This window comes from Kineosporia sp. NBRC 101731 (assembly GCF_030269305.1).
Lineage (GTDB): Bacteria > Actinomycetota > Actinomycetes > Actinomycetales > Kineosporiaceae > Kineosporia.
In genome coordinates this window covers 1-115,343 of the sequence record NZ_BSTC01000016.1, presented here as the reverse complement: position 1 = coordinate 115,343, position 115,343 = coordinate 1, and the positions used below count along the sequence as shown (strand labels likewise).

103 protein-coding genes, 2 tRNA genes and 2 pseudogenes (1 of these 107 running past the window's edge) are annotated in these 115,343 nt (G+C 69.5%); 35 read left to right on the top strand and 72 right to left on the bottom strand.

The features are described 5' to 3' along the window. Positions 1-233: the end of a methyl-accepting chemotaxis protein gene (locus QSK05_RS31180; RefSeq protein WP_285600973.1), read on the top strand. The gene continues 1,534 nt to the left of window position 1, outside the view; only the last 233 of its 1,767 coding nucleotides appear in the window; its start codon lies off the left edge, out of view; it ends in the stop codon at positions 231-233. Between the two features lie 31 nt (positions 234-264). On the opposite strand, the gene QSK05_RS31175 is transcribed toward QSK05_RS31180, so the two are convergent. The 5 genes from QSK05_RS31175 to QSK05_RS31155 form a co-directional block, all read right to left on the bottom strand. Further along, positions 265-1,830: an aromatic amino acid ammonia-lyase gene (locus QSK05_RS31175; protein WP_285600972.1), complete on the bottom strand. Its 1,566-nt coding sequence runs from the start codon at positions 1,828-1,830 to the stop codon at positions 265-267. After that, positions 1,827-3,419: an AMP-binding protein gene (locus QSK05_RS31170; protein ID WP_285600971.1), complete on the bottom strand. Its 1,593-nt coding sequence runs from the start codon at positions 3,417-3,419 to the stop codon at positions 1,827-1,829. Before QSK05_RS31170 ends, QSK05_RS31175 begins: the two co-directional genes overlap by 4 nt. A 92-nt stretch (positions 3,420-3,511) precedes the next feature. Then, complete coding sequence (locus tag QSK05_RS31165; RefSeq protein WP_285600970.1) at positions 3,512-3,934, bottom strand: PAS domain-containing protein; 423 nt, start codon at positions 3,932-3,934, stop codon at positions 3,512-3,514. Position 3,935: 1 nt separating this feature from the next. Further along, positions 3,936-4,337: a hypothetical protein gene (locus QSK05_RS31160; RefSeq protein WP_285600969.1), complete on the bottom strand. Its 402-nt coding sequence runs from the start codon at positions 4,335-4,337 to the stop codon at positions 3,936-3,938. 49 nt (positions 4,338-4,386) lie between these two features. Beyond that, entirely contained in the window at positions 4,387-4,815 is a 429-nt protein-coding gene (locus tag QSK05_RS31155; protein WP_285600968.1) for a hypothetical protein, read from the bottom strand. Between the two features lie 603 nt (positions 4,816-5,418). Here QSK05_RS31155 and QSK05_RS31150 point away from each other — a divergent pair. After that, positions 5,419-5,661 carry a Smr/MutS family protein gene (locus QSK05_RS31150; RefSeq protein WP_285600967.1) on the top strand — a complete coding sequence of 81 codons (243 nt, stop codon included), beginning with the start codon at positions 5,419-5,421 and terminating at the stop codon, positions 5,659-5,661. 79 nt (positions 5,662-5,740) lie between these two features. On the opposite strand, the gene QSK05_RS31145 is transcribed toward QSK05_RS31150, so the two are convergent. Continuing rightward, positions 5,741-7,693 (bottom strand): APC family permease, encoded by a 1,953-nt coding sequence (locus tag QSK05_RS31145; RefSeq protein WP_285600966.1) that lies wholly within the window; start codon positions 7,691-7,693, stop codon positions 5,741-5,743. A 210-nt stretch (positions 7,694-7,903) separates the two neighbouring features. Between QSK05_RS31145 and QSK05_RS31140 the strand changes: the two genes are divergently transcribed. Then, the gene (locus QSK05_RS31140; protein WP_285600965.1) at positions 7,904-8,377 is read left to right on the top strand and encodes a hypothetical protein; all 474 of its coding nucleotides are present in this window, start codon (positions 7,904-7,906) and stop codon (positions 8,375-8,377) included. A gap of 160 nt (positions 8,378-8,537) precedes the next feature. Here QSK05_RS31140 and QSK05_RS31135 read toward each other — a convergent pair. Continuing rightward, positions 8,538-8,611, bottom strand: a tRNA-Ile gene (locus tag QSK05_RS31135). Between the two features lie 362 nt (positions 8,612-8,973). On the opposite strand from QSK05_RS31135, the gene QSK05_RS31130 reads away from it, so the two are divergent. Together QSK05_RS31130 and QSK05_RS31125 are read left to right on the top strand one after the other, a co-directional pair. Continuing rightward, entirely contained in the window at positions 8,974-9,369 is a 396-nt protein-coding gene (locus QSK05_RS31130) for a hypothetical protein (RefSeq protein ID WP_285600964.1), read from the top strand. Next, a complete protein-coding gene (locus QSK05_RS31125) occupies positions 9,366-10,568 on the top strand; it encodes a glutathionylspermidine synthase family protein (RefSeq protein ID WP_285600963.1) in 1,203 nt (400 codons plus the stop codon). Before QSK05_RS31130 ends, QSK05_RS31125 begins: the two co-directional genes overlap by 4 nt. Positions 10,569-10,579: 11 nt before the next feature. On the opposite strand, the gene QSK05_RS31120 is transcribed toward QSK05_RS31125, so the two are convergent. After that, positions 10,580-11,452: a sugar phosphate isomerase/epimerase family protein gene (locus QSK05_RS31120; protein ID WP_285600962.1), complete on the bottom strand. Its 873-nt coding sequence runs from the start codon at positions 11,450-11,452 to the stop codon at positions 10,580-10,582. A 263-nt stretch (positions 11,453-11,715) separates the two neighbouring features. On the opposite strand from QSK05_RS31120, the gene QSK05_RS31115 reads away from it, so the two are divergent. Further along, positions 11,716-14,358 carry an AMP-binding protein gene (locus tag QSK05_RS31115; RefSeq protein WP_285600961.1) on the top strand — a complete coding sequence of 881 codons (2,643 nt, stop codon included), beginning with the start codon at positions 11,716-11,718 and terminating at the stop codon, positions 14,356-14,358. On the opposite strand, the gene QSK05_RS31110 is transcribed toward QSK05_RS31115, so the two are convergent. The 3 genes from QSK05_RS31110 to QSK05_RS31100 all read right to left on the bottom strand — a co-directional run bounded on the left by QSK05_RS31110 (position 14,355) and on the right by QSK05_RS31100 (position 16,425). Beyond that, entirely contained in the window at positions 14,355-15,422 is a 1,068-nt protein-coding gene (locus QSK05_RS31110; RefSeq protein WP_285600960.1) for a hypothetical protein, read from the bottom strand. The two genes, QSK05_RS31115 and QSK05_RS31110, sit on opposite strands and share 4 nt — an antisense overlap. A 97-nt stretch (positions 15,423-15,519) precedes the next feature. After that, positions 15,520-15,669: a hypothetical protein gene (locus tag QSK05_RS31105; protein ID WP_285600959.1), complete on the bottom strand. Its 150-nt coding sequence runs from the start codon at positions 15,667-15,669 to the stop codon at positions 15,520-15,522. A gap of 54 nt (positions 15,670-15,723) precedes the next feature. Then, entirely contained in the window at positions 15,724-16,425 is a 702-nt protein-coding gene (locus tag QSK05_RS31100; RefSeq protein ID WP_285600958.1) for a hypothetical protein, read from the bottom strand. A gap of 245 nt (positions 16,426-16,670) precedes the next feature. Between QSK05_RS31100 and QSK05_RS31095 the strand changes: the two genes are divergently transcribed. Continuing rightward, positions 16,671-16,743, top strand: a tRNA-Asn gene (locus QSK05_RS31095). 111 nt (positions 16,744-16,854) lie between these two features. On the opposite strand, the gene QSK05_RS31090 is transcribed toward QSK05_RS31095, so the two are convergent. Further along, positions 16,855-17,610 carry an isocitrate lyase/PEP mutase family protein gene (locus tag QSK05_RS31090; RefSeq protein WP_285600957.1) on the bottom strand — a complete coding sequence of 252 codons (756 nt, stop codon included), beginning with the start codon at positions 17,608-17,610 and terminating at the stop codon, positions 16,855-16,857. A 68-nt stretch (positions 17,611-17,678) separates the two neighbouring features. After that, a complete protein-coding gene (locus QSK05_RS31085) occupies positions 17,679-20,252 on the bottom strand; it encodes a sensor domain-containing diguanylate cyclase (protein WP_285600956.1) in 2,574 nt (857 codons plus the stop codon). A gap of 150 nt (positions 20,253-20,402) precedes the next feature. On the opposite strand from QSK05_RS31085, the gene QSK05_RS31080 reads away from it, so the two are divergent. The 6 genes from QSK05_RS31080 to QSK05_RS31055 all read left to right on the top strand — a co-directional run bounded on the left by QSK05_RS31080 (position 20,403) and on the right by QSK05_RS31055 (position 28,544). Further along, positions 20,403-21,584, top strand: a complete 1,182-nt coding sequence (locus QSK05_RS31080) for an NAD(P)/FAD-dependent oxidoreductase (protein WP_285600955.1) — start codon at positions 20,403-20,405, stop codon at positions 21,582-21,584. A 72-nt stretch (positions 21,585-21,656) separates the two neighbouring features. Continuing rightward, the gene (amaB, locus tag QSK05_RS31075) at positions 21,657-23,189 is read left to right on the top strand and encodes an L-piperidine-6-carboxylate dehydrogenase (RefSeq protein ID WP_285600954.1); all 1,533 of its coding nucleotides are present in this window, start codon (positions 21,657-21,659) and stop codon (positions 23,187-23,189) included. Between the two features lie 36 nt (positions 23,190-23,225). Next, the gene (hglS, locus tag QSK05_RS31070; RefSeq protein ID WP_285600953.1) at positions 23,226-24,668 is read left to right on the top strand and encodes a 2-oxoadipate dioxygenase/decarboxylase; all 1,443 of its coding nucleotides are present in this window, start codon (positions 23,226-23,228) and stop codon (positions 24,666-24,668) included. Positions 24,669-24,746: 78 nt separating this feature from the next. Beyond that, positions 24,747-25,556: a hypothetical protein gene (locus tag QSK05_RS31065; RefSeq protein WP_285600952.1), complete on the top strand. Its 810-nt coding sequence runs from the start codon at positions 24,747-24,749 to the stop codon at positions 25,554-25,556. Further along, positions 25,553-27,817 carry a hypothetical protein gene (locus tag QSK05_RS31060; RefSeq protein ID WP_285600951.1) on the top strand — a complete coding sequence of 755 codons (2,265 nt, stop codon included), beginning with the start codon at positions 25,553-25,555 and terminating at the stop codon, positions 27,815-27,817. Before QSK05_RS31065 ends, QSK05_RS31060 begins: the two co-directional genes overlap by 4 nt. Before the next feature lie 70 nt (positions 27,818-27,887). After that, positions 27,888-28,544 carry a hypothetical protein gene (locus QSK05_RS31055; protein WP_285600950.1) on the top strand — a complete coding sequence of 219 codons (657 nt, stop codon included), beginning with the start codon at positions 27,888-27,890 and terminating at the stop codon, positions 28,542-28,544. Here QSK05_RS31055 and QSK05_RS31050 read toward each other — a convergent pair. From QSK05_RS31050 to dusB, 7 genes are all read right to left on the bottom strand, one after another. Next, positions 28,532-29,812, bottom strand: coding sequence for a hypothetical protein (locus tag QSK05_RS31050; protein WP_285600949.1), 1,281 nt, complete (start codon positions 29,810-29,812; stop codon positions 28,532-28,534). The genes QSK05_RS31055 and QSK05_RS31050 overlap by 13 nt on opposite strands. A 59-nt stretch (positions 29,813-29,871) precedes the next feature. Next, positions 29,872-30,504 (bottom strand): MarR family winged helix-turn-helix transcriptional regulator, encoded by a 633-nt coding sequence (locus QSK05_RS31045; RefSeq protein ID WP_285600948.1) that lies wholly within the window; start codon positions 30,502-30,504, stop codon positions 29,872-29,874. A 38-nt stretch (positions 30,505-30,542) separates the two neighbouring features. Beyond that, positions 30,543-31,097: a hypothetical protein gene (locus QSK05_RS31040; protein ID WP_285600947.1), complete on the bottom strand. Its 555-nt coding sequence runs from the start codon at positions 31,095-31,097 to the stop codon at positions 30,543-30,545. Between the two features lie 19 nt (positions 31,098-31,116). Further along, on the bottom strand, positions 31,117-33,483 hold the full coding sequence (dnaG, locus tag QSK05_RS31035; RefSeq protein ID WP_285600946.1) for a DNA primase: 2,367 nt from the start codon (positions 33,481-33,483) through the stop codon (positions 31,117-31,119). Between the two features lie 9 nt (positions 33,484-33,492). Further along, positions 33,493-33,828 (bottom strand): hypothetical protein, encoded by a 336-nt coding sequence (locus QSK05_RS31030; RefSeq protein WP_285600945.1) that lies wholly within the window; start codon positions 33,826-33,828, stop codon positions 33,493-33,495. A 105-nt stretch (positions 33,829-33,933) separates the two neighbouring features. After that, positions 33,934-35,178, bottom strand: coding sequence for a deoxyguanosinetriphosphate triphosphohydrolase (locus QSK05_RS31025; RefSeq protein WP_285600944.1), 1,245 nt, complete (start codon positions 35,176-35,178; stop codon positions 33,934-33,936). 1 nt (position 35,179) lies between these two features. Beyond that, complete coding sequence (gene dusB / locus QSK05_RS31020) at positions 35,180-36,391, bottom strand: tRNA dihydrouridine synthase DusB (RefSeq protein WP_352303248.1); 1,212 nt, start codon at positions 36,389-36,391, stop codon at positions 35,180-35,182. Between the two features lie 121 nt (positions 36,392-36,512). Between dusB and QSK05_RS31015 the strand changes: the two genes are divergently transcribed. Then, complete coding sequence (locus QSK05_RS31015; RefSeq protein WP_285600942.1) at positions 36,513-36,944, top strand: SRPBCC family protein; 432 nt, start codon at positions 36,513-36,515, stop codon at positions 36,942-36,944. A gap of 18 nt (positions 36,945-36,962) precedes the next feature. Here QSK05_RS31015 and QSK05_RS31010 read toward each other — a convergent pair whose 3' ends face one another. The 6 genes and pseudogenes from QSK05_RS31010 to QSK05_RS30985 form a co-directional block, all read right to left on the bottom strand. Next, on the bottom strand, positions 36,963-37,670 hold the full coding sequence (locus tag QSK05_RS31010) for an HAD family hydrolase (RefSeq protein WP_285600941.1): 708 nt from the start codon (positions 37,668-37,670) through the stop codon (positions 36,963-36,965). 38 nt (positions 37,671-37,708) lie between these two features. Next, a pseudogene (locus tag QSK05_RS31005) lies at positions 37,709-37,984 on the bottom strand (ATP-binding cassette domain-containing protein); the annotation flags it as partial. Between the two features lie 86 nt (positions 37,985-38,070). After that, on the bottom strand, positions 38,071-40,266 hold the full coding sequence (locus tag QSK05_RS31000) for a hypothetical protein (protein WP_285600939.1): 2,196 nt from the start codon (positions 40,264-40,266) through the stop codon (positions 38,071-38,073). Between the two features lie 216 nt (positions 40,267-40,482). After that, complete coding sequence (locus QSK05_RS30995; protein ID WP_285600938.1) at positions 40,483-42,615, bottom strand: hypothetical protein; 2,133 nt, start codon at positions 42,613-42,615, stop codon at positions 40,483-40,485. Between the two features lie 84 nt (positions 42,616-42,699). Continuing rightward, positions 42,700-44,088: a glycine--tRNA ligase gene (locus QSK05_RS30990; RefSeq protein ID WP_285600937.1), complete on the bottom strand. Its 1,389-nt coding sequence runs from the start codon at positions 44,086-44,088 to the stop codon at positions 42,700-42,702. A gap of 113 nt (positions 44,089-44,201) precedes the next feature. Continuing rightward, on the bottom strand, positions 44,202-44,534 hold the full coding sequence (locus QSK05_RS30985) for an antibiotic biosynthesis monooxygenase family protein (RefSeq protein ID WP_285600936.1): 333 nt from the start codon (positions 44,532-44,534) through the stop codon (positions 44,202-44,204). 117 nt (positions 44,535-44,651) lie between these two features. Here QSK05_RS30985 and QSK05_RS30980 point away from each other — a divergent pair, with 117 nt between their 5' ends. Next, positions 44,652-45,056, top strand: coding sequence for a Fur family transcriptional regulator (locus QSK05_RS30980; RefSeq protein WP_285600935.1), 405 nt, complete (start codon positions 44,652-44,654; stop codon positions 45,054-45,056). A 46-nt stretch (positions 45,057-45,102) separates the two neighbouring features. Here the strand turns inward: QSK05_RS30980 and rpmG are convergent, their stop codons facing one another. From rpmG to leuA, 4 genes are all read right to left on the bottom strand, one after another. Further along, positions 45,103-45,270 carry a 50S ribosomal protein L33 gene (rpmG, locus tag QSK05_RS30975; protein ID WP_231487728.1) on the bottom strand — a complete coding sequence of 56 codons (168 nt, stop codon included), beginning with the start codon at positions 45,268-45,270 and terminating at the stop codon, positions 45,103-45,105. A gap of 79 nt (positions 45,271-45,349) precedes the next feature. Then, positions 45,350-46,141 (bottom strand): isoprenyl transferase, encoded by a 792-nt coding sequence (locus QSK05_RS30970; RefSeq protein WP_285600934.1) that lies wholly within the window; start codon positions 46,139-46,141, stop codon positions 45,350-45,352. Positions 46,142-46,386: 245 nt separating this feature from the next. Then, on the bottom strand, positions 46,387-47,256 hold the full coding sequence (gene recO, locus QSK05_RS30965) for a DNA repair protein RecO (RefSeq protein WP_285600933.1): 870 nt from the start codon (positions 47,254-47,256) through the stop codon (positions 46,387-46,389). Between the two features lie 3 nt (positions 47,257-47,259). Then, the gene (leuA, locus tag QSK05_RS30960) at positions 47,260-48,993 is read right to left on the bottom strand and encodes a 2-isopropylmalate synthase (RefSeq protein ID WP_352303241.1); all 1,734 of its coding nucleotides are present in this window, start codon (positions 48,991-48,993) and stop codon (positions 47,260-47,262) included. 244 nt (positions 48,994-49,237) lie between these two features. Here leuA and QSK05_RS30955 point away from each other — a divergent pair, with 244 nt between their 5' ends. Further along, a complete protein-coding gene (locus tag QSK05_RS30955; RefSeq protein ID WP_285600931.1) occupies positions 49,238-49,837 on the top strand; it encodes a VanZ family protein in 600 nt (199 codons plus the stop codon). Here the strand turns inward: QSK05_RS30955 and QSK05_RS30950 are convergent. From QSK05_RS30950 to hrcA, 10 genes are all read right to left on the bottom strand, one after another. Then, positions 49,788-51,062, bottom strand: a complete 1,275-nt coding sequence (locus QSK05_RS30950; protein ID WP_285600930.1) for an MFS transporter — start codon at positions 51,060-51,062, stop codon at positions 49,788-49,790. The two genes, QSK05_RS30955 and QSK05_RS30950, sit on opposite strands and share 50 nt — an antisense overlap. Further along, on the bottom strand, positions 51,063-51,974 hold the full coding sequence (gene era, locus QSK05_RS30945; protein WP_285600929.1) for a GTPase Era: 912 nt from the start codon (positions 51,972-51,974) through the stop codon (positions 51,063-51,065). Next, complete coding sequence (locus QSK05_RS30940; RefSeq protein WP_285600928.1) at positions 51,971-52,381, bottom strand: ribosomal protein L7/L12; 411 nt, start codon at positions 52,379-52,381, stop codon at positions 51,971-51,973. Before QSK05_RS30940 ends, era begins: the two co-directional genes overlap by 4 nt. Next, positions 52,378-53,658, bottom strand: coding sequence for a hemolysin family protein (locus QSK05_RS30935; protein WP_285600927.1), 1,281 nt, complete (start codon positions 53,656-53,658; stop codon positions 52,378-52,380). The genes QSK05_RS30940 and QSK05_RS30935 overlap by 4 nt, the downstream gene beginning before the upstream one ends. Positions 53,659-53,667: 9 nt before the next feature. Then, positions 53,668-54,129 carry an rRNA maturation RNase YbeY gene (gene ybeY, locus QSK05_RS30930; protein ID WP_231487719.1) on the bottom strand — a complete coding sequence of 154 codons (462 nt, stop codon included), beginning with the start codon at positions 54,127-54,129 and terminating at the stop codon, positions 53,668-53,670. 99 nt (positions 54,130-54,228) lie between these two features. Further along, complete coding sequence (locus tag QSK05_RS30925) at positions 54,229-55,323, bottom strand: PhoH family protein (RefSeq protein WP_285600925.1); 1,095 nt, start codon at positions 55,321-55,323, stop codon at positions 54,229-54,231. Between the two features lie 125 nt (positions 55,324-55,448). Continuing rightward, positions 55,449-55,784: a histidine triad nucleotide-binding protein gene (locus QSK05_RS30920; protein WP_285600924.1), complete on the bottom strand. Its 336-nt coding sequence runs from the start codon at positions 55,782-55,784 to the stop codon at positions 55,449-55,451. Between the two features lie 17 nt (positions 55,785-55,801). Next, positions 55,802-56,548, bottom strand: coding sequence for a 16S rRNA (uracil(1498)-N(3))-methyltransferase (locus QSK05_RS30915; protein WP_285600923.1), 747 nt, complete (start codon positions 56,546-56,548; stop codon positions 55,802-55,804). A 55-nt stretch (positions 56,549-56,603) separates the two neighbouring features. Beyond that, complete coding sequence (gene dnaJ, locus QSK05_RS30910; protein WP_285600922.1) at positions 56,604-57,725, bottom strand: molecular chaperone DnaJ; 1,122 nt, start codon at positions 57,723-57,725, stop codon at positions 56,604-56,606. A 138-nt stretch (positions 57,726-57,863) separates the two neighbouring features. Further along, entirely contained in the window at positions 57,864-58,883 is a 1,020-nt protein-coding gene (hrcA, locus tag QSK05_RS30905; RefSeq protein WP_285600921.1) for a heat-inducible transcriptional repressor HrcA, read from the bottom strand. Between the two features lie 160 nt (positions 58,884-59,043). On the opposite strand from hrcA, the gene QSK05_RS30900 reads away from it, so the two are divergent. Then, the gene (locus QSK05_RS30900; RefSeq protein ID WP_285600920.1) at positions 59,044-60,000 is read left to right on the top strand and encodes a DUF3097 domain-containing protein; all 957 of its coding nucleotides are present in this window, start codon (positions 59,044-59,046) and stop codon (positions 59,998-60,000) included. A gap of 89 nt (positions 60,001-60,089) precedes the next feature. After that, positions 60,090-61,304, top strand: coding sequence for a DUF4870 domain-containing protein (locus QSK05_RS30895; RefSeq protein WP_285600919.1), 1,215 nt, complete (start codon positions 60,090-60,092; stop codon positions 61,302-61,304). Positions 61,305-61,364: 60 nt separating this feature from the next. Here QSK05_RS30895 and hemW read toward each other — a convergent pair whose 3' ends face one another. Genes hemW through lepA form a run of 3 tightly spaced genes read right to left on the bottom strand, consistent with a single transcriptional unit; the run spans position 61,365 to position 65,168 of the window. Further along, entirely contained in the window at positions 61,365-62,597 is a 1,233-nt protein-coding gene (hemW, locus tag QSK05_RS30890; protein WP_285600918.1) for a radical SAM family heme chaperone HemW, read from the bottom strand. Positions 62,598-62,603: 6 nt separating this feature from the next. Continuing rightward, a complete protein-coding gene (locus QSK05_RS30885) occupies positions 62,604-63,281 on the bottom strand; it encodes an MOSC domain-containing protein (RefSeq protein WP_285600917.1) in 678 nt (225 codons plus the stop codon). A gap of 39 nt (positions 63,282-63,320) precedes the next feature. Beyond that, positions 63,321-65,168, bottom strand: a complete 1,848-nt coding sequence (lepA, locus tag QSK05_RS30880) for a translation elongation factor 4 (protein ID WP_285600916.1) — start codon at positions 65,166-65,168, stop codon at positions 63,321-63,323. 261 nt (positions 65,169-65,429) lie between these two features. On the opposite strand from lepA, the gene rpsT reads away from it, so the two are divergent. Beyond that, on the top strand, positions 65,430-65,696 hold the full coding sequence (rpsT, locus tag QSK05_RS30875; RefSeq protein ID WP_285600915.1) for a 30S ribosomal protein S20: 267 nt from the start codon (positions 65,430-65,432) through the stop codon (positions 65,694-65,696). A gap of 553 nt (positions 65,697-66,249) precedes the next feature. Here the strand turns inward: rpsT and holA are convergent. The 5 genes from holA to QSK05_RS30850 form a co-directional block, all read right to left on the bottom strand. Next, positions 66,250-67,302, bottom strand: a complete 1,053-nt coding sequence (gene holA, locus QSK05_RS30870; protein ID WP_285600914.1) for a DNA polymerase III subunit delta — start codon at positions 67,300-67,302, stop codon at positions 66,250-66,252. A 327-nt stretch (positions 67,303-67,629) separates the two neighbouring features. Then, on the bottom strand, positions 67,630-70,431 hold the full coding sequence (locus tag QSK05_RS30865; protein WP_285600913.1) for a ComEC/Rec2 family competence protein: 2,802 nt from the start codon (positions 70,429-70,431) through the stop codon (positions 67,630-67,632). Beyond that, entirely contained in the window at positions 70,428-71,279 is an 852-nt protein-coding gene (locus QSK05_RS30860; protein ID WP_285600912.1) for a ComEA family DNA-binding protein, read from the bottom strand. Before QSK05_RS30860 ends, QSK05_RS30865 begins: the two co-directional genes overlap by 4 nt. A gap of 118 nt (positions 71,280-71,397) precedes the next feature. After that, complete coding sequence (locus QSK05_RS30855; RefSeq protein WP_285600911.1) at positions 71,398-72,291, bottom strand: DegV family protein; 894 nt, start codon at positions 72,289-72,291, stop codon at positions 71,398-71,400. Between the two features lie 73 nt (positions 72,292-72,364). Next, entirely contained in the window at positions 72,365-73,516 is a 1,152-nt protein-coding gene (locus tag QSK05_RS30850; RefSeq protein ID WP_285600910.1) for a GGDEF domain-containing protein, read from the bottom strand. Between the two features lie 140 nt (positions 73,517-73,656). Between QSK05_RS30850 and QSK05_RS30845 the strand changes: the two genes are divergently transcribed. Then, positions 73,657-75,792: a RecQ family ATP-dependent DNA helicase gene (locus QSK05_RS30845; protein ID WP_285600909.1), complete on the top strand. Its 2,136-nt coding sequence runs from the start codon at positions 73,657-73,659 to the stop codon at positions 75,790-75,792. A 408-nt stretch (positions 75,793-76,200) separates the two neighbouring features. Here QSK05_RS30845 and QSK05_RS30840 read toward each other — a convergent pair whose 3' ends face one another. After that, the gene (locus tag QSK05_RS30840; protein WP_285600908.1) at positions 76,201-76,569 is read right to left on the bottom strand and encodes a hypothetical protein; all 369 of its coding nucleotides are present in this window, start codon (positions 76,567-76,569) and stop codon (positions 76,201-76,203) included. A 309-nt stretch (positions 76,570-76,878) separates the two neighbouring features. Between QSK05_RS30840 and QSK05_RS30835 the strand changes: the two genes are divergently transcribed. After that, positions 76,879-77,862 carry a helix-turn-helix domain-containing protein gene (locus QSK05_RS30835; protein WP_285600907.1) on the top strand — a complete coding sequence of 328 codons (984 nt, stop codon included), beginning with the start codon at positions 76,879-76,881 and terminating at the stop codon, positions 77,860-77,862. Next, positions 77,813-78,022, top strand: a complete 210-nt coding sequence (locus QSK05_RS30830) for a DUF397 domain-containing protein (protein WP_285600906.1) — start codon at positions 77,813-77,815, stop codon at positions 78,020-78,022. Before QSK05_RS30835 ends, QSK05_RS30830 begins: the two co-directional genes overlap by 50 nt. Before the next feature lie 100 nt (positions 78,023-78,122). On the opposite strand, the gene QSK05_RS30825 is transcribed toward QSK05_RS30830, so the two are convergent. Further along, on the bottom strand, positions 78,123-78,959 hold the full coding sequence (locus QSK05_RS30825; protein ID WP_352303228.1) for a helix-turn-helix transcriptional regulator: 837 nt from the start codon (positions 78,957-78,959) through the stop codon (positions 78,123-78,125). 183 nt (positions 78,960-79,142) lie between these two features. Further along, positions 79,143-79,649 (bottom strand): peptide deformylase, encoded by a 507-nt coding sequence (def, locus tag QSK05_RS30820; RefSeq protein WP_285600904.1) that lies wholly within the window; start codon positions 79,647-79,649, stop codon positions 79,143-79,145. A 124-nt stretch (positions 79,650-79,773) separates the two neighbouring features. Here def and QSK05_RS30815 point away from each other — a divergent pair, with 124 nt between their 5' ends. Further along, positions 79,774-79,986, top strand: a complete 213-nt coding sequence (locus QSK05_RS30815) for an RNA-binding S4 domain-containing protein (protein ID WP_285600903.1) — start codon at positions 79,774-79,776, stop codon at positions 79,984-79,986. 58 nt (positions 79,987-80,044) lie between these two features. Continuing rightward, on the top strand, positions 80,045-82,279 hold the full coding sequence (locus QSK05_RS30810; protein WP_285600902.1) for a putative bifunctional diguanylate cyclase/phosphodiesterase: 2,235 nt from the start codon (positions 80,045-80,047) through the stop codon (positions 82,277-82,279). Here QSK05_RS30810 and QSK05_RS30805 read toward each other — a convergent pair. From QSK05_RS30805 to QSK05_RS30760, 10 genes are all read right to left on the bottom strand, one after another. Then, positions 82,276-83,010 carry a SprT-like domain-containing protein gene (locus QSK05_RS30805; RefSeq protein WP_285600901.1) on the bottom strand — a complete coding sequence of 245 codons (735 nt, stop codon included), beginning with the start codon at positions 83,008-83,010 and terminating at the stop codon, positions 82,276-82,278. The two genes, QSK05_RS30810 and QSK05_RS30805, sit on opposite strands and share 4 nt — an antisense overlap. A 178-nt stretch (positions 83,011-83,188) precedes the next feature. Beyond that, the gene (locus QSK05_RS30800) at positions 83,189-84,208 is read right to left on the bottom strand and encodes a glycoside hydrolase family 26 protein (RefSeq protein WP_285600900.1); all 1,020 of its coding nucleotides are present in this window, start codon (positions 84,206-84,208) and stop codon (positions 83,189-83,191) included. Between the two features lie 79 nt (positions 84,209-84,287). After that, positions 84,288-85,715 (bottom strand): glycoside hydrolase family 15 protein, encoded by a 1,428-nt coding sequence (locus QSK05_RS30795; protein ID WP_285600899.1) that lies wholly within the window; start codon positions 85,713-85,715, stop codon positions 84,288-84,290. 157 nt (positions 85,716-85,872) lie between these two features. Continuing rightward, positions 85,873-86,556 (bottom strand): DUF3618 domain-containing protein, encoded by a 684-nt coding sequence (locus QSK05_RS30790; RefSeq protein ID WP_285600898.1) that lies wholly within the window; start codon positions 86,554-86,556, stop codon positions 85,873-85,875. Further along, positions 86,553-86,978, bottom strand: coding sequence for a phage holin family protein (locus QSK05_RS30785; protein WP_285600897.1), 426 nt, complete (start codon positions 86,976-86,978; stop codon positions 86,553-86,555). Before QSK05_RS30785 ends, QSK05_RS30790 begins: the two co-directional genes overlap by 4 nt. Further along, entirely contained in the window at positions 86,975-87,757 is a 783-nt protein-coding gene (locus QSK05_RS30780) for a hypothetical protein (RefSeq protein ID WP_285600896.1), read from the bottom strand. The genes QSK05_RS30785 and QSK05_RS30780 overlap by 4 nt, the downstream gene beginning before the upstream one ends. 127 nt (positions 87,758-87,884) lie before the next feature. After that, positions 87,885-89,354 carry a SulP family inorganic anion transporter gene (locus tag QSK05_RS30775; RefSeq protein ID WP_285600895.1) on the bottom strand — a complete coding sequence of 490 codons (1,470 nt, stop codon included), beginning with the start codon at positions 89,352-89,354 and terminating at the stop codon, positions 87,885-87,887. 89 nt (positions 89,355-89,443) lie between these two features. Further along, positions 89,444-90,769, bottom strand: a complete 1,326-nt coding sequence (locus tag QSK05_RS30770; protein WP_285600894.1) for an MATE family efflux transporter — start codon at positions 90,767-90,769, stop codon at positions 89,444-89,446. Positions 90,770-90,871: 102 nt separating this feature from the next. After that, positions 90,872-91,576: a DedA family protein gene (locus QSK05_RS30765; RefSeq protein ID WP_285600893.1), complete on the bottom strand. Its 705-nt coding sequence runs from the start codon at positions 91,574-91,576 to the stop codon at positions 90,872-90,874. A gap of 156 nt (positions 91,577-91,732) precedes the next feature. Then, complete coding sequence (locus QSK05_RS30760; RefSeq protein WP_285600892.1) at positions 91,733-92,266, bottom strand: GNAT family N-acetyltransferase; 534 nt, start codon at positions 92,264-92,266, stop codon at positions 91,733-91,735. A gap of 137 nt (positions 92,267-92,403) precedes the next feature. On the opposite strand from QSK05_RS30760, the gene QSK05_RS30755 reads away from it, so the two are divergent. Then, positions 92,404-92,616, top strand: a complete 213-nt coding sequence (locus tag QSK05_RS30755; RefSeq protein ID WP_285600891.1) for a hypothetical protein — start codon at positions 92,404-92,406, stop codon at positions 92,614-92,616. Between the two features lie 27 nt (positions 92,617-92,643). Next, positions 92,644-93,285 (top strand): type II toxin-antitoxin system PemK/MazF family toxin, encoded by a 642-nt coding sequence (locus QSK05_RS30750; RefSeq protein WP_285600890.1) that lies wholly within the window; start codon positions 92,644-92,646, stop codon positions 93,283-93,285. Positions 93,286-93,291: 6 nt separating this feature from the next. Here the strand turns inward: QSK05_RS30750 and QSK05_RS30745 are convergent, their stop codons facing one another. Next, positions 93,292-94,791: an MFS transporter gene (locus QSK05_RS30745; RefSeq protein WP_285600889.1), complete on the bottom strand. Its 1,500-nt coding sequence runs from the start codon at positions 94,789-94,791 to the stop codon at positions 93,292-93,294. A 153-nt stretch (positions 94,792-94,944) separates the two neighbouring features. Between QSK05_RS30745 and QSK05_RS30740 the strand changes: the two genes are divergently transcribed. Both QSK05_RS30740 and QSK05_RS36535 read left to right on the top strand, forming a co-directional pair. After that, positions 94,945-95,505 carry a TetR/AcrR family transcriptional regulator gene (locus tag QSK05_RS30740; RefSeq protein WP_285600888.1) on the top strand — a complete coding sequence of 187 codons (561 nt, stop codon included), beginning with the start codon at positions 94,945-94,947 and terminating at the stop codon, positions 95,503-95,505. Positions 95,506-95,611: 106 nt separating this feature from the next. Beyond that, positions 95,612-96,883 (top strand): annotated as a pseudogene (locus QSK05_RS36535) (alpha/beta hydrolase family protein); the annotation flags it as partial. A 27-nt stretch (positions 96,884-96,910) separates the two neighbouring features. Here the strand turns inward: QSK05_RS36535 and QSK05_RS36530 are convergent. The 3 genes from QSK05_RS36530 to QSK05_RS30725 form a co-directional block, all read right to left on the bottom strand. After that, complete coding sequence (locus QSK05_RS36530; protein ID WP_352303294.1) at positions 96,911-97,831, bottom strand: acyltransferase family protein; 921 nt, start codon at positions 97,829-97,831, stop codon at positions 96,911-96,913. A gap of 252 nt (positions 97,832-98,083) precedes the next feature. Beyond that, complete coding sequence (locus QSK05_RS30730) at positions 98,084-99,079, bottom strand: dihydrodipicolinate synthase family protein (RefSeq protein ID WP_285600886.1); 996 nt, start codon at positions 99,077-99,079, stop codon at positions 98,084-98,086. A 584-nt stretch (positions 99,080-99,663) separates the two neighbouring features. Further along, the gene (locus tag QSK05_RS30725) at positions 99,664-100,251 is read right to left on the bottom strand and encodes an SDR family NAD(P)-dependent oxidoreductase (protein WP_285600885.1); all 588 of its coding nucleotides are present in this window, start codon (positions 100,249-100,251) and stop codon (positions 99,664-99,666) included. A 90-nt stretch (positions 100,252-100,341) separates the two neighbouring features. Between QSK05_RS30725 and xylB the strand changes: the two genes are divergently transcribed. After that, positions 100,342-101,766, top strand: a complete 1,425-nt coding sequence (gene xylB / locus QSK05_RS30720) for a xylulokinase (RefSeq protein WP_285600884.1) — start codon at positions 100,342-100,344, stop codon at positions 101,764-101,766. A 60-nt stretch (positions 101,767-101,826) separates the two neighbouring features. On the opposite strand, the gene QSK05_RS30715 is transcribed toward xylB, so the two are convergent. Beyond that, entirely contained in the window at positions 101,827-103,314 is a 1,488-nt protein-coding gene (locus tag QSK05_RS30715; RefSeq protein WP_285601026.1) for a mannitol dehydrogenase family protein, read from the bottom strand. Positions 103,315-103,436: 122 nt separating this feature from the next. On the opposite strand from QSK05_RS30715, the gene QSK05_RS30710 reads away from it, so the two are divergent. Together QSK05_RS30710 and QSK05_RS30705 are read left to right on the top strand one after the other, a co-directional pair. Beyond that, entirely contained in the window at positions 103,437-104,717 is a 1,281-nt protein-coding gene (locus tag QSK05_RS30710) for an ATP-binding protein (protein WP_285600883.1), read from the top strand. 3 nt (positions 104,718-104,720) lie between these two features. Next, a complete protein-coding gene (locus QSK05_RS30705; RefSeq protein WP_285600882.1) occupies positions 104,721-106,253 on the top strand; it encodes a hypothetical protein in 1,533 nt (510 codons plus the stop codon). Here the strand turns inward: QSK05_RS30705 and QSK05_RS30700 are convergent. Further along, complete coding sequence (locus tag QSK05_RS30700; protein WP_285600881.1) at positions 106,179-106,877, bottom strand: dienelactone hydrolase family protein; 699 nt, start codon at positions 106,875-106,877, stop codon at positions 106,179-106,181. The genes QSK05_RS30705 and QSK05_RS30700 overlap by 75 nt on opposite strands. A gap of 144 nt (positions 106,878-107,021) precedes the next feature. On the opposite strand from QSK05_RS30700, the gene QSK05_RS30695 reads away from it, so the two are divergent. Next, positions 107,022-107,210, top strand: a complete 189-nt coding sequence (locus QSK05_RS30695) for a hypothetical protein (protein WP_285600880.1) — start codon at positions 107,022-107,024, stop codon at positions 107,208-107,210. Positions 107,211-107,250: 40 nt separating this feature from the next. Next, positions 107,251-107,790 (top strand): GNAT family N-acetyltransferase, encoded by a 540-nt coding sequence (locus QSK05_RS30690; protein WP_285600879.1) that lies wholly within the window; start codon positions 107,251-107,253, stop codon positions 107,788-107,790. Positions 107,791-107,795: 5 nt separating this feature from the next. Here the strand turns inward: QSK05_RS30690 and QSK05_RS30685 are convergent, their stop codons facing one another. From QSK05_RS30685 to QSK05_RS30675, 3 genes are all read right to left on the bottom strand, one after another. Continuing rightward, positions 107,796-108,857: an ROK family protein gene (locus QSK05_RS30685; RefSeq protein WP_285600878.1), complete on the bottom strand. Its 1,062-nt coding sequence runs from the start codon at positions 108,855-108,857 to the stop codon at positions 107,796-107,798. 213 nt (positions 108,858-109,070) lie between these two features. Next, complete coding sequence (locus QSK05_RS30680) at positions 109,071-109,538, bottom strand: hypothetical protein (protein ID WP_285600877.1); 468 nt, start codon at positions 109,536-109,538, stop codon at positions 109,071-109,073. 123 nt (positions 109,539-109,661) lie between these two features. Further along, positions 109,662-110,474 carry a class I SAM-dependent methyltransferase gene (locus tag QSK05_RS30675; protein WP_285600876.1) on the bottom strand — a complete coding sequence of 271 codons (813 nt, stop codon included), beginning with the start codon at positions 110,472-110,474 and terminating at the stop codon, positions 109,662-109,664. Between the two features lie 191 nt (positions 110,475-110,665). On the opposite strand from QSK05_RS30675, the gene QSK05_RS30670 reads away from it, so the two are divergent. Next, a complete protein-coding gene (locus QSK05_RS30670; RefSeq protein WP_352303213.1) occupies positions 110,666-111,613 on the top strand; it encodes a patatin-like phospholipase family protein in 948 nt (315 codons plus the stop codon). Between the two features lie 4 nt (positions 111,614-111,617). Here QSK05_RS30670 and QSK05_RS30665 read toward each other — a convergent pair whose 3' ends face one another. Beyond that, on the bottom strand, positions 111,618-113,927 hold the full coding sequence (locus QSK05_RS30665; protein ID WP_285600874.1) for a FlgD immunoglobulin-like domain containing protein: 2,310 nt from the start codon (positions 113,925-113,927) through the stop codon (positions 111,618-111,620). A 3-nt stretch (positions 113,928-113,930) separates the two neighbouring features. Here QSK05_RS30665 and QSK05_RS36705 point away from each other — a divergent pair, with 3 nt between their 5' ends. After that, the gene (locus QSK05_RS36705) at positions 113,931-114,119 is read left to right on the top strand and encodes a hypothetical protein (RefSeq protein ID WP_285600873.1); all 189 of its coding nucleotides are present in this window, start codon (positions 113,931-113,933) and stop codon (positions 114,117-114,119) included. A 288-nt stretch (positions 114,120-114,407) separates the two neighbouring features. Here the strand turns inward: QSK05_RS36705 and QSK05_RS30655 are convergent, their stop codons facing one another. Beyond that, positions 114,408-115,163 (bottom strand): nucleotidyltransferase domain-containing protein, encoded by a 756-nt coding sequence (locus tag QSK05_RS30655; RefSeq protein ID WP_285600872.1) that lies wholly within the window; start codon positions 115,161-115,163, stop codon positions 114,408-114,410. Between the last annotated feature and the right edge of the window lie 180 nt (positions 115,164-115,343).

Genomic DNA, 115,343 nt, shown 5'->3' with positions numbered 1-115,343 from the left:
TCTCGATGTCCGCCCAGGGAGCGGTCGGAACCTCCTCGATGATCGGGATGCTGTCCGACTGCGTCATAGCCACCTCCGATCTCACCGCGGGCGCGGTGGCCCGGGCCCGGGCGTCCGCCAGCAGCCTGGAAATCCTCGGCAGCGAACTACAGCAGCTGATGATCACCCAGTTCACCATCGAGACGCCCCGGGAGGACCGGTCCGACCAGGACAGCCTCCAGGTGACCGGGTGACCCGGGTCACCCGGCATCCGGCTTCACCCGTTCACGGAGCGAGGATCCCTTCCCGGACGATCTCGATCATCGAGTGGGTTTCGACATCCTGGTCAAACCCTTCCACCCACGGCATCCAGGCCGGGGGCAGGGCGGCCCGGCCCGGAGCCAGCCCTCGGGCCCGCAGATGCTGGAACTGCACCAGGGAGATGGCCAGGACTGCCAGAATGCTGGCCAAGCGGTCACTCTGCTCGAGTGATGTCCGCGCCGCCAGCGGTGCCATGGGCACGATGTCCTGGTTACCGGCGTTCGTCGGCACACTCATCGTCGACGCCCATCCGCAGGCGTGGCGGGCGGCGGCCAGCACGGCCGAAGCGGTGAGCTGGGCACCGGCCAGACCGGCCTGCGCTCCCGGCCGGCTGGCCAGCAGCAGCGGGGCCCTCGACGTGGCCGGGCACATCAGGACGTCGATCTGCCGTTCGGCCAGCACCGCTGCCTGGGTCAGGGCCCCGGTCAGCAGATCGGCCGCCGTCGCTGTCGCAGCAGCGTGGAAGTTACCGCCGTGCAGCGCTTCCCACCCGAGACCAGCCGCGGTGGCATCGACCAGCACCGGATTGTCGCTGACCCCGGCCAATTCGTCCTCGATCATGCGCCCCGCCAGGCCGGTCAGTTCGAACGTCGGACCCAGGACCTGTGGCGCACACCGCAACGAGTAAACCTCCTGAAGCGGTCGCTCCGGCAGGCTCGTCCGGCCGGCGCCTTCCCCGACCCCGCTCTCCTCGTCGCCAGTACTGGTGCCGGCCGGAGAAGGCACACCGGGGAGTGCGGCGGCGACCGCTTCCCGTACGGCAGCGGCGGCCCGCTGCTGCGCCGACTGTCCGCGGACCGCGTGCAGCCTCGGATCCAGCGCCTGCTCCTGGGCACCCAGACTGGCGTACAACCATCCGGTCAGATCGACCGCCCGATGCAGGAGCCGACGGGTGCGGGCCAGAGCCATCGCTGCCATCGCCGTCGAGTAGCTGGTCCCGTTCACCAGGGCCAGGGCTTCCCGGGCGTCCAGACCGACCCGGGACAGGCCGGCCTCGGCGAGCGCCTCGGCGGCCGGGCGTGAACCGGGACCGTCGGCGAGGACCCGCCCTTCGCCGGTGAGCGCCCGGGCGATGTGTGCCAACGGGATCAGGTCCCCGCTGGCACCCACACTGCCGAACCTCGGGACGGTAGGGACCACTCCGGCACGCACCAGGCCCAGCAGGGCCCGGAGGGTCTCTGCTCGCATCCCCGAATGCCCTCGGGCCAGCGAGTTGGCGCGCACCAGAATCGTGGCCCGCACCAGCTCCGGCTCGACCGGATCACCGGTGCCGGAGGCCAGGTGCGCGATCAGCGAAGCCCCCTGGGCCGAAGGGTCACCGTCCGCCGGGTATCGCACATGCGGGCCGAATCCGGTGGTGGCGCCGTAGACGGGGGTGCCGGCGGCCAGGAGCTCGAGCAACCCGTTGCGGGCCGCCGTCATGCGTTGTTCCGCCTCCGGATACAGGTCCACCTCGACCCGGGCAGTGCCGGCGAGGGACTCAAGTCGCTCGGCGGTCAGGTTCAGCGGAAGCATCACCGTGGCGGTCACCGTGAACTGCTCGGCTCCGGCCGGGCGACCTCACCGCCCTGTGTCGTGGACGGATCGTCCAGATCGTCCAGGACCGGGCGGGAGTCGTTCCCGAGCAGATGCTCGGCGAGGTGGCGCCGCTGGATCTCGCCCTTGGGTGATCGGGGCCAGTGGTCGGCGGGCACGGCCGCCACCGCCCGGACGTGCGCCGTCCAGGGGCGGGGAGAGCGTTCCACCCATGCCTCCACCGCGGCCGGGGCGGTATCAACCACCAGGGTCAGACCCGAGTCCGGCCGGGACAGGGAGGCGCAATCCACCCCGGTCCCGGCCGTGACCTCGCTGTCGATGTCGGTGAGATTGGCCCAGCAGCCGTTGGGAAGCTTGACGGTGTCGTCCACGCGGCCAGTAAACACTAAGCGTTGCCCATGATCACGTACCGTGTCTTCGGTGATCAGCCGATCTTCCGGTCGCCGCACCAGGAGGCCCGTGGCGTCCAGCACCCCGGGCCCGACATTGGGGCCACGCACCGCCAGCCGCCCGTCCACGATCTCCACGTGACAGCCGACCGGGCGGCCGATCACCCCGACCGCGAAGTCACCCGGATCGCCCAGGCACACTCCGGGGCCGGCCTCGGTCAGCCCGTATCCAGGCCGTAACCGGGTGCGTGAAAGTTCCTGTCCCAGAGAGGCGTCGACGGAAGCACCGCCGACCAACCCTCCTCCCAGCGCCGCCAGCCGGGCTGGCGCCTCGTTCGGCGCGGCCCGCAGGAACCGGCGGAGGGTCAGCGGGACGCTGTTCAGCCAGGCTCCCTCCCCCGCCTGCTGCAACAGGGCTGCCAGACGCTCGGGGTCGGCGCCCGCGGCCCGGTCCCGGAGCACGACCTGCGCCGCGGTGAGACCGACGAGCAGATCCAGGACGACTCCGAAGGCATGGTGCCACGGCAGCACACTGGCCATGACTCCGGCCGGCCGCTCGCCCGGGTCCTGGGGATCCCAGGCGTCCCCGAAAAGGACGGTCAGGTGGGAGTTCAGGACGGCGGTCAGATTCCCGGGGGTCAGCGCCACCCAGTGGGGACGCCCGGTGGAACCGGAGGTGTGCAGCAGCAGGGCGATCCCCGGGCCGTCGGGGTCGGCCCGTCGGCACGCCCGCCGCAACTTCGGGACCGGGGCCAGTCCCTCCAGACTCGCGGACACCATCCAGGCGGGAGCGAGCATGCCCTCGTGGCCGGACGGTTCGATCTGGTCCGAGGAGGCATGCACCACCAGCCGGGCATCTACGGCCTCGGCTCCGGCCCGCATCCGGTCGGCCGTGATCCCGCCGGGCGGCGGGCGCAGCAGAGCCATGGTGATTCCGCCGGTCAACCCGGCAACCACGGCGGCGGCCAGCACCAGGTCGTCGTTCGTGCAGACCAGTACCCGGTCGTTGCGCTCCAGACCGGCGGCGCGTAGACCGGCGACCAACCGCCGGGCACTGACCCACAGACTGGCTGCGGGCAGGGTGCGTTCGCCGTCGAGAATGACCGGGACGCTGGAGCCCCGCAGTCTCTGGCGCAGCCGGGCACTCAATTCACGCTCGCCGGTGGCGTCGACCGGCAGGCCCGTCTCGTCCATGTCCCCTCACGTGGTTCGCCGCCCCGGGGCAAACCCGGGGCAAACGGTGACGGCGCCGATGAGCCGGTACGGCCCCATCGACGCCGTGGCACCTACTTCTTGGCGATGAGCATCCAGTTGACCCCGTTGGCCCGGTGCATGTGCACCTTCACCTCGGTGGGACGCATCTTGTAGGTGAACGTGTAGTTGAAAAGGCAGTCCGCACTGCCCTGTTCAACCGCCTTGAGAAAACACCCACGGAAGACCTTGTTGTTGGTGCAGGGGGCGATATCGGTGAAGAAGTTCTTACCGATCGCGTTGGCCGGCGCGATTCCCCCCAGTTCGCTCTCGTACCGGTTGTAGACGCTGATCGCGCCCTTGTCGTCGACCCTGACCGCACCGTAGGGCAGCGTGTCGGCCTGTGAGGCGGACATCGTCGTCAGGGCGGACAGTTCGCCCGGGGAGGCGAAGGCCCCGCCCTGGGCCGCGGCCTTGGTGGCGGTGGCCCACATGGTGTCGATGAACTGATCGCTCATGTCACAGGTACCTTTCGTAGCTGTCGAGGACGGTTGTCTCATAGGCAAGACGCCGACGGGAATCGTCGACGAGGGAACGGATGGTGGCACGCAAACTGGTGACGAGATCGACGATCTCGTTCGATGCCGAAGTCCCGAGGCCCTTCTCCAGCTCTTCGCGCTCCCCGTACAGGGAGAAGAGCTGCTCCCCCAGGCTCTTGAGCATGTCCTGGCGCTGTGCCGCGTGGAACAGATCGATCACTTCGCTGGCGCTGGAGACTCCCAAAGCATGGTGGAGCTCCTGCTTCTCGTGGTAGAGAGCGGTCAGCTGCTGCACCAGGCTGTCATCGTGGTCCCTCCTGCCGCCGTACTCCGACGGTGGCATCTGGTCGGGAACCAGATCTAGCGGGCTGTTCACGGTCATACTTCTTCACCTCTCAGGGCACTCTGCCCGGCCGCACCACGGGAACGACTCAATCGACCTGCGAGACGAAGAGTTCCCGGATCCGACGCAGGTGCTCGGCATCGAGGAGCGGCTCGATCAGACTGATGAGGTAGGACGCCGCCGAGGCCTCCAGAGCCACCTCCTTGCTGCAGGAACCGGTCATCATCTCCTCGTAACAGACGCGCACCTGACGCTGGAGCCACTGCGCCTTCAGCTCCATGTAGCTCAGGGCGATCGTCCACTGGAGCTCTTCCTCCATGGGAATGTTGTCGACCTGCCCGAGCACGTCCCGGCGAAGTCCATCAGCCTTGGCGAACACCCGAGCTGCGATTTCTGGGTCGACACCGTCGAGAAGGTCGCGCTCGAGCGCGGTCCGGAACTCCTCCGCCGACAGAATCCGGCGGACCTGTGTGGAGAGCTCCTCGGTCGGTGGGACCGTCACTGGTCCAGTGGTCATGAGACTCCTCGAACGTACGGACCGGCCCCGAAGGCGTCGGTCCCTGACGACGTGGCCGGGTAGGACGACCGGCAGCAGAGTTCTCGTCCCGCCAGAGACGAAGTTGATGTTGGAAAGACGTGACGCAGACCACTCCGCATTGTCCTCAGAAACCTTCTCTGGCGAGGAATTTGCGGTCGCCCGGAAACCGGCCTCCGGCTTTGGTGGCTCAGGGCAACGGGGCGCAACAACTGCCCGGACTACCCGGCCCCGCCCGATACGTCATCAGAGCGGCCCGATCCACAGAGTATGCCAGGAGCGGCCGGCAACGGGACCGGTGTCGGGTTGCGACCGGGATGACCACGCCGTCGCCACCGGGCCCCGCCCCGCCGGAGACCGCCGTCTCGGCCCACCTGGTCCCGGGGCCTTCGTGTCACGTCAGGCTCATTCTCACACAACACCTCTCGGGTGACGGGAGCGGCTTCTCCGCCACCGATGAACCCGACCCCATGAGATACAACATTCGGAACGGCCGGCGCACGATGTGTACACCTGGTACATCCGGTACCGGATGTACGCATCGCTGGGGACCTCCCCGGCCACCTCAGACACGAAAGGCGGACCATGCTGTCGCTGGACCTGCACCCGATCTTCCGGAGCAACCGGGACATCGACACCGCGCTGCGGACGTTCATCGTCCGGGCCGCCGCCACCGGGCAGACGGCGGTGGAGATCATTCCCGGCAAGGGCAGCGGGAAGCTGCGGCAGCGGGTGATCACGTTCTTGAAGCAGCCGCAGGTGCGGAGGCTCTACTCCAGTTATGAGCTGGCTCCGGGTAACGAGGGTAAAATCATCGTGCGGTTGTGAAGCGCTGAGCAGAATCGCCGTCGGGAGCTGCGTCACGAATCAGTGTGCGAGACCGACGGTTCAGCCCATGTGCGCCGGTTCAGCCCACATGCACCCGGGGCCGCCGCGTCGCGTCAGGCTCCGCTTCACGCAACACCTCTCGGGTGACGGGAGCGACTTCTCCATCACCGACGAAGAGGAAGCGCAGCAGGTTGGTGACGGGGTTGCCCTCGGTCCAGGTGAAGTAGATGTGTGGCACCAGCCCGGTGCGATCGCGGACGGCCAGGGTGATTTCGGCAATGGTGTTGGCGATCACCGAGCTGCGGACCGTCAGGATGCGATGACCGAAGCGTTCTTCACCGATCACCCGCAGTTCGGTCTCGAAATCGGAGGCATCGGTGACCGTGACCTCGACGAAGACCAGCGGCGCCCACTTGGGCAGGTTGTTCTCGGCCCGGATCTCACGGGCCTTGTCCCGGTACTCCGTGGCGTCCCGGGCGTCCGGTTCGTTGGCGACCAGGTACAGCGTGCCGCATTTAGCGGCAGCCTCGATGTATTTGCGGGCCGCAGCGTCGAACGTGATTCCGGCGCCGCGTAACTGGAAGGCACGTCCGGCTCGGGAGAAGACCGAGACGACGATGATGGCCAGGATGAAGAGCGCGCCGATCCGCAGACCGTCCGGACGCTCGATCACGTTCGTCACCGTGGTGTAGGTGAAAATCGCTGACACCGTGGCGAAGAAGAGCATGGCCGGCCGATGACGACGACGGCGCGCGGTGAAGGTGACCGCGATGGACGCGGAGGTGATGAGCACCAGGACGCCGGTGGCATAGGCACCACCCTGGGCGTTGACGTCAGCATCGAAATACCAGGTGACGAAGAACGCGACGGCGGTGAAGACCAGGACCAACGGCCTGATCGCGCTGGCCCAGCGTGGTGCCATGCCGTAGCGGGGGAGGTAACGGGGCACCAGGTTCAGCAGCCCCGCCATCGCCGATGCTCCGGCGAACCAGAGGATCGCGATCGTGGAAAGGTCGTAGACGGTCCCGAAGATGTTGCCCAGATACTCGTGAGCCAGGAAGGCCAGAGCGCGACCGTTGGCCACTCCCCCGTCCTCGAACTCGGCCGGGGGGATGAGCAAGGTGGTGACGAAGCTGGACAACACCAGGAAGACGCTCATGACCAGCGCCGAGGTGGTCAGCAGCCGATGGGCACCGTGGATGCGCACGGCCGGGTTCTTCTCGGTGTCATCCGGCCCACCCTTGATCTGCGGCATCACCGCGACCCCGGTCTCGAAACCGGACAGGCCCAGGGCCAGCTTGGGAAACACGAGCAGGGCGACCCCGGCCACGGACAGCCAGCTCGGATGTTCCTGGTGCAGGAGCCTGGTCCAGTCGCTGATGACGTGCGGATGGGCGATGACCTCCGCGACGGAAACGGCGATCACCACGGCGTTCAGGACAAGGTAGATGCTGACCAGGACGACGGCGATACCGATCGCTTCTTTGAATCCGCGCAGGAACACCGCCCCCAGCGCACCCAGCAGAACGAGCGTGATCAGCACCAGGTGGCCATCCAGCCACTGCGGGGCGTAGGGATTCTCCACCGCGTGGGCCGAGGCGTCGGCAGCGGACAGGGTCATGGTGATCAGGAAGTCGGTGGCCGCGAATCCGAGCAGCACCAGAACGAAAAGCTTTCCGCCCCACCAGGGCAGGACCCGCTCCAGCATGGCGATCGATCCCTCGCCATGAGGGCTTTCCCGGGCGACCCAGCGATAGACGGGCAGCGCACCGAACAGGGTCAGGGCCACCAGGACGATCGTGGCGACCGGAGCGACCGCCCCCGCAGCCAGCGCCGCGATTCCGGGTTGGTAGCCCAGGGTGGAGAAGTAGTCCACCCCGGTCAGGCACATCACCTTCCACCAGGTGTGACCACGCTCCCCCGAAGCGCTGCTCCCCGTCGTTTCGCCGTGCGGGTCCTGGAGTTCGGCCGCCCGGTGCGCCTGCCCCTCCAGAAGCCAGCGCCTCAGGGCCGTGGGGCTCTGGGTGCTCATGCCCTCACCGTGTCTCTCATCTTCACAGGAGGCGCCCGACGTGTCCGGCCCGACAGCGTCGTCCAACCGTTCCTATCTGCTGCGGGGGGCTGCCATCGCTGGTCCAGTACGTAGCCCAGCCGAAGTTACCGGCGGAACACGGGACAATGCGGACTTCGCCACAGCGAGTGTGTAGAGATTTTGTCAAGATCAAAGGTGACCTGCACATCTGTGCCGTCGAACAAGTGCTCAGCCGACGTCTACCTCTGGGATCTTCCGTACGACCTGCGCAGCAACGGTCTGGCCGGCAAGTGGCAGGCCGAGGTGTGGGCCTCCTCCGCCGACGGGACCGCCCTCGTCGACAGCGGCAGCGCCGGGAGCCTGACGGTCGTCCGGGAAACCCGGATGACCGCGAAGGCCACCCCCGCAGCGGTCAAGAAGGGCAAGACGACCACGATCACCGGTTCGCTCACCCGCGCCGACTGGAGCACCTGGTCGTTCAAGCCGTACGCGTCCCGGACGCTGACGCTGCAGCAGGTCAAGGGCGGTCAGTGGACCAACGTGAAAAAGGTCAAGGCCGATGCGAAGGGCACGGTGAAGACGTCCGTCAAGGTGACGGCCGCGGCATCGTTCCGGTGGTCCTTCGCCGGTGACGCGGCATCCGACCGGGTCACCAGCCCGACTGCCCGCGTCAAGGTGAAGTAACGACCTCGGTCACCACGAGCGCCAGGTCACGGACCCCCGAGTCCGGGCCTGGTGCTTCGTCGTTCCGGGCTACGGGTCTCCGGCACCGTTCTGTGCTGAGCGATTGCAAAATCGGCTCGGTAAGGATCTTGAAACCGACGTTAATGCAGCTCAAAGCAGGTGGGCCAGGCGGGGTTCGAACCCGCGACCTACGGATTATGAGTCCGCTGCTCTAACCTATTGAGCTACTGGCCCGCCCTGCGCCACGTCACTGTGGGCAGGAAGCACCCGAGGGCGCCGGAGGCAAGATTACCGGCAGCGCGGGGGCCGACGGTCCCGGTCCCGGACATCTGGTGAACAACGGATGCCGGCAGGCACGTCTGCCCTGGTCAGGCACTTACGACGAATTCCGACATGCGGACGCCCCGGCACGGGCCAGAGTGGTTCCCGTGCACATGCCACCCTCCCGTGACGCCCACCGTGACCGGCAGCACAAGATCGTGCGGGAACTCGTGCAACAGACCCCCGCCCCCGTGTCGTCAGAAGCGCAGACACAGACACCAGCTCATGACAGACGGGAACGATCGGTACGGGTGAACCCTCGAAGGCGCAGCACCATGGTGGTAGCCAGCGGCACGGCTCTGTTCGCAGCGGCAGTGCTCTCCGGATGCGGCAGTCAGCCGCAGAAAGACCACCAGGGTGTGTGCGTGAACCAGACCACACAGACCCGGGTCGACGACGACGAGTGCGACCACAACGGCGGTAGCTCGTCGCACGGTGGCGGCGTCTACCTCTGGCGTCTCTTCCCCCGCGGCACGTCCTTCCCGGCCGTGGGCGGCAAGATGTCGAGCTACCCCGGCTCGGTGGGCTCGATCCCGAGCGGCCACGGGGCGGTCTACGGCGGTGGCGACACGGCCGGTGGCACGGTGACGAAGCAGAGCACCAAGTCGGCTCTCTCGCGCGGCGGCTTCGGCAAGACCAGCCGCGCCCACGGTGGGAGCGTGGGCGGGTGATCCGGCTTCCGCAGACGCCTCGCCCCGACGTCTACCGCATCGTCGAGGAAGAGGGCCTGGCCTACGCCCGCGAGCGCAACGACGGTGGGGACGAGCTGCCGTACTGGTTCGAGGGGGCGGCGTACCGGTTCTCCGAGATCCAGGTGGACGAGCTCGAGCGGGTCACGAACGAGCTGCACCAGATGGCCATGCACGCCACCCGGGTGATGTGTCACGACCCGGAAACGCTGAAGAAGCTCGGCATTCCGGAGTACGCCTGGCCGTACCTGCGGAAGTCGGCGGAGGAGAACTGGTCGCTCTACGGGCGTTTCGATCTGATCTGGGACGGCGTGGGGCCGGCCAAGATGCTGGAGTACAACGCCGACACCCCGGCGGCGCTGGTCGAGACCGCGGTGACGCAGTGGACCTGGCTGGAGAGCGTTCAGCCCGATCGTGATCAGTGGAACATGCTGCACGAGCGCCTGGTTCACACCTGGCAGCAGCATCTGAAGGACAACGAGTTCGTGCATCTGGTGGCGGGAGTCTCGGAGCCACTGGAAGACTGGAACACGATCGCCTACGTCGCCGACACGGTGCGGGAGGCGGGTGGCCGGGCGATCACGCTGCCGATCGATCAGCTCGGTCTGAGACCTGGTTCGACGACCTTCATGGGTCTTGAGAACGACGAGGTGAAGACCTGTTTCGCCATGTATCCCTGGGAGTGGATGCTGGCGGAGGATTTCGGGCAGCGGGCTCTCGAGAGCAGCACCACCTGGCTGGAGCCCGTGCACAAGGTGCTCACCGGGTCCAAGGCCGTGCTGGCGACGATGTGGGAGCTGTACGAGGGGCACCCGAACCTGCTGCCGGCCTACTGGTCGCCGGAGAAGCTGGGGCGCGACTACGTGGTGAAGCCCGTGCACGGCTGGGAGGGCGCGGGCGTCAAGGTGATCAGGAACGGACGGGTCGCGGCCGGGGTCGAGGAGCGGCACACGCAGGGTCAGACCGCGATCTACCAGAAGTACCAGGAGGTTCCACGGATCGGGGATTGCCTTCCGGTCCTGGGGACGTGGGTGATCGGCGACAGGGCGGCCGGGCTGGGGATCCGGGAGACGGACGCGGGGCGCCTGATCACGGACACCCAGGCGCGCTTCGTCCCCCATTTCATCGACGCGCCCCGGTCCAGCCCGGAGCAGGTGCAGGCCTGGGTGGGCGAGCAGTAGCCGACCACCTCCTAAGCCACCGCGGCGCGCTCCGACAACAGCGGCGCCACCGACTGCGCCGCCAGCCGGGCCACCTCCACCGGGTGCCGGGCGTCGAGCTGGTCGGACAGCACCTCGACGGCCAGGGGCAGGTCGACGCCGATCTCGGTCAGCGCGCCGAGGAAGCCGGTCAGGTCCACCACGCCCTCGCCGGGCAGGAGCCGCTCGTGGCGGCCCTCGTGACGCAGGTCGGGGTTCGGGACGGCGGACGCGTCACACAGCTGCACGGCGAACACCTCAGAGGCGCTCAGGGTCCGCAGTTCGTCGGGGGTACCCCCGGAGCGGTGCCAGTGCCACGCGTCGAGCATCAGCCCCGCGTTGTCGGTGTCGGCGCAGGAGACGAGCTCGCGGGCCGCGTCGAGGGTGCGCAGGCTGCTGTAGGGCATGAACTCCAGGGCGATGCGGACGCCGTGGTCGGCGGCCCGGGTGCACAGGCGGCGGAACTGCATTTTCTGGACGTCGAAGGGCACCTCGGCGAAGAGGCCGACATTGATCTGGGGAACCTCGAGCAGGTCGGCCAGATAGAAAAGAAGATCTTCTTCGAGTCGAACGCCGCGCACGTCGGCCTCACGCCACCAGTCGGCCAGGAATTCCAGCTCGACCACCCGCAGACCGTGCCGGGACACATAATCGGCGAGCTGTTCCTCGGAGAACTCCGAGCGCCGGGCGTCCAGGTAGTCGACCGCGCCCAGACCGATCCCGCTGAACCCCGCGGCCGCTGCGGCAAGAACCCGGTCCGAGAAAGAGCAGTAACGCAGAGTCATCGCCGAGAGATGGAGGTCCTGGGGGGTGGAGCGCACCGGAGCACGACGGCGGGTAGCCCAGGGGCTGGGGGTCTCGGTCATGCGCTCACCCTACGAAACTGGCATCGGGGAGTGTGGCGCTTCTCCGATTTCTCTCAGGCATCACCCATTATGGTGCCCGGCCAATTACTACCCTAGTGACACCAATCGGTGCATTACAACCCTGTGTCTACCTACGGGTTTCACTTGCTCTCGCGACCGATTCCCGGTCTCCTTGGCATATTGGTCGGCGTTGGTCGTGAAGTCTCTCGCAACGTCAGGATGGGCAAATATGACGTTACGTCAGACCTAGGGAGGGGCAAGGAATGAGCGCGCAAACCGTTCAGACGGAGCGCCATGTCGATCCGCTGGCGTATGCGGACGTCGAGACGGGCAGCGTCGCTCGGCTACACCACGTAGTTACTTCTCAGCCCGGTGCACTCGCCGTGCACGACGACGAGCTGCGCCTGACCTATGGCGAGTTCGCCCTGCGCGTCGCCGCGGTGAGGCGTCAGGTGCGGGCCGCGGCGGCCGGTTCGCCGGCGCAGCGACCGGTCGCCCTGCTGTACTCGCACGGCGCCGCCGCTGTCGCCGCGCTGTGGGGCATCGTCACCTCCGGTCACCCCATCCTGGTGCTCGACCCCCGCACTCCCCCGGCCCGGCTACAGGCCTTCGTCGAGCGGGTGGACGTGCAGCTGTGCCTGACCGATCAGGCCAACGCGGAGGCCGCGGCGCAGCTCGTGGGCCAGGTAGTGGTCGACGGTTCCGCCGAGAACTGCGGTACTGAGTCCGATCTCGAAGATCTCTGGGCCACCGGCCCGCAACCCACCGACGCGGCCGCCTACGCCTTCACCTCCGGTTCCACCGGGCGTCCCAAGGTCGTCGTCAACGACCACCGCATGCTGGTGCGCGACGCCTGGGCCAATGCCAGTGCCTCCCACTGCTACGGCGCCGACGACGTGGTGGCCCACACCCTGCCGATGGCCTTCCACGCCGGGCTGATGGCCACCTGCGCCGGCATCCTGGTCGGCACCACGATGGCCATGTACGACATCCGCAGTCGCGGCATCGGCTCCCTGCCGGCCTGGATCGAGCAGAACAACGTCACGATCGTGCAGGCCAGCCCGGCCATTCTGCGCAATTTCGTGGGTATTTCGCCGAACCCGCAGCTCCTGCGGCGTCTCACCAGCGTCACGATCGCCGGTGAGGCCGCGTACGGGCCCGACATCGAGGCCGCCCGCGCGCTGCTGCCGCCCGGCTGCCTGATCCGCAACCGGTACGGCTCGTCCGAGACCGGTCTGCTCACCGAGTACCGGGTGGACAGCACCCATCCGGCAATCGAGGGTCTGCTGCCGGTCGGGCAGCCCATGCCCGACATCGACCTGACGCTGGTCGACGAGAACGGAACCCCGGTGCCCGTAACGGGCTCCGGCACCGTGACACTGACCGGGCGGAACTTTGCCGTGGGCTACCTGGGCGACCAGGCCGCCACCGACGCGGCCTTCACCCCCACCCCCCTCAGCACCGACGGCTCCCGCACCTATCGCAGCAGCGATGTCGGCACGGTCGACCAGAACGGTGCGCTGCGCCTGCTGGGCCGCCGCGACCACAGTGTGAAGATCCGCGGCTACCTGGTGGAACCGGGCGAGATCGACGCGGCGCTCTCGGCGCTGGACGACATCACCGAATCCCTGACTGTCGGCGCCGGGAAGGGCGACGAGAACGGGGGCAAGCGCCTGGTCTCGTACATCGTGTCGACGGCCGAGCGGCCGAGCGCGGCCTCGGTGCGGCAGCGGCTGACCGAGGTGCTGCCCTCGTACATGGTTCCCGAGAGCATCGTGTTCATCGAGGCCCTGCCCCGTACCGACCGCGGCAAGCTCGACCGGGCCGGGCTGCCCGAAGCTCCGCAGGTGCGGGCCGGTGCCACCAAGGAGCACCTGTCCGAGTGGCAGGAAGTGGTTCGCGCGCTCTGGTGCAGTGTGCTCGCCCTACCCGAGATCAGCCTGAACGACGACTTCTTCGAGCTCGGGGGCGACTCACTGGCCGCCGAGAGCCTGATGAGCCGGATGCACTCCGAGCTCGGGGTCTCGACCAGCGAGGCGCAGACCACCGTGCTGGTGCAGGCACCTACCCTGGGCGAGTTCGCCGAGCGGGTCACACGTAAGGTCGATGCCGCCAACCAGACCCTGATTCCGTTGCGGGCCAGGGGTTCCCGTCCTCCGCTGTTTCTGCTGACCGGGGGCGGCGGGCTCGGCGTGACGCTGGTGCCGCTGGTGCGTCACCTGCCCGACGACCAGCCGGTCTACGCGCTGCAGGCCTACGGGCTGGAGGCGCGCGGCATCCCGGACTGGACGGTCGAGGCCTCGGCCCGCCGCCACATCAAGATGCTGCGCCAGATTCAGCCCAACGGGCCCTATTTCATCGGTGGGCACTCGTTCGGCGGGGTGGTCGCGACCGAGGTCGCGCACCAGCTGCGCGACGCCGGCGAGGAGATCGGCCTGCTGATCGTGCTGGACTCGTTCCCGCCGGACCGGAAATCACACGCCAATTCCGAGGGTTCGACGGTACAGCGGCTGAAGACGGCCCTCGGCGTGGCCACCACGGGCCTGCGCGGCACCCCCGGCGACGACCAGTACTGGCGGTTCTGGCGGCAGAGCAACTACCTGCACCGCATGTACAAGGGCAAGCCGTTCGACGGCGAGACGCTCGTGATCGTGGCCGCCGACAGTGAGGAGAAGGAGGACCGCCGCGCCTGGGCGCCCTACCTGACCGGCACCTGGCGGCTCACCCACGTGCCCGGCGACCACATGTCGATCCTGCGGGACCCGTTCGCCCTCAAGACGTCCGAGGTGATCTGGGAAGCGCTGGAACCGGCCCAGAAGCGCACCCCGGCGGGCACCCGCCGCCGTCGGGAACAGGCGCGTCCCCGGTTGTTCCGCCGCAGCAAGTCCTGGCCGAATCAGTACTAGGTACTAGGGCGTGTTGTGACGCGGGGGGCGAGCCCGTCGAGCAGGTCGTCGTAGGAGTCGCTCAGGGAGGCGGGCATCCGCCAGCCCCATACGCCGTAGGGCCTCCAGATCGCCTCGACCAGCACGGTTCGTCCCCCGATCGGGATGAAGGTGGCACGCACGCGAGCTCCGTCGGTGATCTTCGTGCACTCCTGGCTCGAGGGGCCCCGGCCCGCCCGGTAGATGCTCGTGTCGTCCAGGCTGCTACCGCCCCGCCAGCCGCAGAACAGCGGCAGGCGGGCGTAGCGGCTCTGGGGTTCGGCCATCGCCGAGCGCCGGTAGTCGAGCTGCGTGGCCTTGCGCCCGTCCACCTGCACCTGGCGGATGCCGCTGACGTACACGTCCGGATGAGCCTGCAACCAGGCTGCCGGATCGGCCGGCATCGCGGCCCGGGAGCCGTCGGGCTGCACCACCTGCTCGGGCACGGTGACCAGGACCCAGCCACCACCGGCGAACTGCACCCCCACGTAGCTGTCGTCGGCCGTGGCGGTGGCGCCCTCGGGCAGGTGCAACGCCACGGGAGCCGTCAGATGCCGTCCCAGCACCACGGTCTCCCCGGTCGGCAGCGGGGGTTCGTCGTCCCCGAACAGCGCCGACCCGGTCAGACCGGCCAGCACCAGCGCGAACACGGCCGCCGCGGTGAGGAAGAGCCTTCGGCGACCGGACGACGCCGGGGCCGCCCGGCCTCCCTCGTCAACCCACCCGTCGGGCCCGTCGAGATCGGTCGTCCAGTCCGGCGCGTCCTCCATCTGCTTGCTCTCGGCCACCACCACCGACCGGTCGCCGAGATCGAACTCGGCCACCTGCCCCTGCCCGTCGAGGCTCTCGAGCACGGGTGCGGGCCGGTCGGCGGTGCGGTTCGGCACGATGGTGGACGTCGTGGCCGGCGCATCCGGCGACCGCCGGGTCGGCGGGGTGGCCGGGTTGATATCGACCGGGTCCTGCCCCGGCGGCCCCCACAACGCCGCCGAGTCCGCTTCAGATCCTGCTTCGGACCCCGTTGCCCGCGCCTGTGAATCCGCCATTGCCGACTCCTCGTCCAACCCGCATCCGCGCAGCCATTGTCACATCCCGATAACGATTAAGCTCGTCGGGTGTAAGAGGAGACGGGTGGGGAAGGGTTCAGGCGTCTTCGGAGCGGGTGTGCCGGGCCAGGTTGCTCACGTCCTCGTCGCCGAAGCCCGCGGCGACCAGCTCCTCCTGGATGCCCGCGATCATCGGCGCCCCCATCGTCCCGAGCCCGACGACCCCGACCTTCAGCACAGCGCGCACCGTCAATCCCGAGCCAGTCACGACGGCGGGATCACCGAGGGGCCGCGGGTATCGCTACAGGAACGAGGTGTCGCTGTTCTGGGGCCGGGCCGGAGCACTGGGAGCCGGGGCGCTGGGAGCCGGAGTGCCCTCGTCCCTCTGCTCATCGTCCCCTGACCGGCTCTGCCCACCCCGGACGTGCCCGCGCGGACCGCCCTTCTCGATCAGGGCGGTGATGCGTTCCTTCAGCTTCGGCTTCAGCTCGTCGGCGCGGTCCTGCGACAGCTTCCCGTCAGTGACGGCCTGGTCGATCTTCGCGGTCGCCGCCGTGACCAGGGCATCGATCACGTCATCCAGGTCCTTCCCCTGCTTCTGGGCCAGCTCCTTGACCGACGTGCCGTCGGCCAGAGCGCTACGCAGGTCGTCCGTGGACAACCCCAGCGCCTTGGCCAGCTCGTCCTGGGCCACACCGAAGCCACCGCCGAAGCCACCGCCGGGCCCACCCCCGAAGCCACGCCCGGCCTGACCCCTGCGAGGCCCCTGGGAGTCGGCGAGTTTCTCCGCCACCTTGTCGGCCTGGTCCTGGGTGATGGTGCCGTCGTCGACCAGGCCCTTGAGTGCGTCCTTGATCCGGTCCGGTCCCGGAACCGGCGCCGCGCCGACGCTGGAACCCGGGCCGGGCGTGTCATCGGCGAAGGCCGGATACGCGGCGAAGCCCGCGGCCCCCAGCGCGACGACCCCCGCGGCCACCGCGACGGTCAGACGTAGTGCGCGCATGATGCGATCCCCTCGATCCGGGCCGCTCCCGGCATGGGCGGCGCCATCATCCCGAAGCTCGACCCGCCACCTGTGCCCCACCTTGGCCCCTCCTGGCAGTTCCCTGTGAAGCTGTGAACCGCCTGTGCCGGTCTTGTGAGCGAGGTCCCAGTCCTCGGTCCGCCACGCCCACCGGGGATTGGTCAGCAGCACCCTCTGGGGTTTGGTAGAGTTTTCATCGCCGGAGGGAACACCGGCAAGAACGATCCCCCCTAGCTCAATTGGCAGAGCATGCGACTGTTAATCGCAGGGTTACTGGTTCAAGTCCAGTGGGGGGAGCTTCACTGACAAGAGGGACCCATCCAGGGTCCCTTTCGTCGTTTGGGGCCCCAAAACCCGGACCGGGGAAGATCCGTGCGCTCTACCCGCACGGATCTTCCCCAGTGACCGTCAGCCTCGCCAGGGGCCGATCATGGCCGTCATCGAGTCGGTCAGGGCCGACTGCAGCAGCGGGCCGTAGGTGATGCGCCCGACGCCCAGGCGGGCGAAGCGGGCCAGGTCATGCTTGACCGGGTGGGCCGTGGAGTTGACCGGCACCGAAATGGCCTGCACGACAGCGGTGAGCAGCTCGTCGTTGTCCTGGATCTTCACCGGGTAGACGCTGTCGGCACCGGCCTCGACGAGCGCCTTCATGCGCACGATCGCCTCGTCGGCCACCGCGGCGTGGTCGGTGGCGTGGGCGAACAGGTCGGTGCGGCCGTTGATCCACACGCTGACGCCGGCCTTGTCGGCGGCCGCGCGCAGGCCGGCGATGTAGTCGGCGTGCTCCTGGGTGGTGCGCACGCGCCCACCCTCGGAATGCACGGTGTCCTCGACGTTCAGGCCCACTCCCCCGGCGTCGAGCAGGCCCTCGATGAGAGCTTCGGGGCTCTGGCCGTAGCCGGACTCCAGGTCGACCGAGACCGGTACCTCGACGGCGGCGATGATCGGGCGGACCGCGTCGATGACCTCGGCGAAGGTCTGCCCCTCCTGGTCGGCCGCGCCGCGGGAGTCGGCCAGGGGATGGCTGCCGATGGTGAGCGCCTCGAAGCCGGCGGCCACCGCGGTGCGGGCCGACCAGACGTCCCACACGGTGGGCAGTACCAGGGGGCGACGGGCGTGCAGGGTGCCCAGCGTCTCGGCGCGGGCGGCAAGTGAGTCCTTCATGCGCACACCGTGCCCCCTCCACCCCGGCATCGCGCGCCGAACACGCCGAACCGGCCGGTCAACAGCGATCACCGGGCCCGCTCGTTGAACAGCACCGTTCCCTTACCGGCCCGCTTGGCCTCGTACATCGCCTGGTCGGCGGCATGCAGCAGTTCGGGGCCGGTGTCCCCGTCGACGGCGACGGCCACCCCGATACTCGCGCCGACGCGGGCCCGGGTCTCGCTGAGGTCGAACTCGCGGGAGATGGCGGCGAGCACGCTGCGGCCGATGCGCATGGCGGTCTCGATGTCGGGCACGCCCGCGCAGAGCACGGCGAACTCGTCACCACCCAGCCGCGCCACCACGTCGCTCGAACGCACCGAGGCCGCGATCCGATCGGCCACCTGCATCAGCAGTTCGTCACCGGCCCCGTGGCCCTGGGAATCGTTCACCGCCTTGAACCCGTCCAGGTCCAGGTAGAGCATCGCCACGTAGCCCGTGCGCCGCTCGCGCAGTTCCCGGTCCAGCTGACGATGCAGGTGCAGGCGGTTCGGCAGGCCGGTCAGGGAGTCGTGGGCGGCCTCGTGCTGGAGCTGCTCGGTGAGTTCCATCCGGGCGGTGATGTCTTCGACCAGCACGATCAGGTACGCGTCGCGGTCACCGTCGGGGCGCACGGCCGACACCGAGAGCCGGCCCCAGTGATGGCCACCGGCCGGGCGGCGCAGGCGGCGCTCGACGACCAGGGTGTCGCGACGACCGGTCATCATGTCGGTCAGGTTCGCCATCGACTCCTCCCAGTGCTCGTCGTCCCGCAGGAAGTCGCCAATGCCGGACGCGAGCAGGTACTCCGCGCTCACCCCGGCGAATTCGCACAGGGCCTCGTTGACCCGCAGGAAGCGACCGGGATCGGCGGCCGACAGCGAGACGATCGCCATGCCCATCGGGGAGGTGTCGAAGGCCAGCCGGAACCGGTTCTCGCTCTCGGCCAGGTTCTCCCGGGCGTTCAGCACCGAGGTCAGGTCGGTGATCGCACCGATGAAACCCCTGGGCGTGCCGTCGGACAGACGCTGGACGGTGATGGTGAGATGACCGGGGAAAGTGGATCCGTCCTGGCGCAGGAAGGTGTGCTGCCCGCTGTAGGTACCGTCCCGCGCGAGCGCCTCCATGATCAGCTCCCGCTGATCGGCACCGGTTCCGTCCCGGCGATCCAGGTCTCCCGGGGCGTGCACTCCCCAGGCGTCCATCGTCCCGATCACCTCGTCCGCGCGGTAGCCGAACAGGTTCTCCGCACCGACGTTGAAGAACGAGATGATGCCGTGCGGGCCACTCGTCCCCATGATCGCCGTGCCGGTGACCGCGTTCAGCACCGCGGTCAGTTCGTCGTGCACCCGTTTCAGCGCGGCGTCGGCCGCCCGGGCCTGGGTGACGTCCTGGACGATGGTGAACACGTCACTCACGTTGCCGCCGGGCCGGCGTTCGGCCAGCGAGCGCAGCACCACGTCGCGCACCTCGCGGTCGGTCCGCACGATCCGGTACTCCAGCGTCGTGGCCTCGCCCCGTTGCGCCAGTTCCCCGACGTCGACGGTGACCCGCTCGAGGTCGTCGGGATGAATGTGGGTCAGGTACTCCTCGGGGCTCGGCCGCACCTGTTGCGGATCGGTGCCGAGCAGCAGGTGCAGTCCCTCGCTCCAGGTGGTGCGGCCGGTGATGGGGTTCCAGCGGGCCGAGCCGATCCCCGCGATCTGCTCGGCCTTGTTCAGGTCGCCCGTGCGCTCGTGCACCAGCTGCATGGTCCGTTCCCGCAGACGCGCGGCCATGGAGGTCACCATCGCGGTCAGGCACAGCACCCCCAGCGACAGCTGAAGGGCCATGAACCCCTCCGTCCCCGATTCCCGCGCCGCGATCTGCGCCGGTCCGTGACCCGTACCGATCCCGGCCGTCGTGACGACCAGCACCAGAGCTGCCATCGTCCGCAAGGGCCCGAGGCGCAGCGAGCACCAGAGCAGCGGGAGCACCAGGATCGTCGCGCCGACCAGGTGCTGATGGGTGAGGAAGACCAGAGCCGCGGCGGCCGCCGTCACCGCGATCTGGGCCAGCCATTCCAGATTCGCCCGCCGGTTGCGCAGCAGCACGAGCAGTTCCTCGCGGCTGACGCTCACCGCCAGACAGGGTGAGACGACCATCAGGCCGAGCAGGTGATTGCGGGCGAACTCGGACCACAGGCTCATGATCGTGCGGTCGCCGCTCGACCCGATCACGGCGAACACCACCGAGGCGACGGCACTTCCGGCGAGCACGCAGGCGAGCACGCGCACCGTGTCCATCAGCGACTCGTCCTGGGCGCTGCGGGGACGGGCACGGCGCAGCAGCAGGGCGATCATCAGGGTCTCGCACAGACCCGCGACCAGCCCGGCGACATTGACCGTGTTCAGCTCGTAGAGCAGCACGACCGGCGTCGCACCGGCCGCGAGACCTCCCACCATCCAGGGCCACAGCGAGCGGGAGCCGAAGACCAGCAGCACCGCGCCGAAGCCGGACAGGGGCCACCAGACCGGTTCGCCCGCCTCCGGGTCGTACAGCGGGTCGAGCCCGGCCCAGCCCAGCACCGCGGCCACCAGGGCGGTCGCGATCAGCGTCAGGGAACGAACGGCCAGCGTCGGCACCACGTCCCCCTGGAGTCCTGTCGTTGTCGTTCCCTGGGGAATCGGGGTGCAGCAGGCCGGTCCTGAGCGCCGGCGGGCAGCTCACCCGGTCGGATCAGGCCCGGGCCACGCAGCGTGAAGTACCCATTGACGCCTTTCGTACCATGACGCATGGCCACCACGTCGTCACGCGCGCCGCGTCCCGTTCCCCCCGCCCAGGCCGACGTGGTCGTGATCGGGGGTGGGGTGATGGGGCTGAGCACGGCCTACCATCTCGCGGCCGCCGGGGTGGAGAACGTGGTTCTGCTCGAGAGCGGTCAGCTGGGCAGCGGCTCCACCGGGAAGGCGGCCGGCGGGGTGCGGGCCCTGTTCTCGGACGAGGTGAACATCCGGCTCGGGTTGCGGGGACTGGAGACCCTCCGGCGGTTCGGGCAGGACTTCGGCCAGGACATCGACCTCGACATCAGTGGCTACCTGTTCCTTCTCGACAACGACGCCGACCTGGCCGCGTTCGAGGCCGGGGTGGAACTGCAGAACGCGCTCGGCGTGCCCAGCCGGATGATCGATGTCGAGGAGGCCCGGCGCCTGTCTCCACCGATCAGCCCGGAGGGTCTGCGGGGTGCGCTCTTCTCCCCCGATGCCGGGCACTGCACGCCGGAGTCGGTCGTGGCCGGATACACCGGCGCAGCCAGGAAACTCGGTGTCACGATCCTCACCGGCACCCCGGCCACGGGGGTCTTCACCGAGGGCGGCGAGATCCAGGCCGTACTCAGCCCGGCCGGGCGCATCCGCACGAACACCGTGATCTGCGCCGCCGGGGCCTGGTCGGGCCGCATCGCCGACTGGGCGGGTGTGGACCTTCCGGTGCGTCCGCTGCGCCGCCAGATCGCCGTCACCACACCGGTTGCGGACCTTCCGCCCGACCTTCCCTTCACCATCGACTTCGGCACGTCGTTCTACTTCCACCGGGAAGGGCCGGGGCTGCTGCTCGGTGGTACGGAGAAGGAGGACACCTGGGGCTTCGACCAGAGCCCGACGCAGGACTGGCTGGACGACCTGGCCTCGGCGATGGCCGTGCGGGTGCCCAGCCTGGGATCGGTGGGCATCCGGCGGGGCTGGGCCGGGCTCTACGAGATGACGCCCGACCACAACGCCCTGATCGGTGAGGCCCCGGGCCTGTCCCGCTTCCTCTACTGCACCGGTTTCTCCGGGCACGGCTTCCTGATGGGCCCGGCGGCGGGTGAGGTGATGCGCGACCTCTACCTCGGCGTGACTCCGTCCATCGATGTAAGCGGACTGTCGGCAGAGCGTTTCACCCATGAGCAACTACGCCCCGAGCACAACGTGATCTGAGGAGTTCTAGAACTCCGGGGAGATTTTGCATGATCACGAACGAAGTAGGTACGTCGACGACGAAGGGGCGACATGACGACCAGCAACCGCATTCCCGGGGCCGAGACCCTGACCCTGCGGGCCCGCACCGCCGCCGAGCGCTGCGGGGTGGAGCCTGGCGCGCTGAGTGGGTCGCGGCCGGTGTTCTCCCCGGTCAACGGGCTGCCGATGGGCGGGGTGGAGTGGAGCCCCAAAATTGAGGACGCCGTTGCCCGTTCGCGGGCGGCTTTCCTTCGGTGGCGGCGGGTTCCGGCGCCGGCGCGGGGTGCCGTGGTCAAGCGGTTCGGCGAGTTGCTGACCGCGGCCAAGAGCGATCTGGCCACGCTGGTGAGTCTGGAGGCGGGCAAGATCACCTCGGAGGCGCTCGGCGAGGTGCAGGAGATGATCGATGTCTGCGACTTCGCGGTGGGCCTGTCACGGCAGCTGTACGGCCGCACCATGACCTCGGAGCGGCCCGGGCACCGGCTGAGCGAGACCTGGCACCCCCTGGGCGTGGTCGGGGTGATCAGCGCGTTCAACTTCCCGGTGGCGGTCTGGTCGTGGAACACCGCGCTGGCTCTGGTCTGCGGCGACACGGTGATCTGGAAACCCTCCGAGAAAACGCCGTTCACCGCGCTGGCCGCGCAGGCGCTGCTGCGCACGGCGCTCGAGGAGCAGGGCTACCCGCACGACATTGCCCAGCTGGTGCTCGGCGACGGTGAGCTCGGCGAACAGCTGGCCGGGCATCCCGACATCGCCCTGGTCAGCGCCACCGGCTCGACCAGGATGGGTCGCGACGTGGGGCCGCGGGTGGCCCAGCGGTTCGGGCGCAGCCTGCTGGAGCTCGGCGGGAACAACGCCGCGGTGATCACCCCCTCGGCCGATCTCGACCTGGCCGTGCGCGGAATCGTCTTCTCCGCCGCCGGTACCGCCGGGCAGCGCTGCACCACGATGCGCCGGGTGATCGCCCACCACAGCATCATCGATGAGCTCGCGGACCGGCTGACGGCGGTCTACGAACGGCTTCCCGTCGGCGACCCGACGACCGACGGGATCCTGGTCGGGCCCTTGATCGACGCGTCCTCCAGCTCTGCCATGTCGAATGCCCTGCAGACCGCGCGGGACCAGGGCGGAACGGTGATCGCCGGCGGCACCCGGGAACTTCAGAACCAGGCCCCGGAGGCCCATTACCGGCGCCCGGCGCTGGTGCGCCTGCCGGAGCAGACCCCGATCGTGTACACCGAGACCTTCGCGCCCATCCTCTACCTGCTGCCCTACGACGACTTCGCCGACGCGATCGCCATGAACAACGCCGTGCCGCAGGGGCTCTCGTCGTCGGTGTTCACCCGCGACCAGGCCGAGGCCGAGCTGTTCACCTCGGCCGAGGGCTCGGACTGCGGCATCGTCAACGTGAACATCGGCACGTCGGGCGCGGAGATCGGTGGGGCCTTCGGTGGCGAGAAGGAGACCGGTGGCGGGCGGGAGTCGGGGTCGGACGCCTGGCGGGCCTACATGCGCCGGGCCACGAACACCGTCAACTACTCGGGCGAACTGCCGCTGGCGCAGGGGGTGGACTTCAGCGTCTAATAGCCTTTGTTGAAGGTTGAACTATGGAGGACCGGCATGCGCACGATGACCTCGGCCCAGGTACGAGCCGCCTTCGCTATCCGGCTGGCCCGGATCTACGGCGAGGAGGTGCCGCTCTACACCACGCTGGTCGAGGTGTCGCAGCAGGTCAACCGCGATGTGATTGCCGCAAGGGGATCGAGCGCGCTGCAGCTGGGCGGTGTGGAACGGGTCACGGCCGAACGGCACGGGGCGATCCGGGTCGGTACGCCGGACGAGCTGCACCAGGTGGGGCGCATCTTCGCGGCGATGGGCATGCATCCCGTCGGCTTCTACGACCTGCGCGAGGCCGCGCCCGACCCGGTGCCGGTGGTCTCCACGGCCTTCCGCCCGATCGATCCGGACGAGCTGGAGTTCAACCCGTTCCGGGTGTTCACGTCAGTGCTGGTGCCCGACGACCCGCGATTCTTCGGATCCGGCCTGCAGGAGGAGCTGACCGCGTTCCTGGCCCGGCGGCAGCTGTTCCCGCCGGAGCTGATGCCACTCGCCGACACCCTGGCCGCCGAGGGCGAGCTGCCCACCGAGCAGGCCGAGCAGTTCCTGAAACTGGCCGCCTCCGCCTTCGAGCTCTCCCCCGAGCCGGTCGATCACGCCTGGTACCGCCGCCTGGAGCGGGTCTCGAGCGTGGCCGCCGACATCGGCGGTGTCACCACCACCCATGTCAATCACCTCACACCGCGGGTGCTCGACATCGATGAGCTCTACCGCCGGATGACCGCCCTGGGCGTCACCATGATCCCGTCGATCCAGGGTCCGCCGCGCTGGGGAGGCCCGGACGTACTGTTGCGCCAGACCTCGTTCCGGGCACTCGACGAGGCCCGGCCGATGCGCTTCGAGGACGGTTCGGTACGAGCCGGCACCCTACGGGTGCGTTTCGGAGAGGTGGAGCAGCGGGCGATCGCCCTGACCCCCGCCGGGCGGGATCTGATCGAGAGTTTCGACACGCAGATCCACCAGAAAATGAGGGACGAACATCACGGCGAACGCGCTCAGGTCACCGAGAGCGTCTGGCGGGCAGGGATGCCCGCGAGCGAGGAGGGCCTGCTCGCCCAGGATCTGGGGTACTTCCGCTTCGCTCCCGGTCACCCCGTGGACGCAAGCGTTCACGGGTCGCCCCTTTCGGCCCTTGAACTGGTGCGATCGGGGGCACTGATCGCGACGCCGATCGTCTACGAGGACTTCCTGCCCCGCTCTGCCGCAGGCATCTTCAGCTCGAATCTGACGGGCGCGGGTGCGATGGACGCAGAACAGGCCGGTACCGTACGCGACGCCGCCTGGATCTCGCAGGCCTTGGGGAAGCCTGTGCATTCGGGGGAGGCGCTCTACGAGCGACAGTCCCGTGAGAGTCTGGTGAAAGCCGTCAAGACACTGGGGCTGAACCCTTCGAGCATCCGCGAGCTGGCGCTGCCGCCACTCCCGGCACACCTGGCCTTACCGTAAGTAACCAGGCTACTCCGGGCGGTCATAAGCAGAAGAAACACCCACCACACCGGGGGTATATCCCTAGAATCCGTCCCGATGTCACTACCATCCGTTCCCCCCGAGGAACCGTCGGCCGCACGCAGCGGGGTCGCCGAGCGCCTGCTCGAGCAGCCCCTGCGAAACTTCGGCGTCGGTGTCACCGTCCTGATCCTCGGCGTGACCGCGGCGTTCGGCGGACTGGAAGAGGCGGACGGCAGTGACGAAGCGACCGCGATCAAGGTCGGCACCACGATGACGGCGGCCCCCTTCGACATCACGATCAAGCGTCTGGTGTGGGCGGACGAACTTCCCGGGGTCTCGACCATGGAGAATGGGAGTCGCTGGCTGGCGATCGTCGCGGACATCGAGAACACCAGCGACAAGAGCCTGGCTCCCTTCTACGCGCAGGAGGCTGTCACCGTGAACGGCGTTGACGGTCTGGTCAGCGAACCGGAGTTCGACCTGACCACGGCGGACGACGACGACCGCACCGATCGGCACGGCGCCGACCAGCTGCTTCACTACGCCGACAGCGGCACCCTGAACCCGCTGCAGCCGGGTCTGACCTACGAGGCGGCGTTCCTGTACGAGCAGCGCGGCTCGGCCCCGGCCACCGATGTGGTGACGGTGCAGATCGTCGGGCACACTCTGCGCGCGAACTCCCTAGACCAGACCGAGATGTGGCTCGACCCGGCGGTGATCGCCGAGTCGGCACTCGCGGTGCAGCCCGCGAAAGTCGCGGGCAACGATTCGGCGGGCACGACCGACCCACCGACTGATACGGAAACAGAAACCTTGACTGACGCGGGGACTGACACCACGAACGCCGGAAGCTTCACGGTGACCGATACGAGGGCCGCCGGATGAGCACCCAGAACAACTGGTCCAGGCAAGGCCTGACCAGCAGGACCGGACCGCAGTCATCCGCGGAGCCGGAAGAATCGCGCGCGCCCGCCCCGGATCAGTCCTCGGCGGTGTACCGCGATGTCACCGGCCGGCCGATCCCGCTCGCGGACGGGTGGGAGCCCCCGGAGGGCGAGCGTCCGAAGGACAACGCCCACCAGCGGTGGGCCGGTGCCGCGGCCTCGTTCGGCGAGGACTCCTCGAGTCTCTTCGCCGCCGACACCCGGCAGACCGCCACGGAGTACCAGCCGCCGGTCTCGTACCCGGCGACCGCCGGTGGCAGCGCGTTCTTCAGCGGTGCCCGGCAGGCCGCCAGCGAGCAGCAGGCCGCACGGTGGGACACGTCCCGGACCGAGGCCCCGGCGCAGCCCGCTGCGGTGCAGCCTCCCGCTCCGGTGCAGCAGGCCCCGGTTCAGCAAGCACCGGTTCAGCAGCCTCCGGTTCCGCCAGCTCCGCCGGCTCCGCAGTTCGAGCCGACGGTGCGTGCCCCCGAGCGCCCCCGTCAGTTCGAGCAGCTCCAGCCGGTCGAACCGCGCAGGCCGGTCGAACCGCCCCGCGAGTTCGATCAGCTGGCGGTCCGACAGTCCGAGCCCCAGCAGCCCGCTGCCTGGCAGTCGGGCCAGCCGGGCCAGTTCGGCCAGTCGGGCCAGTCGGGCCAGTCCGGCCAGTCGGGGCCCCAGCCCGAGTTCCAGCAGCCCGCCCCCTGGCAGTCCGGGCCGTCCGGGCCGTCGGGGTCACAGCCTGAGGTCCAACAGCCTGCTGCCTGGCAGTCCGGCCAGTCGGGATCGCAGGCCGAGGTTCAGCAGCCCGCCGCCTGGCAATCCGGCCAGTCGGGCCAGTCGGGGCCCCAGCCCGAGTTCCAGCAGCCCGAGGCCTGGCGGTCCGAGTCCCAGCCGACTCAGCAGCCCTCGTCGTACCCGGAGCAGCAGTACCCGGGTCAGTACGCCCAGAACCAGTCCGCCCAGAACCAGTACCCGCAGGCCCATTACCAGCGTCCCGCGACGGACGGGATGGGCCGGATCGAGTACGCGACGCCGTACCAGGACCCGGAGTACCCGCAGACGGCGCCGGCCGGGTTCCAGCAGCCCGAGTGGGCCTCCTTCGAGGACTACCAGACCGGCTCGCAGCCCCCCGTCACCGACGACGATGCCCCGGGCTGGCAGCAGGTGCAGCCGTCGCCGCCTCTCAACGGGTACGCGACCCCCGGGGTGGACGAGTACCAGCCGCCCTCGGGCGAGATCCGTCAAGGCCCGCCCGTCTCCGGTGAGATGGGCTGGGGCGCACCGGTTCAGCGGGCCCGTCCGGAAGAGCCCGACGAGTCGCGGGGCCGGGGGTCCTTCGAGACGCAGAACAAGGCCGTGCGGCCCTGGGACGACCCGGGGACGGGCGGCCAGAACGGTCAGAACGGTCAGAACGGTCAGAGCAGGGCCCCGAAGAGCCGCGACCAGAAGGAGTGGGACGAGCGGTTCTGGGACGAGGGCGGCCCCCGGCTGCTCGGTGGTCCCGACCCGGCCTACCCCGGCAACCGCGACAAGGCCTGGCAGCCCGGCGGCCCCCAGCACCCGCGCGGTGGTTCGGGTTCCCGCACCCCGATGCGGCGGGTCGTGCTGCTCGTGGTGCTGATCATCGCGGCGCTCGCGGTGGGACGTTTCGTCATGGAGGCCGGCAAGGACAACCCCGACTACGTGCCGCTGTTCCAGCGCGGAGGTTCGGTGGGCAAGCCCGTCGAGCTGCGGTACGCCGAGGTCACAGCCACGTCGGTGAGCGGTTCCTCCTGCCTCACCGCCGGTTACGACCAGGCCAACTACCGTTCCCCCGGCGTCTTCGTCACCGTGCCGGTGAAGATCGTGGCCCGGGGCGAGACGGCGTCGCTGCAGTACGCGGCGATCGAGGACAGCCAGGGCCGGGTCTACCGGCCGGCCACCAACGGCCGCGGCATCTGGGAGCCCGGCACGGCCCAGGTCGGCCTGGCCCGGTACGCCACCGTGGCGATCGAGATGCCGGAGGACGCCGTGCCCGGGGCCCGCCTGCAGATCGCGCTCAACAGCACGTATCTCGACCAGGACGACATGACCGACATCGATCTGGGAGTGACCCGGGCCCAGGTCGAGGCCTGGACGAAGAACACCCGGTCGATCGTCGTGACCGACAGCGCCGAGGTCGCGCCCGGCTCCGAACCGGCAACGACCACCGCCCCCTGCGACGGACCGGTCAGCTCGTCGTGACCTCATGATCCGGGGGGTCCCAGGGATGCGGGGGATGCGGGGGATGCGTGGGATGCGGAGGATCCGGGGGATGCGGCACTCCAACCGGGAGACCGGCTGGCTGTCCCGTAACCGCTGGGGTCTCGGGCTGCTGCCGCTGGCGACCGTGTGTGCGCTGGCAGCCAGCTCGGACCGGGTGAAGCCGTACTGGTGGGACGCCGATCTGCACGAACCGGTGCCGGCGGCGCAGGGCGAGTGGCTCGGTTACTCGCAGCCCTACACGCTCGATGACGGCGAGCACGTCATGTCGCTGAGGGCCCGGCTCGACTCGGTGCACCGGCTGAGCGCGGAAGAGGCCGCGGGAGCCACGGGTTACGTGCTGCCGGCGGGGGCGGTCGCGGTGCGCGTGACCCTGTCGGTCCAGGCCGATCCGGCGACCCCGCTGACCGGCTGCTCGATGGCCCTGCGCGACGCCGACGGCAATCGCTACACCTACGTGCCCACCCTGGTGGCCGACGGTCAGCCGACCTCCCCGTGCGTGCCGGCCGACGCCCCCGGGCCGAACGCGACCTTCGGTGAGCTGTCCATGCCCGGCCCGGACGAGCAGCAGCGCCCCGCGAGCTACACGGTGACCCCGGTCTGGGTGGTCCCGGCCGCCGCGACGTTCACCGAGGCCGACCTGTGGTGGGACCTTCCCGAGTACATCGCGTTCCGCGCCTCGTCCTCCAAGCCCTCTCAGACGCCCTGAGCGTCCGGGACGGGCTGCTGGGAGCCCTCCGGCTCGTCCACTGTTGTGCCGCCGCTGGCCAGCACCCGCTCGACCGCCGCGGCCAGCAGGCACATGGTGATGCTGAGCCCGACCGCCCGGGTGAGGATCTCGATGTGCGGCGAGAACGCGAGCCAGGGTGAGGCCGCCTGCGGGCCGAGCAGCAGCCGGCCCAGGGCGTAGAGGCCGTCCTCGAGCCGCTGGCTCGCCAGGAAGGCCAGGCCGAAGATCAGCATCGGGGCCAGACCGGCGACCGCGAGCTGGCGCAGGCCGCCGAGCAGACCGGTGAACCGCTCCGCGACCTCACCGAACAACTCCGCCCCGGCGCGCTTCACCGGGCCCGGAACCACGCGCAGGATGCGAGGTTCCGGCGGGGCGGGCTGCTCGATCAGCTTGTGGCCGTAGACCACCGCACCGACCGTGAGCCAGGCCACGGGCACGATCACCAGTGAGTCGACGCTGGCGATCAGGTCGAGGGTCCAGGCCCCGGCGGTGTCCACCGGGCCGGCCAGGGGCCCGAGCCGGTCGAGCGCAGCCTCCCAGCCGTCGACGAACATCTCCACCCCGCGCCGGCTCTGCGCCCAGGCCCAGGCCGTGTCCTTGTACGTGGTGATCCGCACCGCGATCGTAGCCAGCCAGAGCACCTCGACGTAGGCCCCCAGGAACGCGAAACCTATCCAGGCGCGACGGCCCTCGAGCTTGGCCAGACCGAACTTGAGCACGATCGCGATCGCCACGACGGCGGCGGTCACCCAGCCGTTGCCGATGTCGAAGCGCGAGACGTCGTTGCCCAGGCCACTCGCCCCGGCGAAGTAGTCGTTCTGCGCGAACTCCTCGCCGAACACCGTGTTCATGAACCGGTCGATGTCTTCCTTGAGGTAACCGTACGAGGCGTAGACCGCGAGGAACGGCACCAGCACACTGGCCAGCATGTCGAGCAGCCGGCGCTCGCGGTGGCGCACCACGTCCTGCGGCGCGACGACGGTCGCGGCGTCGCGCAGGGCGGGCAGCGAGTGCCGCAGCGTGTAGAGCATCAACACGATGCCGGTGACGGCCGCGAGCGGGGCCAGTACGAGAGTGAGAATGCCTGTGGTGTTGTTGATGTCGGACAGTCGCACGGCCGCCCAGATCGCGCCGGCGCGGGCGGCGAGGGCGAACAGGGCAAGGGTCAGCAGCACGGGCCAGTGCCGCAGCCACAGTCTGGCCCCGGCCCCCACCACGACGAACGCATCACGGATCGCTCTCAGCACAGCAGGACCATAGGCGGCCGGTCATCCCAGGCGCCAGATCAGGGACGCCGAGGAGGCCGTCACCAGAGGGGGCGCAGGGGTGGGACGTCGTCGCCCACCTGAGCGCGGACCAGCTGGGCCAGGCGGGTGCGCAGACCTTCGAGGGTCTGCGCGCCGACCTTGTCCACGAGCCGGCCCTCGATGCGTCCCAGCACGTAACCGGCGGCGCGCAGGTGCTGCTGAGCCTTCTCGGTGAGCACGTAGAGCACGCGCCGACCGCCGTCCGGATGCGGGGTCTGGCGCAGGTAACCGCGCTTCTCCAGGTCTTTCACCGTCTGCAGGGTGGCCTGCCGGGTCAGGCCGAGGTCGTCGGCGAGATCACCGCTGGTGCACCCGCCCCGGGTCTGGAGCACCTGGAACACCAGGCTGTGCAGAGGACGCACGTCGGCATAGCCCGCGGTGTCCAGCTCGGTGCGGAACTCGGCCTGGATCGACTGGTAGGCGGCGCCGAGCAGGAAGGTGAGGTCCTGGGCCGCGAGCGGATCGGGTTCCGGCTCCGGTTCGGCTGGGGGTTCCGGTGGCGGCTTCGGCTTCGGCTCGGCCAGTTGCGCGGCCATCTGCCGGGCCAGCCGCTGCTCGCGCTCCTGCCGTTGCTCTTCCTGTCGCTGCTGGTAGGCCAGGTCCCACCACTGCTCACCGGTCTGGCCGTCCATGCTCTCCATCATCGCCGTCCCCCGGCGCCGGCGCTCATTCAGATCGCGGGCGGGGCCCCGGCGTTCAGTCCTTGTTCGCCTGCCTCCGCCCACAGGTCGGCGAGTGCCTGGTCGATGACCGGCTTCACGTCGGGGGCGTCGGCCCGCAGGCCGGGTGGCAGCAGCGACTGGGCCAGCAGCCGGCCGTCCGGATCACGGCGCAGTGCGACCTTGGCCGGTTTCCCGCGTCGCATGGGCACGATCGCGCTCAGCACGACCGACGACTGCACGCGCTCGCGCACCACCTCGGGCAGCCGGCCCACGTCGTCCTGAATCTCCAGGGGCGTGGTCTTGCGCGAGTGCACCCACCAGATCACCAGCATGCGGGAGTCCTGGTCCCAGACCGCGCGGTCGACGGCGTCCCAGGTGTGCACCATCCGTTCACCGCGTGGGGTGACGATGCGCAGGTCGCGGGTGGTGGCGGCCGCCGCGCCGCCACCCACCAGCACCGACCAGGCCAGCAGCCGGGCGGTGCCGGGCTCGTCCAGCCCGAGAGCCTGTTCCATGCCGTCGGGCATGACCGCTCGCTTCGGCCGGCGCGGAATCAGTCGCATCGAAAACCCTTCAGCTGTGTCACTCCGCGCCGCTGCCGTTGATGCGGTCGCGCAAGGCCCGCCGCTCGTTCTCGGCGGCGACCAGTTCGGCGAACGCGGCGGCCATGTCCTCGTCCGGGGCCATCATCTGCACCCGGCTGCGCAGATTGCCGATGCGGTGCAGCAGAGCGGTTTCCGCGACCTTGAGCACCATCGAGGCGGCGTACTTGGCCATCTCCTCCTCGCGGTCGGCGGGCATCGGCGCCACCGCGAGCTCGGTGATCATCGGCACCACCACGTCGGGCGCGTAGTCCTGCACCATCGTCACCCAGGCCGGGCCGGCCATGCCGGTGGCCTCGGCCATGCCGCCCGCCGCCCGGATCGCGTCGTGGACCGCGCGGTAGGCCGGGGTCTGGAACGCCTCACCGCTCAGGGTGTCCGCGTCGTGCGGGGGCACCAGCCGGGGCACCTGCAGCATGCACTCCAGCGCCTGCCGCTCGATCGCCGCCACCGGGTCGGCCCGGTGGGGGCGGTTCATGACGGGACGCATGGAGGGACGGGGTGCCGCCTGCTGACCCTGCTGACCCTGCTGACCCTGCTGACCCTGCTGACCCGACGGCCCGGACCCGGGGTCGAAGGCGTCGTGCGGGGGCTCGTCCTCGGGCGGCGGGGGCACGTCGTCCGGCGGTGGCTCATGATCGTTCCAGCCGCCCTGGTTCCCGAAGCCCTGGTTGCCGTAGCTGTTGTTGTTGGCGTAGCTGGTCTTGCCCTCGCCGTTGTTCCAGCGCTGGCGATCGCCCTCACCCCAGCCACCGCCCTTGCCGCCCTTGCCCTTCCATTCCCGCTTGGGCTCGGGCGGGGGCAGGATGTACGTGCCGTCGGGCATGAGCCACGAACCGTCGGCCTGCCGCACCCCCCCGGGAGGACCGTCGCCGCGACGCGGGGGCCGCGCCCCGTGTGCCCCGTGTGCCCCGTCTCCCCGACGCCCACTGCCACCGGAGTCGCGACCCTGACCGGGACGTCCACCATTGACCGCACCCGAACCCGCAGCGCCGCCCGCCCTCTGGTCGCGCTGGGCCCGGTCGATCGCCTGCCGGACCGGTTCGTCTTCCATACCCAGCATGTTCGCGAGCTTGACCGCGTACCCGCGGCGGATCACCTCGTCGCGGATGCCCGCGACGACCGGCGCGGCCAGGCGCAGCCCGCGCGCGCTGCCCTCGACCGTGGTGAGGTCGACCTCGTTCATGATCGACTGGATCTTGAACTCGAACATCGGGCGACGCGAGCCGATGAGCTCCTTCACCGCCTCGTTGCCCTGCTGCAACCGCAGGTCGCACGGGTCCATGCCGCTCGGGGCGACCGCGACGTAGGTCTGCGAGACGAACCGCTGATCGTCTTCGAACGCCTTCAGCGCGGCCTTCTGCCCCGCGGCGTCACCGTCGAAGGTGAAGATCACCCGGCCGCCGGAGTTACGCTCGTCGCCGATCAGGCGCCGCACGATGCGGATGTGGTCGGCGGCGAACGCGGTACCGCAGGTGGCCACGGCCGTGGGCTCGCCGGCCAGGTGGCAGGCCATCACGTCGGTGTAACCCTCGACCACGATCACCTGGTGGTTCTTGGCGATCTCGCGCTTGGCCAGGTCGACGCCGTAGAGCACATGAGACTTCTTGTAGAGCGCGGTCTCCGGGGTGTTGAGGTACTTGGCCTCGATCGTGTCGTCGTCGAACAGCCGCCGCGCACCGAAACCGATGTTGTCACCGGTGACGTCGCGGATCGGCCAGATCAGCCGGCCGCGGAACCGGTCGTACAGCCCGCGCCGCCCCTGCCCCGACAGACCGGCGGCCACCAGTTCGTCACCGGTGAACCCGCGGCCCTGGAGGTGCCGGGTGAGCACCTCACCACCGCGCGGAGCGAAGCCGACCCCGAACAGCTCGGCCGCCGCCTGGTCGAAGCCGCGATCGACCAGGAACTGCCGGCCGATGGACGCGTCGGGCGAGGTGCCCAGCTGCTCGGCGAAGAACTGCGCGGCCATGCGATTGGCCTCCAGCAGACGCCGCCGCTGGTTGACGCCCTCCTGGCCGGGCCGCTTGCCCTCGTTGCCGTTGTCGTCCTCGTACCGCAGCTCCATGCCCAGACGCTGGGCCAGCCGCTCGACCGCCTCGGCGAACGACAGGCTGTCGATCTCCTGCACGAAGGAGATGACGTCGCCGCCCTTCTGGCAGCCGAAGCAGTGGAAGAAACCCACGGTCGGCCGCACGTTGAAGGACGGCGTCTTCTCGTCGTGGAAGGGGCACAGGCCCTTGAGGGCCCCGACCCCGGCGGGCCGCAGCGAGACGTGCTCGCCGATGATCTCTTCGATCCGGGACCGCTCCCGGACAGTTTCGACGTCCTCGCGGCGGATCCTCACCCAGTGATTCTACGGCGTGGCCGTCGACACCGGGGACGAGGTGGTCTGCCAGTTGATCTTGAGCTCTTCCAGCTGGTCACCGGCGAATCCGACGGCCAGGCGCAGCACGACGAAACCCACGATCGACAGCGTGACGAGCACCATCATGATCGCGAAGTAGATGGCCAGGGTGATCTTGACCGTCGTGCCCCAGGTGATGCTGTGGGCGGGTGCCGGCTGCGGGCTCTGTGCACCCTTACCCAGCGGAAGGCTGCCGGTTCGGCCCCGCTCGCGATCACGCGGCGCCTCCAGACCACGCCGCGTGCCCTCGTAGCTCGAACGGTTCTGGAAGTAGTCAGTGCTCACGCGTGCCCTGTCCGTCGGCCCTGGTGTCGAGGACGGCAGAATGGCAGCGCGGTATGACATTGAGTGCTTCGCCCACCACAAGAACGGATCAAATCACCCAGCGTGTCAGTTGGGCAGCAATTCGTGATGCCAGGTCACAGCGCGGGCGTCGGTGAGGCTCGCGACCTGGTCGATGACGGCCCGCAGCCGGCCGGCATCGTCCGGGGCCGCATTCCAGTCCACCGCGAACTGCAGGTCGAGGGCTTTCGGCGCCCGGTCTTCGAGCACCTGCGAGAGCTCCATCAGCAGTTCGCGCTGACGGCTGTAGAGCGGCTGGCGGTCCTCGACGGTCATCACGTAGACGGCCGCGAGACCCTTGAGCACGGCGATCTCCACCTCCGTCTCCACCGGGACCACCAGATCAGCGTGGTAACGGGTCAGCGGCTTGCCGCCGGCCTCCGCCCGCGTGGCTTCTTCCACCGAGCGCACGAACCGGCCGATGAGTTGCGAGGTCATGTCTTTCAGCGCGGCCAGCGAGGCGTAGTCACCGGCGAACGAGGTCACCCAGGCCGGCAGCCGGCGCAGACGATCCAGACCCTCGGCGATGACGTCGTCCGCCACGTCCGGTAGGTACCAGCTGCGCACGACCTCGATGATGTGCCCGGTCTCGTCGCCGTGCTTCAGCCGCGCGGGATCGAACCGCAGCGAGACGATGGCGTCCTCGACGTCGTGCACGCTGTAGGCCACGTCGTCGGAGAGGTCCATGACCTGGGCCTCGATACACCGGTGCCGATCCGGGGCGCCTTCACGCAGCCACGCGAACACGTCCAGGTCGTCCTCGTACGCACCGAACTTCCGCGAGCCCTCCTGCGGCGATTCACCGCTGCGCCAGGGGTATTTCGCGACGGCGTCGAGCGATGCGCGGGTCAGGTTCAGGCCGTGGGCCCGCTGCGGGCCCATCACCTTGGGCTCGAGCCGGGTCAGCAGCCGCAGGGTCTGCGCGTTGCCCTCGAACCCACCGATGCCGGCGCTGATCTCGTCGAGCGCCGTCTCACCGTTGTGCCCGAAGGGAGGATGCCCCAGGTCGTGCGCCAGGCAGGCGGTGTCCACCACGTCCGGGTCGCAACCCAGGGCCAGGGCGAGTTCGCGCCCCACCTGGGCCACCTCGAGGCTGTGGGTGAGCCGGTTGCGCACGAACTCGTCCGAACCGGGCCCCACCACCTGAGTCTTGGCCGAGAGCCGGCGCAGCGCCGAGGAGTGCACCACCCGGGCGCGGTCGCGGGAGAACTCGCCGCGACGCGGGTCTTTCGGCGGTTCGGGATACCAGCGATCCTGGTCGGCGGGCTCGTACCCCGGCTCGTGAGGCGACATCTCAGCCGCCGGAGACCGAGAGCTCGGCCTCCCGGAGAATATCGGCGAGCTCACCGTCGATCTCGCGGCTGTCCAGCCAGCCGTGGGGCAGCGACACCTGGCGCGGAGAACCGGCCCGGCCGCGCGGCCCCTCGGCGTGCTCACCGGGGTAGGGCTGGCTGCCGTCGAGCTGACCGGCGAGGTCGTCGAACTCGGCCAGCGAGCTGATCATCGCCAGGGCCGCCCGGGTCTCCCGCCCCACCACGTAACCCTTGAAGTACCAGGCGATGTGCTTGCGGAAGTCACGGCAGGCCCGGTTCTCGGCGTTACTCTCGGCGTCGCGGCCGGTCTTCTTGACCGGCTTCTCGTAGCCGTCGTAGTGCTCGGTGAGCAGCTGGATGTGGCGGCGCATCGTGGCCAGCACGTAGTCCAGCCCGGGCTGGCGACGGGTCGCGCGGCCGTCGAGCGCCGCGGCCAGGTCGGCGAACAGCCACGGCCGGCCCAGGCAGCCCCGCCCCACCACCACGCCGTCGGCACCGGTCTCGGCCATCATGCGCACCGCGTCGTCGGCCGACCAGATGTCACCGTTGCCGAGCACCGGAATGCTCGTGACGTGCTGCTTCAGCTGCGCGATCGCCGACCAGTCGGCCTGGCCCGAGTAGTACTCGGCCGCTGTGCGCCCGTGCAGCGCCACCGTGGCCACGCCCTCGGCCTCGGCGATGCGCCCGGCGTCGAGGTAGGACAGGTGATCCGCGTCGATGCCCTTGCGCATCTTCACCGTCACCGGCACGCCGAACGGGGTGGCCGCCTTCACCGCGGCCGAGACGATCGCCGCGAACAGCCCCGCCTTCCACGGCAGCGCCGCTCCCCCGCCCTTGCGCGTCACCTTCTGCACCGGGCAGCCGAAGTTCAGGTCGATGTGGTCGGCGCGGTTCTCGTCCAGCAGCATCGACACACAGGCCCCGACCGTCGCCGGGTCGACGCCGTACAGCTGCACGCTGCGCGGGTTCTCGTCGGGATCGTGCTGGATCAGGCGCATCGACTCGTCGTTGCGCTCGATCAGCGCGCGGGACGTGACCATCTCGCTGACGAAGAGCCCCTCACCGCCCTCGGACGCCATCTGCTCACGACACAGCCGCCGGAAGGCCGTGTTCGTGATCCCGGCCATCGGGGCGAGAACGACGGGGGTGGCGATCCGGTGGGGTCCGACCTGCAGAGCTGTCACGTGTCCCATTGTCTCCCACCTTCGGACCGGAGCCTGACCGGCCTCTGGAGATGCACCTTTCCGGTGCTGTACCAGGCTGGGGACGCACCGTGACCGGATACACCCGCAGTTTCCACCGGGAGGTACCGAAATGCCCGAGTACCAGCGCACCCTCACGATCGCCGCCAGCCCGGACGACTTGTTCGACTATCTGTCCCGGGTGGAGAACCTGCCCCATTACTTCGCCGGTCTCACCGACGCCCATTCCGCCACCGGCGACGAGGTGCACGTGACCGCCGAGGTGCCCGCCGAGGCCACGCAGAGCGGCCACCCGGAGAAGGTGGAGTCCAACGCCTCGTTCGCGGTGGACGCCGACCACCGCGCCATCTCCTGGGGCACCCCGGCCCTGAACGACCATGACTACGGCGGAAAGCTGCAGGTCACGCCCGAAGGAGACGGTGCCCGGCTGGCCGTCACGCTGCACACCGAGCACGACGACCCGGACACCATCAACGCCGGCCTCGACCAGACCCTGCACAACGTCGAGCGCCTGGTCACCCAGAAGCCCCACCTGCAGAACTGAGCGCCCGTCGTCTGGGCGTCAGACCAGGTCGAGCAGGTCGCCGAGCCGGGACAGCACGCGGTGCGGGCCACTGGGGTGAGGATCGGCCTCGTGGATCCCGTACGGGTCGTGCAGGAGCGGCGTGAGACCGGCCGCGGTGGCGGACCGCACGTCGAAGAAGACGGTGTCACCCACGTAGGCGATGCGCGGGGACGCCGGCACGCCCAGGGCATCAAGAGCGTGCAGGAAGATTGCGGGGTCGGGTTTCCGGACCCCGACGACGTGCGAGTCCACCACGCAGGCCACCCTCGCGACCCCGGGGGTGTCGACACCACAGATGCCGAACCGGGCCAGGTCACCCTCCACCTGGCCCTCGGCGTTGGAGACGATCCCGATCGGCACGCCCCGGTCGGCCAGCGACTGCAGCGTCTGTGCCGCTGACGGCATCGGGTGCTGCCACAAGGTGTGATTGAACCCATCGATGAAGGCCTCGACCGCAGACTCTTCCTGCCCGTCGGCCTGTGCTCCGGTGGCCTTCAGGAAGGCCCGGGCATAGGCCTGCCAGTCGGAGTCCTCCCCCTCGGCCCGGGCGTGGTCCATGGCGTGGGCCCCGGCGAAGTGCGCCCGCTCGAGATCCGCGGTCCGGGTCGAGCCTCCGTACGGAGCCACCAGGGGCGCCGTGCTCTCCGGGCTCGGCAGCAGCAGAACTCCACCGGCATCGAACAGGACTGCGTCGAACTCGGTCATACACGTATCATCCCCCGCGTCACGAAACCGGTGCTATCTCCGGCCGGCATCACGGCGGCGATCCGACCCTGCGCGACAGCCTGCACCGGGTCCAGCCCGAACACCTTCACCGAGCCCTGCGTCGCCCGGCTGAGGCCGAGCAGAATGTCGAGGGTAGAGGTCTTTCCGGCCCCGTTGGGCCCGAGGAACGCCACGACCTCCCCCGGCGTGATGGTGAGGTCCAGCCCGTTCACGGCGGTGACCGCCCCGAAGCTCTTGACCAGACCGGAGAGCTGCACAGCGGGAAGCGTTTCCTGGATCACTGTCGTTTTCATGTCATCCAGGCTCCTGCCGGACGACACCCCGCACCGATGCCGCACGTCATGATCCGCCCATGACACGTGTCATGGGCGGACAGGCGTCACCCGTTCAGTGCGGCCCGGAGCGTACGGACGAGGTGGGCGTCGGCCTCCGGCGCGCCGGCCGAGGGGATGCGATCGTCGCCGTCCAGGAGCGGGGCGAGCTCGGCCGCCGCCCGGTCCCGCAGGTCGGGGCGCTGCGTCAGGACGCGGGCGAGGATCCGGGCCACCGAGTTCACCACCTGTGCGGTACCGGTGGCCCCGAACTCTCCGATCCGGATGGCCAGGGCCTGGTCCACAGCCTGTTCGGGGGTCAGGTCGCCGAGTTCCGCCAGGGAGTCGAGGGCCAGGGCGCGCGCGGTCTGGTCGCGGCCGGCCCACGACTCGCGGCCGTGCTCGGCGATGTTGCGCAGCAGGGACAGCCACTCCTCCCGTAGTTCGGGACGGGCCTCCACGATCCGGTTGCCCAGCGGCACGGCCGTCTCCAGCGGCGGGCCGGCGGCGTCGACCTGGGCCAGCAGGGCACGCCACACGGGGTCGAGGCCGCCCTCCGGTTCCGCCCCGGAAAAGGCTGGGCGCAGCAGGATCTCGATGGCCGCGACCTGCACCGCGCGGCCGGGGTAGGAGCGGCGCACCTTCTCCGCGACCAGGTGCCGGCACACCTGGGTCAGGGCGGGTGAGGGGTACGCGGCCCAGAGGATGAGCATCCGGTCGGCGTCGAACCCGGCGGCGCCCAGCTGCCAGGCCTGCTCGAAAGCCTGCGCATCAGCGGAGATGGCGGCGTGGGCGGCCATCAGCCAGGCCCGGTCCTCGTCCCGTTCGGCGGTGCGCGGCATCGCTGCCGTGATCGCCTCCAGCGCCTGGTCCCGCACCTGCGGGTCGAAGTCGTCCGGACTCCGGACCGCGAGGTGGGCCAGCACCTCGGCACCCGGGCGGGGTTCCTGCCCGAGCGCTGCGATCAGCTGGGCCACCACCTCCGGCGAGGGCGGCAGCTGGGCCAGGACGGAGACCCACTGACCGGCCCGGGCCGGCCAGGCGACCACGGCGCGGCGGATCAGGTCGAGCAGGTCGTCCTGGGCCCATGCGACCGGACGCGGACGGGACCGGAACCCGATCAGCGCCGCCGGCAGGGCCAGGGTGGTGTCGCCGAAGTGCACGCCGGGTGGTTCGGGGGCCTGCGTCAGCCGGGCGGCGGCCTGTGTCCAGCGTTCGTCCTGCACCCCGAAAAGCATCACCATGCAGGCAGCCTCGAGTTCGGGAACGCCCGCGCTCTCGAGTTCGGCCACCACGTCGCAGACCTCGGCGGAGCGGTCCGGGTCTCCGGGCAGCACATATCCGAGCGCGGCCACCACGGCCGCTGCCGCGGAGGGTTCCAGTGGTGTGCGGGCCAGCGCCAGCAGCCCGTCGACGGCGGCCCGGCCGGCGGGCCGGGACAGGTCGGCCACCTGGCACCAGCAGTAGGCGAGATCTTCGGCGTTCAGACCGGATTCGTCGACGTCGGCGAGCCGCAGCAGCACCGGCACCGCCCGGGCGCCGGCGGCCTGCACCATGAGTTCCAGCGAGCCGGCCGCGTCCGAGGCCGGGTACTCCTGCGCCTGTGCGGGCCACAACCGGGTGAGATGGTCGAGGGCACCGGGCAGATCGAGCCCCAGACCCACCGCCGACCAGACCGCCGCGAAGACCACGTCGTCCTGACCCGCGTCCACAAGCATCTGAAGGTCGTCGGCGGTCAGGGCCCCGTGCCGGGCCAGGGGTTCCATCAGCGCCACCCGGGCCTGCGGATCCTTCTCTGCCGCAAGACGTTCCCGCAGCGCAACGGCCACATCGCGGTCGTCCCGAACGATCGTCCAGTGCGACGAACACTCGTAGGCCGCGATCCGCACCTCGGGATCCAGGTCACCGGTCAGGGGCAGCAGCTCCTGCGCCACCTCCTCCAGCCCGGCCCGCGCCGCGGCAGCCAGGTCGGCGGACGCCAGAGCCATGCTTCCGGTGACCGACTCGCCGTAGACACTCAGCAACTGCAACGCCCCCAGCCGCCCCGGAGCCTCGCGGTCCAGCGCCACCTCGACGAGGAACGGCAGCGCCGCGACCGTCGCCGGGTAGACGGTGCCCTGGTGCAGGATCGACGCGTACAGCGCCTCGACCGCCTCCGGCCAGTCCACCGTGCGCAGTTGCCCGAGCAGATCCGGCGTGTCCGTCGCCCCACCGTAGGCGTGCGTGAGGGACGGCCAGTCGACCGATTCCAGGCTTCGGATCATGGCCCGAACAGTAGCGAACCGGCCAATACCACCTGCACGCCCTAGAACGCCGGGGACACTTTTCATGATCACGATGAGGGGGTGGGCGCCCAGCTTTTGGCTGGGAAGTACCCCACTTCCCTGGAGCTCTCGGGGAAGGTTTGCATGATCACGGAGAAGCGGGAGGGGACTTCCGGAGCCGACAGAGTTCTAGAACTCCGGGGAGGTTTTGCATGATCACGGAGAGAGGGCGGTGGCCAGAGTGCACTGCAGGTGGGTGTCCGCGCGGATGTCGCCGGGGACGAGGGTTCGTTCGTCACCGGCCACCAGCGGAGCCAGATCGGCGGTGACGCCGGGGCGCAGGTCGGGGCGGTCGGCCAGGGCATTGCGGATCACCCGGCTCGCGGGAGGGACGGTCTCGGCGATCCGGCGGGTGCCGGCGGCCTCGCGCAGACCGGCGACCGCCAGTTCCAGCGCACGCTCCGGGGCGATGTCGCCCAGGGCCTGCAGGGCTTCCACCGCTACCGGATCCGGTAGCCGGTGCAGGGCCGCCAGCCACTCCGGACACAGCTCGGGCCGGACCGCCACCAGCCGGTTCCCCAGCCGAACGGCCCCGGGCAGGGCGCCACCGGCAACCTCCAGCAGGCCGAGCAGGGCGGGCCAGGCCGGCTCCGGCAGGTCCTGCGCGCCCGTGAGCACCGGCGCCAGCAGGATCTCCAGGGCCGCGACCTGCACCGCCCGACTGCGGTACATGCCCCAGGTGGTGCGGGTGATCAGGTCGAGGCAGACGACATCGACGCCGGGTGAGGTGTGCGTGGCCCAGATACGCAGCAGTTCGTCCTCGCCCGGGCCGGACTCGCTGATCCGCCAGGCCCGGCTGAACGCCGCGGGGTCACCGGAGTCGAGCAGGGCCTGCGTGATGAGCAGCCAGGCCCCGGTGTCGCCCCCGGGCACGGGCAGGTCGTGGATCGCGCTGTGGGTGGCCCCGTCGAACACCGCCGGCTGCGCGAAGGCCAGGCGGGCCAGCAACCGTACGGCGGCCTTCGAGGGGGCTGCGAGAAGAAGAACCTCAACCAGAGCAGTGGACGCCGGTACCCGGCCCAGCAGTTCGGTCCACGAGTCGGCGGTGGTGGGCCAGGCGGTGATCGCGGCCCGGGCGAGCGCGACCAGTTCCGGACCGTCCCGGTCGTGGTCGGCGAAACCGGCCAGTGCGGAGGCAAAATCGACCGACGCGCCGCCAATGCCGAAGTACGGCAGCTCCGGGGCGGCCAGCACGGCCCGGGCGTGGGAGGCCCAGCGCCCGTCGCCCATCACGAGCAGCGCCACGGCGAGCGCGGCCTCGCCCTCCGGCGATTCGGGAACCAGCCGGGCCAAGGAGTCGGCCGCCCGGGAGTTACCAGCCACGGCATCCGCACTCCGGAAGCCATCGGCCCGAGCGTCAGCCGGCCGGGAGTCAGCCGGCGGGGAATCCACGGGTCGGGAATCCACCGCCAGGGGCAACACGGAGATCAGGGCGCCGAGCAGGTCTTCGAGGTCCGCGGCGCCGGCCCGATCCGCCAGGGCCAGCAGCGAATCCCGCGCCGGCTCCAGGGCCGCACGCGAGACCAGCGCGAGATCGTGCCAGGCCCAGGCCAGTTCGCCGACGGTGACCCCGGCGACACCACCGAGCCCCGACAGCACCGGAACCGCTCTGCCCCCGGCCGCCCGCACGAGTCGTCCCAAAAGGTCGTCCCGGTCGAACGCGGGCCACAGGCGTACCAAATCATCTGCTGCACCGGGGATCTCATGACCGGATGCCAGCGACGCCCAGGCGGCGGCGAACACCGCGTCATCCCGTCCGATCGACCGCAGGCGGTCGAGGTCGCCCGCGTCGAAATCCCGCAGGCGGGTCAGCGCCTCGACCAGCGGGACCAGCGAATCCTGCTCGCCCTCCAGCCTTTCCCGCAGGAACCAGGCGGCCTCCGGCAACCACACCCCGGCCTGGTAGACCGCGGCCCGCACCTCCGGGTTCGGGTCGGCGGCCAGCGGCAGCACCGCCTGCGCCGTCTCCCGCAGCGCGGCAGTCGCTTCCGCCCTCAGGAAGTCGGGGCCAGCACCTCGCGACAGCGATTCCCCGTACGCCCCGAGCAGTTGCAGAGCCCCGGAGCGCCCGGCGGCCTCCGGGTCGAGGGCGACCTCGACGAGGAAGGGCAGGGCCACCACGGTCGCGGGGAACACCTCGTCGCCGGGCACGAGCATCGAGGTGAGCTCGTCGGCGGCGTCCTGCCACTCGTCCTCGAGCAACTGCGCGACCAGCCCGGGCACGTCGTCCGCCTCGCCGAAGGCATGCGTCAGCGACGACCAGTCGACGGTGTCCAGCGGATTGAGCACGGGCGAACGTTACACAAGCCGCCGGAAACAGAATCGGCCGTCACGCAACAACTTTGCGTGACGGCCGATCGACGGTACGGAGTATCAGCAGCCCGGGAGGCGTGCGCCGAGCCACGCGGTGACGCCGCTCAGCGGCACGCGCTCCTGCTCCATGGTGTCCCGAGACCGGATTGTGACCGCGTCGTCCTCGAGCGTGTCGAAGTCGACCGTGATGCAGTACGGCGTACCGATCTCGTCCTGGCGGCGGTAGCGGCGGCCGATGGCCTGGGCATCGTCGAAGTCGACGTTCCAGGAGCGGCGCAGCTCGGCGGCCAGGTCACGGGCCTTCGGCGACAGGTCGGCGTTACGCGACAGCGGCAGCACCGCGGCCTTGACCGGCGCCAGACGGTGGTCAAGCTTGAGCACCGTGCGCTTGTCCACGCCGCCCTTGGTGTTCGGCGCCTCGTCCTCGGTGTAGGACTCGATCAGGAAGGCCATCAGCGAACGGGTCAGCCCGGCGGCCGGCTCGATCACGTAGGGCAGGTAGCGGGTGTTGCTGGCCTGGTCGAAGAAGCTCAGGTCGTTGCCGGACTTCTCGCTGTGGGTCTTCAGGTCGTAGTCGGTACGGTTCGCGACGCCCTCGAGCTCGCCCCACTCCGAGCCCTGGAAACCGAACCGGTACTCGATGTCGACGGTGCGCTTGGAGTAGTGGGAGAGCTTCTCCTTGGCGTGCTCGTACAGGCGCAGGTTGTCCGGGCTCAGGCCGAGGTCGGTGTACCAGGCCATCCGGGTGTCGATCCAGTACTGGTGCCATTCCTCGTCCGTGCCCGGCTCGACGAAGAACTCCATCTCCATCTGCTCGAACTCACGGGTGCGGAAGATGAAGTTGCCCGGCGTGATCTCGTTGCGGAACGACTTGCCGATCTGGCCGATGCCGAACGGCGGCTTACGGCGCGCGGCCTGGTAGACGTTCTTGAAGTTCACGAAGATGCCCTGCGCGGTCTCCGGTCGCAGATAGTGCATGCCGGCCTCTTCCTCGACCGGGCCGAGGTGGGTCTTCAGCATGCCGCTGAACTGCTTGGGCTCGGTCCACGCGCCGCGGGTGCCGCAGTTGACGCAGACGATCTCCTCGAGCGACGTGGCCGGGCGGCCCTTCTTCCCCTCGAACTCCTCCTCGAGGTGGTCGGCCCGGTAACGCCGGTGGCACGACTGGCATTCGACCAGCGGGTCGGTGAACACCTCGACGTGGCCGGAGGCCTCCCAGACCGCGCGGGGCAGGATGACCGAGGAGTCCAGGCCGACGATGTCGTCGCGGCTGGTGACCATGGTGCGCCACCACTGGCGCTTGATGTTCTCCTTCAGCTCGACACCGAGCGGGCCGTAGTCCCAGGCCGAGCGGGTACCGCCGTAGATCTCACCGCTGGGGAAGACGAATCCCCGGCGCTTGCTGAGACTGACGACGGCATCGAGGCGGGATTCCTGCTTGGCGGCCACGAACGGCTCACTCCATCCGGCGGGGCGTCGACGGGGCGACTCCTGAAAATCTGACCCGGCTTAGCGTAGTCGGGTCCGGCCCGTGGTTCCGACGCCGCCCGCCCGCACGGGGCCTACTCGACGATCAGGTCGCTCTCGTGCTCCTGCCGGCCCTGGGCGGGGGTCCAGGTGGAGAGGTCCTCGAAGGCGGTCGGCTCGTCGATGCAGCGGTACATCAGCGGCACCGCGCGCACCTTCACCTCAGGGTTCGAGAGTGCCCGGCGATAGGCGCCGACGTTCTCCCAGCGGGTGGAGAGCACCCACAGGTCCGGCTCGTCGATCGAGCGGCCCACCCGTCCGTCCAGGCAGCCCGGCCTCGCTGTGAGCGCGGTCAGGGCCTCCCGGGCGAGGCCGGAGAACTCGTCGGTCTCCTGGGTGGGAACGCGGTATCGGGTGACGACGAACACGTACCCAACCTACCGGTGCGCCCAGGGCGAAAGCTTTTGACGAGGTCAGGGCCAATATTTGAGAATGAGTCCCATGTATGACGCCTTAGGCACGCCTCACGTGAAAAGCTGCCGGGCATGAGCACCAACCGGCGCGAGACCAAACAGCGGGTGGCCGTCTCGGCGGCGCTAGACCAGGTGAACGAGTTCGTCAGCGCCCAGCAGTTGCACTCCATCCTGCGCGACACCAGCGACGGCGTCGGGCTCGCCACCGTCTACCGCACCCTCCAGCAGCTCGCCGAGGACGGCGAGGTCGACGTGGTGAAGACCGCCGACAACGAGTCCATGTACCGCCGTTGCAGCCGCGGCCACCATCACCACCTGCTGTGCCGCTCGTGCCGGCGCACCGTCGAGGTGGAGAGCCCCTCGATCGAGAAGTGGGCGCAGAAGGTGGCCTCCGCCAACGGCTTCGCCGAGGTCGACCACGTCGTGGAGATCACCGGCATCTGCGCGGACTGCCAGGCCAAACAAGCGCAGAATTGAGGACGCCCACCACGACTGTGGTGGGCGTCCTCAATTCTCGTAGGGGTCAGCGCTCCTCGCGGAACTCCACGTGGGCCCGCACGACCGGGTCGAACTTGCGCAGCACCATCCGGTCGGGGTCGTTGCGGCGGCTCTTGCGGGTCACGTACGTGTACCCGGTGCCGGCCGTCGAACGCAGCTTCACGATCGGTCGCAGTTCGGTGCGGCTCGCCATCTCGATCACTCCTTCACGCTCCCGGCCGTTCCGGGGTTGCATGGAGAGTAACTTGAGAACGGTTCTCGTTATTTCCGGATCAGGCGGTGGGTTTGTCGACCGCCCCGCCGTACCGCCGGTCGCGCTCGGCGTAGATCTGCACGGCCTCCCACAGGGTGCGCCGGTCCACGTCGGGCCACAGCACGTCCATGAACACCATCTCGGCGTAGGCCGACTGCCAGAGCATGAAGTTGGACGTGCGCTGCTCCCCCGACGAGCGCAGGAACATGTCCACGTCGGGCAGGTCGGGCTCGTCCAGGTACTTCTGGATCGTGCGCTCGTCGATCCGGTCCGGATCGAGTTTTCCCTGGGCCACCAGCTGGGCGATCGTGCGGGCGGCGTCGGCGATCTCGGCCCGGCCACCGTAGTTCACGCACATCGTCAGGGTGATCGTGTCGTTGCCGCGGGTGAGCTCCTCGGCGATCTCGAGCTCCTTGATCACGCTGGCCCAGAGCTTCGGCCGGCGCCCCGCCCAGCGCACCCGCACACCCCACTCGTGCATCTCGTCGCGCCGGCGCCGGATCACGTCGCGGTTGAAGCCCATCAGCCAGCGCACCTCGTCCGGCGACCGCTTCCAGTTCTCGGTGGAGAAGGCGTACGCGGAGATGTGTTTGACGCCGATCTCGATGCCGCCGGCGACCACGTCGAGCAGCGAGGCCTCACCCATCTCGTGGCCCTTGGTGCGGCTCAGCCCGCGCTGGTTGGCCCAGCGGCCGTTGCCGTCCATGACGATGGCGACGTGACCGGGCACCAGCTCGGCCGGGATCGCGGGTGGTTTCGCGCCGGAGGGGTGCGCCGGCGGCGCGATCGGCGGCGTGGTGCGGGCAGGCACTGACGGACTGGCCTGGCGACGGCGGAGCGCCAAGGAAAACCCCTTAAGCAAGGACGATTCGGGAGCGGGAAGATCGTAGTACCCCCTGGGCCGGCCCTCGCGCGGTGACCACGGACGCACGCCGACGCGATGAGGCATGTCCCTGACCCGCTCACGATTTCAGGCCCACGATCCATGGGATGACAACGCAGACCTCTCCGCTCATGCATTCGTCGGCCTTACGGCGAATGCTCCAGGACAGGCCCCTAGAACGGCTCCGGGTCGTCCAGCGTGGGTGCCACCGCTGCCTGGGCGCGCTCGATCGCGGCCACGTCGATCTTGGCCACCCTGACCGGAACCTTCACCGGCACATTCACCGGCACGTTGATCGACGGCCGGTCGCCGTCGCGTTCCACCCAGCGCAGGGATCGCACCCGGCGCTCGACGTGCCACTGCAGGTAGGCGGCGACCAGGCCGCTGGCCTCACGGCGGCGGCGGGCCTCGCTCACGTCGGCGGTCGGCCAGTCGCCGGTGAGCAGGGCCGACAGCAGGCGCAGGGTCTCCGGGTGCGGGGCGGCCGCGCCGGGCGGACGGCACGACGGGCACACCGAACCACCCATCGCCAGCGAGAACGCCCGGTGCGGACCGGCCTGGCCGCACCGCGCGCAGTCGGTGAAACTCGGCGCCCAGCCCGCGACCGACAGCGAGCGGATCAGGTAGGCGTCCAGCACCAGGCCGGGTTCGTGCGCCTTGCCCGCGAGCGTGCGGAGCCCGCCCGCGAGCAGGAGGAACTGCTGCAGGGCGGGCTCGCGCTCGGTCTCGGTGAGCCGTTCGGCGGTCTCCAGCATGGCGGTGGCCGCGGTGTACCGGGCGTAGTCGGCGGCGATGGTCAGGCCGTACGCCCCGATCGTCTCCACCTGGTTCACGGTGTCGAGCGACCGGCCCTCGTAGAGCTGGACGTCGATCATCATGAACGGTTCCAGGCGGGCGCCGAACCGGGACATGGTCTTGCGCACGCCCTTGGCCACGGCGCGTACCCGACCGTGCTCACGGGTGAGCAGGGTGACGATGCGATCGGCCTCGCCCAGCTTCTGGGCCCGCAGGACGATCGCATCGTCCCGGTACACCGCCGGCATGAACTACCGCCCGGCTGACCGGTTGGCCGCCGACAGCACGGCCTTCATCGAGGCCCGCACGATGTTCTCGTCGACACCGACGCCCCACAGCACGTTCTCGCCGATCTGGCACTCGACGTAGGCCGCGGCCTTGGCGTCGCCACCGGCACTCATCGCGTGCTCGCTGTAGTCCAGCACCCGCACCGACACACCGTGGCTGGCCAGCGCGTCGCCGAAGGCCGCGATCGGGCCGTTGCCCACACCGTGCAGCGTGAACGGCGCACCGCCGTCGATGATCTCGACGCGCAGCCGGTCAGAACCGTTGTCGTCGCTGGTGTGCTCGATCGACTTCAGCGAGAACCGGCCCCAGGCCGGGCGGCTGGACTCGGTGGTGGGCAGGTACTCGTCTGAGAAGATCGTCAGCAGCTGGGCCGGGGTGACTTCGCCGCCCTCATTGTCGGTGTGCTTCTGCACCACGGCGCTGAACTCGATCTGCAACCGGCGCGGCAGGTCCAGCTGGTACTCGTTCTTCATCAGGTAGGCCACACCGCCCTTGCCGGACTGGCTGTTGACGCGCACCACGGCCTCGTACGAGCGGCCCACGTCGTGCGGGTCGATCGGCAGGTAGGGCACCGCCCAGACCACGTCCTCGACGGTCTTGCCCTGCGCGGCGGCCGAGGCCTGCAGCGCCTCCATACCCTTCTTGATCGCGTCCTGGTGGGAGCCGGAGAACGCGGTGTAGACCAGGTCGCCGCCGTAGGGGTGACGCTCGGCCACCTTCAGCTGGTTGCAGTGCTCGACCGTGCGCCGGATCTCGTCGATGTCGGAGAAGTCGATCTGCGGGTCGATGCCCTGGCCGAACAGGTTCATGCCCAGCGTGACCAGGCAGACGTTGCCGGTGCGCTCACCGTTGCCGAACAGGCAGCCCTCGATGCGGTCGGCGCCGGCCTGGTAGCCCAGCTCGGCGGCGGCCACCGCGGTGCCGCGGTCGTTGTGCGGGTGCAGCGACAGGATGACGTTCTCCCGGAAGGCCAGGTTCCGGTTCATCCACTCGATCGAGTCGGCGTACACGTTGGGCGTGGCCATCTCGACGGTCGCGGGCAGGTTGATGATGACCTTGCGCTCGGGCGTGGGCTCGAACACGGCCAGCACCTCGTTGCAGATGCGCTTGGCGAACTCCAGCTCGGTGCCGGTGTACGACTCCGGCGAGTACTCGAAGTAGACCTCGGTGCCGACCATCGCGTCGGCCAGCTTCTTGCACAGCCGCGCGCCGTTCAGCGCGATGTCGACGATGCCGTCCTCGTCGGTGTTGAACACCACCTGGCGCTGCAACGTGGAGGTGGAGTTGTACAGGTGCACGATCGCCTGCTTGGCACCCTTGATCGACTCGAAGGTGCGCTCGATCAGGGCGTCGCGAGCCTGCGTCAGCACCTGGATGGTGACGTCGTCGGGGATGTGGCCACCCTCGATCAGCTCACGCACGAAGTCGAAGTCGGTCTGGCTGGCCGCCGGGAACCCGACCTCGATCTCCTTGTAACCCATCCGGACCAGCAGATCGAACATCCGGCGCTTGCGCTCGGAGTTCATCGGGTCGATCAGCGCCTGGTTGCCGTCGCGCAGGTCTACCGCGCACCAGCGCGGAGCGGTCTCGATGCGCCTGTCCGGCCAGGTGCGGTTCTCCACGTTCACGGAGATCAGCTCGTGGAACGGGACGTACTTGTGAACCGGCATGCGGGAAGGCTTCTGGGTGTTCTTCATGGCCTCTTGCCTCTACGTGGTCTGGTTCTTCTGGGCGTTCAGGACGGTCGGCCGGCAGGCAGAAGAAACACCGCGACGAGAGGACCGGCCTAGCAGGTCCCGCCGCGGCGACCAAGGAGAAGAAGCTCCGAACGCACGAGCGACAGGGTACATCCACACTCTGTGGGGGCAACAATCCGGTACAGGGCCCGTGCCCCGAGTTCGCCTCAGCGACTTCTCAGTGCCACCTGTTCATCATGCTCAGGTGGACGGGTACTGGTTCTCGAACGCCCTGCGGTTCGGCGGCAGCTTCGGCGCACAGCTGATGCTCGACATCGTGGTGGCCGGCATCGCCCTGGTGGCCGCGGTGCTCATGCGGCAGCGGCGGGCCCGCCTCTTCGGGCACGACCTCACGCCCTGGGCGCTGTGCCTGGTGATCGGCTCGCTCGGGGTGATCGCGATCAGCACCCTGACCCGCCGCGCGGGCGCCACCAGCCCCGGCCACCTGCAGCTGGAGCCCTTCGCCACGCTGCGGCAGTACGTCCACGACCCCGCCGACCTCCTGATCTACCTGGGCGGCAACGTGGCCATGTTCATCCCCCTGGGCTTCTTCCTGTACCTGACCGTGCGCCGCTGGATGCTGCTGTGCGCCGCCCTGGCCACGGTGGTCTCGATCGGCGTGGAGATCCTGCAGCTGCCCATCTACAGCCGTGCCACCGACATCGACGACGTCATCACCAACGGCTTCGGCGGGCTGGTGGGCGCGGCGCTGGGGGTGGTGGTGCTGTGGGTGTGGAACTCCCGCGGGAACCGCGTCACGGCTCCGGATGACGAGCGTCGTACCGAGCGAATCGCGGCTGGCTGACTCCCAGCAGCACCACCAGCACGATGCAGGCCAGACCGCCGACGATGGCCGCGACACTCTCGGTGGTGAGGTCGGCCATCGAGCCGACCACCAGGTCACCCAGGCGCGGGCCACCCGCGACCACCACCACGAACACCCCTTGCAGGCGTCCCCTCATGTGGTCCGGCGTGGCCGTCTGCAGGATCGTGCTGCGGAACACCGCACTGACCGAGTCGGCCATGCCCGCCAGGACCAGCGCCCCGAAGGCGGGCCAGAGCAGCCAGTGTGCGCCCGCGTCCGGCGCAGGACTGGCGAACCCGACCACCACGCCGAACAGCACGATGCTCGATCCCCACCCGATGATCGCGGCCAGCACCGCCAGCCCCTGACGCCGGACCCGGCTCACCGGGCCGGAGAACACCCCGGCCAGCACGGCGCCGCAGGCGATCCCGGCGGCCAGGATGCCGGCGGTCTGCGCGCCCCCGCCGATCACGACCGCCCCCAGCGCCGGGAACAGCACGCGGGGCATCGCGAAGATCATCGCGATCAGGTCGACGATGAAGGTCATCCGCACGTTCGGCCGGGTGCGCAGGTAGTTCAGGCCCTCCAGCACCGAGGCCAGGCCGGAGCGGCGCACCTCGCCCAGCGGCGGCATCGACGGCAGCGCGACCAGCGTGGTCAGGGCCACGCCGAGCAGCAGCACCTCACTGAAGTAGGTGCCGCCGAACCCGAACCAGTGCACCCAGAACCCGGCCAGCAGCGGTCCCACGGTCATGCCGACGCTGTTGGCCAGACTGGACAGGGCGTTCGCCGCCGGCAGCATCTCGGACGGCAGCAACCGCGGCAGGATCGCCATCCGGGCCGGTGAGTTCACCGCCCAGAAGCCGCTCTGCACCGCCACCAGGGCGTACAGGAGCCACACGTTGTCCAGCCCGGCCCAGGCCTGGAGCGCGAAGCACAGGGCCACCGAGAACAGGCCGCTGGAACTGGTGATGATGACGCGGCGCCGGTCGTGGGCGTCCACGATCGAACCGCCGTAGAGACCGAACGCGATCAGCGGTACCAGGGCGGCCAGACCGACCAGCCCCACCTTGAAGGTGGAACCGGTCAGGTCGAAGACCTGGAGGCCGACCGCGACGGTGGTGAGCTGCGAACCGATGGAGCTGAGGAACGTGCCGAGCCACATCCGCCGGTAAGGACGGCTGTGACGCAGAGGTGTCAGATCAGCCAGAAGTGCCGCTGCCACCTAGAACCCGAGTCGCTGCATCTGCTTCGGGTCGCGCTGCCAGTCCTTGGCGACCTTGACCCGCAGATCCAGGTGGATGCGCGTGCCCAGCAGGGCCTCGATCTCCCGGCGGGCGTTCGTGCCGACCTCCCGCAGGCGGCTGCCACCCCGGCCGATCACGATGGCCTTCTGGCTGTCGCGCTCCACGTAGAGCAGCACGTGCACGTCGAGCAGCGGCGCGCTCTCGGGACGGCCCTCACGCTCGCTCACCTCGTCCACGACCACCGCGAGGCTGTGCGGCAGTTCGTCGCGCACACCCTCCAGCGCGGCCTCGCGCACCAGCTCGGCGATCATCACGTTCTCGGGCTCGTCGGTGAGCTCGTCGTCCGGGTACATCCGCGGGCCCTCGGGCAGGTGCCCCATCAGCAGGTCGGACACGGCGTCGACCTGAAACCCGTTGACCGCGGAGACCGGGATGATGTCGTCGGCCTCGCCCATCAGGTTCTGCACGTCCAGCAGGTGCGCGGCCAGGGTCTCCGGCTTCACCCGGTCGGACTTGGTCACGATCGCGACGACCGGGGTGCGGCGCAGCTCCTTCAGCTCGGCCGCGATGAACTTGTCGCCGGGGCCGATCTTCTCGTCGGCGGGCAGGCAGAACCCGACCACGTCGACCTCGAGCAGCGTCTCGCGCACCAGGTGGTTCAGCCGCTCACCGAGCAGCGTGCGCGGCTTGTGCAGCCCCGGGGTGTCGACGAGCACGAGCTGGGCGTCGGGCCGGTGCACGATGCCGCGAATCGTGTGCCGGGTGGTCTGCGGCCGGCTCGACGTGATCGCGATCTTCTCGCCGACCAGGGCGTTCGTCAGGGTCGACTTGCCGGCGTTCGGCCGGCCGACCAGGCAGGCGAAGCCGGAACGGTGCTTGGTGTCAGTCACTTCTCTCCGATGGGTGCGGCCAGGGCACGTGCCCCGGCCTTCGTCAGGTGGTCTGCGACCAGTCCCGCGCTCGTCTCGCTGAGGTTCTCCGTGACGATCACCGGCGACGCCTCGACCAGCTCCTTCGCGGCGATCAGGCTCAGGCCGGTGGTGCGGCGCACCTCGCGGATCACCCGGACCGGGTTCGGGCCGGGCACCTGGAGCACCACGCGGTACTCGCCGGGCTCGCCGAACTTGGCGGCCACGGGCGCGGTGGCCGCCGGGTTGAGCACGCCGTAGACCCCGAACAGCAGCGGCGGCACCAGGATCAGCGCGAGCAGCCACCACCCGCCCTGCACGGCCATCAGCAGGACGACGATGAGGAGCAGCAGGTTCGGGAGCATGACGAGGAACTTGGTCTTGGTCATCGTGCGTCGTTTCCCTCTACGTCGAACTGTTCGTCGCGGCTGACCAGAACGGTGGCCAGGCTGTGCCGCCGGCCCTCGAACGTGTCGGCGGTGAGCAGCAGCCCCTGGACCGAGGTGGTGGACCCGGCGATCGGCACCCGGCCGAGGCCCTTGGACAGCAGGCCACCGACGGTGTCGACCTCCTCGTCCTCGATCTCGGTGCCGAACAGCTCACCGAGCTCGTCCAGGTGCATGCGGGAACTGACCCGGCGGCGGCCGTCGGGCAGGCTCTCCACCTCGGCCTCGATCTGGTCGTACTCGTCGGCGATCTCACCGACGATCTCCTCGAGGATGTCCTCGATCGTCACCAGGCCCGCGGTGCCGCCGTACTCGTCCACCACGATCACCGCGTGACCGGCGTGCTGCATCTCGCGCAGCAACGCGTCGACCGGCTTGCTGTCGGGCACGAACACCGGGCGCCGCATGATCGACTCGACCCGCTGGACCAGTCCGGCCTCCGGCTGCTCGTGCATGCGGCGGGCCACGTCTTTCAGGTAGAGCACGCCCACCGGGTCGTCCAGGCCGCCGCCGACCACCGGCACCCGGGAGAACCCGGAACGCAGGAACAGCGACATCGCGTCGTGCAGGTTGCGGTCGCGCTCGACGCTCACCACGTCGGTGCGGGGCACCATCACCTCACGGGCCAGGGTGTCGCCCAGGTCGATGACCGAGTGGATCATCTTCTGCTCGCCCAGCTCGATCAGCTGGCTCTCCTGGGCGATGTCGACGAACTGCCGCAGCTCCGCCTCGGAGGCGAACGGCCCGTCGCGCAGACCGCTTCCGGGAGTCACGGCGTTGCCGATCAGCACCAGCAGCCGGGTCAGCGGGGCCAGCACGGTGGTGAGGGCCAGCAGCGGCCGGGCCGCGACCAGCGCGACGTTGTCGGCGTACTGCCGGCCCAGGGTGCGCGGGCCCACACCGACCATGACGAACGATGCCGCCGCCATGATCAGGCCCGCGACCAGCCCCGAGGTCCAGTGCAGGCCGATGGTCTTCACCGTGGCGAAGGTGACGGCGACGACCGCGCCCACCTCCGCGCTGACGCGCAGCAGGGTGGCGACGCTGAGCACCGGGGCGGGCTGGTCGGCGACCTGCACGACGGCCTCGGCGCCCCGCCGGCCCTGGTGCTTGAGGTCTGCGGCGCGGGACCGGCCGATGCGTGACAACGCCGACTCGGACGCCGCTGCCAGACCGGCGACGACGGTGAGCAGGAGTGCCAGGACGATCAGGCCGACCATGGGGTTACCTCAGACCTTGCCTCGGGTCGAGAGGAAGGTGAGCAGCAGCTTGCGCTGGAGCCCGAACATCTCCTTCTCCTCCTCGGGCTCGGCGTGGTCGTAGCCGAGCAGGTGCAGGATGCCGTGCGTGGTGAGGAGCAGCAGCTCTTCCTCGAACGAGTGGCCGGCCGCGCGGGCCTGCTTCTGCGCGACCTGCGGGCACAGCACGATGTCGCCGAGCAGACCGGGTTCCGGCTCCTCGTCGTCCTTGCCCGGGCGCAGCTCGTCCATCGGGAAGGAAAGCACGTCGGTCGGGCCCGGCTCGTCCATCCACTGGATGTGCAGCTGCTCGATCGAGGCCTCGTCGACCATCACGACGGACAGTTCGGCCTGCTGGTGCACGCGCATGGCGTCGAGCACGCTGCGGGCCAGGGCCGCCACTTCCGCCTCGTCGACGGCGACGCCGCTCTCGTTGTTGACCTCGATGCTCACCAGGTCATTGTCTCGCATCTACGGGCATGGTCAGGCCAAGGGTGCCGCGCACCGGAGTACACCGGAGTACGCGGCACCCCTGGACCAGCTCAGCGAGGATCAGCGACCGGTTCGATGGCTGCGACGCTCCATGCGGTTCTGGGGGGCCATCCGGTCCTGCGGCTGCCGGGCGGACCGCTGGTCGGCCGTGCCGACGGCCTGGCCGACCGCCGGCTGCCGGTCATTGTCCCACCGGCCGTAGGCCTCGACGATCTCTCCGACCAGCCGGTGCCGGACCACGTCGGTGCTGGTCAGCCTGGCGAAGTGAATGTCGTCCACGCCCTCCAGGATGTCTTGCACCACACGCAGGCCGGACAGGGTGCCGCTGGGCAGGTCGACCTGCGTCACGTCACCGGTGATCACGATCTTCGACTGGAAGCCGAGCCGGGTCAGGAACATCTTCATCTGTTCCGGCGAGGTGTTCTGCGCCTCGTCGAGAATGATGAAGGCGTCGTTCAGTGTGCGGCCTCGCATGTAGGCCAGCGGGGCCACCTCGATCGTGCCCGCCGCCATCAGCCGCGGGATCGAGTCCGGGTCGAGCATGTCGTGCAGCGCGTCGTACAGCGGGCGCAGGTAGGGGTCGATCTTCTCGGTCAGCGAACCGGGCAGGAAGCCCAGCCGCTCCCCCGCCTCGACCGCCGGCCGGGTCAGGATGATCCGGTTGACCTGCTTGGCCTGCAGCGCCTGCACGGCCTTGGCCATCGCCAGGTAGGTCTTGCCGGTACCGGCCGGGCCGATGCCGAACACCACCGTGTGCTCGTCGATCGCGTCGACGTAGCGCTTCTGGTTCAGGGTCTTCGGGCGGATCGTGCGACCGCGGTTACTGAGGATGTTGAGCGTCAGCACGTCGGCCGGCCGCTCGGACGTCTGCTGCCGGAGCATGCCGATCGAGCGCTCCACCGCGTCGGGTGTGAGCGCCTGGCCCGCGGCCACGACCGCCAGCAACTCGTCGATCAGCCGCTCCACCAGGGCGACCTCTCCGAACGGGCCGGTCACCGTGATCTCGTTGCCCCGCACGTGGATGTCGGCGCGACCGAATGCGCGCTCCACCGCTCGCAGAACCTCGTCCCGGGCTCCCAGCAGGGCCACCATGCTGACCTCCGCCGGCACGACGATCCGGTGCACGGCCTCCGCACCGCTCTTCGCTTCCGTCATGAGCTGGGGTTACGCCCGCCTCTCCGGGTTCGGCGCGCTGCCTCTGCTGGTTGCAGTCGATGGCAGCCTTGAGGCAACGATCGTAACCTCCGCCCCCGTTCCGTGGCTCCCCGATTTTGTCCCTCTTAGCCGGGGATCCCCATCGGCTGACCGGCCAGCACGTGGGCATGCACGTGGAAGACGGTCTGCCCGGCCTCGGCCCCGGTGTTGAAAACCAGCCGGAACTGGCCCCCGGCCTCGGCCTTCGCCAGCTCACCGGCGACCGTGACCACCTCGGTGAGCAGCGGCTCGTCCTTCGCCGCGAGGTGCACCACATCGGGGTGGTGGTCGACCGGCACGACCAGGATGTGGGTCGGCGCGACCGGGTTGATGTCGCGGAACGCGACCACGCGGTCACCGCGGTACACCATGTCGGACGGCAGGTCACCGGCGATGATCTTGCAGAACAGGCAGTCAGTCACAGGACCGAGGCTATCGCTCAGGCCCAGCGGCCCGAGGTCGCGGCGAGGATTCCCAGGGCGATCGGCCCGGCCGAGGACGTTCTCAGCACCTCGGGACCCAGGCGCACCGGTCGCGCTCCGGCGGCGGTCAGGGTGGCGAGCTCGCTCTCCCCGATCCCGCCCTCCGGGCCGACGACCAGCAGAACCTCTCCCGCATCGGGAAGCTTCGCCCCGATCAGGGGATCGACCGCGTCCTCGTGGAGGATCAGGGCGAGGTCGGCCTCGGCCAGCCGTTGCGCGAGGGCGGTGGTGTTCCGCAGCGGCTCGGTGTGAGGGATCCGCGCCCGCCGCGACTGCTTGGCGGCCTCCCGCGCGATGGTGGCCCAGCGCCGGGTGTTCTTCTCGATCTTCGGGCCCTCCCAGCGGGAGACGCTGCGCTGGGCCTGCCAGGGCAGCACCAGGTCGATGCCCACCTCGGTCGCGGTCTCGACGGCCATCTCGTCGCGCCCGCCCTTGGCCAGGGCCTGGACCAGGCCGAAGCGCAGGACCGGTTCGGGAACCAGGTCGAGCTCGTCGACGAGCAGATCGAGGTGACCCTTGCCGGCGGCCGTGACCGTGCACCGCGCGACCGCCCCCGAGCCGTCCGCGATCTCGACCTGCTCACCGGACCGGATCCGGCGCACCCCGGCGGCGTGCCGTCCCTCTTCCCCGTCGAGGACGAGGTCGGTGGACGGCGCGGCGCCGATCAGGGTTCCGGGGGCGGCAAAGAACCGGGGCAGGGTCACGAGTGGTTCCCGACCCCGCGAACCGGGGGCTGAACCGCGTCCTCAAGCATGAACGTCAGCGTCCCGCGAAACGGTCGCGGAGCTTGGAGAACACGCTGGTGTGCACCGGAGTCATCCGGCCCGAGGGCCGGTCCTCTCCGCGTAGCTTGGCGAACTCGCGCAGCAGGGCCTCCTGCTGCTCGTCCAGCTTGATCGGGGTGATCACCGCCAGGTGCACGACCAGGTCGCCCCGGCCGCCGCCGCGCAGGTGGGTGACCCCGAGCCCGCGCATGGTGGTGGCCTCGCCGGACTGGGAACCCGAACGGATCTCGAAGCTCTCCTGACCGTCCAGGGTGTCCAGCTCGATCGTGGTGCCGAGGGCCGCGGCGGTCATCGGGACCTCGACCGTGCAGTGGATGTCGTCGCCACGCCGGGTGAACACGGCGTGCTGACGCTCGACGATCTCGACGTAGAGGTCACCGGCCGGGCCACCGCCCGGGCCGATCTCGGCCTGGCCGGAGAGCTGGATGCGGGTACCGGTCTCGACCCCGGCGGGCACCTTGATGGTGAGGGTGCGGCGCGAGCGCACCCGGCCCTCGCCGGAGCACTCCAGGCACGGGCTGGGGATGACCGTGCCGAAGCCCTGGCAGTTGACGCAGGCCTGGGTGGTCATCACCTGGCCGAGGAAGGAACGCGCCACCCGCTGGGTCTGGCCACGGCCCTTGCAGATGTCGCAGATCTCCGGCTGGGTGCCCGGCTGACAGCAGCTGCCGTTGCAGACCTGGCAGACCACGGCGGTGTCGAGCTGCAGCTCGCGCTGACCGCCGAAGGCCGCCTCGGAGAGGTCGATCTCGATCCGGATCAGGGCATCCTGGCCCCGGCGCTGACGCGGCAGCGGGCCCCGCGAGGCGCCGCCCCCGGCGCCGCCGCCGAAGAAGGTCTCGAAGATGTCGGTGAAGCCGAAGCCCGCCCCGAAACCGGCCGCCCCGTTGGGGTCACCGCCGGTGTCGTAGGCCTGTCGCTTCTCCGGGCTGGAGAGAACCTCGTAGGCGCGGCCGACCTCCTTGAACCGCTCGGAGGCCTCCTCGCTCGGGTTGACGTCCGGGTGCAGCTGACGGGCCAGCTTCCGGTACGCCTTCTTGATCTCCTCGGGGCTGGCCGTCCGGGAAACCCCGAGCACCTCGTAGTAATCGCTCACGGCGGTGATGTTCTCTCCAGATCGGTGCAATGAAAGAGTGAAAGGCGGTGCCGCATAGTACGTGGCCGGACGGGTGGGCCCGGCCCCGGTTCAGACCGGTTCAGGGTTCGGGCCCCGCCCCGTTCGTCCCGACGGTAGTCACGATGCCAGGATCCGGGACACGTACCGCGCCACGGCACGCACCGCGGCCATGGTGTTCGGATAGTCCATGCGGGTCGGGCCGAGCACGCCCAGGCGGGCGACGACCTCTCCCTGAGAGGCGTAACCGCTGGACACCACCGAAGCTTCCTGAAGACCGATGTGTGCGGTCTCGCGTCCGATCAGCACACCGACGCCACCGGCGCCGTCGCCCATCTCGGTGAGGAGCTTCAGCAGCACCACGTGCTCCTCGATGGCCTCGAGCACGGGGCCGATGTGCTGGACGAAGTCCGGCCCGGAACGAGCCAGGTTGGCCGTACCGGCCAGCACGATGCGTTCCTCGCGCTCGATGTCGAGCGAGTCCTCGAGCGCGACGATCACCGCACGCACCAGTGTGCGGTCGTCCGGCCCGAACTGCTCGGGCAGATCGGCCACCACCGCGCTGACGTCGGTGAGACGACGCCCGGCCACGGCCAGGTTGAGCCGGGTCCGCAGACCGGCCAGCGTCTGCTCGGAGATCTCGCCCACCACCGGCACGATGCGCTGCTCGACGCGACCGGTGTTGGTGATCAGGATGACCAGCAGCCGGGTTCCCTCGAGCGCCACCAGCTCCACGTGCCGCACCGTGGAACGGCTCAGCGACGGGTACTGCACGACGGCGACCTGCCGGGTCAGCTGGGCGAGCAGGCGCACCGTGCGGCCCACCACGTCGTCCAGGTCGACCGCGCCGTCGAGCAGCGTCTGGATGGCCCGCTTCTCGGCCGTGGAGAGTGGCTTCACACCGCTCAGCCGATCGACGAACATCCGGTAGCCCTTGTCCGTGGGCACCCGGCCGGCGCTGGTGTGGGGCTGGGCGATGTAGCCCTCGTCCTCGAGCGCGGCCATGTCGTTACGGATGGTCGCCGGGGAGACACCGAGTGAGTGACGCTCGACCAGCGCGCGCGACCCCACCGGCTCCCGCGTCTCGACGTAGTCCTCGACGATGGCGCGCAGCACAGCGAGCTTCCGTTCCTCGCTCATGCCACCCACCTCCCAGTCATTCGGCTCATCACCCTGGCACTCACACCGCGGGAGTGCCAGTTTACGACCCCGGCGGCACCCCTGTGTGTCCACGGCGGGTCGGCTAGGTCTCCTGGCGCCTCCTGGTTACCGTCCCGCCATGGTTCCCAGTCTGCCCAGGATGCCCGGTTCTGCGCGCGGTCCCCAGGCCACGAGTGCATCTCCCGGTGTTGGCCGGGCGGTTCGTCCCGGTGACCGCTACGGGGCGGACGCGATCTCCGCCGCCCGCAAGAAGCCGCCGTTGCGTGAGCAGCCGGCCGACCTCGGACTGGTCGTCGAAGACGTCGAGACCGGCTGGGTCGGTGCCGTGGTGCGCACCGAGAAGAGCGGCGGCATGCACGTGGTGGTGCTGGAGGATCGTAAGGGGCGCACCCGCTCGTTCCCCCTCGGCCCCGGCTTCTGGGTGGACGGTGTGGCCGTGAAGCTCGTGCCGCCCGGGACCATAGCGTCTGCGGCCATGTCAGTGAAGTCGGTGAAGTCAGTGAAGCCGGTGAACCTGCGCAGCGCGTCCGGATCGGTCGCGGTGCGTGATCACCGCGCCCGGGTGGCGCGGGCCTCACGCATCCTGGTCGAGGGCAAGCACGACGCCGAGCTGGTCGAGAAGATCTGGGGTCACGACCTGCGCGTCGAGGGCGTCGTGGTGGTGCCGTTGCATGGCGTCGACGACCTGGCCGACGCGGTCGCGGACTTCGGCCCGGGGCCCGGCCGCCGGCTCGGCATCCTGGTCGACCACCTGGTGGCGGGCAGCAAGGAGTGGCACGAGGCGGCCGCGGCGGCCCGGGTCTCCGGCGCCCGCGAGAACGTGCTCGTGGTCGGGCACCCGTACGTGGACGTCTGGCAGGCCGTGCGCCCGCGCCGGCTCGGCATCGACGCCTGGCCGGTGATCCCCCGTGGCCTGCCGTGGAAGGAGGGCGTGCTGGAGGCGCTGGGCTGGCCGCACCACGAACAGGCCGACGTCGCGGAGGGCTGGCAGCGCATTCTCGCCTCGGTGACCAGTTACGCCGACCTGGAGCCCGCCCTGCTCGGCCGGGTCGAGGAACTCATCGATTTCGTCACGGGTGACGGCGAGGATCGCTGAGCACGACTCGCGCGTTCTACCGTGGGAGAGGAAGGGGGCTTGCCATGACCCAGGAACACCAGCCTGCGCAACCCGGTCAGAACCAGAACGTGAGTACGCACCAGGAGCCCGGCCCGGATCGGGATCCGGCCGCCGCCGACCGTGCGCAGACGGGTCCGGTCTACGGCACGCCGGGGCCGGGTGGCGCCGTACCGGCACCGCCCCCTCCGCCGCCCGGGTACGGCGCACCGGGTTACGGTCGGCCGATCGAGTACACGCCGATCATCCCGGGGCAGCCGCTCGACACCGGGCCGCAGAACCAGGGTGAGCCGGCTCAGTTCAGCGGGCTCGGTGGGCTCGGCGGACTCGGTGGGGTGGGCGTGTCCGGTCCGGCAGCAACGGCGGGTCAGGCGGGTCAGGCGCCACACCAGGATCAGACCGAGGGCTCAGGATCGAGCCAGTCAGGACAGATGGGCCGGATGGGCCAGGACCACGCGGGACAGCAGGCCGGGAACCAGGGCGACGAGCCGTCCCCGGCACCTGAGCACGGACAGCAGGCGCAGCCGAGTGGGCCGTCGTGGCGCCAGGGGCCACAGTACGGGCAGGGAAACTACGGGCAGCCAGGCCACTATGGCCAGCCCGGTCAGTACAACCAGCCCGGCACCTCCGAACAGCCACCGCAGTACGGGCAGCCCGGTCAGTACAACCAGCCCGGCCAGGCCCCGCAGTACGGGCAGCAGGGGCAGTACGGACAACCGGGGTACAGCGCCCCGCAGTACGGGCAGGCGCAGTACGGCCAGGGCCAGCAGGGTCAGTACGGCCAGGGCCACTACACCCAGAACGCTTCCCAGCCGGGCCAGTACAGCCAACCGGGCCAGTACAACCAGCCGGGCCAGTACGGCGCACCCCCGAACCAGCCCCCGTGGAACACCGGCCAGAACCCGGGCGGCTGCAACACCCCGCCGCCGCACCAGCAGGGCGGGCCGCTCTCCCCGAAGGAGATCAACCAGTGGGCGGCCGCCGCGCACCTGGGTGGCGTGCTGGCTTTCGTGCCGTTCCTGCCGCTGGTTCCGTGCATCGTGATCTACGCGATGTACAAAGACCGCAGCCGGTACGTCAAAGAGCAGTCGACCGAGGCGATCAACTTCCAGATCTGCGTGCTCTTCGCCTATGTCGTCGCCTACATCATCGATCTGCTGCCGATCCTGAACGGCTTCACCCTGCTGGTGTGGGTCTTCTCGGCGATCTTCTCGCTCATCGCCGCGGCGTCGGCCTGGCGGGGGGATCAGTTCAGCTACCCGATCTCCCGCGCGTTCCTTCACTGACCACACATTGAGGACAAGGTGGGCACCCGGGTGCCCACCTCGTCCTCAATGCGTTACCCGTCAGGGAAGCAGGGCCCGCACCACCGCATCAGCCAGCAGCCGCCCGCGCCGCGTGAGCACCACGGTTCCGGCCGCGGCCGGTTCCGGCTCGACCAGCCCGTCGGCGAGCACACCAGCCAGGAGCACTGCCGGGTCACCCTGCAGGCCAGCCTCTTTCAGAGGAAGACCTTCGCGCAGGCGGGAACGCAGCAGCACCTCTTCCAGCTGACGCGCCTGGTCGTCGAGCACCTCGCGCCCCTGCGCCGGGCTCTCCCCCGCGTCGATCCGGGTGGCATAGGCACTGGGGTGACGCACGTTCCACCAGCGCACCCCACCGACGTGGGAGTGGGCACCGGGCCCGACGCCCCACCAGTCGTCCCCCCGCCAGTAGGCCAGGTTGTGCTGACAGGCATCGTCGGGCGTGCGCGCCCAGTTACTCACCTCGTACCAGGTCAGCCCGGCGGCGGAGATGAGATCGTCGGCCATCTCGTACTTGTCGGCCTCGTCGTCGTCATCGGGCGCGATCACCTCACCGCGGCGCACCCGGGCGGCGAGCTTCGTACCGTCTTCCACCACCAGGGCGTAGGCGGAGAGATGGTCGGGCTCGCAGGCCAGTGCGGCCTCCAGGCTGGAGCGCCAGTCGGCCAGGCTCTCCCCCGGCGTGCCGTAGATCAGGTCCAGGCTCACCGACATTCCCGCGTCGCGAGCCCACTTCACCACGTCCGGAATACGTTTCGGGTCGTGCGTGCGGTCGAGCACGGCCAGCACGTGACGCACCTGCGACTGCATACCGAACGACACGCGCGTCACCCCACCGGCCGCCAGCGCAGCGAGCGATTCCGGCGTCACCGAGTCGGGATTGGCCTCGACCGTGACCTCGGCCCCGGATTTCAGGCCGAAGTTGTCGCGCACTCCGCCGATCAACCGGGCGAGGTCGCTCGCCGGCAGCAGGGTGGGAGTTCCGCCGCCGATGAAGACCGTCGACACCGGACGCTCCGCCACCCCGGCCCGGGACAGCACCGAGGCCGCGAAAGATAGCTCCTGCACGGCCGTCCCGGCATAGGCAGCCTGACTGGCACCGCCACCCAGCTCTTTCGCCGTGTAGGTGTTGAAATCGCAGTAACCGCAACGCACCGCACAGAACGGGACGTGCAGATAGACGCCGAAGGCGCGCCCGGCCGACCCGATCGCCGCCGAGGCGGGAAGAGAGCCGTCGACGGGAGCGGGATCGCCGTCAGGAGGTGGACCAGCCATATGTACTCAGCCTCTGCGAATTGCTTTTTCGGCGATGTGCCGGATGTCCGGGTCGAGTTCCAGCCCCAGCGCCGCGAACGCGTCGATCAACCGGCGCATGGTCGCGGCGTCGGCGCCGGGCAGGAAGTCGCCGACCGTCACCCCATGACCGGGCCGGAACGTCACCCGCACCTCGTCCCCCGCGCGAACCTGACCGCTCTGCAGCACTTTCAGGTAGGCACCGGGCCGGTTGACCCGGGTGAACCGGCGCACCCAGCCCTTCTCCTGCATCCGCTCGGCGAACGTGCGGCACGGCGTACGGGGCATCGTCACCTCGACCACCACCTGCGGGCCGATCGCCCAGCGCTCGCCGATCTCGGCGCCGGTCACATCGATCCCGGCCAGGCGCAGATTCTCGCCGAACAGGCCGGGTGCGATCGGGCGGCCCAGCTCGGCACCCCACCAGTCCGCGTCCTCGTCTGCGTACGCGTACACCGCCTTGCCCTGCCCGCCATGGTGTTTCCGGTCGACCTGGGTGTCGCCGGCCAGGCCGAGCGGCCCGATCTCGACCGGCCGGGTCACCGGACGCTTGTCGATGGCCGTGCTCTTGGCGCTGCTACCCCAGGGAGCGGGCAGCAACTCGTGCACGACGGAAACCGCACTGACCCTGCCGGGCGGGAGAACGTCCACCATTGCCTGGTTCATGAGAGACATCCTGCGACGCGGACGCCGCAGGACCCACCCCTATTTCTTCCGCTCGCCCGCGGAGCCGTCGTCACTCGACAGCGCCGCGATGAAGGCCTCCTGCGGAACCTCGACCCGGCCCACCATCTTCATCCGCTTCTTGCCCTCCTTCTGACGTTCCAGCAGCTTGCGCTTCCGGCTGATGTCACCGCCGTAGCACTTGGCCAGCACGTCTTTCCGGATGGCGCTGATGTTCTCGCGGGCGATGATGCGGGCCCCGATCGCGGCCTGGATCGGCACCTCGAACTGCTGACGCGGGATCAGCTTGCGCAGCTTGCCGGTCATCATCACGCCGTACGTGTAGGCCTTGTCGGCGTGCACGATCGTGCTGAACGCGTCCACCGGCTCACCCTGCAGCAGGATGTCGACCTTGACCAGGTTGGCTGCCTGGTCACCGTCGGGGTTGTAGTCGAGCGAGGCGTAGCCCTTGGTGCGCGACTTGAGCTGGTCGAAGAAGTCGAAGACGATCTCGGCGAGCGGCAGCATGTAGCGCATCTCCACCCGGTCTTCGGACAGGTAGTCCATGCCCAGCAGCGAGCCGCGACGCTCCTGACACAGTTCCATGATCGCGCCGATGTACTCGGACGGCGCCAGCATGGTCGCCCGGACGATCGGCTCGCGGACCTCGCTGATCTTGCCGCCCGGGAACTCGGACGGGTTGGTCACCGTGACCTGCGACTTGTCGTCCAGGGTCACCTCGTAGACCACGCTCGGCGCGGTCGAGATCAGGTCGAGCCCGAACTCGCGCTCCAGCCGCTCGCGGACGATCTCCAGGTGCAGCAGGCCGAGGAAGCCGCAGCGGAACCCGAAGCCCAGAGCCACGGACGATTCCGGCTCGTAGACCAGCGCGGCGTCGCTCAGCTTCAGCTTGTCGAGCGCCTCGCGCAGCGGACCGTAGTCGGAGCCGTCGATCGGGAACAGGCCGGAGAAGACCATCGGCAGCGGCTCGCGGTAACCCTCGAGCGCCTCGGTGGCCGGCTTGGCGTAGTTCGTGACCGTGTCGCCGACCTTGGACTGGCGAACATCCTTGACGCCGGTGATCAGGTAACCCACCTCGCCGACGCCCAGACCCTTGGTCGGGACCGGCTCCGGCGAACTGACGCCGATCTCCAGCAGCTCGTGCTGGGTCTTCGTCGACATCAGGGTGATGCGCTCGCGCGGGTGCAGCATGCCGTCGATGACCCGGACGTAGGTCACGACACCGCGGTAGGTGTCGTAGACCGAGTCGAAGATCATCGCGCGGGCGGGCGCGTTCGGGTCGCCGACCGGGGCCGGGACCTGCTTCACGATCTGCGCCAGCAGTTCCGGCACACCCATGCCGGTCTTGCCGGAGACCTTGAGGCAGTCTTCGGGCTCGCAGCCGATCAGCTTCGCCAGTTCCTCGGCGTACTTCTCCGGCTGGGCGGCGGGCAGATCGATCTTGTTCAGCACCGGGACGATGGTGAGTTCGTTCTCCATCGCCAGGTAGAGGTTCGCCAGCGTCTGCGCCTCGATGCCCTGTGCGGCATCGACCAGCAGCACCGCGCCCTCGCACGCCGCCAGCGACCGGGACACCTCGTAGGTGAAGTCGACGTGCCCCGGCGTGTCGATCATGTTCAGCGCGTAGGTGACGCCGTCTTCTTCCCAGGGCATGCGAACGGCCTGGGACTTGATGGTGATGCCGCGCTCACGCTCGATGTCCATCCGGTCGAGGTACTGCGCGCGCATCTGCCGCTGGTCAACCACACCGGTCAGCTGCAACATCCGGTCGGCCAGCGTCGACTTACCGTGGTCGATGTGGGCGATGATGCTGAAGTTCCGGATCAGTTCCGGAGCGGTGGCGGACGGCTCGGGCGCCGTATGGGCCATCGGAGACACTGCTGCGCTACCTCGATCGTCTGGCTCGTCGGACTGCTCGGACTCTCCATCGTCCCATGTCCCGAGCTCTTTCCCAGCATCACCCGCTCATCACCCGCTCATCGGCGGCTGGTCAGGGGGGTCTGCGGATCGCTGGTAACGTTGGAGGTCTGTGCATGGACGTCTACCGGCAGCCAGCCGGTTCGAGCGATTGCACTGCCGGTGTGCCTACAGACCGCTGAACAGACTTAGACAATCCCGAAAGAAGATGCAGTGGCAAACATCAAGTCCCAGATCAAGCGCAACCTCACGAACGAGAAGCGCCGTCTGCGCAACAAGGCCGTGAACAGCCAGCTCCGCACGGTCGTCCGCAAGACCCGCGAGGCTGTGACCGCCGGTGACGTCGCCGCCGCGACCGCCGCCCTGGCCGTTGCCTCCAAGCAGCTGGACAAGGCCGCGAGCAAGGGCGTCATCCACAAGAACCAGGCTGCCAACCGCAAGTCGGCCCTGGCCCAGGCCGTCTCCAAGCTGAGCGCCTGACCTCCGCGTAACGAAACCCCGGCCCCCTTCGTGGGTGGCCGGGGTTTCGTGCGTTTGCAGGCAGCCCATGGTGGACGCCCTCCCGCCTCCGTACGCAACGGCGGCAGAGCAGGTGGCCCGGTTGAGCGGGCCCGTTCCTCCCGTCAGCACCAGCGATGCTGCTGTTCGTGATCAGGAAATGCTCCGACCAGCAACATTGGGCCGGAAGATGCCCCATCCCCGCGACACCACCGGATGACCCCGAACGGGGACCCGGCCGACCTTCGCGGCCACCGGTGCGCTCCAGGATTGGGGAAATTCCGTGCGCCGTGTCCGCACGGATCTTCCCCATTACCCCCTGGCAGGCGTAGGCGAGAGATCGTGCATTCCTTGCGTGTCTGCCGCAACGAATGCACATGATCGGGGGCCACCCGTCCTGGGCCACCAGCGACGCTGGCCACCAACAACCCTCAGCCACCAACAGCTCTGGACTCCGGCGGCCCTCAGCCACCAACAGCTCTGGACTCCGGCGGCCCTGGGCCACCAACAAACCTGGGCCACCGGCGGCTCTGAGTTACCGGCGGCTCTGGGCCACCGTCAGCACCAGGCGCTCCACGGCGTAGACCGGGTCGCGGCCGCCACCCTTGACCCCGGCGTCCGCCTCGGCGAGAGCCATCACGGCGGTGGCCAGACCGGACTCGTCCCAGCCGTTGAGCTCGCGGCGGGCGCGGTCGATCTGCCACGGGGCCATGCCCAGTGACTTGGCCATGGACGCGGACGATCCCCGGCCCGCGGCGGACACCTTGGCCAGACCGCGCACCTTCATGGCGACAGCGGCGACCAGGGGAACCGGGTCGGCGCCGGTGGCCAGGGCGTGCCGCAGCAGTACCAGGGCCTCCTCGGCGTGACCGGCGACGGCGGCGTCCGCGACCTTGAAGCCTGTGACCTCGACCCGGCCGCCGAAGTAACGCTCGACCGAGTCGACGTCGATACGGGCGGTCTCGTCGTCGTTCATCAGCTGGGAGCAGGAGGCGGCGAGCTCCCGCAGGTCGTTGCCGACGGCGTCGACCAGGGCCCGCACGGCGGCCGCCGTGATCTTGCGATCGCCGCGACGGAACTCGTTCGTAGCGAACTCGACCTTCTCGTCGTCCCGCGTGATCGGCTGGCACTGCACCTCGGGAGCGTTGAGCGCCCGGGCGGCCTCCAGCAACGGACGGGCCCGCAGCACACCGGAGTGCCGGATCACGACGCAGGCCTCCTGCGACGGATTCCTCAGGTAGCCCGTGACATCGGTGACCAGTGCCTCGTTGGCCTGCTCCACGTTCTCGAGCACCACCACCTTGCCGCCGCCGAACAGCGACGGACTGGTCGCGACGGAGAGCATGCCGGCCAGGTACCCGGCCGCCTCCATGCGCTCGACCTCGGTCTCGGGGTCGGCAGCCCGCGCCGCCGCGAGCACGTTGGAGACCGCACGGTCGGCGAAGATGCTCTCGGACCCGACGACCAGGAGCACCGGCGCGGGCCGGACCGCGTCGGGCGTGACGATCGGGTTGTTCGCCTTACTCGTCGACTTGGCCGTCGACTTCGACCCGCTCCGCGATCGGGAACCCGCTCCTGCTGCAGCCACGCCATCACCCTAAAGCCTCTCCCCGCACGGACAGAGCTGGTCCCGCACAACCTCACCCCGCCCGCGCTGCCCCCACATCACGGCCCTCACGTCGCCCGGCCCACCTCCACCCCGGCCCACCTTCACCCCAGCCGACCTTCACCCCAGCCGACCCTCATTCCGGCCTGCCCTCACCCCAGCCTGTCCACACCCCAGCCTGCCCTCACCCCAGCCTGCCCTCACCCCAGCCTGCCCTCACCCCCAGCCTGCCCTCACCCCCAGCCAGTCGCTCGCACCCACCGGCCCTCACCTCCGTCTCACCTCTCCTCACCCGGATCCCGTCCGCACTCATCCAGCAGTCACCACCCGAAGATCGCCAGGGCCCCCGGTCACCGCGATCTGCCCCTGGGTATCCGTCCGGAAGGCCACCGCCCCGATCCGCCGGAGCATCGCGAGCGCCTTCGGGGCCGGATGCCCGTAGTCGTTGTCCGCGCCCACCCCGATCAGCACGACCCGTGGGTGCAGGAAGCGGTACAGCCGCTCCTCCTGATTCGCGGAACCGTGGTGCGAGAGCACAACAACATCAGCACCGTCGTCCCCGACCATTCGTCCAGGCACGGCCCCCGGCACAGTTCCAGACACGGCCCCCGGCACAGTTCCAGACACAGTTCCGGGCACAGCGTCAGGCCCGGCCGCGAGTGTGCGCAGCAGGGCTCGCTGCGCTTCCGGCTCGGCATCGCCCAGAGCGGCGACCCTCAGTCCGCGTACCTCGGCGAGCATGACCACGCTGACGTTGTTGATCTTGTCTCCTTCAGGTTCGGACGCTGCGGCCAGACCCGCGCGAACGGCAGACACCGGTGGCGGGAGAAGTCGCCAGCGCACCTGCCAGGCCCCGGTACCGGCGGTGCCCGTGACCTGGGTCGTGACGGGAATCGTCCGCCCGCCCGGTGCCAGACGGGTGACGTCACGGGCCGGTACCGGGGGCAGAGCCACGGGGCTGACGTAGACCGGTGGACTTCCCCGTCCGTCGAGGGCACCTTCCAGGCCCTCGGCGTGGTCCGCGTGGAAGTGCGTGACAAGGACCAGGTCGAGATGGTGCACACCGATGCGCCGTAGGCAGCGGTCGGCCCGATCCGGGTCGGGGCCTGCATCGACGAGCACCGCACGGTCCGGGCCACTGCGGATCGCCGTGGCCGAGCCCTGCCCGACATCGCACTGCACCACGGTCCAGTCGGCGGGTGGGCCGCTGCCCGGAAGCACCGGGATCCAGCGCGGCAGCACCAGGCACACTCCCAGGACGAGGGGCAGCAGGACAGCGGTACGCCAGGCCCCGCGCATGAGCAGGCTGATGCCGAGCAGACTCAGCGCCGCCAGCAGCGTGGCCCCGGCCAGGCCGTCGGGCCAGGGCAGTGACCCGGCAGGAACGACAGCGGCCCGGTGCGCGACCACCGCTATCCACTGCGTTGCCAGACCACCCACCCAGGCCACGGCGGACGCACCGAAGGGCCAGACGGGCGAGAGCGCGGCCGCCACGACACCCGCGATCGTGGCCGGAGCGACGGCGGCGTCCACCAGCAGGTTCGCCGGCACCGAGACCAGGCTGACGACCGGGTCGAGCAGAACGGTGACCGGAGCCGTCACCACCTGCGCGGCCACCGGCACACCGAGCGCGAGTACGGGTGCCTTCGGCCAGCGCCGCAATCGGTACAGCCAGGCCGGCACCAGCAGCAGGAGGCCGGCCGTAGCCAGGACCGACAGGGCGAAACCGAAACTTCGCGCCAGCCAGGGATCAACACCCAGAAGGAGCACCACCGTCGCCGCCAGCATCGGCACTCCGGCCCGGCGCCGCGCCATCAGCGCGCCGGCCAGGGCCAGCACACCCATCACCGCCGCCCGCAGCACGCTCGGTTCGGGTCGCGCCAGCACCACGAAACCCGCTATCACGAGCGCGGTTCCGGCCGCCTGTACTCGCCTGCCACCTCCCAGCGCACCGATGAGCACGAACGTGACCGCACCCAGGATCGCCACGTTGCTGCCACTGACGGCTGTGAGGTGGGTCAGCCCGCCCGCCTGCAGATCGGCCTCGAGGTCCGGATCGAGGCCGGAGGTGTCACCGACCACCAGCGCCGGCAACAGTCCTCTGGCATCGTCCGGCAGCCCGGAACAGGCCTCCCGCAGTCCTTCCCGCAGATACTCGGCGAACCGCCAGGGCCACGAGCCCGGATGCGTCACCACCGGCCCACCCCGGGCGAACGTCACCGCGGCCTCGGGCTGACCCGGATCAGCCGGCCTGACCCGGCCCGAGGCCCGAACCTCCTGCCCGGCCACCAGATCGCCCCATCCGCCGGTACCGAACACGACCAGCCGGGCGGAGCTCGCCACGGCGTGCTGCCGGGCCTCGACCCGGCTGATCCCCATGCGGACCAGGTACAACGGCTCACCCCCGAACGACGTGGCCGACAACCGCTTCGGATCACCGGATACCTTGCCCTCGAACGTGATGGTCATCCCCCGGCCGGCCACCGCGCTGAGCGGATCCTGCTCACGGTGCAGCAGACGCAGCCCGGTGAGCGCCATGACCGGGGCGGCCAGAGCAAGCACGAGCAGCAGGCCCGCGGCCCAGGTCGTCAGCGGAGTGCGCGCCCGGTACCGGCCGGGCGCGCGACGGGACGCAGCCACCGGGCTCCGACGAGATCCATGGCCCCGGAGGGGATCTGCCACACGGCGGCCCCGGAGGGGATCTGCCACACGGCGGCCCCGGCGGCGCCCCGCCCGCAGATCTGCGGAGGCGACGGCCCGAGCGGTCACCCGATCGAGATGGGACCAGAGGGAACCGACCCCACCGACTCCCGTCCGCACGGACCGCCGTGATGCCGAGGCCTGCCGCAGGTGAATCGCCGCACCGCCCAGCCCGGCCACCAGAAGCCCCGCGAGCCCTCCACCCAGCATCAGCACCGTCCGGGCCGGAAGCACCAGCACGCCCCAGGTCAGCAACCACGCCACCCCGGCCCCCGGCAGCAGTCGCAGGTCAGGAGCCGGGCGCGGCGTCCGCCGCTTCGCCGGGGCGGCCTTCACCCCCTCACCGGGAGCAGTTCTGCGGGCCCCACCCGTGCCCAGCCAGATCCGGGTCGCCTCGCGCAGCCGGCTCATACCCGGACCATCGGGCGCAGCTTCTCCATCGTGCTGTCACCGATGCCCGAGACCTCGTTCAGGTCGTCGACCGTGGTGAACCGACCGTTGGCCTGACGCCACTCGACGATCCGACCGGCCAGCACCGGCCCGACCCCCGGCAGCGCATCGAGCTCGCCGACCGTGGCGGTGTTGAGGTCCACCGGCGCGCCGGGAGCCCCGCCTCCAGCCGACGCGGACCCGGGCGCCGACGGTGCCGGTACCTCGTCCGGCACCTTCTGCCCGGGTTTCGGCACCAGAAGGCGTTCCCCATCAATCACCTTGCGCGCCAGGTTGATCCGGGTCAGGTCAGCCCTGCCCGTCGCTCCCCCGGCCGCCTCGATCGCATCCTGCACCCGGGCGTCCACCGCCAGCGACACCACCCCGGGACGCCGCACCTGGCCGACCACGTGAACCCGGAACGGCACGACCCCGCCTGCCCCCACAGCGCTCGGTGACGGGGACCGACCGATGCCGGCAGACGCGTCCTCCATCGGGGTCGGTACAACGGAAATACTCACCAAGGGCTGTGACGCACCGATGGCCACCCCGTCGTCCTCACCACCCCACAACAGCAGGCCGCCCGTGGCCACCACCACGGCGAACGCGAGCACCGCCGCGGCGACCGCGGCCCGTACCGGCACCTCCCACCGGGAACCCCCACGGATCCGCCCTCGCACCAGGCCTTCTCGCACCAGGCTCTCGCGCAGCGAGTTCTGGCCCGGTGCAGCATCGGCGCCACCACTGGACCAGTCGTCGGGCCAGGGCCCGTGATCAGGCGCCTGACCGCGCTCGGCCTGACGCCACGAATCCTCGAGAAGCCGCTTCAACCGAGGAGGTTCATCAGGATCGGTGCGCATTCCCCGAAGCTAGGTGACCGGCCTCCGGATGACCGGTCTGATACCCCTGCCTGTGGACAACCCGGCCTTCGTGCCGGGCTGTGGAAAGTCAGTCGAGAGGATCCAGGTCCCGGGCCACGACCACGCCGACGGCCCCCGGCCCGACGTGCGCACCGATGACCGGCCCGACCTCGGTGACCGGGATCTCCCCGATCGCGGGCAGGTGTTCGCGCAACCGGCCGGCAACCTCGTCCGCCCGGTCCGGGGCGGACAGGTGATGCACGGCCATGTGGGTGGTGGCCCCTTCCCCGGTGGCCTCGGCGACCGACAGCTCGACCAGCCGGGTGAGGGCCCGCGCAGTGGTGCGGACGCGCTCGAGCGGCTCGAGGCGTCCGTCGGCGAGCGCGAGAACGGGTTTGATGGTGAGTGCCGATCCCAGCCAGGCGGTGGCGGCGCCGATCCGGCCGCCCCGGCGCAGGAATTCCAGGGTGTCGACGTAGATGTAGATGGAGCTGTTGAGCGAACGGCGGGAGGCGACCCGGGCGACCGTCTCCACGGTGGCCCCGGCGGCGACGGCGGCGACGGCCGCCTGGACGCCGAACCCCAGGCCCATGCCGAGGGAGCGGGAGTCGACGACCTCCACGGTGAATCCGTCGGTCTTCACCTCGGACGCGGCCAGACGGGCGGCCTCGACCGTGCCGGAGATGTCGCCGGACAGATGTACCGAGACGACGGCGGAGAATCCGCGGGCCTGCAGGCGGCGGTAGGTGTCGACGAAGACCTGCGGGGACGGGCGGGAGGTCGTCACCGTTCTGTTCGCCCGCAGTGCCGACACCACGTCGTGCGCGTCGAACGTGATGTCGGTACCCGAACCGGTGTCCTCGGGGCGGGAGATGCCGCCGACGACGACCTGCAGGGGAACCACGGTGACGCCCAGGTCGGCCGACACGGCGGCCGGCAGATAGGCGGTGGAATCGGTGACGACGGCGACGGGACCGGCCATGAGCGCCGAGGCTAGCGCGGATGGACGGTCCCTGGGGCGCCGTCGGGCTCAGGCTTCAGGAACGGCCTCGGTCTCAGGAACCGCCTCTGTCCTCAGGATCGGCCGGGGGTGTGCTCTCCCGGAGATCGGGCGAGGGGACGTTGGCGAGTTCGTCGTCCTCCTCCTTGAGCCGGGCGGCGGCCCGGCGCTTCAGTGACCGGCGCAGCGAGAGGTCCTGGATGGCGCGCTCCAGCAGGCCCTCGAGTTCGTCGGCGTCCCAGGGCACCAGGGTGGCGATACCGGCGCTGACCCGTCCTTGCCAGATCTCACGCGGCAGTTTCACCTTCTCGGCGAGGTGCGAGCGGATCCGGCGTTCCATCTCCAGGGGGGAGGTGCCGGTGCCCGGGCCGATCATGACGAACTCGTCGCCGCCCCATCGCGCGACCACGTCGGTGGCCCGGGTGGCGGTCAGCAGGGCCTCGGCCACAGCCACGAGAACGGCGTCGCCATCCTTGATGCCGTGTTCCTCGTTGATCCCGCGCAGGGTGTCCACGTCCACGACCAGTGCGTGCACGGCGTGGCCCTGACGACGGGCCAGGTCGATCATCGGCCGGGCGACCAGTTCGAGGCCCTTGCGGTTGGCCACGCCGGTCAGCGAGTCCTTCACCGACTGCTCCATCACCTGACGATGTGCGTCCACCAGGGCCATGGCGGCGCTGGTGCGGGCGCGGCGTACCGCCGTGGCCAGGGCTCCGGCGGCGACGATGAGCAGCAGCATGTTCATCCAGCGGGCGGCGTCGTCGGCGGTGAAGCCACCGCGGACGACGGGGGTGATCACGCAGCCCACCCAGAGCGCTCCGCAGGCGGCCAGCACCGACCAGAACCAGTTGCGGGCGCTGACCACGCAGGCGGCGGCCGCGGCGAGGATCAGCTCGGCGGACGGCCAGTATTGCTCGATCAGGCCGGCCCGGGCGCAGGCGGCCGTCGCGGCGAGGATCGGGACGATCGCCGCCGCGGTCTCACGTCGCCAGCCGGGCAGGCGCCGGGTCGAGGCCATGAATCCGATCAGCAGGAAGATCACCGCCGCGGCCCCGTCGACAGCGATCAGGGCTCCGCGGTACTCGACCTCCATGACCAGGCCGAGCACCGAGCTGACGGCGTGGATGACGGCGAAGCCGAGGCAGAGACGCGGGAGGCCGAGGCTGGTGGCGTCGCCGGCTTTGGGAGCGAGGGAGGCAGGACTCACGGGAAGGGGATCGGCCGTATCGCCACGGCGCTTGAGCAGCCTGCTGGTCGTACGGTCCACAGCCGGTACGACCTGCGGTTCATCCACAGGCGGAGCCCGGCGTTCGGAAACTGTCGGACCCTCATGACAGGCTCCTTCCCGTGACGACGACACCTACGGCCACCCGCAACCCCGAGGTCCGCGCCCGTGCGGAGGAGTCGCTGCGCAATCTGGTCGGTTCGCCGCAGGCGCGACTGCACGACGACCAGTGGGTGGCGATCGAGGCGCTGGTGGTCGACCGGCGTCGTGCCCTCGTGGTGCAGCGGACCGGCTGGGGCAAGTCGGCGGTGTACTTCGTGGCCACCGCTCTGCTGCGGGCCGCCGGGTCCGGGCCGACCATCATCATCTCGCCGCTGTTGGCGCTCATGCGCAACCAGATCGCGGCCGCGGAGCGGGCCGGCATCCGGGCTGTCACGGTCAATTCCTCCAACCTGGACGAGTGGGCGCAGGTGTACCGGTCGATCGACGCCGGCGAGGTGGACGTTCTGCTCGTCTCCCCGGAGCGGCTCAACAACCCCGACTTCCGGGAGAAGGCGCTCCCCCGGCTGACGGCGGCCACCGGCCTCGTCGTGATCGACGAGGCGCACTGCGTCTCCGACTGGGGTCACGACTTCCGGCCGGACTACCGGCGCATCCGCACGCTGCTCGCCGAGCTCCCGGCCGGGGTTCCGGTCCTGGCCACGACGGCGACGGCGAACGAGCGGGTCACGGCCGACGTCGCGGAGCAGTTGTCGGTCACGGGCACGTCGACCCTGGACGACGTCCTGGTGCTGCGGGGCACTCTCGACCGCGACTCCCTGCACCTGGCCGTGGTCGAACTGCCGTCACCGGCGCAACGCCTGGCCTGGCTCGCGGAGAATCTGAAGACCCTGCCCGGGTCGGGCATCATCTACTGCCTCACGGTCGCCGCCACCGAACAGGTCGCCGAGCACCTGCGGGCAGCCGGTTACGAGGTCGCGGCCTACTCCGGGCAGACGGAAGAGGCGCAGCGTCGCACCGCGGAGACCGATCTGCTGGGCAACCGGGTCAAGGCACTCGTGGCCACCTCGGCGCTGGGCATGGGCTTCGACAAGCCCGACCTGGGGTTCGTCATCCACCTGGGCGCGCCGCCCTCGCCGATCGCGTACTACCAGCAGGTCGGGCGCGCCGGGCGTGGCCTGTCGCAGGCCACGGTGGTGCTGCTGCCGGGCCGGGAGGACCGGGACATCTGGAACTACTTCGCCGGTCTGGCGTTCCCGGCCGAGCACCAGGTGCGGGTCACCCTCGACGCCCTGGCCGGGCGGGACGGGGCGATGTCCACCCAGCTCCTGGAGACCCAGGTCGATCTGAGCCGTTCCCGGCTGGAGATGATGCTGAAGGTGCTCGATGTCGACGGCGCCGTGCAGCGGGTGCGCGGTGGATGGGTCAGCACCGGGCAGCCGTGGCAGTACGACGAGGATCGGTACGAGCGGGTGCGGGCCACCCGTCGGGCCGAGGAGCAGTCGATGCTCGACTACGTCAGCACGCGCGGGTGCCGGATGCAGTTCCTGCGGCGCACGCTGGACGACGACACGGCCGGTACGTGTGGTCGCTGCGACCGGTGCGGCGGGGTGCAGCTCGACGTGCAGGTGCAGGGTTCCGACGTGGAGACCGCCGGTGAGGTGCTGAGCCGCCCGGGCGTGACGGTGGACGCGCGCCGGCAGTGGCCGAACGGCATGGCCGAACTCGGCGTGCCGCTGAAGGGCCGCATCGCGCCGGCGGAGCAGGCCGAGCCCGGCCGGGCCGTCGCCGGGGTGACCGACCTCGGGTGGGGCGCCCAGTTGCGCGAGCTCTTCGATCCCGGAACGCCCGACGGTGAGGTGCCGGTGCCCCTGCGCCACGCGATCGTGGCGGTGCTCGACAGCTGGGAGCTTCCCCAGGCGCCGGAGTGCATCGTCGTGATCGAGTCGCTGTCCCGGCCGAAGCTCGTGCGGCACCTCGCGGAAGGTCTGTCCAAGTATCTGCGGCTACCCATGGCCGCGAGCCTGGTGCCGGATCCGGCGTCCACCCCCGGGGAGGGCGCGGCCAACTCGGCCCAGCGGGTGAAGGCCGTCGCCGACCGCTACCAGCTCAACCTGGAGAACGACGGCATCGACGGGCGCTCGGTCCTGCTGATCGACGACCGCACGGTCACCGGGTGGACCCTGACGGTCGCCGCACGCCAGCTCCGGCGGGCAGGAGCTACCGCGGTGTTCCCCGTCGTGCTCGCCACGAACTGATCCGTGTCCCGTCGGTGCCCGTCCTGACCGCCGGCGGGCATCGCCGGCGGCTGAGCCGATGAGACCCCGGGCGCCGGGCGAGGCAGAGTCAGCCTCCCTTTCGGGCACATCTGATCAGCGGTTGTTCCCGAGCCCGGCCGCGCCTGTCAGCGCTGATGAGTGCCGATGAGTGCCGATGAATCCCGATGAATCCCGAGCAGTCCCGAGCAGTCCCGATGAGTCCCGAGCAGCTCTGAGCAGCTCTGAGCCCAGAACCCCGGGAGAACAGACCGTGGCTCGGCCCCCGCCGGCCCCGGATGGAGCACCGCACGGAGCAACGCGTGGAGGGATACGCGTCGGCGAGGGCCGAGCCGTTCAAAGGATTCGTCGTCGAGATCGGCGACGGCGAATCAGCAACGCAGCAGCCGGTCAGACCAGGAGCACGATCTGCCGCCAGGACTCGTCCGTGAGCCGGTAGCAGGTGTTCCCGATGGCCAGGACGAGCGCCCCCAGGTGTACGGACCAGACAACGTGGTCGGCCTTGAGCGGAACAGCTCCCGAAGCACCCAGCCAGCCGGCGAACGACCGCCTCGACATGGCTGCTACCTCAACCAGTTCGTGCTTCAGATGCACACTTTCGCGCCGAACCTCGATCTCGGCGGGTGGCGCGGGCCAGCCCCGGCCGTTCACCAGGTCGATGCGGAACCGCCCGACCCACTCCACGGCCCCGGCCGCCGGCCCCGCCCCGGGCCACGGATCCAAAATTCTCGGGACACGCTCAGCGGCAACCAGATTCACGCCATGGACGGAACGTGTCGACTGCAGCGGAAGACCGCGAATCCCAGAAACATGCGCCCCAGGCGACGATCCAGGCACAGGTTTCACACCAGGATCAGAATCCCCTGAATTTTCCACCACCAAGCCTCTCTCACAGCTCCACGGCCCTGATGCGATCGGACCTCGACTCCCAGGCTTCTTGAGATGACGGCATCTAACTCCTTCGCCACCGAATTGACAACTATCAGAAGCCGTTTGCTGAAAAACTTACAGCAAATCACTACCGGCTAATCAAACTCACCAGTAGATGGTGTTCAATTGCCTGACAAGATGAATCAGATGGAAAGGTCGAGCGCCATGCCTGAACCTGCCGGGGCCATCGGAATCGCCTTGCTTCGCCGCCATATCGGTCGCCAGTTCGAACGACTCCGCATACAGGCCGGTCTCACACAAGACCAAGCTGCGGAACGGGTAGAACTGAGTAAATCCACACTCATCCGAATGGAGAACGGTACGGACGGCGTGAAGTTCCGCGACGTGCAGGTCCGGCACATGCTGGAGCAGTACCGGGCCCCGGAACCCGACCGCGAGGTACTCATGGCCCTCACGGCCGAGACCCGGCTCGGCCCGCGTAAATCCTGGTGGCACGACTACACCGAGACCTCGCTACCTCCGTGGTTCGCCATGTACGTCTCGCTGGAAGACTCGGCGGCGACGATCCAGTACTACGAGCAGGAGCTGGTTCCTGGCCTGTTGCAGACCAAGTCGTACGCCGAGCGGGTCATGCAGGTCCCGGCCGGGTTCGTCGGCGAGGCCGAGGCGGCGCGCCGCGTACAGGCCCGTCTGGCCCGGCAGTCGCTCCTCACCCGCCCGATGGCCCCACGTCTGGAGGTGGCGATGGGAGAGGCCGTGCTGCACCGGCTGCTGGGGATGGGCTCCGGCATCGCGGGCGAACAGCTCCGGCATCTGCTCGACGTCACCCAGCGCCTGAACGTGGAACTACGCGTCGTTCCCTGGTCTGCCGGAATGCACGGAGGCGTTGCCAGTGGGGGTTTCATTCTGTTGCATTTCCCTCGCGACCCGATCTCGGGTGAGCCGCTGGAACCACCAATGGCGTACTCTGACCTGCTGACTGGCGCTATGTATCTGACCAAATCCGCAGAGGTAGAAAGTTACCAACTGGTCTGGTCAGATGTCATGAAAAGTTCGCTGGATCCAGGCGCGAGTCGAATGCTCATCGCAACCTTCCTGGAAGGACTCGAAATTGACGGAGAACCTCACTCCCGAATGGTTCAAGAGCCGCCGCAGCGGTAACGGCAACGCGTGCGTCGAGGTGGCTACGAACCTGCTGCCCAGCACGGGGCAGATTCTCCTGCGCGACAGCAAGAACCCCGATGTCGCCCCGTTCGCCTTCACCCGGGCCGAATGGGAAGCGTTCGTCGGCGGAGCGAGAGACGGCGAGTTCGATATCTAGCTGCAGACCACTTCATCCGCAGAGCAGTCCCCGCTGAACCGGAGGCCGGCGAATCCTCCTAGCGGTATCGCCGGCCTCCGCATCCGAAGAATAAAAAGCTTCAAGAAACGAACTGCTGATTTCCCAGCACGCCCAGCAACTGTAACTTTTCGTAACCCTCCGAACCCGGTTGGGCAGTGAACACCAGCAACATCTGGGCCCGGTTGTCAGTGAAGAGTTTCTGGCAGTCCACCTCGATGTCGCCGAGTTCCGGATGCACGATCGTCTTGTGGTCGGTCTCCCGCACCCCGACCTCGTGCCGTACCCAGATCTCCACGAACTCCTCGCTGACGGCCGACAGCGCGCTCACCAGGTCGGCGGCCCGCCGGTCGCGCGAGAGCCCGGCGACCGCCCGCAGCGCCGCGACCTGAATCCGGCTCTGGTACTCGTGATCCCGTTCCGGATAGTGCCGGCGCTCGGCGGGATCGGTGAACCACCGGTACACGGCGGAGCGAGCGCTTCCGGTGTGCGCCACCTGGTCACCGATCAACGCGGTGGCCAGCCGGTTCTGCACCAGGGTCTCGCCCAGGTCGGACACGATCATGGCCGGGGTGTCGTCCAGCCGGTCGTACACGCGCATCAGCCCCGGTGCCACGTGGTCGGAGCGCATCACCCGGGTGGGCGCGTTGTGCCCGGTGATCCGGAACAGGTGATCACGCTCGTCCAGGGTCAGGCGCAGCGCCCGGGCGATCGACGCGATCATCTGTTCCGAGGGCTGCGGTCCACGGCGCTGCTCGAGCCGGGCGTAGTAGTCGGTCGACATCTGCGCGAGCGCGGCCACCTCCTCGCGCCGTAACCCGTGCGCCCGGCGACGGGTCCCGGCGGGCAGACCGACGTCCGCCGGTTGCAGGGCCTCCCGGCGCCGGCGCAGGAAGTCGGCCAGAGCATCACGATCCACGTCGTCCATCATCAGCCCTGTTCGGAGGGGCAGCCAGGGATCACCGATCCCCCTGTGCCGGATCCCGATGCTGGCTGATCCCGATGAAGGACGTCCGGGAGACTCCGGTCCATCGGTGACCGAAACGTTGGGTGACCCGAGAGACTCGTGCTGAGCCGCGTCGTCAAGGCACCTCAATGCCCCTCAATGCACCGTCTCGACCTCGGCGCGAGCCCGCTTACGCACCTCACCCGACAGCCGGTCGAGGTAGACCTTGCCGTTCAGGTGGTCGGTCTCGTGCTGCAGGCAGCGCGCGACCTCGTCCTCACCGGTGATCTCGATCGGCGCACCCGTCTCGTCCTGCCCCACGACGGTGGCGCGCACCGCGCGGGCGGTCGGGAAACTGTGCCCGGCGACGGAGAGACAGCCCTCCGGGGCCGTCACGGTCTCCTCGGAGAGCTCGGTGAGGCGCGGATTGGCCACGACGGCCACCACCCCATCGCAGTCCATGACGAAAAGCGAGTGTGAGAGCCCGATCTGATTGGCCGCCAGCCCTACCCCACGAGCCTCGTACATGCTCGCGAACATCAGCTCGACCGTCTGGGCCAGCGACGCGTCGAACACCGTGACCGGGTCGGCCTTGGTGCGCAGCACCGGGTCACCGAGCTGCCGGATCGGGGCGGGCACAGGAGTACGCGGGGTCTTGGCCACGAACCCAAATCTAGATCATGATCGCCGGTGCGGGGCCCGCCCGCAGGGCCGCGCGGTGGCCGTCGGCTCGACGCGCACCCCTGCCCTTTTGGGACGACAACCCGATGACCTGCATCATGACCCTGTGCCAGATGTCGAGATCAATGACGAGTACATCCCCCTGGGGACCTTCCTCAAGCTTGCCGGGGCCATCGGCAGCGGCGGTGACGCCAAGCTCATGATCGCCGCGGGTGACGTGGACGTGAACGGCGAGCCCGAGATCCGGCGCGGACGCAAGCTGCGCCCGGGCGACGTGGTCACCACGGCGGGCGGCACCTGGACCGTGGTGCCGGGCTGAGCCCTCTCAAGCCCCTCCCCGCCGGCGCCGATGACGGCTCGACGGGGAGGAGCAGGGCATGCGGACGAACGCCGATTCACCGATCCGCGTCACGATCACGTCCCTCTTCACGATCGCCCTGGTGGCGGCCGAGTTCGCCCTCCTGGTCGGCGTCTACCGGCGCACCGAACCGGTGCAGCGGCAGGAGCTCCTGCAGGCCCGGATGGAACAGCAGGTCACCGACACCATCGCCTTCTCGCAGGACGGCGTCGCACTGCTGCCTCGCACCTTCCGCGCCCTGGACGGCCTGGCCCGGGCGGGAGTGAGCCGGGAAGACCTGGCCGGCACCCGCAAGGCGGCCGAGGCCCTGGCTGCCTCGCCGACCGACCCCCAACGTCTGGTCACGCTCGCCGAACAGGCCCGGGCCCTCGGGCGGACCCTGACCGACCGGCACCAGGCCCTGGACCGGCAGGCCCAGATCATCTACGGGTCGCTACTGATCATCGTCTCGATCGGCTGGTTCGCCTGGTTCCGCCGGCTGGTGCAAAGACACCGGGCCCTGCAACAGGCGGTCACCGAGAAGGAGGCCGTCACCGCCGCCGAGCAACGGCTCCTGGCCCTGGTGCAGAACGGCACCGATGTGGTGACGGTGTTCGACCTGGACACCCGCACCAGCTACGTCAGTCCCTCGGCCACGGCAGTCCTCGGCGTGCCGGCGGAACAACTGATCGGCACCCGCCTGGCCGCCCTTCTGCAACCGGAGGACGTCAACCGTCTCGTGCACCTCCTGGCCACCCTGCGGGCGGGCGAGGACTCGGCGGTGAAACTCTGGATCCGCCATGCCGACGGCCGGCTGCTGGTGATCGAGGGCATGCTGGCGAACCTGCTGCACGAGGAGGTCGTGGGCGGGTTCGTGCTGACCTTCCGCGACGTCACCGAGCGGCAGGCACTGGAGGAACGCCTCACCCACCAGGCCTTTCACGACTCCCTGACCGGCCTGGCGAACCGGCAGCTGTTCGCCGACCGGCTCTCCCACGCGCTGGTGCGGCGTCCGTCCCAGCAACAACCCCGGCACCCCCTGGTGGTGCTCTTCATCGACCTGGACGACTTCAAGCACATCAACGACCGGCTCGGGCACGGCACCGGCGACAAGGTGCTCGAGGTGATCGGCCGGCGCATCCGCGGGGCGACCCGGGCGGGCGACACCGCGGCCCGCCTGGGCGGTGACGAGTTCGCGGTGCTCCTGGAGTACACCACCCTGGCCGAGGCCGAACCACTGGCCCAGCACCTGGTCGACCTGATCGCCGAGCCGATCGTCATCGACGGCTCCAGCCTGCTGGTGACCGCGAGCGTGGGCCTGGCCGAGGCCGTCCCCGGTGAGATCAGCAGCGAGGAGACCCTGCGCAACGCCGACGTGGCGATGTACTCGGCCAAGGACCGCGGCAAGAGCACCGTCGCGGCCTACGACTCGCACCTGCACGCCGAGGCCCTCGACCGGCTGGAACTACGCGCCGACCTGCAACGGGCGATCTTCGGCAACGAGCTGGTGCTGCACTACCAGCCCACCGTCGAGCTGGAGACCGGCAAGATCGTCGGCTTCGAGGCCCTGGTGCGCTGGCAGCACCCGGTGCGCGGCCTGCTCTCCCCCGCCGCGTTCGTGCCGATGGCCGAGGAGACCGGCCTGGTGGTGCAGCTGAACACCTGGGTCCTCTTCCAGGCCTGCCGGTTCGCAGCCGCCCTGCAGGGCGACTGGCGTCGTCCGGGCATGGCGGTGAACATCTCCGCCCAGCAACTGGTGCGGTCCGACTTCGTCGGGCAGGTCAACCGGGCCCTGGCCGAGTCCGGCCTGCCCGCCGACCGGCTCACCCTGGAGATCACCGAAAGTGTGGTGCTGCACGATCTTGAGGACGTCATCCCGCGGCTCTCGCAGTTGCGCTCACGAGGAGTGCGGGTCGCGGTCGACGACTTCGGAACCGGCTACAGCTCGCTGGCCTACCTGACCGAGCTGCCCATCGACGTGCTCAAGGTGGACAAGTCGTTCATCGACCGGGTGGCCTCGGACGCCCAGGGCGCCAGCGTCACCGAGGCGATCATCGCGATGAGCCACACCATGAACCTCTCCACCGTGGCCGAGGGGGTGGAGGTGGCCGAGCAGGCGGCCTGGCTGCGCCAGGTGCGCTGCCCGATCGGCCAGGGTTACTACTGGTCACGACCGGTGGACGAGGACGGCGTGCACGACCTGCTCGCCCGTCCGACGAACGAGCTGGGCGGCAGCGCCGACCTCGTCAGCTACCGGACCGTGGTGCCCTTCTAATACCTCTCCACCTGCGAGAACGGCACCGTGAGGAGCTGGCGCCGGACCTGCACGTGGTAGCGGGTGCGGCCGATCCGGACCACCTTGCCGGTGGTGCCCGCGTACTTGCCCGGGCAGATCAGGCGCACCCGGGTGCCGATCGGGAAGAGCGCGGCGTCGCGGCCGGTGACGGCCGGTTCCGGGATGGCGCCCCGGGCCGCGACCGCGGGCTCCGGCCGGCCCGGGCGCACCCGCTGCACCACCCAGCGCCGCTCGGCCACGTAACTCGGGTGCATCGGCACGACCTCGCCGTTACGCGTCCAGTCGAGCAGGGACGCCGGGTCGAAGGCCCGGGAGCACTCCCCGCACGACTGCACTCGCACCGGCTGCCGGTGCCGGGTGATCGAGTGCCCACGCGGGCAGGTACCCCGCCACGGCCCCGGGGGCCGGGGCGCGTCCTGCGGCAGGCAGCGGGTGCCCGAGCACCCGATGGCCCGGGCCTGGGCCTGCCAGATCTCGTCGTGCCCGTGGGCCGGGCCGACCAGTGCGTGCGCGATCTCGTGCAGCACCGTCTCGGTGACCTCGGCCCGGCTGTGCAGTTGCGCCAGCACCCGGCTGAGCCCGATCTCCCGTGGCTCGGCCCGGCAGATGCCGGCCCTGGTCTTGGCGTTGTCGAAGACGAGGCGCCAGTCGGACAGCCCGTGACGCCTCATGAGCCCGACTGCGAGCGCCCGCGCCTGGATGAGCTCCACCCTTGCCGCTCCCTCACCAAACGATCTGTAGGTGGAGATGAGAGTAGGCGCACCCACCGACAACTTGGGACCGCAGTGCCGGTTCTGTGGAAAAGTTCTTCCAGCGGCGAACATCACTGTCTGCTAGCACTTTTCAACCCCAGGCTACGAGTGCACAATGCACTGCGAATGCCTTGCGCTACGAAGCGTCCCGGGCCTGCCTGATCGCGGACCGAACCTGCCGGCGGTACTCGGCCCTGGCCTTGGGGTTGAGACTCAGTGCGCCCGCGTGGGCCGGGTCGGTGTCGTTGAAGTACCCCTCGTAGGCCAGGTTGTCCTGCTGCGATGTGAAGAAGCTGAACATCTTCTTCATGTAGTTGGCATTGTCACCACCGCCGTGCCCCTTCCAGGCATAACCCGGGTAGAGGCCCCACTCCGGCACGCTCAGTCGCTTGCCCTTACGCCGGGCGAAGGCCGCCCAGTACTTCAGGCCCTGGTTGCCGTTGAGCTGCTTGTCCCAGCCGGCCCGGGTGGTCACGGCCGGGTAGCCGTCGTAGGTGTCGATGCCGACGAAATCCACGTACTTCTTGCCCGGCCAGGCCTTCGTGGCATCGCTGAGGGCATCGCCGACGCCCCGGTTGACCGTCCAGTCCCAGCGCAACTTCGGGGCCTTCGCCTCGGCGGCGGTGAAGATGCGGCGCCAGCACTTCACGAACGCCTGCGGCCTGTAGGCCGCCCAGTCCACCCAGGTGCCGTTGAACTCCCAGGCGAGCCGGATCACCGTGCGCTGGGACATGCCCGAGTCGGCGGCGTTCTCACCGAACGCCTTCCAGTAGGTGTCGTAGCGGCCGGCGGCGCAGGCGGCCAGCGAGTAACCGCGGCCCTCCGGGAACGGCGCGCTGCTGATGACCAGTGTCTGCGGGGCGTTCTTCCAGGTCCGGTACAGCCACGCGGGGTTACTGACGGACTCCCAGTCGGTGCGGCCGGAGTACACCACGGCGACGTCGGAATCGACGCCGCGCTGCCGGCCGAACTCCGTCTGCGCGGAGGGCACGTAGTCGGGCATGAACGCGCCACTGGCCCAGGGCATCCCGGACTGGGTGGCCGGGATCCGGGGAGTGACGGCCGTGGCCGGCTCCACGCCGGTCAGGGTCGCGAGTATCACCCCCAGGCCGAGAGCAGGGATCACACCGAATGAGAGCCAGCGTCTGATTTTCACGACATCCCCGAGGACAGAGCGGCGGGCGAGTTACCGGACGTGACGGTAGCACTCCGCTGCGTGACTACTGGGGCGCCACTCAGAGCCGGGCGGCCGTCAGCACCATCAGCGCGTCCGACCAGATCAGTGGGGCCGGCCCGGCCGGTGCCCCGGTGCTGATGACCTTCTCCGGGACGGCACCGTAGGTGGTGCTGTGGTCACGGAGCCAGTTCATCCACCACTGCGCCGCACCGGTGTCTCCGATGGAGGCCGCGGTCAGGGCGAACAGCGAGGTCTGCGGGGTCCAGCTGATGCCGTCGTCGCGCCATCCCACCCCGGGGGCCAGGCCTCCGGCGGATCGTTCCATCTCCCGGCCGGCCCGGTTCCAGGCCCGCACCACCGAGGCGGTGGCCTTTCCGGTGAAGGGTGGCAGCAGGAACGCGACCGATGCGTCGGACACGTCACCACCCAGTTCGCGGGGGTACCCGTGCGCACCGAACTCACGGGTGATGCTCCGGCTCAGCCGCTGCTCCCGGGACTTCGTGGACTGCGCCGTGGTGCGGGCACCGAGCCTGGTCTGAAGGGTGGTCGCCGATCTCAGGCCCAGCGCGATCGGCGCGGCCGTGCCCAGGCTGAGGCGGTACATCGGCACCTCCCAGTAGTCCTGGGAGTGCGGGGGCAGCGCGTCGTCGGTGTCGGTCAGCCGCAGGGCGGCATCGGTAGAGGCGTCGATCATCGGACGCAGCACGGTCAGCGCGTTCTCGGCCTCCGGCGCCGGCAGCGACTGCACCAGCTGAAGGGTCGCCCACAACACCCAGCCGACCCCGTCCGACTGCTTGCCCCTCGCGTCCGGCACGCCGGTCTCGTCCGGTCGGTAGCGGGCCTCGAAGACCCCGTCCACGGGCTGCTGGCGCTGTAGGAACTCCAGCACGCGCAGTGCGTCGTCCGGATGCCCCGCGTCGATCAGAGCCACCGCCGCGAACGCGGCGTCCCGCGGCCAGACGTACCGCCAGGCGGCCGGCCAGGCGGCCAGGGAGGCACCGTTGTCCAGCAGCAGGGTGTGGATGTCGAGCAGCGCGGTCTCGACCATCTGCGCGTACGGCCCGTCGTCGCCCCCCGGGATCGTGCCCTCCTCGATCCACTGCCGCTGGCCCTCGGCCAGCGCTTCGGACCTCGCCGAACTCTGCGCCGTGACCGTGGTTCGGGTGAGAACGGCAGCCGAGTCCGGGGTCAGTACCCGGGTGCCGGGGTAGAACTCCACCACCGCCGGGTCGGTACCCGGCCTGATCGGGATGCGCTGCCCGTCCGGCCCGATCCCGACGACCTCGGTCAGAAGGGGCGTGGCAACGTTCTCCGAGCGTTCCCGCCGCTGTTCGATCCGGATCACGAGCGCTGTGATCGCGAGCATCACGACCACGATCGACACGATCCGCAGGACTCTTCTTCCCCCGGCCGAGGACGACGGTCGCCGCCCCTGGCCCACCACCTCGCCACGCTGGTCTTCCGGGGCAAGGTCGAGCAGGCTCACGCGCCCACTGTCCCCCATACGTATTCCATCGCACGCTCCGCCCCCGAGGTTGACACCGAAGCGTGACCACTAAGAAGGGGACCGAGGGGCGGATCAGGGCGCAACGGTTGCGACAAGACCCGCCCTTCGGTCCTTCGGGGGCGTTCGCACCAAACCGTCAGGAACGCGACTCCTGTACCTGTTCCTTGGCCTGCACTCCCTGGTCCCTCACCTGCTGACCGGCGGAGGTGGCCTCGTCCTTCACCGTCTGCGCGGCGTCGGTGGCGGTGGAACGCACGGAGCCGGCCGCTTCCTGGGCACTGCCCCGCAGGTTCTCACCGACCTCCTTGGCCACCTCGGTCACCGGGCCGGTGACGGTGGAGGCGTTCTCCTTCAGCTTCGTCACGGCCTTCTCCTCCTGCCGGGTGGCGGGAAGGAGCGAGCCCAGCAGCATGCCCGCGCCGAACGCGATCAGACCGGCGGCCAGCGGGTTGCCCTCGGTGCGGGCCTTGACCGCACCCGGGGCTCCGGCCACGGCCTGCTGGGACGAGGACGCGGCGTCGCTCACCGCCGACCTCGCGTCCCCCAGGGTCGACGACGTGCTCTGGCCGGTGCTCGTGGCAGTTCCCATGACCTTCTCCTTCGCGGTTCCGGCGGAACCCATCACCCGGTCCCGGGCCGAGCCCGCGGCGTCCTTCACCTTGTCCACCTGACGCTTGGCGACGTTGCCCGGCCGAACCGTCTCGGCGAGCGTGTTCACGTCGGTGCTGAGTTCCTGGCGGGTGTTCTCGATCCGCGCCCGGATCTCCTCCGGCGACTCCGCCGTCGTCGGTGACGTTGACGAATTGGTCTGCTGGCTCATCGGATGTTCCCCTCGTTGCCCTTGACCGCGTCCGGGATGCGCTTGACGCTGTCGGTCGTCCGGGGCAGCCCAGGAGCCGCCTTGATCTGGTTGCGGCCGAGAACGCCCAGCACAGCGGTGATCACGGCCAGGACGAGCGCCACCACCAGGGCGGACCAGCCGTGGCCGATCTGTTCGCCCAGTGACCACCAGATGGCGATCAGCAGGAACAGCACCGTGAAGTGCGCGGCAATGCCTGCCGCACCGAGCATTCCGGCGCCCTTGCCGGACTGCTTCGCCGACTGCCGCAGCTCCGCCTTGGCGAGCTCGACCTCCTGGCGCATCAGCGTGGACAGGTCGCGGGTGATGTCGCCGAGCAGGTCACCGATCGAGGGTGACCCGCCGGTCGGGGTGGGAGCCGGAACCCCGTGACCCGCGCTCACAGACGGCTCCCGGCAACGGTTTCCTCGTAGCGGGTGGTCTCCACGATCTCCGTGCCGTCGGTGCCGTCGGTGTCGTACCGCTCGTACGACGCGTAGGGCTCGGGCTGTACGTACTCGTTCACGGGTGCATCGGCACGGCCGGTCTTCCCGGACCCGGCGTCAGTTTTCGCGGACTCGTGGCGGGCCTCGCTGATCGCGCCCCGGGTCAGGCGCCCGGCGATCAGGCCCGCGCCTGCGGCAATCGCCAGGAACGTGCCGGGACGGCGCCGGGCGAAGTCGGTGACCTCGCCCAGCAGGGCGCCCGGGTCACGCTGGTCGAGCCAGCCGGCCACGTCACCGGCCCGGCCGGAGACCTCCCGCACCAGGTCGGAGGCGGTGCCCGAGTTCGCGCCGTCGGCCATCGACTCGAGTTCGGTGCTCAGCGAACGCACCCCCTCGGCCAGCCGCTGCTGCTGTGTGGACGCCTGCCCGCGCAGCTCCTCACGGGTCTGTGCGTACAGGTTCTTCGCCTGGTCAGCGGCTTCCGAGGCGACACCGGCGGCCTGCTCACCGGCCACACCGGCCACGTGCTGGCCGGCCTGCGCCGCACCGTGACCGACGTTGGCGGCCTGCTCCCGGGCGACATCCTCGGTGGAATCCGAACCGCCGGCGGAATCCTCGACATACGTTTCGGTGTAAGCAGTTTCGGCGTACTCCACGGGCGCGGTGGGGTCGTACACCGGCTCCGTGGGCGTGGTGGGGTTCTGGGCGCGCAGGGGCGCACCGAATTCGTCGGCCATAAGAGCCTCACAAAGGGAATTGGTGCGTGAAGAGCCGAGCGGCTGTCTGCACTCGCTCTGACCTTCGCACCGGCCGGGGATAGCGCAAGTGGACTTACCCCGCCGAAATACCCCGACCACCAAACAATCAGCCGCCGAGCGTGCCCGCCAGACGCCCGTGCATGGCCTCGCTGTGCGGATCGAGGCCCACGATCGTGACCTCCTTGCCCCGGGCACCGTACTTGGTGCGGATCGCGTCCATCGCGGCGACCGAGGAGGCGTCCCAGATGTGGGCCGTGGTCAGGTCGATGACCACGCGATCGGGGTCCTGGGTGTAGTCGAACTGGTGCACGATGTCGTTGCTGGAGGCGAAGAACAGCTGCCCGTGCACCTGGTAGGTCTTCACCGAGCGGTCCGGCGAGAGCTGCGAGGTGACGGTGACCAGGTGTGCCACCCGACGGGCGAACAGCACGCTGGCGGCCAGCACCCCGACGATCACGCCGTAGGCCAGATTGTTCGTGGCCACCGTGACGGCGACGGTCACGACCATCACCGAGGTCTCGCTGCGCGGCATCCGCCGGAGCGTGGCGGGGGCCACGCTGTGCCAGTCGAAGGTGGTGGCGGCGACCACGACCATCACCGCGACCAGCGCCACCATCGGCATCCGGGCCACCACCGGACCGAGCAGCAGAACCAGCGCCAGCAGCCAGGCCCCGGCCAGGAAGGTGCTGAGCCGGTGCCGCCCACCGCTCTTCACGTTGATCATGGTCTGGCCGATCATCGCGCAGCCGCCCATGCCCCCGAACAGGCCGGCGGCCAGGTTGGCCACGCCCAGCCCCCACGACTCCCGGGTCTTGTCCGAGCCGGTGTCGGTGAGGTCGTCGACCAGCTTGGCGGTCAGCAGCGTCTCGAGCAGACCGACCAGGGCCAGGCCGATCGCGTAGGGCAGGATCGTGCTCAGGGTCTGGAACGTCCACGGGATGTCGGGCAGACCCGGCATCGGCAGGCCGTCCGGCAGCGCCCCCTCATCGCCCACGGTCGGCACCTGCAGGCCGAACCCGATCGCGATCGCCGTCACCACGACGATCGAGACCAGTTGCGCCGGAACGGCGGTGAAGACCCGCGGCAGGAACACGATGATCAGGATCGACAGGGCCAGCAGCGGGTAGACCAGCCACGAGACGTCGAACAGGTGCCGCAGCTGGGCGCTGAAGATCAGGATGGCCAGGGCATTGACGAAGCCGATCATCACGCTGCGCGGGATGAACCGCATCAGCCGGGCCACGCCCAGCACCGCCAGCAGGAACTGGATCGTGCCGCCGAGCAACACCGCCGCGATCACGTACTGCAGCCCGAATTCCCGGGCCAGCGGCGCGATCACGAGGGCCACCGAGCCGGCCGCGGCAGTCACCATGCCCGGGCGGCCACCGGTGAAGGCGATCACGACAGCCATGACGAACGAGGTGAACAGGCCCACGCGCGGGTCCAGCCCGGCCACGATGGAGAACGAGATGACCTCGGGGATCAGCGCGAGCGCGGTGACCAGCCCGGCGAGGGCCTCCACCCGCAACACCCTCCCGGAACGCAGCCATGAGACATTGCTGAGAACGGCACTCACGGCCTTCCCTTTCCTTCAGAGCATCGAGACCCTAACGCTAGGGCAGATTTCGGGCATGGTGGACGCGGGTCACGACGAGGGCGCCCCGGTCACCGGGCGGAGCGCTCCGGGAGCGCAGAGTTCCGAGAGGCAGAGTTCCGAGAGGCAGAGTTCCGAGAAGCAGAGTTACGCAAGAACTGGGCCCACAGCGTGAGCGCCCCGATCACGTGCGCGGCCACCAGCCCGGTCGCCGCGCCCCGCACGCCGTTCAGGTTCGCGCCGACGATCCCCAGGACGAGCAGCAGCGCAGCCCTGATCAGCCAGGCGCGACGCAGAGCCTCCAGCCGGCCCAGGGCCCGCAGGGCCAGCACCGGCCCGGCACCCAGACCCACCATGACCACGCCGATCACGGCCGGTTCGAGCACCTCGCTGGCGCCGTCCCAGCTCTGGCCGGACAGGTGCAGGCCGAGCCACTCGGGCACGGCGGTCAGCGCCGCGCCCCACAGCCCGGCGATCAGGCCCAGCCCCAGCCCGGCCAGCAGCGCCGGGCGCATCAGGCTCTGCTCCCGCTCGGCCCGGGTGGCGAACGACGCCCGCAGCAGGGCGGAGGTGCCGCTGATCGCCAGATAAGCCGGCACCAGGAACATCTGCGCGGCCCAGAGCGCACCGATCGCGGCGATCCCGACCACGCCACCGATCAGGCAGTAGGCCAGGTAGAGCGAGCCCAGGCCGAGCAGGTAGTCGATACTCAACCGCACGGTCAGATGCCGGTTCAGGGCGAACCACAGCGGCACCTCGCGCAGCGTGGGGGTGAGCCGGGCCAGCAGACAGCCCACCCCGGCGCTCAGCAGGGCGACGGCACCCCAGCCCGCGGTGATACCGACCATCGAGTGGTGTCCGGCGCCGATCAGCAGCCCGACCACGGCGAACTGCACGGCTGCGCCGGACAGCCCGAGCACCAGCGCCGGCCGGGGACGGCCCGCGGCGATGAAGACGAGACGGAAGCAGTCCTGCACGAGGAGCCCGGGCAGGGCCAGGCCGACGGCGAACACGGCCGTCCGGATCGGCCGGCCCGGCAGCACGGCGGAGACCAGGCAGCAGAACGTACCCGCGGCCAGGCCCAGGGCCACGGCCGCTCCGGTCGCGTTCCGCGCGGCCTGCCGGCGCACGCTCGGTACCGCGTCCCCGAACTGGATCAGGAAGACGTCACTGACCATGGCCCGGGTGATGCCGAGGGCGAACCCGGCCAGCAGCACCACCACGCCGAAGACGCCGAAGGCGTGCGCCTCGACGGAACGGGCGACCACGAACGACAGCCCGACCACCGTAAGACTGGAAAGCACCTGGTCGGCGACCCGCCACCGGATCCGCGAACGGAGCGACGGCTGCCCCGGCCCCACCGGGGGCACCGTCCCCGCACCCACGACCTGCGTCACGCACCCACCCCAGCTGCCGAAGAACCCTTACGTAGCGAGAGGGTAGACGGTCACGACTGAGAGCGAGCTGACATTCGCGAAGGAGGCCGACCGATCACCCGTTCAGACCCGGGTGCGATCCCTTTTCGCGCGAGGATCCGTGCCGTGCCGGGACGGCGTGCGGCGGTACTGCACGACGCGCCGGCCGATGCCGAAGGCGAGCAGGCCGAGGATGACCGCGTAGAGAATGTAGTCGAGGTACTGCGCGTACGACTCGACCTTCTCGTACTGCGTGCCGAGCGCCATGCCGGCGCCGATCAGGATGCCGTTCCAGATGCTGGTACCGAGCAGGGTCCAGCCGGTGAACTTCCACAGCGACATGCCCGCAGCCCCCGCGGGCAGCGAGATCAGGCTGCGCACGCCGGGCACGAAACGGCCGGTGAACACCGCCACGGAGTCGTACTTGCTGAACCAGTCGGCCGAGGCGTAGACATCGCCCGGATCGACGAGGGGAATCTTCGCCGCGAGCCGGGCGGCCCGCTCCAGGCCGATCTTGGCCCCGAGCCAGTAGAGCACCAGCGAACCGAGCACCGACCCGAGCGTGGCCAGGACGAACACCGCCGCCAGGCCGAGTTCACCGACCTGCACCTGGTACCCGGCCAGAGGCAGCACGATCTCGCTCGGGATGGGCGGGAACACCACCTCGAGGAAGCTGAGGGCTCCCACCCCGATCGCGCCGAGTTCAGCGGTCAGGTCGAGCACCCAGCCGGTCAGTCCCCCGATCTCCGAAGAGTCGGTGGTGCCGGAGGTGGCTTCACGGGCTGTCATCGGTGGCAGAGCGAGGGCAGTCACACAGCATTCGACTGCCCGCGATGCCTGCCGAGTTCCCGATCAGGCCGTTTCGTGGCGTGGGTCACGTCCGGCAGTGTCATGGATGCCAGGGCCGCCAGAGCTGCCAGGGATGCCAGGGCTGCCAGAGACAGGTCAGACGAGTGGGTCGCTCGTCCACTCGATCTCCCCGTTCACCTCCGTGACCGTGGGGCGCAACCCGATGGCCCGGGCGACGCCCTTGGACGCCCGGTGCCGCGGATGGATGTGCGCGGTGAACCGCTGCACGTCGTTCCCCCGCAACCAGATCATCATCTCCGCCGCCGCCTCGCGGGCGAACCCGTGGCCCTGCGCGTCGAAGGCGAGCACCCAGGCCAGTTCGGCCTGCATGTCACCGTTGCGGGCCCGGCCGATCGTGGCCTGCACCGTGCCGACGAGCCGCCCCGTGCGGTGCCGGATCATCCAGTTCAGCCAGCCCTGGTTCCCGTCCGGCGACTGCCCCAGCGCCTGCCGGCGGAACCGCTCCCGCAGTTCGTCGAGCGAGTCCGGCGACCCTCCGGTGAAGGCGTGGATGCGCTCGTCACTCAGCCAGGGATACGCCTCTTCGACGTGATCCAGCCGGATCGGCTCCAGATCCAGTCGCGGGCTCTTGAGATACGTGGCCACCGGCCATGACAGCTGAGTTCCCATTTCCGTCCCCCCAGACGTCTTGCACCTGAGCCAACACCATGTCGTGCCCCAACCTCTTCCGCAGGTCTTGTCATCCCCATGGGCGAACGAGAGACGGCTCGGTGCCCGAGCGCCTGCCCTCCTGGACGGAGACCTGCATGCCCACGCCCGGCCAGGAACCGAACGCCCAGGACAGTGCCCGGTCCCAGGCCTGCTTCGACAAGATCACGGCCCTGGGCTACCACCAGCGCATCAGTTACCACCCCAACAGCGCTTTCTGGACCCTGCAGTGGCGCGAGACCGGCCTGATGCTGGCGGCCGCGGCCCTGCTGAGCGCTCTCGCCTTCTGGAGGATCCGCCAAGACGTCTAGATCAGAAACAGGCTCTAGGGTGCGGTCATGGCACAAGGATTCTGGGCAACCGTGGCGCGTCTACTCGGGCTGGGGCAAACCGGCCGGACCGATCAGTCCGATCAGACCGGACAGGCCAGGCAGAAGGCCCCCGGGCGGATCACCACCCGCACCCGGGGGCCCAAGCCGCCGAGGCCGACCGCCCCGAAGCAGGCCGCCCCCAAACCGGCACCGCCGAAGCCGCGCCAGGAAGAACGTCCTCCAGCAGACAACGCCACCGCTGATTACGCGGGTGACTTCGAGGGCAAGGCCAAGCTGGCCTACGCCCCGGTGAACGACGGGAACCCGGACCCGGGCGAAGTGGTCTGGGCCTGGGTTCCCTTCGAGGAAGACCATTCGCAGGGCAAGGACCGGCCCGTGCTGGTCATCGCCGAGCACCGGGGCAAGGTGCTGGGGCTCATGCTGACGAGCAAGGACCACGACCGGGACGCGGCCCAGGAGGCCCGGTACGGGCGGGCCTGGATGGATATCGGCACCGGGGCCTGGGACCGCCAGAACCGGCCCAGCGAGGTGCGCCTGGACCGGGTGCTGCAACTGGACCCGAAGGTGGTGCGCCGCGAGGGCGCGGCCCTGGGCCAGTCGCTGTACGAGGAGATCGCCGCTGCCGTGCGCGAGACCAAGGGCTGGTAGGCCCTCTCAGCCACGGGGTGACGGAACCACGCGCCAGGCCACCACTCCCGCCAGCACGAGCAGCACCGCCGCGATCCACGAAGTGGTCTGCATCGCCTCGGCGAAGGCTTCCCGGGCCGCACCGAGCATCTCCCCGCCACCCAGCACCTGGGTGGCGCGGGCCAGGGAGTCCGACACCGCGTCCCCCGCGGTGCCGGACAATCCCGAAAGACTGGGCAGATGGCTGCGGTACAGCACTCCCTGCAGGCTGCCGAGCACCGCGATGCCGACGGCGACACCCATCTCGTACGACATCTCGGAGATCGCCGAGGCTGCTCCCGCCCGCTCGTGCGGCACCGATCCGAGCACGGCGTCGGTGGCCGCGGTGAACACGATGCCCACCCCCAGGCCGATCACCACCAGGCCGATCGCCAGACCGCCGTATCCCTGGGCGGTCTCGAAGTGCGCCAGCACGGCGAACCCGAGAGCCGAGACCAGCAGCGACAGCCCGAGCGTCCGCCCGACCCCGAGCCGGGTGATCATCGGCACCGCGATCACCACCACCAGGATCGACGCCACGGTCAGCGGCATCTCGCGCAGCCCGGCCTGGAACGGCGAATAGCCGTGCACCAGCTGCAGATACTGCGAGAAGAAGTACAGCAGGCCGCTGAACGCGAAGATCGCGATGAACGACGACAGCACCGTGCCCGCAAAGGCCGGGCGACGGAACAGGGTGACGTCAACCAGCGGATCCTTCAGGGTTCGCTGCCGCTGCACGAAGATCACCCCGAAGGCCAGGCCGGCCAGCGCGGCGCCCGCCCCGAACCCGTCGGGCCCTTCGTGCGCGGTGTGCTTCACGGCCCAGATCAGCGGCACGATCGCGATCACCGACAGCACCGAACTCAGCAGGTCGAAGCGGCCGGGTTCCGGGTTGCACGACTCCGGCACCAGCCGCCAGACCGTCGCCACCATCAGCGCCATGATCGGCAGATTGATCACGAACACCGATCCCCACCAGAAGTGCTCCAGCAGAACACCACCCACGAGCGGGCCGAGCGCCGCCCCGCCGGCGCCACCGGTCGACCAGATCGCCACGGCCTTCGTGCGCTGCCGGTCGTCGGGAAACAGGTTCCGCACGATCGACAGCGTCGAGGGCATCAGCGTCGCGCCCGCCACCCCGAGCAGCACGCGGGCCGCGATCAGCCACCCGGGCCCCGGCGCGAAGGCCGCCGTCAGCGACACCAGCCCGAATGCGGTTCCACCGATGAGCAGCAGGCGCCGGCGTCCGATCCGGTCAGCCAGCGTGCCCATGCTGATCAGCAGACCGGCCAGGGCGAAGGAGTAGGAGTCACCGATCCACAGCAACTGGTTGGCGGACGCGTCGAGGTCGACGGTCAGAGAGGGAACGGCGAGCGCGAGAACGGTGCCGTCCACGGCGAGCAGGGTCACGGCGAGGGTCAGGGGGACGAGGGCGGCCCACTCGCGGGGCCCGGCCAGCCGGGGTGGCTGTACGAGGGTGGTACTCATGCCGACAGGTTACGGACCATCTGGTCGGTTAAGCAAACCATTTGGTCGGCTATTAGGCTGTGCGGGTCGGACCGAGGCCCGACAGGGACCAGACAAGGACCAGACCGAGGTCCGACCGATTCAACCGATTCAACCGATTCAGGTGGAGGTCAGGTGGCGGAGCGCGATCCGGCGAAGACCCGGCGCACGGTGCTCGACGCAGCGGCCCGGGTGGTGGCTGAGCGCGGCGCGGGGGTCAGCATCGACGCGATCGCCCGGGAGGCCGGGGTATCCAAGGGCGGGTTGCTGCATCACTTCCATTCGCGGGACGAGCTGATCCGGGCCCTGGCCGACGACATGCTGGAGGCCTTCTTCGTCGCCGTGCAGGCCGCCGCCGATCCGGCCGACCGCGCCGAGGGCCGCCTGATGCGGGGCTACATCCGGGCCTCGTTCGACGTCCTGCTCGAGGAATCGTCGCCGGCCGAACACGTGGCCCTGGTCTCCGCGGTGTTCAAGGCGCCCGGCGTGGCCGATCTCATGCGCAAGGACAAGGCCCGCTGGGAAGCGTATTTCGCCGACGACGGCCTCGACCCCCAACGTCTGCTGGTGATCCTGCGAGCCGCCGACGGGGCCGCGATCGCCGGCCTCTACGAGGGCGGCCACTCCCACGAAGACCTGGAACACATCCGCGAGATCCTGATGAACCTGACGAGATCCCCGGGCCCGCTGCACTGAGCCAGAACTCCGCCCCGCCGTCTCAGCCCTGATGCCTACGACCCTGGGCTGACGACGTGCCCACCGTCTCTGCGCGAGCATGAACCATCGGTAAGGGGATGGTGAAATGACTCTGCTCGAGAGCGCTTTGGAAGCCAGTGCACTGCTCTGCCTGCTGGCGGTGCTGTCGCCGGAACGAGTGCGCCGGGCGACCGCGGCCGGCACCGGCGCGCTGCTGCTGGCCCTGACCACGGCCGCGCTGGCCGCCGAGGGACTGCGCTGGCAGTTCACCGGGGTGATCGGGGCCGGGCTGATCGCGGTGGCGCTGGCCGGGTTCCGGGTGGCGACGCAGCGCCCCCGCACGAAGAGGGGCCACGTGGCCCTCGGCCTGGTCCTGACCATGGGCTTCGCCAGCCTTCTGGGCGGCGCGGCCGCGATCTGGGGTTTCCGGCCGCTCGATCTGCCCGATCCGCAGGGGCAGTACGCCGTCGGCACCCGCACCGCCTACTGGACCGATCCGACGAGGGACGAGCCCGCCACGACGGCGTCGGACCGGCGGCGGGTCACGGCGCAGATCTGGTACCCGACCACCGGGTCCGGACCGCAGGCCCCGTATCTGGGCCGGCAGCCGCAGCTCGTCGCCGAAGGGCTGGGGCGTTCGTTCGGGGTGCCGGCGTTCCTGTTCGGCGAGGCGGCGGACGGACACGGTCATTCCACGGAGAACGCCCCGCTCCCCGCAACGAGCGAGACGTACGGGATCGTTCTGTTCTCCCCCGGGCTGCTCAGCGTGCGCACCCAGAACACGGCCTGGGCCGAGTACCTCGCGGCGCGGGGCTATGTGGTGGTGGCGCTGGACCACCCGTACGACTCGGCGGTCACCTTCACGCAGGACGGCCGGCCTCTCTGGTCGAAGGTGCGGGCCACCGGCGACGACACGCACGACAACCGCGACGCCGACCATCTCACCGCGATCCGGGCCCAGGACCTGAGCTTCGCCCTCGACCGGATCGAGGCCGACGCGTTCTTCCGTCGCCGCCTCGACACCGGGCGGGTGGCCGTGACCGGGCACTCGGTGGGTGGAGCCGCGGCGCTGCAGGCGGCGGCCCAGGACAGCCGGTTCCGCGCCGCCATCGACATCGACGGCCTGCCCCGGGGCGGCGCCCGTCCCCGGCAGCCCGTGCTGGCCCTGGTGGCGGGCGACCAGCAGGACAATGCCGCCTACCAGCAGGCGCTCGCCCAGGTACTGGCGGAGAACCCCCTCAGCCGCCGCATCACGGTGAAGAACACCAAGCACCTCAGCTTCACCGATGCCCCGTTCTTCCTGCCCGACCTGCCGGTGCTGTTCGGCCCGGCGGACCGGGAGCAGGCCTACACCGCCATGACCGGTGCGACACAGACCTTTCTGGAGGAGGTTTCCGGAAAGACCTCACTTGAACCTCATCGCGGGTTTCTCCACCAGGTTCCAGGAGAGCGCGGCCATCCCCGCAGCCAGCGCCACGGTGAGCAGGACGAACGGCACGTGCGTGTACTGCCGTACCCCGAAACCCACCAGCAGCTGGGCGATGGGCCAGTGCCAGACGTACATCCCGTACGACAGGTCCCATCGGGGCTCCCACGGCGCGGGCAGACGCACCATCGCGTAGAGGCACAGGTAGGCGAAGGCCGGGCCGCCGACCCCCCGCCAGTCGTTCATCACCAGCAGGCTGGCCACGACGACGGCGAGGCCGGCCAGAGCTGTCCAGCGGTTGACCGGAATCCGGTCGGCGAAGAGGAAACCGGCCGCACCGAGCAGGAACACGAACGAGAAGCGCAGCATGTACGACGAGCCCAGCGGGTTGATGCCGACCTCACTGGCGAGGGTCAGCCCTCCGAGCACGACGATCAGGGCGAGCACCACCCACGGCCGCCGGCGCAGTACGCCGATCACGCCGAGGCCCGCGACCAGCAGATAGCAGACGGCCTCGTAGAACAGCGTCCACAGCGAACCATTGATCACGTCTGGATTACCACCGTCACCGGGCAGGCCGCTGATGCCGAACTGGCGCATGAGCAGGGCGGAGTTCTGCACGAGGTAACCGAAGGAGGAGTCGGGGCCGCTGAAGACCGTGGTGGCACCGCGGCCGGCCAGGACGGCCATCAGCGGTGCCACCACGAACGCCGAGAGCAGCATGACCGCCCAGAATCCGGGCAGGATGCGCAGCGCCCGGTGCCGCAGATAGCGCGGCACCGACAGGCGCAGCAAGCTGCGGGTGACGAGAAATCCACTGAGCACGAAGAACGCGTCCACACACAGCGCGCCCACCTCGGTGACACCGATCCGCGGCTGGTGCCCGAACCCCAGGAACATCGCGTGGACCACCGCCACGATGGTCGCCAGCGCGAGTCTCATGACGTTGAGCGCGTTGTTCCGGGGGTCGAACGCCGAGGCCAGGGTGTCGGGCGACGGGGCGGAGCAGTGCCTACCCGCACCCGCCCTGCTGATGGTGCCGGTGGTTCCGGTGGTCAGGGTCACGCTTCCTCGTCTCGTCGTCGCTGGTCCGACGTCGAGGAAACCTAACCTTACGTAAGGGGAGAGGTTGCTGAGAGAGATCAGCCAACTTCAGCTTGCCATCCCCGAGCTCTGTGCCATTCCAGAACTCTGTGCCATGTCGACCAGCTGACGCGCCTCGTCCAGCACCGAGCGGACATGCTCACGACGACCCTCGGTCACGGGGGTCATCGGCTCGCTCAGGGCATCGCTGGCGATGATGCCCTGAGCGACGAGCGCCGACTTGAGCGCACCGATCGCCGTGCTGTTGGGGCCCCGCTCGACCTCGGTGGGCACGTACACCTGCACGAGAATGTTCAGGACCCGCAGGATGCGGGAGAGGTCGGCGCGCCGGTCGTCGGCGTGCGCGGCCATCGCCGCGACGAAGTAGTCGGCGGCAATGTTGGACAGACCGGTGACGGCACCGTTCGCGCCGATGTCGAGGGCACAGTCGAGCAGGGTGTCGGAGCCGGTGAAGATGAGCTTCTTGTCCACGTTCGGCACCTCCACCGTGACCCGGCGCAGGTTGGTGAGGTCGAGCGAACTGTCTTTGATGCCGACGATGAGATCTTCGGCGAGCAGCTCGATCATGTTGTGCGCGGTCAGCGCGTAACCCGTGTTGCTGGGCATGTTGTAAGCGAGAACCGGTACTGGAGAATGATTTGCGACGAGCTCGAAGTGCCGCAGGATTTCCGGCTCGCTGACGTTGGCATAGAACGGCCCGGTGACGACGATGCCGTCGACCCGCTCGGACACCAGGCGGTCGATGCCCTCGAGCACGCGTGGCGTCGTGGGCTCCACGATGCCGACGAGCAGCGGTTCGGGGCCCTTCTCGGCGGCCAGGGTCTCCACGACCGTGGTCGATTGACTGGGTGTGAGGTAGTGCCCCTCGCCCATCGTGCCGAGCGCGAAGATGCCACTCACTCCCTGCCCGATCAGGTGAGTTCTCAGGCTGCGCAAGGAATCGAGGTCGAGACGCCGGTCCGGCGTCAAGGGGGTGCAGATCGGTGGGATGACCCCGCCGATCGCACCGAAGAGGGCCGATGTGTCGCTACTGTCCGCCACCATGATCGTTTGATCCGATCTTCTGTTGTCGCCTGTGCAGATTTATGCTGATTCATGCAGGTTCACGACGGGCATGCGGCATCGAGCAACGCCCGCGTTGTACTGATCGCGCGCCAAAGACGGCTTGCTAGATGCATCGGCACGCGGGCATGGAAAGCCCAGAACATCGACAGTGATTTCACGCCACTGCGTACGTGGCGTCGGGCCACCGGCATGGGAGGCGGCCGGCTCCGGCGGATCGCGCCAGACCTAGCTGAACTTTCCTCCCACGTCGCGCCATGTTAACCCGTTCGGGCCTGCGGTGCAGTCATAAACGGGCACTTATCTGCTCTATGGCTGCACCGGAACGCCTTTCGATATTCTCAACTCCGCGCTCCGGAGCGGGCGGGCAGAGCCACCGAGAGCCACCGAGAGCTGCCAAGAGCCGCCAAGAGCCACCGCCGTGAATCCGACCGTCCACCAGAAGGCCTACTGGTCGGCCATCTGATCGACAGCCGGGTCCGATCCTGCCGACAGCATCCTCGACAACACCACGGCGGCCACGGCAGTGCCGAAAGACCCACCGATCTGCTGACCCACCCGGGTGATCAGCCGATCAGGCGGACCAGTCCCGAACCGGTCACCTCGTAACTCGCCGCCAATCCGCACCGTCCCGTTCCCTGAGCCTCCCCGATCAGCCAGGTGACCTGCGTCCCCACGTTCACCTCGACCACCAGGGGCCGCAGAATCTCCGGAAACCGTGTATCCCGTAACGACTCCGGCGCCGGCACCCGCACGCTGATGTGGGGCACCCCCTCGGGCAGGACGACAGGTTCGCGGGCGACCGTCACGATCAGGCAGCCAGACAGCCCAGACAGCCCAGACACCCCTGACACCTGAGTCGCCGGGACCCAGATCTGCGCCGGATCGGGCCGGCAGAGCACCACGACGTCGGGTGCGTAGAACCGCAGCAGATCCTGCGCCGTGCGGGGATCGTCGGGCACGTCACAGGGGACGAACCTCGGCCCCAGCCGGTCGGACGAGCGCCCGGCCCCGATGACCAGGGCCCCCGCGTCTACCAGCGCTTCCGCGACGGCACGGCCGAATCCCCTGGTCACGCCGGTGACCAGAACCGTGATGCCCTCCAGCCTCGTACCCCTCACACCATCAGGACGAGGGCAGAGGACAGAACTCATCGCCCGCACCTTCCTGACCGGCCAGTAAGCTGGGGTGGAGTGTGCTCAGACGGCCAGAGCAGGCCGTCTGTCGATCGTTCGGGAGCAATGATGACCCTCGTCGCCGGTGTGGATTCGTCCACCCAGTCCTGCAAGATCGTGATTCGGGATGCCGACACCGGAGAGCTCGTGCGCTCCGGTCGCGCACGGCATCCCGACGGCACCGAAGTACACCCCCGAGCCTGGTGGGAAGCCCTGCAGACGGCGGTCGGCGATGCGGGCGGCCTGCACGACGTGGCCGCGCTGTCGGTGGGTGGCCAGCAGCACGGCATGATCGCCCTCGACTCCTCGGGCGAGGTGGTGCGGGACGCCCTGCTGTGGAACGACACGCGTTCGGCCGGTGCCGCCACCGACCTGATCGGTGAGCTCGACGAGCAGCAGTGGGCCGACGCGATCGGCTCGGTCCCGGTGGCCTCGCTGACCGTGACCAAGCTGCGCTGGCTGCGTGACGCGGAACCGGCGAACGCCACGCGGACCCACGCGGTGGCCCTGCCTCACGACTGGCTGACCTGGCAACTCGCCGGTGGTTTCGCCGGATCGGGGTTCGAGGGCCTGGTCACCGACCGGTCGGACGCATCAGGCACCGGTTACTGGTCGCCCGCCTCCGAGGGCTACCGCAGCGATCTGCTGGAGCGCGCACTCGGTCATGAAGCCACCTTGCCTCGGGTCCTCGGACCACGCGAACGGGCAGGAACGGGCACGGCCGGGTTCTTCGGTGGGTCTTCGCCCATCCTCGGGCCGGGTGCGGGCGACAACGCGGCGGCCGCTCTGGCCCTGGCGCTGAAGCCCGGTGACGTCGCGGTGTCGATCGGCACCTCGGGCGTGGTCTCGGCGATCGCCGGTTCACCGACCGCCGACGGCTCCGGCCTGGTCACCGGCTTCGCCGACGCGACCGGCCGTTACCTGCCCCTGGCCTGCACCCTGAATGCGGCGCGGGTGCTCGACTGGGCGGCGAACCTGCTCGGTGTCGACCACACGGGCCTGGCCAAGCTCGCCCTGCAGGCCCCGTCGGGGGCCGAAGGACTGGTTCTGGTGCCCTATTTCGAGGGCGAGCGCACGCCGAACCGGCCGCGCTCCACGGCGTCGCTGCACGGTATGCGGCTGTCCAACACCACGCCGGCGCACATCGCCCGGGCCGCGGTCGAGGCGCTGCTGTGCTCCCTGGCCGACGGCATCGACGCCCTGCGCGCCGCGGGCGTTCCGGTGCAGCGGGCGTTCCTCATCGGTGGGGCGGCCCAGTCCGAGGCGGTGCAGCTGCTGGCCCCGGGCATCCTGGGTCTGGACGTCCTGGTGCCGACCCCGGGTGAGTACGTGGCCGACGGGGCCGCCCGCCAGGCGGCCTGGGTGCTGTCCGGCTCGCAGGCCCAGCCGCAGTGGTCGGCCTCCGGCCGGCCGAAGGTCTTGGCGGCCGACCAGCTCACCCCGCAGGTGCGCGAGCAGTACGCCGAGGTCAGGGACCTGACAGCGGAGCGGTGACCTGAAGAAGCGCCCGGCCGGTGGCCGGGCGCTTCTCAGGACGCAGTGCTGGGCGCAGTGCTAGGCGCTCTTGTTCAGGATGCTCAGGAACTCCCTGGCCCCGACCTCGTGGATCAGCGCCAGCTGGGCCGTGTAGACCTCGGCGAAGCGCGGGTCGTCGGCCAGGTCACCGAACCAGCGGGTGGAGCGGGCCAGGGCCAGCGGGTCGTCCTTCTGCTGGGCGCCCCGGGCGAGCACCTCGTCCTTCTCCACGTCGACGACCGTGATCGGCTGCCCCTGCTCGTCGATCGCCTCGGCGTAGCGCGCCCAGGTCACGGCGATCGCGATGGCCCGGGTGCTGACCAGGCCATTCGCCAGGTTGGCGCGGATCACCGGCACCACGAACTTGGGGATGCGGTCGGAGGCGTAGGACGCCAGCCGGGCGATCGTGTCGCGCACCTCCGGATTGGCGAAGCGCTCGATCAGGGTGTCGCAGTACTCGTCGACGTCGATGCCCTCGACCGGGGCCAGCGTGAGCCGGGCCTCGTGGTTCCAGTAGTCCCGCAGGAACTGCACGAACAACGGGTCGGACGAGGGCTCGTGGGCGTAGGTGTACCCGCACAGGTGCCCGGCGTAGGCGATGGCCTGGTGCCCGGCGTTGAGCAGACGCAGCTTCATCAGCTCGTACGGCTCGACATCGGCGACCATCTGCACGCCGGCCTCCTCGAACGGAGGCCGGACCCCGGACTGGAACGAGTCCTGCAGCACCCACTGGGTGAACGGCTCGCAGGCCACCGGCCAGGCGTCGTCGATACCGAAGACGTCCGACACCGCCTCGATCACGTCGGGCGTGGTGACCGGCGTGATCCGGTCGACCATGGCGTTCGGGAAGAGCACCTCGGTGCGGATGTACTGCGCCAGGTCCGGATCGACCAGACCGGCGAACGCGGCGATGGACGAGCGGGCCACGTCACCGTTGGACTGGATGTTGTCGCACGACATCACCGTGAACGGCTCGATGCCGCGCTCACGCCGGATCTGCAGGGCCTGCGCGACCCAGGCGTACATCGTGACCGGCACCTTCCCCTCCGCGAGGCCGGCGACGTCCGCAGTGATCACCGGGTTGTCCACGTCGAACGCACCGGTGGTGTTGTCGATGTTGTAGCCGCCCTCGGTCACCGTCAGCGAGACGATGCGCGTCGAGGGCGCGGTCAGCACATCGAGCACCCGCTGTGGTTCGTCCGGGGCGTAGGCGTAGTCGACGATCGACCCGATCACCCGGGCATCCAGGTTGCCGTGCCCGTCCTTGAGCATCAGCGTGTAGAGGTGGTCCTGCTTCGACAGCGCATCGGCCATGGCCTTGTCGGGCGGCATCACCCCGACCCCGAAGATGCCCCAGTCCATTGCCCGGCCGGAGTTCATCAAGGTGTCCAGATACATCGCCTGGTGCGCCCGGTGGAATCCTCCGACCCCGAAATGCACGATGCCCACCGTGACTTCGGATCTGTCGTAGCCCGGCCGCGCCACCCTCTCGTCGAGGTGGGACAGCGTCTTCTGAGTCAGCGGCATTGCTTTCACGCCGAAAACGATATGACCTCGACCGCCCTCCACCACAGTCCTGCGGCAAAAGCGGTCATCCAGGGGGCGCAAACAGTCAGTGCGGGCCGGTGGCGTGTCGGTATCGTGTCGGGATGACGGTAGATCGGTCGGTGTTCCAGGCCCTGGAGACCGCTGCGGCGAACATGACACCCACCGATCCGACGGGTGTCCCTCTCCGCGTGCATCTGGCCGGCCTGTACCTGTCCGCCGGTGACGCGGCCCAGGCCCTGCAACACGCCACCGGTGCCCTCGCGGCGTCCCCGCACGACACCACAGCTCTGTCGGTGGCCGCCGCGGCCGCCTCCGCGTCGGGAAACGAGCAGCTGGCCGAGGGGTACCGGGCCGTGCACGCGGCCCTCCTCGACGAGGGGTCGGGTGAAACCGAATTGCGGACGCACATGACGCCGGCTCCCAGCGCACAGACTCCTGCGCCCGGACCGGTGACCAACCTGTTCAGCCCCACCCTCGATCCGGTCGCCCCCGCCACCGGCTGGGACTCCGGCGATCCGCATCTGGTGACCCTGGCCGACGTCGCCGGCATGAGCGACGTGAAGCAGCGCCTGCACCGATCGCTGCTCGGCCCGATGCGTCACCCCCAGCTGCGCGAGGCCTTCGGCCAGCAGTTGCGCGGCGGCCTGATGCTGTGGGGCCCGCCCGGCACCGGCAAGACCTTCATCGCCCGCGCGCTCAGCGGTGAGCTCGGGGCCCAGTTCTTCTCCGCCACGCCGGCCGACATCTACGGCAGCTACTTCGGCCAGAGCGAGCAGAACATCGCCCGGCTCTTCACCCAGGCCCGTCAGGAATCGCCGGGAGTGGTGTTCCTCGACGAGCTCGACGCCATCGGCGGCCGCCGCTCACGGCGCAACACCGACCAGGCCCGGGCCGTGGTCAACCAGCTGCTCGTCGAACTCGACGGGATGACCAGCAACGACGGCGTCTACGTGCTCGCGGCCACCAACGCGCCGTGGGACGTGGACGAGGCCTTGCGCCGCCCCGGCCGTTTCGACCGCACCGTCCTCGTACTGCCTCCCGACGGCCCCGCCCGCGAGGCGCTGCTGAAGCTGCAGTTCGCCGGGCGACCCGTCGCTCCCGACATCGATGTGGCCGCCCTCGTGCGCGGCACCGAGATGTTCTCCGGCGCCGACCTGGTGCGACTGGTCGAGGCCGCCACCGAGCGCGCGCTCGAGCGTTCGATGCAGGTCGGCCTGGTCAGCCCGGTGACCAACGCCGATCTGCAGGGCGCGCTGCGCGACACCCCGCCCTCCACCCGGGCCTGGCTGTCCACCGCCGCGACCTACCTGGCCCACGCCGCCGGCGCGGGTGACGACTTCGACGAGCTCCGCGCCTACCTGCGCACGCACAAGATCGGCTGAGACTTGACCCTGGCGCCGGTCTGGGCGATGAACTCCTGGCACGACGGCACCTATCTCGGCACCTACCTGATCCCCACCCGCGTCGGCTGGGAGCGCTGGTACGACGCCCAAGGGGCGCTGGACGTCCGCAAACTGCCCCTCGCGCTCGACGCCGCCCCCGCCGTCCTGCACCGCCTCTCCGACCTGCCGGCGCATCTGCGCGGGCTGTCGCTCGCCGGGCTGAACGCCACCGACGACGACGTCAGGTTCATCGCCCGCCGCTGCCGGGAACTGCGCTGGATCGACCTGCGCGGCACCCACGTCACCGCCGCCGCCCTCGATGCCCTGGCGAAAATCCGCACGCTGCAGTACATCGGTGTCGACCCGCACCTGCTGCTGACCCGCGACCCGAACCGTCGCCCCCAGCTGGTCGCCGGGTCCACCGCCCTGGTGCCGGTCACCACCGGCGTCCCCGACCCGGACATCGTCGGCCTGCACGAGACCCTCCGTAAGGCCGTGACGAAGAGCCCGGGCTCCGGCGCGCACGACCCGGACGAAGCCGTGGCCCGCGCCCGCGTCCTTCTCGACGCCGAACAGACCGAGGCCGCCCTGGCCGTGGTGGCCACGTTCCTCGCCACCCAGGAGCCGGCCGTCCTGATCGTGGCCGCACGGTGCCTGCTCAAGCTGAACCTGCCGTTGCAGGCACTCGCCGCCCTGGCCCCGGCACCCCCGACCGGCGCCGTGCTGGCCTGGCGCTCAGTGGTTCTCACCACCCTCAGCCCACCCGAGGCCGCCCGGGTGGCGAAGGCGGCGCTCCGCGAGACCTTCGAGAACCAGGTAGCCGAATGGGCCCTGGTCTCGGCCTATCTCAACCGCGATCAGCTGGTGCTCGCCGAGGAGGCCCTGAACCTGCTGCGCTCACGTACCTACGACGACATCGACGAGGCCAAGCTCTCGGCCCGGCTGGCCCGGGCCCGCAAGAAATACGCGGACGAGGCCGCGGCCTGGCACCGGCTGCTCACCGTGGTGCCCGACGACGCCGACGCCCTGGCCGGTCTCTCGCGCTCACAGCGCTGCGCCCGACCGTACTCGTTCCGCTGGATGACGACGCTGAACCGGGCGGCCACCGCGGACATCGGCAAGTACGGACGCCTGATGACAGTCACCCTGCGCGGTCACCGGGTGAGCCAGTCGCTCGGCCTCTCCCTGCTGTCCTGGCCGGTTTTCCTGCTGTTGCTGTCGATCTGCGGGCCGTTCGAGCATCACGTCTGGGGCTGGTCGGTCGCCTTCACCCTGCTGGTGGGCCATCTCGTCACCCGGTTCATCTGGTGGCGCACACCCCGCGACATCCGGCGTACGATCCGGAACTCCGACCGGCTCACCGGCGAGCGCCACGGCCCGAGCCTACGGTGGCTGCTGATCAGTGCATTGATAGCGGCCGGTGCCGTACTCCTGATCCCGGCCAATCATGCAGCTTTCACGTCAGCTCCCGTCCATACCCCCGTCCGGGTTACCGTCAGCCAGGTGCCGCTCGAACCAGGCACCGCCCAGGGCTGAGGCCTGTTCCAGTTTTCCGGGCTCGGTGAAGTGGTGCCCGGCGCCGGGTATCAGGTAGAGCATGCTGGGCGCCCGCATCACGTTCTGCGCCTGCTGGTTCAGTTCCAGCACGGTCACGTCGTTGCTCCCGACGATCAGCAGGGTCGGGGCGGTGACCGAGTCCAGCGCCGGGCCGGCCAGGTCGGGCCGCCCGCCGCGCGAGACCACGGCCCGCACCGCCGACGGCCGGTAGGCCGCCGCCCCCAGAGCCGCAGCCGCGCCGGTACTCGTGCCGAACGTCCCCAAAGGCATTCCGGCCAAGGATGGTTCGCTCACGGCCCAGTCGACGACCGAGATCAGTCTCTCGGTGAGGAGCCCGATGTCGAAGCGGTACTCCGAGGTCTGGCCGTCGGCCTGGTCCTCCTCGTCGGTGAGTAGATCGACCAGCACGGCCGCCAGGCCCCGCCGGTTGAGCTCCGAGGCCACCGACCGGTGACGGGGGCTGAACCTCGAGATGTCGCCGCCGTTGGCGAAAAGCACTACGCCGTCAGGGCTCTGCGCCGGGTACTGATCGGGGAAGAGAATGTCCGCACCGAGCTCGACCCGGCCGGCCGGGATGCGGCAGGCAGCTGTCGTCGTGGTCATGGGGAGACTCCTGTCGGGTAGGTGTCCCGCGGGTTCGCCCAACACCCTGCCACCCGATGACAAGGTTGGGTATCCACCCGTAGGGCGACTTGCCATCGCGGCGTGACGCGCAAAACTGGGTGGGAACATCGACAGGAGATGGTCATGACTCTCACCGAACAGGAACTGGGCGAGGTCGTCGACGACCTGCGTACCGACTTCCCCGGGATGGACCGCGAAGCCCTGGACAAGAGCGTGCACAAGGCCGCATCCCGCGCACCGCACGACACCGCGAACCAGATCGAGCAGGCCGTGCGCATGCGGCTGCACCTGCGGCACCAAGGGGATCACTAATTCGTTTCACCCGTTCGACGGGCCGCACCATGATGGCCGCATGACGATCACGTGGCGCCGCGTCACCGAGGACGACTTCCCTCTGCTGCGTGCGTGGCTGGCCGAACCACTGGTGAAGCGCTGGTGGAACCACGAGACCACCGCCGAGGCGGTCGAACGCGACTTCGGCGCATCGGCCCGCGGCGAGGAGCCCAACCAGGACTGGCTGGCCCTCCTGGACCATGACCCGTTCGGCCTGATCCAGCGCTCGGCGTTCGCTGACTACCCCGAGTACCGTGACCCGCTCGCCCGGATCACGCAGGTCCCGCCCGGTGCGATGAGCCTGGACTACTTCGTCGCCACCTCCACCCTGCGCGGACAGGGCCTGGGCGTACGAATGATCTCGTCGATGGTCGCCAAGACCTGGGCCGACCACCCGGGCGCGCCCTGCATCATCGTCCCTGTCGCCGCCGGGAACCGCCGTTCCTGGCGGGCTCTGGAGAAGTCCGGGTTCACCCGGGTGGCTGAGGGCGACCTGGAGCCTGACAACCCGATCGACCCGCCCCACCACGTCGTGTACCGGCTCGACCGGCCTGCCTGATCGTCCTACGGAGTTTTGGGAACTTCGGCCATCACCGCATCGAACGCCGCCACGGCCGCACCGCGGGCACCGGCCATGTCGCGGTCGGGCACGAGTTCGAACGAGGCCGCAGCGAGCTGCTCCGCCCGCAGCTGGGTCGACTCGCGCACGGTGTTGAGGAACCACTGCCGGAACGAGGGGTCCGCCTCCACCACTCCCCCGCCGATGAAGTAGACGTCGGGGTCGGTGAAGTTCGCGGCGATGGTGAAGAGCTTGCCCATGGCCTTGGCCTGCTGCCCGAAGACGGCCAGGGCCAGCGGATCTTCCTTCTCGCCGTAGCCGCGCAGCATCTTGGCCGCGCGGTCGATGGGCTCGTCGGCGAGCGGGTGCCCGGGGAACTGGGGCAGCCAGTAAGGCAGCAGATTGTTCTTGATGCCGGTCAGGGAGGCGAAGCTTTCGACATCACCCAGAAATCCGCAGTTGCACCGCGGGATGGGCTGACCGTCCTCGAGGATGTCCTGCACGGGCAGCTGCACGTGCCCCAGTTCGCCGGCCATCCCGGCGGCACCCTTGATCACGCGCCCGTTGTCGACCACGCCCCCGCCGAAGCCGGTGCCGACAATGCCGGCGACGGACGACTTCTGCATCGCCTCCTCGGGCCCGAAGTACCGGTGGTGGGCGTACAGGGCGGCGGCATTGGCATCGTTGTTGTAGACCACCGGCAGCCCGAGCCTGCGCTCCAGGGCTGCGCGGATGTCGAAGCCGTGCCAGCTGACCTGCGAGAAGTTGGTCGCACCCTTGCTGGAGATGATCCCCGTGGCACTAGCCGGCCCGGGGGTGTCCAGACCGACCGCCCGCACCAGGGTCAAGGGTGTGTTGGTGATGCGGATGATGTTCTCGAACGAGTCTGCCAGCGCCTCGACGGCCAGCTCCGGCCCGTCGAGCACGCGGCTCGGGATCTCGACCAGCTGGTCCACCAGGAAGCTGCCGGTCGCGTCGAGAACGGTGGCATTGTCAGTGGTGCCCCCGTTGTCGAGCCCGACGACGACCCATGAAGCTGGTGTGCGAATACCCTCCGTCTGCGTCACGGGGCGAGCCTAGGGGCCCTGACGCCCCTGGGGAGAGGGCGGGAAGTCAGGCGTGTTGCCGACCTTGATCACCGGTTTTCGGTCGTGATGCTCTGGTACGGACGGTCGCACGGCCTCTCCGACGCGGCTCAGGGCACAGGCCGGAGCCAGGTCAGAGCACAGGTCAGAGACGATCGGAGCGGCGCCACAGGTCCCGTAGGAAGTACGGCAGCGTCACCAGCCGTCGCCCCATTCACCGTCGAGCTGTTCGCGCAGCCCCGGCCGGATGTCGTCATGGTGGAAGAAATCGGACGCCCGGTAGGGGATCCAGGCGGGTTCGGGATGCTCGGCGGCCACCGTGAGCGCGAACCGGTGGATGCCCATGTTCATGATGTGGTCGTGCCAGGTGTCGCGGCTGACCAGCAGCAGGCCGTGGGCGGGCGAGTAGAACGCCTGCCCCTCGGGCATGAAGCGGTGGCCACTGATCGCGGGCTTGCCGAAACCGACATATGGCATCAGGACCAGGAAGTCCGGGTCGGCCTCGATCGCCTCCAACGCGGCCTGCGCCGCGGCCTGAAGGTTCCGCAGGTTCAGGTGAATGGTGGCGCGGGCCAGGGCCGACTCCAGCACCGGCACGATGTCGTCCTTCGTGGGGCGCCGACCGAATCTCCCCGGCCTCCCACCCTGACGTGATATCCCCATCCGGGCACCGTAACCCGCGCCTTCACCGCCCCGGCCCCTCGCCCCGGCCACCTCACCCGTTCGCCGAAGCCATCGGCCGCGGTCCACCGACCATCGCCCGGACGACAGTCCCTTGTGAGAGCTTTACGCCGGAACGTGGATCAGCAGCTCGCCGTGCGGGATGCTGATCCAGCCGTCTTCGTGGGCGGCCCATTCCCGCCAGGCCGCGGCGACCGTCTCGAGGTCGTCCGCCGAGGCGTGCCCACCGGCCAGCAGTTGCTCGGTGATGGCCGAACCGGTGATGCGGTCGGCCCACATACCGCCCCACCAACCACGGGTCACGGGCTCGGCGTAACACCAGTTCGATGACGACACCGTGACATTCGTGGCCCCGGCCGCGTGCGCCCAGGCAAGAAGGTGCCGCCCGGCGTCGGGTTCGCCGCCGTTGGCGCGCGCAGTGGTGAGGTACATCGTCCGCCATTGGTCGAGTCCCGGCAGTTCCGGGTACCAGATGAAGCCGCTGTAATCCGCATCGCGCACCGCGACCACCCCACCCGGCCGGCAGACGCGGATCATCTCGCGCAAAGCCTGCACCGGATCTCCCACGTGCTGCAGGACCTGATGGGCGTGCACCACGTCGAAGGAGTCGGACGGGAGCGGCAGCTCGTGCACGTCCCCGACCACCAGATCCACTGTCCCACTACCGCTTCGCTGAACCTCCGCGCGCGTGTGAGCCAATGCGTCCTCCGTTCTCTCGACCGCCGTCAGCCGACCGGGAGCGACCCGCCGCGCGAGATCGACCGTGATCGTGCCCGGCCCACTGCCGATGTCGAGAACCTCCTGACCGGCCCGAAGATGCGGCACCAGGTAGCCGGCGGAGTTCTCCACCGTGCGACTGCGGTGCGACCGGAGCACGCTCTCGGCATGCCCATGGGTGTAGGTGGCTCGAGAAGTCATGTCCGACGCTAACCCGCGTGTTCGCACTCTGAGAAGAGTGTCTTGCATAGCGAGACAGAGTCGACCTTCCCCCGACGCACGGACGCCGCCCGGGTTACTGCTCAGCCGGTGAACCTGTGCGCGCGCCCGCGCTGTACCCCGGGGCAGACAAGATCACGCCAGTAACCCAGGAACCCCGATTCCCACCTAAGATGACATCTTTCAATGTCATCTTCCTGAGGGGCCTTTTGAAACTCGGCGAACACCTGACCCTCATGACTCGCGAGGAAGACCCGACCCATAAGCCCGCTCTGGTGGTTCAAGGCGGCGGGATGCGCGGAATCTACTCGATCGGTGCACTGGCGGCGCTTGAGGACGCGGGTCTGCGGGATGCGTTCTCGGTGGTCGTCGGTAGCAGTGCCGGGGCGATCAACAGTGCGTATTTCCTTGCCGGGCAAGCCAACGACGGCCTGCACATCTATCTCGACCATTTGTGCAGCAAGCGGTTCATCAACACCCGGCGACTGTGGCGGGTGGTGGACGTCGACTATCTGATCGACGACGTGATGCGCACCCGGATGCCACTGAATTTCGAGGCCCTGAAAGCAGCTTCCGCCGATTTGCACATTGTGCTCACCGACGCCGAGACCGGTGAGGCCCATGTCGTGAACGCGGACGACGGACACGACCTGCACGAGGTGATGCGGGCCACCGCCGCCCTGCCTGCCCTCTACAACAAGCGCGTCCTCGTCGGGAACCGCCGCTACATCGACGGCGGCATCGTCGCTCCCGTCCCCGTCGACCAGGCCTTCGCCGCCGGGGCCACCAGCGCTCTCGTCGTGATGACCAGGTCGTTCGACTTCCAGCAGAACGACCTCAGCGCGCCCATGCGCATGCTCGGCGTACTGCTGGCCCGGGGTCACGCACCGTTCGTGAAGGAGAACATCAGCCGCCCCAGTGAGCCGTACGCCCAGCTGCTCGCCCGGCTGAAGGTGGAGAAATCACTGACGTGGCGTTCGACGTGGACCGTGGCGCCGGAAGCCATGCCGGTGGACCGGACGAAGACCGACTCGGCCGTGCTGCGACACACGGCCGAGCTGGGGCGGGCCGACATGGTGGCGATGCTGCAGGAGGAGTACCGACCCGTGACAACGCCCTGAGCCGTCAGTTCCGGATCCGCACCTGACCGGTCACGACATTCCCGCCGTTCTTCCCCATGATCGCGCCTTCCCCGTCGGCCGCGCCGGCGGTCAGCGTCCACCGGTACGACCCGGCCGGCTGCAACCGGCCCTGCCGGTCCCGGCCGTCCCAGGCCAGGTCCCGGATGCTGCCGTCCGGCGACGTGCCGGTCAGGGTACGAACGGTCTGGCCGGACGCGCCGGTGACCGTCAGTTTCACCCTGGTCAGAGGCTTACTGACATCGAATCGAGGACGCCACAGCGCCTCACCTCCGGGGGTGAAACCGGCGGACGCGACCGTGCCGATCAATCGGGGACGATTCGGCTGGGTGAAGGGCAGACGTTGCACCTCCACCTCGCCCCGGTCACCGTAGCCGTGAGCGATCAGATGGTCGTCGAGCACGGCGTCGTCCCAGATTCCCGGCAGGGCAACGGGTTCGGATCCCGGCGTTCGCAGGTCCAGAAGGTGGCCACCGTTACCCGCCGTCTGGCCCGGCCGCGTCGACCAGAACAGCACCCCCTCGCCGAGCGCGATGTCCAACCCCGCATAGACGGCGCCGTCGGCGACACTCACCGTTCGCTGCTGACCGGTGCCCAGATCCCGCACCGCGATCGTGCTCTGATCGCACGATCCCCAGGCCACCGTCTGCCCCCAGACCGCGACCGGAGGTGCACCGACACCGCAGTTGAGCTGGACGTCGAGCTGTTGCGGTTCCGGGTTCTCGATGTCGTCCACCCAGATCTCACTGTCATAGGTGCCGGTCTCCTGGTGGAAGGACGCCTCGAGACTGTAGACGAGCGTCGATCCGAACAGGGCCCGGTCTCCGGCCTTGAACTCGACATCCGGAATCTGGTACGCCACATCACCGTTCGGCCGGAACACCTGGTTGTCGACGACAGCGTAGGGCCCGGAGACCGCCGGGTGCAGTTCCCAGATGTAGTCGTTCACGGTACCGACCACAGCCGTGACCTTTCCCCGGTCGACCAGCTGCCACTGCCGGGGATCATCGGGACCGACCACCAGCCCCCGGCCGGCCGAGAAGAAGATCTCCTGGCCGTTCATCACCGGTTGCTCCGCCACCGGCCCCGCACTCACGGGGAACTTCTTCGCCTTGGCAATCTGCAGTGTCGGCGTGCCGGAAACCGCTGCCTTCCAGACCGATCGGTGCACCCCGTCACCTGGTTCATCATCGGCGTAGTAGAGCGCGGAACCGGCCAGGGCGAAATCCTTGACCGGGCGATTCGCCGTGGGCACGGTCGCGGTCCGGATCGCCCTGTCACCGGGGCTGACGCTGTACACCCCGGCCGCCTTGTCCGAGCCACCCGCGGCGGTCAGGAACCGGTCGCCGACAGCGGCGAGCCCGCTGCTACCGTCCGGAAGGGCCACGGTGCGGGCTGTTTCACCGGTCACGATCCGCAGCTGCGTGGGCTGGTCAGGCGGCCGCTCCTCGCTTCCCTCCGGAACCGGGTCGGAGAGCAGGTAGCCGACCCCCGCCGTACCGGCCACCAGGTCAACGTCCCGCGGGTCGGTCTCGGTGTAATGCGTAGTTGCACCTTCCTCACGCGGCCTACTGTTGATCTTCCGTGGCTGGCCCGGCGCCTGCGAGTCCCAGGCAATGACATCCGGGCCCAGCGCAACGGAGGTGATCGTGTCGCTGGTCTCCAGAAGCGTTTCTGCCTGACCGGTTCCGAGGTCGATCAGCTTCAGTGCGAAGGTACGTGTCACCCCGTCCGGATCAGACTCGAACGGTTCGGGCAGAGGTGGGTCGGCCAGCGCCACCAGCACGCTGCTCCCGTCTGCCGCCAGATCCGCGGTGCCCTCACCCTCGGCCAGCAGCCGATAGATCTCCATCTCGCCGTTCTCCCCGCCGACGCCGGTGCCGGCGAGGTGGCGGTACAGCGGGAAATGCGTTTCGTCGGGCAGGTTGTAGGTGTACCGGAGAAGGGAATGCCAGGTGTACCAGCTGTCCCCGGTGAACGCCGTCGGCTGCGCCGTGGTGGCGTCGACGACGTCTTCACCCGTCAGAATGTTCGTGCGGTGCAGGCGCCAGGCGCTCGTCTCACCGAACCACGACGTGGCCGCGGCCCAGCCGAGCTGGTTGCCGGCCACGCCGAGCAGGGGACGTTCGTGGAAATCCCCGAACGACTGGATCGAGGGCCTCGGCGTCAGGACATCCCCCTCCACCCCGGTGAGGACGAGGGCATTACCTCTCTTCCACGAGTCGGTCTGACTGAGCCCTTGAATGACGGCGACCCCCTCGTCAGAGGCTCCGGCCAGACTCAGGGAGGTCGACAACGGATGGCCCGGCACCTGAGCACCCACTGGCCCAGCCGTCTGCCCAGCCGTCTGCCCAGCCGTCCGCCCAGCCGTCTGCCCAACCGTCTGCGCGCCCGTCTGCCCAGCCGTCTGCGCGCCCGTCTGCCCAGCCGCCTGAACAGCGATCTGCGCCCCGGCCGGCCCGTCGGCGCCTCTCAGCGGTGCCGCTGAGGCCGGCTGCGCCATCAAGGCCCCGCCCAGCCCCACCGCCCCGGCTATCAACCAGCCCAGGACTCGATGTGATCCCATATTTCCCCCACCGATTCAGGCGGTTGGGCCGGAAATGTCGGACGAGGGACTGAGTACGCCGATCGGGCAACGGTTCCGGGGTCCGGCCGCAGAAGACGACACCGAGCCTGAGCAGCTTCGGCGTCCGACCCGATGGTCCCGCTGTACCGCTCGGCGGCGCGTGGGCCGAACAGGGGGTTGCACCAAGTGGTCACCTCCGGCAAGCAACGCTTATGGACGTCGTTGAGCTGTGATCTGCTGGATCACCGGCAGCGCGCGCACGGCCTGGATGAGGTGCGCCGGGTCGCCGCCTTCTTCCACGAGCCGGTCGATCTCATTCAGGTCGCCCAGGATCCGTTTCTCGTTGGTCACCCACTTCCCTCTCGAAGCCGCTATTGCATGGGCATATTCGGTGAGAGCCACCGCGATGAGACCGAGTGCCTGGATCGAGCGGCCCTGCGCGACGTGGTTGTTCTCGGCGTAACCCAGATGCAGGTCAGCGCGACTACGCCACTGGTCCTGGGCTGCGCGCTGCAAAGCCTCGGGATAGGTCGCGACCTCAGGCAGGTTGCCGCGCAGCACCTTGTTGATCGCCAGCTCGGCCACGACCAGGTACGTCGGGATTCCGGCGAGGTGGAACATCAGTGGCTCGATGTCGAACTCACCGCGGTGCGCACGGTCCAGCTGGGCCTCGACGACATTCAGGTCGCGGTAATGGATGTCGACCTGCCGACCCTCGATGCGCAACCAGGCACCACCGTTGAAGACCCCACCACCCCAGCCTCCGACCTCGGAAGCCTCTCCCTCCCAGCCACTATCACGCAGGTCTTGCGGATCGAAACGACCTCGGTAGTAGATGCCCAGGTCCCAGTCACTGTCCGGACGGGCCGTGCCCTGGGCGCGCGAGCCGCCGAGCGTCACCGCCTCGATCCCCGGCAGAGTCATGAGCCGGTCCGCGACCCGATCCATGAAGTCGTCATCCGTCATGGACCTATCGTGACACGTTTCCGCAACTTAGTTTTCATGTCATTCGGCGGTGTAACCCTCGCCCTCCGGCCCGGCAACCCCAAGTAGGAAAACAAGCCCACATGGCATAGAATTCGAACAACTGTTCGATCCGACGGTGCGGGGGCGCGGTCATGCAGGAAAACGTGTTATCAGCCTGGC

What these genes read in the sequence shown, in the direction of transcription:
- QSK05_RS31170 (WP_285600971.1), bottom strand. Translation starts at nt 3,419, where the DNA reads ATGGACGAGACGGGCCTGCCGGTCGACGCCACCGGCGAGCGTGAATTG.
- QSK05_RS31165 (WP_285600970.1), bottom strand. Translation starts at nt 3,934, where the DNA reads ATGAGCGATCAGTTCATCGACACCATGTGGGCCACCGCCACCAAGGCC.
- QSK05_RS31160 (WP_285600969.1), bottom strand. Translation starts at nt 4,337, where the DNA reads ATGACCGTGAACAGCCCGCTAGATCTGGTTCCCGACCAGATGCCACCG.
- QSK05_RS31155 (WP_285600968.1), bottom strand. Translation starts at nt 4,815, where the DNA reads ATGACCACTGGACCAGTGACGGTCCCACCGACCGAGGAGCTCTCCACA.
- QSK05_RS31150 (WP_285600967.1), top strand. Translation starts at nt 5,419, where the DNA reads ATGCTGTCGCTGGACCTGCACCCGATCTTCCGGAGCAACCGGGACATC.
- QSK05_RS31145 (WP_285600966.1), bottom strand. Translation starts at nt 7,693, where the DNA reads ATGAGCACCCAGAGCCCCACGGCCCTGAGGCGCTGGCTTCTGGAGGGG.
- QSK05_RS31130 (WP_285600964.1), top strand. Translation starts at nt 8,974, where the DNA reads ATGGTGGTAGCCAGCGGCACGGCTCTGTTCGCAGCGGCAGTGCTCTCC.
- QSK05_RS31120 (WP_285600962.1), bottom strand. Translation starts at nt 11,452, where the DNA reads ATGACCGAGACCCCCAGCCCCTGGGCTACCCGCCGTCGTGCTCCGGTG.
- QSK05_RS31115 (WP_285600961.1), top strand. Translation starts at nt 11,716, where the DNA reads ATGAGCGCGCAAACCGTTCAGACGGAGCGCCATGTCGATCCGCTGGCG.
- QSK05_RS31110 (WP_285600960.1), bottom strand. Translation starts at nt 15,422, where the DNA reads ATGGCGGATTCACAGGCGCGGGCAACGGGGTCCGAAGCAGGATCTGAA.
- QSK05_RS31100 (WP_285600958.1), bottom strand. Translation starts at nt 16,425, where the DNA reads ATGCGCGCACTACGTCTGACCGTCGCGGTGGCCGCGGGGGTCGTCGCG.
- QSK05_RS31090 (WP_285600957.1), bottom strand. Translation starts at nt 17,610, where the DNA reads ATGAAGGACTCACTTGCCGCCCGCGCCGAGACGCTGGGCACCCTGCAC.
- QSK05_RS31080 (WP_285600955.1), top strand. Translation starts at nt 20,403, where the DNA reads ATGGCCACCACGTCGTCACGCGCGCCGCGTCCCGTTCCCCCCGCCCAG.
- amaB (WP_285600954.1), top strand. Translation starts at nt 21,657, where the DNA reads ATGACGACCAGCAACCGCATTCCCGGGGCCGAGACCCTGACCCTGCGG.
- hglS (WP_285600953.1), top strand. Translation starts at nt 23,226, where the DNA reads ATGCGCACGATGACCTCGGCCCAGGTACGAGCCGCCTTCGCTATCCGG.
- QSK05_RS31065 (WP_285600952.1), top strand. Translation starts at nt 24,747, where the DNA reads ATGTCACTACCATCCGTTCCCCCCGAGGAACCGTCGGCCGCACGCAGC.
- QSK05_RS31060 (WP_285600951.1), top strand. Translation starts at nt 25,553, where the DNA reads ATGAGCACCCAGAACAACTGGTCCAGGCAAGGCCTGACCAGCAGGACC.
- QSK05_RS31055 (WP_285600950.1), top strand. Translation starts at nt 27,888, where the DNA reads ATGCGGCACTCCAACCGGGAGACCGGCTGGCTGTCCCGTAACCGCTGG.
- QSK05_RS31045 (WP_285600948.1), bottom strand. Translation starts at nt 30,504, where the DNA reads ATGGACGGCCAGACCGGTGAGCAGTGGTGGGACCTGGCCTACCAGCAG.
- QSK05_RS31040 (WP_285600947.1), bottom strand. Translation starts at nt 31,097, where the DNA reads ATGCGACTGATTCCGCGCCGGCCGAAGCGAGCGGTCATGCCCGACGGC.
- QSK05_RS31025 (WP_285600944.1), bottom strand. Translation starts at nt 35,178, where the DNA reads ATGTCGCCTCACGAGCCGGGGTACGAGCCCGCCGACCAGGATCGCTGG.
- dusB (WP_352303248.1), bottom strand. Translation starts at nt 36,391, where the DNA reads ATGGGACACGTGACAGCTCTGCAGGTCGGACCCCACCGGATCGCCACC.
- QSK05_RS31015 (WP_285600942.1), top strand. Translation starts at nt 36,513, where the DNA reads ATGCCCGAGTACCAGCGCACCCTCACGATCGCCGCCAGCCCGGACGAC.
- QSK05_RS31010 (WP_285600941.1), bottom strand. Translation starts at nt 37,670, where the DNA reads ATGACCGAGTTCGACGCAGTCCTGTTCGATGCCGGTGGAGTTCTGCTG.
- QSK05_RS31000 (WP_285600939.1), bottom strand. Translation starts at nt 40,266, where the DNA reads ATGATCCGAAGCCTGGAATCGGTCGACTGGCCGTCCCTCACGCACGCC.
- QSK05_RS30980 (WP_285600935.1), top strand. Translation starts at nt 44,652, where the DNA reads ATGAGCACCAACCGGCGCGAGACCAAACAGCGGGTGGCCGTCTCGGCG.
- rpmG (WP_231487728.1), bottom strand. Translation starts at nt 45,270, where the DNA reads ATGGCGAGCCGCACCGAACTGCGACCGATCGTGAAGCTGCGTTCGACG.
- recO (WP_285600933.1), bottom strand. Translation starts at nt 47,256, where the DNA reads ATGCCGGCGGTGTACCGGGACGATGCGATCGTCCTGCGGGCCCAGAAG.
- leuA (WP_352303241.1), bottom strand. Translation starts at nt 48,993, where the DNA reads ATGAAGAACACCCAGAAGCCTTCCCGCATGCCGGTTCACAAGTACGTC.
- QSK05_RS30940 (WP_285600928.1), bottom strand. Translation starts at nt 52,381, where the DNA reads ATGACCAAGACCAAGTTCCTCGTCATGCTCCCGAACCTGCTGCTCCTC.
- QSK05_RS30935 (WP_285600927.1), bottom strand. Translation starts at nt 53,658, where the DNA reads ATGGTCGGCCTGATCGTCCTGGCACTCCTGCTCACCGTCGTCGCCGGT.
- QSK05_RS30925 (WP_285600925.1), bottom strand. Translation starts at nt 55,323, where the DNA reads ATGACGGAAGCGAAGAGCGGTGCGGAGGCCGTGCACCGGATCGTCGTG.
- hrcA (WP_285600921.1), bottom strand. Translation starts at nt 58,883, where the DNA reads ATGAGCGAGGAACGGAAGCTCGCTGTGCTGCGCGCCATCGTCGAGGAC.
- QSK05_RS30900 (WP_285600920.1), top strand. Translation starts at nt 59,044, where the DNA reads ATGCCCGGTTCTGCGCGCGGTCCCCAGGCCACGAGTGCATCTCCCGGT.
- hemW (WP_285600918.1), bottom strand. Translation starts at nt 62,597, where the DNA reads ATGGCTGGTCCACCTCCTGACGGCGATCCCGCTCCCGTCGACGGCTCT.
- QSK05_RS30885 (WP_285600917.1), bottom strand. Translation starts at nt 63,281, where the DNA reads ATGAACCAGGCAATGGTGGACGTTCTCCCGCCCGGCAGGGTCAGTGCG.
- lepA (WP_285600916.1), bottom strand. Translation starts at nt 65,168, where the DNA reads ATGGCCCATACGGCGCCCGAGCCGTCCGCCACCGCTCCGGAACTGATC.
- QSK05_RS30865 (WP_285600913.1), bottom strand. Translation starts at nt 70,431, where the DNA reads ATGAGCCGGCTGCGCGAGGCGACCCGGATCTGGCTGGGCACGGGTGGG.
- QSK05_RS30855 (WP_285600911.1), bottom strand. Translation starts at nt 72,291, where the DNA reads ATGGCCGGTCCCGTCGCCGTCGTCACCGATTCCACCGCCTATCTGCCG.
- QSK05_RS30835 (WP_285600907.1), top strand. Translation starts at nt 76,879, where the DNA reads ATGAATCAGATGGAAAGGTCGAGCGCCATGCCTGAACCTGCCGGGGCC.
- QSK05_RS30810 (WP_285600902.1), top strand. Translation starts at nt 80,045, where the DNA reads ATGCGGACGAACGCCGATTCACCGATCCGCGTCACGATCACGTCCCTC.
- QSK05_RS30790 (WP_285600898.1), bottom strand. Translation starts at nt 86,556, where the DNA reads ATGAGCCAGCAGACCAATTCGTCAACGTCACCGACGACGGCGGAGTCG.
- QSK05_RS30780 (WP_285600896.1), bottom strand. Translation starts at nt 87,757, where the DNA reads ATGGCCGACGAATTCGGTGCGCCCCTGCGCGCCCAGAACCCCACCACG.
- QSK05_RS30765 (WP_285600893.1), bottom strand. Translation starts at nt 91,576, where the DNA reads ATGACAGCCCGTGAAGCCACCTCCGGCACCACCGACTCTTCGGAGATC.
- QSK05_RS30760 (WP_285600892.1), bottom strand. Translation starts at nt 92,266, where the DNA reads ATGGGAACTCAGCTGTCATGGCCGGTGGCCACGTATCTCAAGAGCCCG.
- QSK05_RS30755 (WP_285600891.1), top strand. Translation starts at nt 92,404, where the DNA reads ATGCCCACGCCCGGCCAGGAACCGAACGCCCAGGACAGTGCCCGGTCC.
- QSK05_RS30750 (WP_285600890.1), top strand. Translation starts at nt 92,644, where the DNA reads ATGGCACAAGGATTCTGGGCAACCGTGGCGCGTCTACTCGGGCTGGGG.
- QSK05_RS30745 (WP_285600889.1), bottom strand. Translation starts at nt 94,791, where the DNA reads ATGAGTACCACCCTCGTACAGCCACCCCGGCTGGCCGGGCCCCGCGAG.
- QSK05_RS36530 (WP_352303294.1), bottom strand. Translation starts at nt 97,831, where the DNA reads ATGTTCCTGGGGTTCGGGCACCAGCCGCGGATCGGTGTCACCGAGGTG.
- QSK05_RS30730 (WP_285600886.1), bottom strand. Translation starts at nt 99,079, where the DNA reads ATGGTGGCGGACAGTAGCGACACATCGGCCCTCTTCGGTGCGATCGGC.
- QSK05_RS30725 (WP_285600885.1), bottom strand. Translation starts at nt 100,251, where the DNA reads ATGAGTTCTGTCCTCTGCCCTCGTCCTGATGGTGTGAGGGGTACGAGG.
- xylB (WP_285600884.1), top strand. Translation starts at nt 100,342, where the DNA reads ATGACCCTCGTCGCCGGTGTGGATTCGTCCACCCAGTCCTGCAAGATC.
- QSK05_RS30715 (WP_285601026.1), bottom strand. Translation starts at nt 103,314, where the DNA reads ATGCCGCTGACTCAGAAGACGCTGTCCCACCTCGACGAGAGGGTGGCG.
- QSK05_RS30710 (WP_285600883.1), top strand. Translation starts at nt 103,437, where the DNA reads ATGACGGTAGATCGGTCGGTGTTCCAGGCCCTGGAGACCGCTGCGGCG.
- QSK05_RS30700 (WP_285600881.1), bottom strand. Translation starts at nt 106,877, where the DNA reads ATGACCACGACGACAGCTGCCTGCCGCATCCCGGCCGGCCGGGTCGAG.
- QSK05_RS30695 (WP_285600880.1), top strand. Translation starts at nt 107,022, where the DNA reads ATGACTCTCACCGAACAGGAACTGGGCGAGGTCGTCGACGACCTGCGT.
- QSK05_RS30690 (WP_285600879.1), top strand. Translation starts at nt 107,251, where the DNA reads ATGACGATCACGTGGCGCCGCGTCACCGAGGACGACTTCCCTCTGCTG.
- QSK05_RS30680 (WP_285600877.1), bottom strand. Translation starts at nt 109,538, where the DNA reads ATGGGGATATCACGTCAGGGTGGGAGGCCGGGGAGATTCGGTCGGCGC.
- QSK05_RS30675 (WP_285600876.1), bottom strand. Translation starts at nt 110,474, where the DNA reads ATGACTTCTCGAGCCACCTACACCCATGGGCATGCCGAGAGCGTGCTC.
- QSK05_RS30670 (WP_352303213.1), top strand. Translation starts at nt 110,666, where the DNA reads ATGACATCTTTCAATGTCATCTTCCTGAGGGGCCTTTTGAAACTCGGC.
- QSK05_RS36705 (WP_285600873.1), top strand. Translation starts at nt 113,931, where the DNA reads ATGGCCCGGCACCTGAGCACCCACTGGCCCAGCCGTCTGCCCAGCCGT.
- QSK05_RS30655 (WP_285600872.1), bottom strand. Translation starts at nt 115,163, where the DNA reads ATGACGGATGACGACTTCATGGATCGGGTCGCGGACCGGCTCATGACT.